Raw genomic sequence first — 114791 nt, 5'->3', positions numbered from 1 at the left:
ATTCGCTTCGGAACTCTCCGGTCGCGCCGCCGGCGGACGTGACCCATGCAAAAGTAGAGCCGTCGAGTTTATTCGACCTGACTCCGACCGCCAGCGTCGACCAGAACCCGGACTGACGATCGGTGGGTCTTGTCGCCCGCGTCCGTTGGCGATTTCATTTCACCACGTAACGCGAGAGACCCTCGACGTGAGCGGGGTTCGGAGAAAGGGCTGTTCCTACGTGTCAGGGCCAGTACCTCAGAGCAAGTCCGCCGTTTGACGCTCAGGGCGGATGTTCGCTGGATTTATTTGCCGGCCAGAAGAGCGAAATATCCCGGAATCTGCTGCGAAAGACCGGTGGATTTCATCGGGACCACTTCGATGTTCACCGGCCCGTCCGCGATCAACTGCCAGTCCGAATCCGAAAATGTGCTGTGCCGTTCCTGGGCGCCGAAACGCCCGGGGCGGGGCAGGTTTTCCAGGGCGCTCTGCAACTGCCGGGGTATGCTTCGCGGCGTGGCACCCAGCTGCTGCAGGTAGGCGAGGCTGTTTCCTTGGAAGTTGGTTTCGGCGAGGAACACCCGGCCGCTGCGCCCGATGACGGTTCGCAGGTTGGCAGCTAAGCTGGATTGTTTGTCGGGTTTCAGGACGTGAAAGACTCCGCGGACAAAAACGTTGGCAGGCCCCATCCGCTCCAACAGGTGCTCTCCCGCTCCTACTCCCGCAGCATCCATGACCATGAAGTCGGCGTTCTGGACGCCTTCAGCTTCCCTCCTCGCCAACTCGACCGCGCCGGTTGAAACATCGATGCCGAGCACGCTTGGAAAAAGACCAGCAAGCCAGCGGGTGTAGGTCCCGTTACCACACCCGACGTCAATCACCGGAAGAGCCGAATCAAAGTGGGCTACGACGGCGTCGGAGTACTGCGCATGCTCGGTCCGGGATCCGGAGTCCCACAGCACGTCTCCGGAACGGCCGGTGGTGTGGATTCCGCGCCAATACCCATCCCACGCGGCCGCCGGGTCTCTCGGTACCCGGGAAGTGAGGCGTACTACTGTTGGGACAAGCAGCATCTGTTCCCAAAGCTTTGACATGCCCTAACTCTACCGACGCTGCGCGAGGCTCCGGAGCTGATCCAGTACCTTCGCGGGCGGCAGCGGGTAGCTGTAGTAATAGCCTTGCCCGTAAAGGCAACCCATGGCCTGCAACTGGATCGCCTGCTCGGCGGTTTCGATGCCTTCCACGATCGCTTTCAGTCCCGCAGAGGAAATCAGCTGAAGAATGGCAGCAATGAATTTCAGCTGCTGCGGGTCCGAGCCCATGTCCTGAATCAGGGATTGGTCGACCTTCACCGTGTCCGCGGGAAGCGACCGGAGATAGCTGATGGACGAATAGCCGGTACCGAAGTCGTCAATTTGCAGCCCCACGCCCATGTCCCGCAGCCCGCTGAAGACCTGTTCTTCCGCCGTTCCCCTAGACATCAACACGGTCTCGGTGATCTCCAAAACCAAACGCCGCGGAGCCACGTGATTCCGGTCCAGCGTATCCCTGATATCCTCCAGCAGATCACTGCGAAGCAGTTCGGCGGCGGAAAGATTGATGTGCAGACGGAAGTCCGTCAGGTCAGGTGCGGTTTCGCTCCAGCGTCTCATCTGGGCGACTCCTTCATGCAGCACCCACCGCCCCAACTCTAGGATCAGGCCGGTCTCTTCCGCGATGCGGATGAAGCTGTCCGGCATAATAATTCCGCGCACGGGATGATGCCACCGAAGGAGGGCTTCGATGCCTATGACCCTGCCGGAGGCCAATTCGACCACCGGCTGGTACCGCAGTGCCAGTTCGCCGCCGGCAACAGCGCTGCGTAGTTCGGCGGTTATGCGCGAGCGTTCCCGGACAGCGTCGAGCATATCGGGGTGGAAGAGCTGGACGTTGTTGCGACCCTGCTCCTTCGCCTGATACATGGCGATGTCAGCATCGCGCATCAGCGCCTCGGCCGGATACCCCGGCGTGCCGATGCAAACCCCGATGCTGGCCATTGCCCAGACCGTTTCGGTTCCGACACGCACGCTGTCCTGCAGTTGCTCGGATGCCCGGTGCGCAATTTGCAGGATCTCCTCTTCCGTGGCCTCGGTGATGACGATGGCAAATTCATCCCCACCCAGACGGGCCACTGTATCGGCGGCCCTGACGGCGGACCGGAGACGCTTGGCAACCTCGACCAGCACGGCGTCACCGGCACCATGGCCCAGAGTGTCATTTATGGCCTTGAAAGAATCCAGATCCAGCACCAGCACGGCCGGGGCTTTCCCGCTGTCCGCACTGGCCAGGATTGCCTCCTGGATCCGCTCGTTGAGCAGGGTCCTATTCGCAAGGCCTGTTAAGGCATCCGTCTTGGCCATCTGCTCCAGCTCAGCCTGCGCTCGCCCCAACAAGGCCGTACGGTCGGCAACCCGCCGTTCCAGATCCGAGTAAATATGGTCAAGTTCCTCCGCGAGCAGGTTGACACCCGTGATGACAGCATCGATGTCATCCCTACGTTCCGAAGTTTTCATGCGTGTGTCTAGCTCACCGGCAGCCAACCGGACAATGCCCTCCACCAACTGCTGCAGGCGCGGGTCCTCAGCGGCCTTTCCCGAGCTCATATCGTCCAAAGGTGCAATCCACGACGGGAAGTCTGGCCCTTTGCAGACCCCGGCCGAAGAACTGGCAACTGCCCCGGGGTCGCCCTGAATCGATCTGTCACGCGCTGAATCCTGCGGTCACCAGCGACCTCCGATGTGGGCCCACTATCGATACTCCACCAAGAGGAGTACCCACCCGAAGGCGCCTGCCAGCCCGACGGGCGGTCAGTAACCCTGCCGGTTGGCCGAAACGTGTCGGGCACCGCCACCGCCGGTTCCCCGCTCAAAGGACAGACGCCCGGTGTGGCCCTCATCGCGGCAGGCAGCACTTCCCGGCGCTCATGCACGGGCACTAAGCCAGTCCAAGGCCTCGCTGCGCGATGTAAAAAAACGAGTCGGACAAGGCGGGACGTGCACACCGAGGAAGAAGTTCGCCAGGACCCGATCTACAGGCGATTCGCCTAATAGAGCAATGCGTGAGGCGCTGCAGGGAATGGACCAAACAGCCCTGGCCTCACGGCTAACCGAACCGACCGCTGCCATATCGACGAGCATGGGATGCTCTTCCTGCTGGCAGACCTCGTTGACTTTCGCCATCGCGGCCCGAGCGTCCTCGACCTGAACGTGGACCCCGGGCAGCCAGCGCAGATGGAGAAGCCCGCTATCACTCATTTCAATGCTGAGCTTTGCCTCGTTTGCAGCGACCGGATCCACCACCACGTGTCCTCCCCCGAGCACGCCGCCGAACCATTCAGCCGCTCCTCAAAGGTACTCGGGTTCATCGATTTCTCCCGTCACGAGGACGGTGGGTTGCAGGCTGAGAGCGGTTCTTGCCTCTGCAGGCACGGAGGATGCAATGTATTAGCGCGAGTATCCAAATGCCGGGTCCAATACCGATCAGGTATGCAGGTTACTGATCTCACAGCGGCCATGAACGAATTACGACTGAGCGACCTCTCACGGGACATCCGGAGCTCCTACAAGGCAAAAAGCTGGGGCCTGTCTCCCGACGTAACTGTGGGCGGAGTGGCCCCGGGCTGCTCCCCAAGGTTCGCTTTTGTTTATCGCGGGTCAGTTGTTGGTCACGAGGCCAGTTGCAGAATCGAAGGTTACGCCGGCACCGGAGGAGTCGTCGGTGATGCGGATCCGCTTTACGCAGGGAAGTCAAGGAGGAGCTCGGTCTCGAGGTCGACATTGTCGCCGTGGTCGATAGCTATGGTGGCGTCGACTTGACGAACGAGTATCCGAACGGTGACGTCGTGAGCTACGTCACGACCGCCTACCTCTGCCGCCTTGCCGAGGAACTGCCAGTCCTCGAAACGGAAGAGTTGACCGCTGTCGGCTGGTTCTTTCCCCTCCAGATCAAACAGCTCGATCGGTTCGAATGGATAGATCGAGTCATTGACGACATCGGGCCCAGCTTGAACGGGCTCGATTCAGCCCAAACGGTACCCCCTCACGCGATCACCTAGGAGACAGCAGCCTAGACATCACGTTTACCGCGCTCGACCTGCCAGCTGACCACGCTGCACTGATGCAGTTCATGATGTCTAACGAGTTCCCCTTCCACGTGAACGCCAGACCGTCCCGCACGGATCTCGAGCGAAAGACCTCCGAGGGAGCATTTGGCGGCCCCGATCACGCGAGCTTCTGGGTCCAATCGGAATCCGAAGGGCGCGTAGGCCTCGTGATCCTCGAAGACCTCCTCGACGACGCACACGGTGTCGAGAAACTCCACCACTCCGCGGGACGTGACCTAGGGCAATCGAATGCCCGCGAGTCGAGGCGTGGTCGAGATGGAATTCGGTTTTTTGGGTTGGTGGAACTTTTGGGTGGTCGTTCAGGGTTTCCTTGTGGTTGGGATCATCGTGGCTCTGGCGTTCTTTATCCGCTGGGGGCGGCGCAAGAGCGCGATTCTTGAAGCAAACGAATCCACAGAAGGTCAGGGAGGCGCTGGCCACGGAAGGTAGTGGGCGGGAGGTGCCCCGCGTAGGGTTCCCAGAAGGGGAACGAAAAATAGAGAGGGTTTCGGCGTCCGCGACGGCCCTCTATTCCTCGTCTTTCGCGAATGCTCTGTCGAGTAGAGCCGCGGTCGCCGGGTTCACCAGCTCGCTCCGCTGCATATAGTGCTGCACCGTGATCTTCGTGTCCGTGTGGCCGAGCAGCTCCGCGGCGAGTTCGATGTTGGCGTTGGCATTGACTGCAGTCGCAACCGTGCGGCGGAACATGTGCGGGGTCACACCCTCGATCCCGGCTCCCCCGAGCACATGACGCAACTGACGACGCACGTTCGCGGTGGTCAGCGGAGTGCCGTCCGGGGACTGGAACAGCAGCTCATCCAGGCCCATGCTGCCGGCATTGGCAAGCCGCCGGCGGACCGCGTCAGCGGTGAATGTGGGCAGTGCAACGACTCGACGCGACTTTGCGGTCTTGGGATGGTCCTGCCGAAAGGTCTGCTCGCCGTTGCGGCTCACGATCGTACCGGCCAGGCGGATGAGCGGTATAGCGCTTGTGATGTCGACGTCCCGCCGGCGGATGGCCAGCACCTCGCCGATCCAAGCTGAGGTGCCGAGCATCACCTCGATGATCGCACTGAGCTGGCCGTCAGGCTTGGGCCCGGAGATGTGATTGACGGCGCTTTCCCACTGGGCGATCGCCGCGCGGATTACGTTCACCTCCGGGGCCGTGAGCGCATCGAGGATGTGGGGCTCACGGTACAGGCGGGCCACGTGATCCATTGGTATGCTGGAGAGAATCTCATGCCGCACCGCCAACTCAAGCGCCAGCCGCAGAACGACACGACCATGCTCGGCCCGGCTGTGGGAAAGCTTGGCCAGCTGCTTGATGAAGTGATCGCAACGAGCGACGCCAATCTCTCGCAGCGTGAGACAGCGGGACACCGGGAGCACGAGCGTTCGCATGTTGCGCTCTTATAGATTCCGGGTCGTCTTCGACGATTCGATTTTCCATGTCGATGTCCTCGAACCAGTACGTCGCCAAGTCTCCGAACGAGCTGTCCGGCGTCAGCGACGTGTTCGTCGGCTGCTGCAGGTATCTCGTCGTGAGCTTGCTCTTCAGCGATCGCTCAGCAGCCCTGGCGGTGTCGCCGGTGGCCTGAACCTGGCGTGTCTGATCGTCCCAGTCCCGGTGCGCACCGCAATCCCGGAGGATCGGGATGAACCGAAAACGACGTCGGCGCCCCGGATGGGAAGGCCGTTTCAACGGCTCCAGGGAGGAGTAAAAGATGGGTTTGTGATGGGGTAGTCAAATCTCTAACCAAAAAAGTCCCGGAAACCCTTGAGTTTCCGGGACATTTGGTCGGCTGTTTACGAAAGGCAGTGGGGCACGGGTCTCGCAAGATCGCAGAGGGCGTTTTTCTCCACGATTTCTGGATTTTCCTCCACTTAACGAAACCTCTCTATGCCGCCGTGGCGAGATGGGGCATATCGACGTGAAGGAGCTCGGTCGTATCCCCGACGGCGGCGGTTGGCGGGCCCAGCCTGGTCAACCCGCACCAACCACACAGCCGGGCAGGTTCGGGTCAGTTATGACTACGTGCACGCTGTCATCGACGACCACACCCGCCTCGTCTACGCCGAAGTGCACGCCGACGAAACGGGCGTCACGGCTGTCGGCGTTCTCCTCCGCGCTAGCTGTACTGCCCAAGGAGGTTAGTTCAGCGCCTGATGGGCGGCGATCGCGAGAGATGCTTCACCGTCCGCTGCTCTCTTCAGAGCGGTGAAAAGCCGTTTCGGTTGGTCGTCACCGAATGTTTCGGAACCTCGTGGGAGTTTGCAAGGTCTAGATCAGTCGGCATCAGAGCAAAATTATGGGAGCCGAAGATCACCGTTGGCGGTCTTCGCCTCCCACTCGTAAGGGTTCAACCCTTCAGCGCCGTTTCGATCCAGTCGGCTGGAATGATGTCGGAGAATGCGGGAGCATCGTCCACCAACCCTGTTTGGAGGTGGAAGTCGACGGACTTCTCGAAACCGGATTCGGTGGGTTGTGAGCTGGCTGAGACGTGCGCCTGAATGATCGGGATCAGGGCTTCCAGGGTGGCGGGGTCCATGGCCTCTTCGTATAGGGCAAGGAGTCTTTCCACCTCGGCTGAATCGCTCACAATGAGTTGCTCGGCCCGATCGATGGCTCGGAGAAATGCTGCCACGGTTGGACCCTTCTCGTCCAAGACGTCCTGCGCTTCTACGCCTCAGAATCAGCCCGTCGAAACGCACTGCCAGCATGGATCCACGAATACGATCACCACAAAGCCCCACACCGCCATCGGAAAATACCCGTCCATCAGCCGCTTAACTAACGTCTCTGGGCGGTACATCTAGGTCGATGGCCAAGAACGATCCAGATCCATGCGTCGTGCATCTGCAAGTGGATTTCCATGGTCACGTCCTACCAGGTTGTGCAATTCATCGGCAGTGCGCCGGTGATCTTCTTGCAGTGACCACTCCTGGTAAAAACTGCCTGCCGAAGTGCCCGCTATTTGTTTGCAGACTCCAGCGCGGCCGCCATCGCGTCAATGCTCGCGGACGAGAGGGCGAAGTCGATTGCCATGACGCTGGCTCCGATAATGCCGGCGTCGGCACCGGCTCGAGATTGTGCCACGATGAGATGTTCCGTGGCCAGCGGCATCGTGCGCGAATAGACAACTTCGCGAACGCCGGCAAGAAGATGGTCGCCGGCGAAGGCGAGGGAACCCCCGATCGAGATGATGGAGGGATTCAGGACGCTGACGCAGGTGGTGAGGACTTCGCCGATATCGCGGCCCGCCTGTCGAACTGCCTGAATGGCGGCCAATTCGCCAGCCTTTGTGGCGGCCACCACGTCGCTGAGAACAGCGATGGACTTGCCGTTGTATTCGACTCCGGCGAGGGCTAGTCGCTGAGCCAACGCTGGTCCAGCGGCCATAGCCTCCAAACAACCGCTGTTGCCGCAGCGACAGGGCACGTTCTGACCGCGGGCGATTTGCACGTGCCCGATATCTCCTGCGATACCTTCGGCGCCCCGTTGGAGTACGCCGCTGCTGATAATTCCGGAGCCGATCCCCGTGGACGCCTTCAGAAAGATGATGTTCTCCATGTCGGGCCAGGCGAACTTCTGCTCTCCGAGCGCCATGATATTCACGTCGTTATCGACAAGGACGGTCGCTGTGAGATGGTGGTTGACGAAGCCAGGTACATCGAAGTCATCCCACCCTGGCATGATCGGTGGGTTCGAAGGGCGCCCGGTAGAGTGCTCGACGGGGCCGGGGAGACCGATTCCGATGGCGATCAGATCCGCTTCTTTGAGGCGGAGAGATGCGAGTTCTGAGCGAATTGTCCTAACCATCCAGCCGAGGCATGTTTCAGGACCATCCGCAATGATGATTTTTGACGATGTTCGGCCGAGGATCTCGCCTGCCAGATCTGTCAGAGCCAGGCTCGCTTGCGTTGCCCCAAAGTCCACGGCCGCAATCACACGGGCTTTGGGGTTGAGGGCTACTTGGGCTGAGGGTCGACCACCGGTAGAAACGGCATCATTGACAGGTGCAATGAGGCCCAGATCAAGCAAAGTGTCGATGCGGAGCTGGATGGTCGATCGAGCCAAGCCCGTCATTGTCACCAATTCGGCCTTTGTTCGTGGCTGCCCATCTCGTAGGAGCTGAAAAAGGGCTGCGGCACTGAAGCCGTTGAATTTGATTTGAATCTCAGCCATCCCCGAATTTTACTGGCGCCGGACGCAACGATCTGCCCCTGATCTGGTTGTTATCGACAGTAGTTGATAACAGGTAGGTAACGTTATGTTGATTTTCGACAGAAGACCATCGTTCACTGTCATTATCGATCCACACACAGAATCACCATGAGATCAATGCCACAGGGCAGTGGAGCTTTACTTATGAAAGGCACATCGATGAAGATTGGCTACTCGACCATTACATGGGGCGGGGTCGTAGGGCATCCCTCCGGCGTCACGGCTGTGAAAGACCTCTTTTATCGTGCGAACGGCGATACCCTCGAAGCGATCTCGGACATCTCATCCGCTGGTTATCAGGGGACAGAGGTGTTCGACGGAGATCTCGCCGAATATGCGGATCGGCCAGACGTGCTGATTGATGCTTTCAAGAAGGCCAAGCTTGAGCTCGTTGCCGTCTACACCGGCGCCAACTTCATTTATGACGACATCCTCGAAGATGAGCTTCACAAAATCTCCCAGTCGGCCAAGCTCGCCTCGGAGTTCGGCGCCACCAGGCTGGTTGTGGGCGGTGGCGCCAAGCGCGCTCGAGGCGAGCAGCCAGACGATATGGCCAAGCTGGGTCGTGCCCTTGACCAGGTTGTGGAGATCGCCGCCTCCTTTGGTCTGGACTGCACCTACCATCCTCACCTCGGAACCATCGTTGAGGGGCCGGACGCCCTCGAACGGCTGATGGGTCTGTCCACAATCAAGTTCTGTCCCGATACCGCCCACCTGACTGCTGGTGGCGGAAATCCGGTTGAACTGATCGAAAAATACGCCGACCGTCTGGCCCACGTACACCTCAAGGACTACAAATACGCCACCGGTGATTTTCTTCCCCTTGGACAGGGAGACATCGATATTCCTGGCGTGATTGCAGCAGTTCGATCAGCTGGCTACGACAGCTGGCTCATGGTCGAACTGGATTCATACGATGGCGACCCCACCGACGCCGCCGTCATCAGTAAGCGGTACCTCGATGACGTTCTTGCCCACTAGCAACACGCTTCGAGACTAATCCCCCCTCTCCCACAAAAAGAAAGCTATTTCAATGAAGAAATCAATTGCAGCGCTTGCCCTCGGCACAGCGTTGATGCTTGGTCTTGGAGCATGCTCAACAGCAGCCACCGGAACCGCGAGCAGTGAAAACGCTGATGTGTCGGCGCAGGTAGACGCGGCACTGTCCGAATTGTCAGGACAGGTGTTGAGTGTTGGTCCGAACGGCGAAAAACCCGCGGGTTTCGATGCAACGACGCTGACCGATGACGAAGTTGCCAAGGTCAAGACCGGAAACTTCAAGGTCGCGATTGTTATGCACTACGCCGGAAACGACTGGTCCACTGCACAGGTGGAAGGGCTCGAGTCAGAATTCACTCGCCTGGGCATGGAAGTCGTTGCAGTGACAGACGCCAACTTCAAACCCGAGCAGCAGGTCTCTGACCTGGAGACCGTACTCGCGTTGAAACCCGACCTGATCGTGTCTATTCCCACCGACCCGGTGGCAACCGCTTCCGCGTACGCACAGGCTCGCGACGCAGGCGTGAAGCTCGTCTTCATGGACAACGTTCCTGCTGGTTTTGTCGGCGGCAAGGATTACGTTTCGGTTGTCTCCGCCGACAATAAAGGCAACGGTGTCGTATCAGCTCACCTTTTGGCCAAAGCTCTCGGCGGCCAAGGCGAGATCGGTCTCGTCTTCCACGACGCGGAGTTCTTCGTGACAGCACAGCGCTACGAGGGTTTCAAAGAAACGATTGCCTTGTACCCCGGCATCACCATTGTTGAAGAGAAGGGTATCGGCGGCCCCGACTTCGCTGGCGACGCGCAGGCAGCCACCACCGCCTTGCTGACCAAGTACCCGAACCTCGCCGGAATCTGGGGAGTTTGGGACGTTCCTGCCGAAGGCATCATGGCCGCTGCCCGTGAGTCCGGTCGCCCGGACCTGAAGATTGCAACCGAAGACCTCGGAACCAACGTTGCTATTGCTCTGGCCAAGGACGAGCTCATCGTAGGCCTGGGCGCTCAGCGCCCCTATGACCAGGGTGTAGCGGAGGCTCGTCTTGGCGCAGCGGCACTCATCGGCAAGGCAGACATTCCGAACTTCGTTGCCCTCGGCGCCCTCCCGGTGACGCACGAGAACGTCCTCGAATCGTGGAAGACGGTTTACCAGGTCGAAGCACCTGATTCGATCTCGAGCGCTTACACGAAATAAAACGCACTTCCAACCGTGGGACCGGCAGCAGACATTTCATCTTTTGCTGCCGGCCCCACGGACTTCACGCTTTGCCCGAAACAGCTAGGTTGCAGCCTTTCCAAAGCTTTCGCCTAAAACGACAAGGAATTCACAATGAAGAGAATCAATGTTGGCCTCATCGGCGGCGGATTCATGGGCAAGGCCCACTCGCTGGCTTATTCGGCTGTCCCCATGTTTTACTGGCCCACCGACATCATGCCGGTCAAACACAGCATCGCGGAGGCCACGGATGACCTGGCTTCAGACGCTGCGGCGCGCTTCGGTTTTCAGAAGTCCACAAGTGACTGGCGCTCCATCATCGATGACCCGGAGATTGACCTCGTTGACATCGCAACCCCTAATAATCTTCACGCGGAGATCGCCATCGCCGCTCTCGAAGCCGGTAAGCACGTCATCTGCGAGAAGCCACTGGCCCGCACAGTGGAAGAATCAGAGAGAATGTACGAAGCCTCGCGCGGAAGCGATCGCGTCCACATGGTGGCCTTCAACTACCGCCGAACCCCCGCTGTCGCTCTGGCGAAACGATATATTGACGAAGGCGCCATTGGGCGCATCCTGAACCTTCGTGCGACGTACTTACAGGACTGGTCGGCCGACCCAAACTCTCCTCTGTCGTGGCGTTTCAAGAAGTCAATTGCCGGTTCAGGCGCTGTGGGCGACATCCTGACCCACGTGCTTGACATGGCTCGTTACCTCGCAGGTGAGATCACCGAAGTGAGCAGTCTGACGGCCAACATCATCACGGAACGCCCCTTGCAGCAGGCTGGTGCCGACTCGCTCGGGAATTCCAAAACCGATGGCGGACCAATGGGATCCGTTGATGTAGAAGACGAGGTCTTGTCGCTTGTGAAGTTCGCCAGCGGAGCCATCGGTTCCGTAGAAGCAACGCGTAATGCCTGGGGTCGCAACAACTTCATCACCCTCGAAATCCATGGTTCGGAGGGGTCCATCGTCTTCAACTACGAGAACAGGGACGAACTTCAGGTCTGTTTCAAGAGCGATGAAAACGATCGTCGCGGATTCCGCACGGTATACACCGGCCCCAACCACCCCAGTGGCGCCAATCTATGGCCCATCCCTGCGTTGGGTATCGGTTATGGCGAAACGAAGATCATCGAAGCCCATGACCTCTTCACCGCTATTGCAGGTGGTGACCCTGTTCGCCCCGACTTCGGCGATGGCTACCAGGTTGCTTTGGTCGATCACGCCATTCTCACCTCGGCAGCGTCCGGGCAGTGGGTTAAGGTTCCTCAGCTCAACCGCGAGACCGGAAGGGTCGAATAAACCAGATGTCCACGACTCCTGTGCTCGCAGTTGAGATGTCCGGCATCACCAAGGCCTTCAGCGGAGTTCCTGTTCTTCGCGAGGTCGATTTTGAACTGGTCACTGGTGAAGTGCACGCTCTCGCTGGTGAAAATGGTGCGGGCAAGTCGACTCTCATGAAGATACTGCAGGGCGTGTATCAGCGTGACAGCGGCGAGGTGAGGGTTGCGGGTGAGACAGTCTCCTTGACCGACACCTTCGCTGCGCGGGCTGCAGGCATCGGTATGGTTTTTCAGGAGTTCAGCCTCATCCCCACCCTCACCGTCTGGGAAAACGTCTTCCTGACGGCTGAACCCATGGGCAAATTCGGTCTCATCAATGATTCACTCGCCCGTGAGAAAGCGCACGCCATTTTCGTGGACATGGGTGTCAGCGTCGACGTCACGAGCCTGCTCGAGAATCTGCCCACGGCGCTCTGGCAGCTCACCGAAATCGCCAAAGCTTTGGCCCAGAACGCCCGTGTGCTCATCATGGATGAGCCCACGGCATCGCTGGCCAAGCACGAGACGAATGCGCTCTTCGAACTCATCGAGCGACTCCAGGCCCGTGGAATCTCCATCATTTACATTTCACACCGCATGGATGAGGTTTACCGGGTTGCCGATCGCATCACCGTGCTTCGTGACGGCAAGAAAGCTCTGACCGCAAAACTCTCCGATGTCTCTCCGGCGCAGATTGTCGCGGCCATTGTTGGACGAGAAATGTCCGGAATCATGGCCTACGAAGACCGCAGCGCGAAGATCAGCACGGATGCCGTGATGACCGTGACCGGTTTGGCTTCCGGCAAACGTCTGTCAAATGTCACTTTCGACTTGCACCGCGGAGAAATTCTCGGTCTGGCAGGTCTCATGGGCAGCGGTCGCACGGAACTCGTGAACACGTTGTTCGGAATCGATCGGGCCTCCGCTGGAACCATCACGATCAATGGACAGACCGTATCCATTCGCAATCCAGGGCACGCGATCTCCCTCGGGCTCGCACTCATCCCCGAAGATCGCCGAGCTCAGGGTCTGGTGCTCGAGCACTCCGTGCAGGAAAACATCACCCTTCCTCTTCTCGACGAACTCAAGAGTGGTCCGCTCCTGCGTTCCTCCAAGATAGCCATACGAGCACAAGAGATCATTGGCAAGTTTTCCATCAAGGTCGCCGACCAAACAATGGATGTCTCGAGGCTCTCAGGTGGAAACCAGCAGAAGGTCGTGATCGGAAAATGGCTCGGCACTGATCCAGACATCCTCATGATGGATGAGCCCACGGCTGGCGTAGACATCGGTACCAAGAAGGAGATCTTGGCCATGGTTCGCCAGATTGCCGACGACGGCAAGGCCGTCATCATCATTTCGTCCGAACTTCCGGAACTGCTATCGGTGAGCGACCGCATCCTCGTTCTCCAAGATGGCGAAGTGGTTCGCGATCTTTCGCGGGCCGAGATCCCATCTGAAGAATTCCTTCAACTCGCTGTGCAAGGAGCATAAATGTCTACGCTGACTACGCAAATGACCCGCAGTTTTCGAATTGTTCAGCGCTTTGACTGGCGTCAGAACATTATTTATGTCGGTTTTGTAGTGGTGTTTATCCTCTTCGCCGTACTCCTGGGCGACAGCGGTTTCACGAGTGCCAACAACCTCCTGAACATTGCGCGCCAGACGGCCACCATTTCGATCATGGCCGTGGCCATGACATTCGTGATCGCCACCGCCGAAATCGACCTCAGTATCGGGTCTGTCGCGGGTCTGTCCTCCGTGGTTTCTGCCCTGGCCGTGTCTTCCTATGGACTGGTACCGGGCATTCTCGCCGGCCTCCTGGTCGGACTCGTTGTCGGTGCTGTCAACGGCGGACTCGTGGCATGGCTCAAGGTCCCGTCTTTTCTCGTGACCTTGGGAATGCTCGGCCTCATTGTGGGCGTGGCTCGCTGGATCACGGCTTCTGCACCGGTGCCGATCGCCGATGCCACGTTCATCCAGATCTTCGGTGGCGGTAATGTCGGCGCGATTCCTTCCCTTCTGATTTGGGCCGTGGTCGTTGTGGCCATTGGCGCGGTCGTCATGAACAAGACGAAATTCGGCCGCCAAGTTCGGGCTACGGGTGGGAATACTCAGGCAGCCATGTTTACTGGAGTCAACACCGCCCGGATCAAATTCTACGTTTTACTCCTCTCCGGGCTCGTGGCCGCCATCGCAGGCATGCTCTACGCGGGTCGACTTCAGTCGGGACGCTTCCAGTGGGGAACCGGTGATGAACTCTCAGTCATCGCTGCTGTGATTCTTGGGGGAACGTCCCTCTTCGGCGGCCGCGGTGCAATCATTGGATCACTCTTCGGTGCGCTTTTCATCGGCCTGGTCAACAACGGTTTGATCCTCGCCGGCCTTGAAGTGAGTCAGCAGCAGGTCGTTCGTGGCGCCATCATCATTGTCGCCGTCGCCCTGTCGAGCAAAAAGGCCTCAAGCTGATGCAGCCCCGACTCCGAGCCGGTATCCTCGGCGGTGGTTTCATGGCAGAAGTACATGCCCGGGCAATCCGGGCAGCCGGCTCCGAGGTTGTACTGATCGCGAGCTCTTCGCCCGACAGCTCCGCTCGCGCTGCGGCTCGGTTGGGTATCCACGGTATCGCTCCAAACGCCCGCGCCTTGATCGAGTCCGATGCGGTGGATGTCATTCATGTCTGCACACCGAATGCGTTTCATTCTGAGCAGGCAGGGCTGGCTCTTCTAGCCGGAAAACCTGTCGTGTGCGAGAAACCGTTGGCGACGCGGGTGTCAGACGCGGAAGACCTGGTGAGCCGCGCCAGGATCTCTGTAACACCGACTGCCGTTCCGTTCATCTACCGTTATTACCCTGCGGTTCGTGAAATTCGGTCGCGCATCTCACACGGTTCGGCCGGAGAGATGCACCTGCTCCACGGCTCGTATCTCCAGGATTGGCTCGCACTGCCCACAACCACAAACTGGCGGGTCGATGAGAAGGTCGGCGGCTCATCGCGTGCCTTTGCTGACATCGGCGTTCATTGGTGCGACCTGATGGAGTTCGTGACAGGGCACCGCATCACCAGACTCGTCTCAGCGCTCTCGCGATCACATCCTGAACGCGGGTCGACCGAAGATGCCGCATCCATCTTGTTTGAGACAGATCGCGGCGCATCCGGCACGCTCATCGCCAGTCAGATTACCCATGGGCGCAAGAACCGGCTCCACTTTTCCTTTGATGGGGAATTGGAATCATACCGATGGAACCAGGAGCACCCGGGAAAGTTCACGGCTTCGAACCAGAGTAGTGAAAGCACAATCTACTCTGGCTCCGCAGAGCTGTCCGCCCTGTCGTCCCAGCGTCTGGCACATCTTCCTGCCGGGCATCCGAAGGGATATCAAGATGCTTTCAACGCTTTTACAGCGGATGCCTATGCTTCATTTCAGGACCAGAATGTCGATGGCCTTCCCACGTTTGTCGACGGTTTACGGGCTGCGATCATCACAGATGCAGTGTTGACTTCCGCACAGTCCGGCCGATGGGTCGACGTCGTGGGTCCTACTGATGGAACTACTGCTGTGACGAACAACAGCCTCAGCGTCCTCGACGCAGCCCTAACTCAGTAGATTCATACTGACCACGAAGGAGGAACACATGTCTCGACCCGTCACCCTTTTCACCGGTCAGTGGGCCGACCTGCCGCTTGAGCAGGTCGCGAAGTATGCAGCCGAGTGGGGCTACGACGGCCTGGAAATCGCCTGTTCAGGCGAACACCTCGACGTATGGCGTGCCGCCGAAGATGATGCCTACCTTCAGGAACGCCTCGATATTCTCAAGCGCCACAACCTCAAACTCTTTGCAATTTCGAACCATCTCAAGGGCCAGGCCGTCTGCGATGATCCCATCGATTTTCGCCATCAGGCCATCGTTGGTTCGCGAGTATGGGGAGACGGTGAAGCCGAGGGCGTTCGCCAGCGCGCCGCCCAGGAGCTCAAACTCACCGGCATCGCCGCTCGCAGGCTTGGCGTCGACACCGTGGTGGGTTTTACGGGCTCAAAAATATGGCCGTACGTTGCCATGTTCCCGCCGGTACCGGAGCATGTCATCGAGGCGGGTTATGAAGATTTCGCGGACCGATGGAATCCGATTATGGATGTCTTTGATGACAATGGTGTGCGGTTTGCCCTTGAAGTTCACCCAAGCGAAATTGCCTACGACTGGTATACGACGGAGAAGACGCTTGAAGCCATCGGACACCGTCCGGCGTTTGGCCTGAACTGGGACCCTTCACATTTGATGTGGCAGGACATCGACCCTGCGGCGTTCATACATAACTTTGCCGATCGGATTTATCACGTGGATTGCAAGGACACCACTTTGCTGCTGAAGGACGGCCGTCGCGGGCGGCTTTCATCGCATTTACCGTGGGGCGACCCGAAACGCTCATGGGACTTCGTCTCGGCGGGTCACGGCAGCGTGGATTGGGAAGCCAGTTTCCGCGCCCTGAACACGATCGGCTATACCGGTCCCATCTCCATCGAATGGGAGGACTCCGGTATGGACCGACTTCGCGGTGCCCCGGAAGCGCTCGCTTTCATTCGGGCACTACTCTGGACGCCAGCGGCGACTTCGTTTGACGCGGTGTTCAGCAACCAGGACTGATGGGGCAGTCCCGCACAAAGTCGCTGAGAGCTATGACATCAATCACATGCCGGGTTGAACCGTCCCTGGTTTCCTGCCAACGCGTTGCTGGCGTAAACAGCTGTCCACTGACTTGTTGATCTGAGTACTCAGCCCCGGCTCATGGGGTCCCCGATAAGACCGGTTACATCAGCCCGGCCGAAACCCACCAGTCCGGCCGAGCGGCACTCCCCCACTCATTCAGAGTGCGGCAACCGATGCGTCCTCCACGAACCAGACGTGTCGGATCTTTGCATCGTCGCTTCTCGGTGTAAGGCTAGCGCTGCGAACTTTAAATGTCGTGGGCACGCTCACTGAATTACCGAAGATCAGTGCGTGCTGTTTTGGCAGAGACGGCAGGCGGCTGAGCACCACTTCGGATATGAAAGGAGTCATTCGTCGGACGTGCTGGAGGTCTTCCGGGTTCTGGATCCGGTGCACCACGAAGTTAGAGCACTGCGAAAGTACCGTTTTGGAGATTTGGGACTGGCACCAGCGCCTCGGGTCCGGTGTTCACGCGGACGCAATCATGGACCGGATCATCCACAACACCATCTGGGTCGAGACCGGCACCTACAACATGAGGGAGCACACCGCACTGGCCACCGCCTAATCGATGACGGAGGCCGTCAGTGGTTCCCAACCACACCACCATTGGCGCGCTCCCGCACGATCGGTGGTGCTCAACCGCACGATTAGGTGGTGCTCACCGCCTCAAATACTCAAGAGCGCCTGACCCGTGTCACGTGTCGGTCTTCGGGCGTCACTGGTCATATGAGGGCTTCATGCTCATCCGCCTCTTTTCATTCCTTTTGGCGCACGACCAGGATTCTTGGCTGCGCTACAGCCAAAAGCCTGCGGCGTCGGAAATCACGCAAAGTTATTTATGGCTCTTTCATTTCGGCGTATAGGCGTCCCGTGTGGAGGGCGAGGTATGAGATTTCATCGATGGAGACTACTCGGTGAATCGCATCGCCAATCAATTGGGCGATGTCGATTGCGGCCTCCACGGCTTCCGGGTAAAGCTGCCGTACCGCTGCAAGCAAATCCTGATGGGAGCTGTGAAGCTGTTCGTCGGCGGCGGCTCGGGCGAACACGTAGCGCAGATGCGTCACAAATCTAGCGGCACTGCTCGCGTTCTCGTCGATGGGCTGACCCCACCGCTCCGCCAGGCGAAGAAATACTCGGGCAATAGTCTCGGTCATGACGACGGTCCTTGAAAAGTCACCCTTCGTCCACTGCTGATTGACGAAGTGCAGGGCGAAGGCCACCCACTCATCGTCCTGCAGTCGGACCCCAAGTCGTTCGGACACCAAGGTCACCACCTGACGCCCCAAGGCTGCTTCGGACGGGTAGAGCTGGGCCACCTCCCAACGGAGCGGGAAATCGATGCGAATTCCTTCTATAGCCCGACGCACTGCGAAGGTGAGGTGGTCCAGGACCGGGATCATCAGAGATTGTCGCGGTTCGAGGCCGAGTGTTGCATGACCCAGTTCAGTGATTGTCTGGGCCAAGGCGATTTGGTCCAGGGGTGCCTCACTCAGCAGCCCGGCGACCTGGGCTGCGCGGTAGGCCCCGTCAGCTACGAAGCGCTGATTGGCCAAGGAGGTGTCGATGGTCTCTCCTGGACGGCGCTGAAATCCGATACCTTTGCCCAGTAACACGACCTCCATCGTGTCGGACTCTATGGCGAGAACCACATTGTTGTTGTAAACCCGTTTGATGCTCGCTTGCGTGGATGGCTTCACTTCCATCGGGTGCGCTCCTGAAAATGTTGGCAGTCTCGTTTGTGGTGGCGAGTCTCCTCGTCGTGCTCGTTTCGTTTCTGTCCCGCAGTCTTCGCTGGACTCAGGACTTCATGAATAGACAGATGCAATTGAGGCACCGAATCCTGGCATAGGGCCGTGATGGGCCCGTTTGCCCAAAAACGCGGCTTTTCACGTCGGCGCAGATTCACGTTTGCCGTTGGGGGAGAAAAACCGGTCGACAGACCTAAGACCGTTTCTGGATCGCGTTCGCCGGCCGACCTGGCAATCATGGGCGCCGCAAGGCAACCCTCATCTGCGGGCGATTCGCGGGCGTTTCCTTCCATGATTACCTTTTTACTTCCGCCGGACCGTGATCACGGACTCACCATTGGCCTCAAGGTCTGGCGAGCTCATGGCAAATTTGGCACCGTTCATCAAAACGACGGGGGTGACCATCGAGGGCACCTTCATCTTGATGTCGTCGAGGTCGCAACTGATGATGACGTCCCCGCGAGCAACCCGCTCGCCAACCTTCCGATGTCCGATTAGCCCTTCTCCTTTGAGAGTGACGGTGTCGATTCCGATATGGACCAGGACCTCCGCCCCGGCGTCGGTGCGGACAGCGAAGGCATGCCGTGTCTCCGCCATCAGGACAAGTTCGCCATCCACCGGGCTGCGGAACGATCCGTTGGTCGGCTCGATGGCGAAACCGTCACCGACGGAGCGCCGTGCGAAGACAGGGTCCGGGACTTCGTCCAGAGAAACGATTCGCCCTGCGACCGGACTGTAGACGGACTCGCCCCTTTTCTTGAATGGGTTCTGCATCGTCGTGCTCCTTCAGTCGTCGAGGCCGAGGCTCTCATTGATAGCGTTCTTGTACAAGATGGCTTTGCCGCCGTAGACCGCCTGAACGCCGCCCTGGACTTCAAAGACATCCGTGGCGCCGAGCCTGCGCAACGCGGTCTTGTCAACCTTGGCGGGGTCCTTCACGGATACGCGTAAGCGTGTAATGCAGGCGTCGACCTCTTCAAGGTTGGCGGCACCGCCAAGTGCTTCCAAGACCTTTGCGGCTTCCGTTTGAACTGCGCTTTGGCCGGTGAGGTCGCCGATCATAGCCGGGACGAGGGCGGCGCCTTCCGGGGCAGCCGGTTCTGCATCCCTGGCGATAGTGTCCTCCAAGTGTCCGGGAGTGCCGATTCGGAACCGTTTGATCGCGAAGCGGAAGGAGAAGTAGTACAGGGCGAACCAGACCACGCCAATAGGTAACACGAGCAACCAGTTGGTCCGTTCGTTGCCCTGCAGCACGCCAAAGAGCATGAAATCGATCACTCCGCCGGAGAAAGTGTTTCCAATACTGATGTTCAGGATGTCAGCGATGAAGAAGGATGCACCGTCGAGCACGGCATGGAACACGTACAGCGCCGGTGCGACGAACAAGAACATGAACTCGATGGGCTCAGTGATGCCCGTGATGAATGAGGTCAGAGCCACGGAGAGAAAGAGGCCCGTGTACTTGGCGCGACGGCCCTTGGGGATGCAGTGCCACATTGCCAGGCAGGCTCCCGGAAGGCCGAACATCATGGTCGCGAAACGGCCGGCGAAGTAGCGGGTGCCTTCGGTGAACATTCCGACGTGATTGGGATCGGCCAGCTGGGCGAAGAATATCTTCTGTGCGCCGTCAACCGACACTCCGTTGACGATCTCGGTTCCACCCAGAGACGTGAACCAGAACATGGGGTAGATCATGTGATGCAAGCCAACAGCTCCGCTGAGACGCAACAAGAACCCGTAGAAGAACGTTCCTATCGGCCCAAGGCCCGCGATCGCCGTGCCGGCGCTGACCATTACCTGCTGGATGGGTGGCCATGCGAGGAAGAAAAAGATTCCCACGAAGATCGCTGCGAACGCAGTCACGATCGGCACGAAACGGGATCCACCGAAGAAACCAAGGACGGCCGGCAATTCGATATTGCGGTAGCGGTTGTGCAGCCATACGGCCGTTGCGCCGATGACCAGAGCGCCGACTACGCCTGTATCTACAGGCTCGGCGCCAGGCTTGAAGATGTCCAGCATCGCCTTGATGGTGGCGGTCATCACCAGGTAGCCCACGATGCCGGCCAAGGCCGCGGTGCCCTTGTCGCGCTTCGCCAAGCCGATGCAGAGCCCAATAGACAGCAGAAGAGCAAGATTAGTGAAGACCGTCGCCCCGGCGGCGGACATAACGCCGAAGATTCCCTGCAGGATCGCGTTGTCCAATCCCGGGTATGCCTTGACAGTATTCGGGTTAGACAGGGCGCCGCCGATGCCGAGCAGGAGGCCGGCGGCTGGAAGGATGGCGATCGGTAGCATAAATGCTTTTCCGACCTTCTGGAGTTGCTTAAACACTGTTGCTCCTTTCATTTCGGGCACGACGACTCCGTCGTGGGTGAAGGGAAGGGCGATCGCTTACGCGAGAGCCGTTACGAAGTCCGTGGTAATTTCCAGTGGCCGGGTAATTGCACCGCCGACCACCACGCAGAAGGCACCCAGATCGATCATCTGGCGGGCCTGCAGCGGAGTGCGGATCCGGCCCTCAGCGATGACTGGCACGGCAGTCCTGGCCACCAACTGTTCGACCAGCGAAAAGTTCGGACCGGGGGCCCCTTGGGATTGGGGCGTATACCCGCTTAGCGTGGTCCCCACGAAATCGACACCAGACTCGGCCGCGGCCAAGCCTTCCTTGAGGGTGGCGACATCTGCCATAAGGACAAGATTCGGGAATGCGGCCCGGATCTGAGCAATGAAGCCAGCCGGGCTGAGTTTGTCCACACGCTCACGGAGAGTGCAATCCACTGCCACGATATCTGCGCCCACGGCCACAAGAGCTTGCACCTGAGTCATCGTGGCGGTGATATATGGCTCGTACGGCAGGTACTGGTGCTTTATGAGACCGATCACAGGAAGCCCAACAGCCGCCTTGATTTCGAGGACGTCACGCGCGGAGTTGCACCGGATCCCGACTGCCCCTCCCTGCTCAGCGGCCATCGCGAAGAGCGGCATCACGCCGCCTCCGGCAGCGAACAGGGGTTCGCCTGGAAGCGCTTGGCAGGACACAATGAGACCGCCACGGAGGCGGTCTATAAGACGGGGATTAGTCATGGATATTCCTCGGACCCTAGAAGACGTATTTGCCCATGCGCATAACCGCACATGAAGTTACGTCTCAGGTTTTGCCGAAAGTAACAATCCCGATGACATACGCGAAAATTCGCGTTGATCTAAAGCATACATCTGCCACGCCGATTTCGGTTGGACAGTATCTAAAGACCCGAGCGAATTGTGACAAAAGGTCGATGCTATCGGGTCACCTTAAGCGCAGGTCTATGCCGGGGCTTGACCGAGGCGCCGATCGCACGTCTCGTCACGCTGTGGCAAGTTCTTACCCCGCCCGAGTGCGATCCGCGAAGTTGCCTTGTAACCCTAGGGATACGAGAAGTCTCACGCCCATGTCTTGGATCCCTCCGCGTTCGCCGGAATTTAGCGGCGCGCCGATTCTCATAACTACGTCCCGGACAACTTGGCGGCCGGGCCAGCGTCGCCTTTGGTGCGGTATCGGTGTAATCCACCGGTGGGAGTACTGCCGCGAGATGCCGAGTTCCTTCGCAACATGAGTCACTGGCTGGCCTTTACCGATGACGCGCTGAACGAGCACAGCCCTTCCGTGATGGTTCAATCGGTCATTAGCGTGGGACGAGAGCACTTCCTTGTTCGTGGCGACTTTGACATCTTCGTCAGAACCAGGGGTTCTTCCTATTTCAGCGGTCGGCTGTCACCAACCTGGCGGCTCAATTCACCGAGCGCGCCGCCAATGCCTTGGTGAGGGAGCTTGTGGAGGTTGTGGAGCTGTTGATGCGCCAGTCGGTCTCCTTGAGGAAGTGGAACCAGACGAAACCGGTGACGTCGGGTTGCTTCGCCAGGTAGGCCACCAAGGCGGTGTTCCACTTCGACTTCGACCCGCCGGCCTCGGCGGACGAGGTTTCGGCGATAATGATCTGCTTCCCGGGCGCCAGTGCGCGCAGTTGGCCGAGCCCGGTGTCGAAGAGGGCCGCTGGTGCCTGCCAGGTGCTCCAGGCCGCCGACGTACCCCAGTTGTACCCGTCCAGCGCAACGACGTCGACGTACGCGGCGCCGGGGTAAAGGCCGGCCAGCGGGGTCGAACCGGTGAACGGGATGTTCGGGCTCCAGACCCAGGACACGTTGGTGGCTCCGGCTGCGGCGACGACGTCGTGCACGTGGCGCCAGGCCGCGGCGTAGTCGCCCGGGGCGTTGCCGTTAACGCTATCCGCCCAGGGATACCAGTTGCCGTTCATCTCATGGCCGTAGCGAAGCATCACCGGCTGCCCCCAGGCGGCCAGGGCCTGGCCCCACTGGGTGAGGTAGGTGTCGTAGGTGCCGTCAGTGACGCGAGTAGAAGAGTAGGCCGGCTGGCTTAGCCCGCCGCCCCAAACCCAGGGTTCCCAGGTGATTAGGCTCGTGGCTCCGCGCGCCCGCACGGAGTCGAGTTCGGCGATCGACAAGGCCTGGTTGAAGTCTTTGTACGACATCACGATCGAGGGGCTCTCGTTTACGAGAGTGGCGACCGCGTCCAGTTCGGAATTCGCCAGGGCGCCGCCCGGGGTGGCCACCCCGAAACGTAGACGGGACGCGCTGATCGGGGCGCTCGTTTTAATGGCCTGCTGGGTGAGGGTGGTGGCGGCTGCCGGGTCCACCGCGGTGGAGACGGGGGCGAAGCTGACGATGAAGGACGCGCTGGCCGTCACGGTGCCTACTGTTGCCGTCACCGGCAGGATGCTGGTTGTGGTGTTGGGAACCGTCAGATCGGCGCTGAAGGTTCCGTTCGCCCAGGTTTGAACCGCAAGACGGGTAGTTCCCATGGTCACCGTGCCCGCGGTGTTTCGCGGAAATCCGCGTCCGCTGGCGGTGAGTGTGGAGCCGGCCGGGCCGGTATTCGGGCTCAATGAGAGAGTGGTGGCACTCGACGCGGCTGACGCGCTGGGGGCGGCAGCCATGCCGGTGGATCCGGCCAGGATGGTAAGTAACACGACCGAAACCGCGACCGCGGATCGGATGTGACGGTGTGCGCGCATGGAAGCTCCCGGGTGGGGAGATTCACTCGGATACCACGGCACAATGCCGCAGTGAAAATCTCTTGTGTCGTCAGAGTAGGGCATCAAGGGGGCCCGCGGAATCGGTGGGGTCTGCTGGCCGCAAATAAAAAAACGTCGGTCCGCATGTACTTCAGGCCAGCACGTTGGGGTACCCAGGAGGTGGTGGCGTGCGAGGAGAGTCGCGCCGTGCCTGCTGGCGGATCCGGCTCGCCCGGGAACATCTCACTCCTGCGGGACACCAAGGAGCAGAGCCTGGTCACCTGCAACAAATCGCCCCTTTCACCCGAGTGCACCTCCACGCGGGCGAGAGCGAGGCCGTTCAACTCGCCCTCGAACCGCGGAGCTGTACCCACTGGGATGAGAACGCCGCGGCGTTGCGCATTGTCGGCGGTACTTACACCGTCACAGTCGGCATCATCGGGGCCGGCGGCTGGACCAAGGAGGCCACATTCCCGCTGAGAAGACTGAATCAGCTCGACTTGTCCCCGTCTTGAGCCGGAGCCAGGAAAGCGCCGACCAGCTCGCTGAAGAATTAAAAGTTTCGAATGCTTTCGGCGGCTACAACGACCTCATTGCTCACCCGAATATCGACTCGTCGTCGTCCCCACTCCGGGTCCGCAACGCAGAGTGCTAAATTACTTAGTAGGTCATCGCTAGTTCGGATGCGTTCAACGACGTTTAGCGTCGCGATTGAGCGGCCGCGGAGATTTCGGATTGACGTTGTCCACCTCCCCCTTGATGGGGGCGGTATCGACACCCCTACCGAATCACAGATCGGACCCGCATGTTCAGCAACCTAACCGGATGGCATTCCCTGATCATCCTTGCAATCGTCGTGCTTCTCTTCGGCTCGTCCAAACTTCCCGCCCTTGCTCGCAGCCTTGGGCAGTCGACAAAGATTTTGAAGAGCGAAATGCAGAGTACGACCCCCGCCGAATCAGGCCTCGATGCCCCGGTGGCCGCTACACCCGAGTCACCGGAGCCTGCCCCCCGTCTCTGAGACGGTGCCAAAGGGCAGACAAGGAACGCCCGCGATATTGTCGCGGACGTTCCTTTTTTCGTAGCTGGTCCGGGGTCAGCCGGAGATGACCTTCCCGCCCTCGCTGCCCTGCGTGTCCTGGTTGAGCTGGGCGTCGGTACAGACCCGTCGGACCTTTACAACCTGCACGGTCAACGTCAACCAGATGGCGGCGACGATGGTGAAGATCGCTATGACCGTGACCTTTCCCGTCGTGACAAAGGGTTTGGGTTCGGCCGGATGGTATGCCGACTGGCCCACCGTGACATTCACGGTTACCGAGTCTGTGATCGGTTGCTCGCCCATAGACGGTGTGTAGTGGGCGAAGAATTCCTGCGGCCCGGCCTCTGACGGCCGGTAGAGGTGGTCAGAGTCTCCGCCCAGGGTCAGGACGGCGACGCCCGTGGTATCGGTGGCGATTGTGCCCAGGGGAAGGAGCCGTTCCCCCAGTGCGCTCGTCGTCGTGAGGAATTCGACATCCCCCTGGGACATGGGTCGACCGTCCGGATCGGTGAGGGTCGCGGTGAGCCGCACTAGGCCGGTCGCTTCCACCCCGGTCAGGGCGATGGATGCCGTGTCTGACGTCGTGTCCGCCTGAGCGGGAGCCGCAGCCCCGACTGCCGCCCCACCCATTAGCCCCACGAGCAGGACGACGATACCCACGGATCGGGCCATCCGCCCGTTACCATCGACCTTTTGCCCGGATTCTGCTTTCCGGACAGTCCCATTTGCGGCGTCGATCTCCTCGATCTCGTCGATGGACAACAGGGGCACCACCCGGAAGAGCAGCATGAGCAGCAGCGGAACGGCGGCCGCTGCGGCGAGGGTCATGGCCACTCCGACCCATGTGATTCGAAAGTCGCCGAAGGTTCCGGTCATGTTGTCGAATGTGGCCGGAGCAACGACCATGAGCATCCGTTTCAGCCACATTGCCGGAACGACGAGGGCCGCCGCTGTGACGATGCCCCACACATTCCTGGTCCAGGGCAACGCCATGATCACGATCGGCAGTACGCCCCCGACGATAACGAATAGCCAAAACCAGACGGCCAGGCGGCCGAGCAGGAGCTCGTGAAACACTGCGAGGGTGTCTGGTTCACCGATGTACGCGCCAGGCAGGAGATCCGCAAAGGTCATATAGAGGTAGGTCGCGGAGAAAGTGACCAGCAGCATCCCGAGACGGACGAAGTGTCTTGGGGTGATAAACGCCTCCAGGTGGTAGCCACGACGGAATGACGCGACGACAAGAATGACCAGCGCTACGCCCGAGTAGAGTGCTGCGACGACGAAGTACGGCGCCCAGATGCTTTCATTCCACCAGGGGCGGTTGGTTAGTGTGAAGGCCCATGACAGCACGGAATGCACCGACACCGCCAAGGGAATGATCATGATCGACACCAGTCCAAGTGACCGGTTCAGCACCCTCCGTTGTACAGGGTTACCCACCCAGCCGCGAGATAGGACTCTGTACAAGCCGGCTCTGAACCGGCCGAGCCGGTGCGGGCCCTCACCATGCAGGATGGCCATGTCCGGCACGAGTGGCAACAGGAAGAACACCAGGGATGCGGCGGTATAGGTCATCACGGCGATAAAGTCCCAGAACACTGGGGCCGCGAAGTTTGGTTGGGTCAACAGCTCCCAGACGCGCTCCGGGCGTCCCAGGTGCGGGATGATGAGTGCCGTGCCCACAAGCACAGTTACTACTGCGGTGCCCTCGGCAAGCCGGGTTAGCGGTGCACGCCAGTCGGCGCCGGTGAGGCGCAGGATCGCGGAAACTACCGCTCCGCCGTAACTGACCCCAATGAATGTGATCACGTCGGCGATGTAGATGCCCCAGAACGCCTGATCGTTGTAGCCGGCGACGCCCATCCCAAACACAAGCTGTACGATCCAGGCGACGACACCGGCCAGGACCACAATGCCGAGGGCGGTGATCGCGTACCAGTAGCGGCGGCTGGGGGTCCCGAATGGGCGAAGCGCTGCGGCCCGGACCGGGTTGCTCACGAGAGGTCCTGTCCGTGGCCGCGAATGTAGTAAACCCGCGGGTTGGTCCCGAGTTCCTCCTTGAATCGCACGGCGTCGTTCTCTTTGAGAAATTCGGAGAGTACCTTGACGTCACCGAGGCCATTCACGGCGACGTCGGTGATCAGGTCGCCGACATACATGACACCCATTGGGCAGCCGGTCACGCACGCGGGTAGTTCACCGTACGGCAGTCGGTCTGCGCATAGAACGCACTTGCCGACTGTTCCCTTCTGTTGGGGCACCGGCATTTGCGGCGTCGGAGGGAATGGCATCATGGTGACTGGTTTTGGTTCGTTCCAGTTGAAGTAGCGCGCCTCGTAGGGGCAGGCCGCCATGCAGGCCCGGGAGCCGACGCAGGTGTTCGGGTCGACGAGGACGAGCCCTTCGTCAGTGCGGAAGGTGGCGCTCACCGGGCAGACCGACAGGCACGGCGGGTTCTCACACATCATGCACGGCCGTGGCATCGGATAGGTGCCCCCTGTGCTGTCCTCCATCGAATACACCTTTATCCAGGTCTGCTCCTCCGGTAGCTTGTGCCGCTGTTGACAGGCGATTGTGCACGCTTTGCAGCCGTCGCAGCTTCGGAGGTCGATGACCATGCACCACGCGTGCTCCGGTCCTTTCCCCTTCTTTCCATTCGTTCCTCCCTGCCCGGTTGTCGCCTCCGCGTCGTCGTTGAGGAACCCGAGGGCTATGGCACTTCCGCCGGCTGCCGCGATCCCGAGGGTGGCGAGGAGGTTGCGACGGCTGAGAGTGTGCGACTTGCCTTCCGTGCCGACGCCGGTTTTTCTCACCCGGTTGTCGCCTGCCTCGACTGGCTCGTCTGCTTTATTAGACATTCGAATGTCCTGCCAAACTGCTTGGTGTTCGTGAGTGGAACGGGTGAGCGCTGCGTTCAGCGCTCGGAGACACGCCGTGGGATGCGTCGTGGGATAGTCGGGGCGAACGTCACCAGTGCGGCGGCGGCCGCGATCAGCGCGAGAGCCGATCCGGGAATGCCCCACATTGTGAAGTTCATAACCACGGTCGGGCCCACGACCAGTGGGGTGAAAGAGTCGATGGTCATCGGTGCGGAACCATCCAGGTTGTGTCCCATCTGCCAGAGGCGGAACTGCACATCGGCCAGCGCCCCGACAGGTATAAGCCACAATCCGGTGCAGGCGAGACGTCGCCACCAGGCTCTGTCCGCCGCTGTCGCAATGATTACTCCCAGCACAGCGAGCAGGATCACAAACGGCCACAGCGTCATCTCGGGCATCCCCGTAGCGTCGAAGCGCGGCATCCCGATGTAATGCGAGAGCACCGTGATCTCACTCAGGTCGCCACTGACGCTGTTGCCGTACGCTTTGATGTCGAGGCCGGCTGGGTATTGGGGGGCGAGGAACCTCATTTGCCAGATCGGCAATGTGGCAGCGACGAGTACCAAAGCGATCCCGGCGGCACCGGCAACGCTCCGCGCGATTCCGATTCGCGTCACCGAACCTCGCCGGAAAAAGCGGGCGAAACCTTCGGTTTTTGCCGTCATGAGACCGTCAGCGTTCCTTCCATTCCGCCTGACCGATGCCCGGGTATCGAGCAGTACACCGCGTATGTGCCCGGTGCGAGGGTGACGTCTGCCTCGACGGTTTCACCGGCATCAGCCATGAGATGCACATGCAACTCATCGATCAAGAGGTCATGCCCTGTCGTTCCCTTGTTCGTGAAGCGGATCGTCGTTTCGCCCGCGACCGCAGTGAGGGCGGCCGGCGTAAAGGAGAACTCCTTGCCGACCACGGCAAGCACCGCGGTGGACGAGCTGGACGAGGACGTCGCCGACCGGTCAGGCTGAGCCCCGCCGGTGCTGCATGCCGTCGCCAGCAGGACCACGGTCAAGAACAACGATGCAAGGCCCGCGCGTCGCGAGGATGCCGGCCTCATCAGGCACCCGCCGGTGCTACAAGCAGCCACCCGTACATTTCCATGTGCATGGCAGAGCAGAACTGAGCGCAGTAGAAGGCGAACGATCCCACCCGGTCGGCGGTGAACTCCACGCTCACGGTCTCCCCCGGGTCGAGCGTGGCCTGAAGGTTGTGATTGGGCACTGCGAATGTGTGTGTGGCGTTTTCCGCTGTCTCGATGTTGGTCAGGTGGATGCGCAGCTTCTCACCGACAGTGACCGGGATCTGCTCCGGAGTGAAGTGGCTGCGCATGACAGTCGCGTAGACATCGACGAAGCCGTCCGCGCGCACGATTCGCTCCTGCCCGGAGGCGGTCGCGAACTCCGATTTAGCCATGGTCTCCGGGCTGGTACCCGGAGGGTAGACCGTGAGCGGGTTGAGCCGGTCGACGCTGATAATCTGCGCATAGTGCGGCTCGGATCCGCCGAGGGGCAAACTGCTCAGCACGCGTGGCGGCGTGTGATTAATGTCGAAAAGCTCCAAGTTCACCGGATGCTGCGGACCAAGTTTCTGCACCTGATCGAGCGACCACTTGTTGAGGGCGACCATGTACGTCCCGACCGGCGCTACGGTGTCTCCGCCGGGGATCGCGAGGTGGCCAATGTTGTAGTGCACGGGGATCTTCTCAAGAACGGTAAACGGCTTTTCAGTCACACCGGCATCGGGACCCAGGGTCCACTTGATGATCGCACTGTCAATGAAGAGGCTCGTGTACGCGTTGCCTTTGCCGTCGTACTGCGTATGGAGCGGCCCGGCACCGAGTTCGATATGCGCCGCAGTGACGGCCGTGATCGGGATGATCGGAACGCCGTAGCGGTCCGTGCCCTCGAAGTTCTTGTCCTCGATGGCCTTCTTGATCATCGTGATCGAGTACACCGTCACGGCCGGGTCGAGCTTGCCCGCGATCACGATGTAGTTTCCGTCGGGAGAGACCTCAACTCCATGCGGATTCTTCGGCTCAGGAATGAAGTGCAGGATGCCCTCACTGATGGCCACTTGCAACGGGATCACGCGGATGCCGTTCCGCATAATGATCTTGCCTGCCGCGACGACCTTTTCGGCTTTCTTCCAGTCAATGACGTGGAGGTAGTCGTATTTGTTCTTGGCCGCCCCGATTTCAATCGGCGGGTTCTTGTGAGACATGCCGACCGAGAGCTCGGCGTTGAACGAATTCAGGAACCCGTAGCCCGCGCTGGCCAGCTTGCCCATGTCCGCGAGATCCTGATTATAGGGTGGGAGCTCGATCTGAAAGCTTTTTTCGGGCACCAGGTGGCCCGTCGTCTGGTCGATCGCACACCAGCTCGAGAAGCCTCGATAGAGGTCCGCGTAGCTTTCGAGCGGCGCATATCCGTTATCGGTAATCGGCCGGGGAGTGATGGACGACACATGGGCGTACTCGGAATCGGGCGTGACGAACACTCCGCCGTGAGCGCTGCCGATGTTGGGGATGTCGTAGATCTGCTTCGTCTTGTAGTCGGCGAGGTCAACCATACCGATCCGCCCGTTGGCACGGTCGTTGACGTACAGCCAGCGGCCGTCATACCGGCCTTCGGTTTCCGAGAGGGCGGGATGGTGGGTGTCGCCCCAGCTCAGCAGATTGCTCTTGGTCGGATCGGACCCCCGCGGGATGACGCCGTCAACGTCCGTACCAAAGCCATATCCAGAGAATGAATCGCGAGAGAACACGGGAATGATCTTTAGCAGCCGCATCGAAGGGATGCCGATGATCGAGATCTGACCGGAGTGCCCGCCGGACGCGAACATGAAGAACGGATCATACTTGCCGGGTGGCACCACCGACGTCAGAGCCGCACGGGCCTCGGCACCGGTCAGTCCCCGGCTTGAGGCCACAGCCGCGAGTTCCCCACCGGCTCCTAGATTGTTGCCAACGTTCGTGCCGGTGATGCCAACGGCCGCGCCAGCGACCACACCACCGCCAACCTTGAGAAAATCTCTTCGTTTCATGGCGGGGATCTTCATGGCATGTTCCTCCTACTTGTCGCAGGTTCACACGGCTTTTCGGCGCGCAAAACAGGCACTAATGGCAGGTCATGCTCGCCCAGCTGAGGATCCCGAACAGGAGGCGGGCCACTACGGGCAGTGGGTCGCGTCAAAATACGCTTGACGCACGTCGTCACGTTTGCCGCGGCGGCTCCCACGATGCGACCGGCGAGACTTGGCCGGGGGCATGGGGTGGACGCACTCCACTTGGAATGCGTTCTAGCCTACCAATTGGATGATGCTCATCGAAGCATACCGGGTCTCGCCCCCGGTTCCGGAACAAGGGCGGTAGTTCTCATACTGTCGCCGCCGGCACAACTGTGGATTTCGTGGGTGAACGGATCGACACCAGTCGGAGCCAGAGCGCCGACGCTTCTCAGCCTTTGTGAATCAGGTCTACGATTCTTTGAGCGTTGTCGTCTGGAGCGATGCTGATCTGCACATGATCATCCTCCAAGGCTTCCATCACCACGGCGGCAGCCTGTATCTCGCCGCCGATCTTGATAATCAGGCGCGCCGAATCTCCGGCTTGGACAGCCTTCACCGTGAGGGCGTTAAAGACGATCGCCCCGTCTTCGGTGAACGTCACGTCAACCGCGTTCTGCCCCTCACCTTCGGCGATGGTGGCATCCTTCACTCCAGCTCGCTCAAGTGCGGATGGGAGAACAACATTCTCGCCATTGACCTGAACGCATTGCGGGTCCGCCCCATCAGCGCACGTCTCCGATACTGCCAACTCGATCGCTCCCCCTGTAGCCGACGCTGTATCGCTGGCGCCAACACCAGCCGAACACCCACTGAGGGCCAACACGATAAGTACGACCAGAGAGAGCCTGGGGGTTCGAGAAGCCATGAATATTCTTCCTTAGACGCGGGAGATGAGTGCTGGTACAGCTGCCGCGTCCAACCATTGTTGCCCGCCGCGGATTGGCGATCTACAAATTGGTCATTTACACCAGCAGCGTCTCGGCGGCACTGGAGATGCTGCCAATTGAGGAGAGAGTGACGATGCCAGCAACGCCCCAGAACCAGTGGACGCGCTTTCCATCTCGGGGCACAGGTTACCAGGCATGGACTGGCGAGCGTTCGGGGCGTTCACTTCGCGGGCATCACGGCCGGGCGCCGCTCCATGTGCCGCCAAGCTCCTCCGGTCAGTGGACTCAGCGTGACGAGCGTGTAGACGACCGCGACGATTCCGAAGGCGAGCGACAGTCCGATCGTGTCGGCGGCGATGCCGCCGAGCAGGGCGCCGAACGGCACCCCCGCCCACGCACCGGCGTTGATCAAGCCGAACACCCGGCCGCGCATGTGTTCAGGAACGCGTTCAAGCTCCACCGCGCCGAGAATCGGATTAATCGCCCCAGCCGCCAGGCCCGAGAGCACGGTCATCGCGACGAGCACGGGCAGCGGCGCACCGATAGCGAAGGCAGCGCTCGACGGGCCGCCAGCCACGGCGAAGCAAACCGCCAGGGTCACGCGGCGGGGCACCCGGTGAGCGACGAATCCGAAGGCCACGTTGCCCACCAGAGCGCAACCGCCCATGACCGCCACCAGCAAACCCAGAGCGGCCGCGCCTCCCAGACGATCGTTCGCGTAGAGGGGCATCAGGGTCGAGCCGCGGGCGGCGTCGAGCAGGTTCGTGACCAGCACGAGGCCGACGACCAAACGCATCAGCGGGTCGTGGATGACGAAGCGAAAGCCTTCAGCCAGGTCGGCCCAATACGAGGTATGGGGAGTGTCAACGCTGTCGCCGCTCAGCCTGACGGTGGCAGGGACGGCTGCCACGAACGCCCAGGTCAGCAGTGCTGAGACCGCGAACGTTGCCGCGTTGACGAAGAGGGCTGCGATCGGCCCCAGGAGCGCGACGAGCAGGCCGGCGATCGAGGCGCCGATCAGCTTGGCGAAGCGCTCAGAGCCGTCGAGAAGCCCGACACTCTGCTCGATCCGCACGCCGGCCCTTACCGTCAGCCCGGGCAGCATGACGCGGCGGGCGGTCTGTCCCGGGGTGTCGAGTAGTCCGCCCGCGAATACCAGGATGAGAAGGGCCCAGAATGGCAGCCCGACGGTCAGCGCCAGTACCGGCATGGCCAGCACGGTGGCACCGCTCACGAGGTCCGCAACGATCGCCGCTCGGCGGTGACCCACCCGGTCCACGACAACCCCGCCGAGCGCCCCGCCGACCACAACCGGGGCGGTAGCGAAGAATGCCGCGATTCCCACCTCGACGCCCGACCCGCCGAGGCCGAGGACGTAGAAGGGGATGGCGAACGCTGTGATCACGTTGCCCGTTTGCGAGATCGCGTGGGCAGCCAGCAGGGCCGAGAGGGCGCCGGTTGCGCGGCGGTCGCGAGGCAGCGCCTCCTTCATGTTCTTGCTCATCGGCGGTCTGACTCAGGGACGGCGATAGGCCTGGTAGACGAGCACCACAGGCTCGGCGCCATCGGCCGTCGCCGGGTCGTGAGCAGCGCTCGCGTCGACCCACCGGGTGACCAGGGCTTCGAGCTCGGCACGCATGGTGCCCAGCTCCTCGACCGTTAGACGCAGGCTGCGATCCCCGCTCGCGCCTGCCGCGACCCACTCACGAGGCAGGGCAGGTGTCGCGTCGATGTAGTCCGTAAACCGGGCGGCGTAGGCCTGAGCAATCGACTTCTGCAGAACAGAAGACGCCGCGAGCTTATCGGGGTCGTCGAGCAGATCGGCGGGCTCCCAACTGGTCAGTAGGGTCGTGGCCTTCCACCAACGTTCGCGGTGGTCGGTGCTCTGAGCCTCGGCGGGCTCGATCAGGGCGATGGAGGCAAGCTTGCCGAGATGGTAGCTGATGGTACCAGGAGCCTCATCGACGACGTCGCCGAGCTGCGCGGCAGTCAACGGGCCGCGTTCGCGAAGCAGACCGAGTAGACGCAACCGGGTCGGATGCGCGAGGACCCGCATGGAGGCAGCCGAGCTGAGCGTGGTGCGTGAAGCGTCGCGGGGGGACATACCGCTGACCCTATAAGAACAACAGTTATTGCGCAATGATTGTTGCGCGATAACTGGTACTCGAGCGCCCTCTCGCTCCTAAGCTGAGCCCATGGTCAACGAGGCGAAACATGAGGGCCGGGCTCTTCGGATCGAAGGTTTGGTGAACGCACGCGATCTCGGTAGCCTCCCACGACAACTCACGGCACGACAATAGAGGGCGCATTTCGCTCCGCACTTCTCGGCCTCGACCTGGTCACACTCCTCGAATCCCCGGGACTCAACGACGCCAACCGGGCCGCGGTCACGAACTGGCGAGGCTCCGTCTGACCCGGGTGCACGACATTTCGCCCTGAGGTTCCGCTTGCAGCCTTTAGGTTGGTGGGATGGATGAAGAGGTTCTGGCCGGTGGAAACTCGAGCATGGTCGTGCGGGTGGGCGATACCGTTCACCGCCCCGCCGGTCCTTGGACTCCCGCGGTACATCAACTTCTGAGCACACTCCGCGCGGCGGGAGTGACGGCAGTACCTGAGCCCTTCGGCATGGACGAGCAGGGCCGCGAAGTGCTCTCCTACCTTCCGGGAATCGTCGGCAACTACCCGTTGCCCAGCTGGATCTGGTCGTCGACGATCCTGCACGAGGCTGGGTCCTTGCTCCGACGGGTACATGACGCGAGCGCACCCCTCGCGCACGCGGCCGCTGAATGGCAGTTGCCTGCACACGAACCAATCGAGGTGGTGTGCCTGAACGACGTCGCACCGTACAACATGGTCTTCCAAGACGGGCACATCACCGGTCTCATCGACGTTGACATGGCCTCCCCCGGGCCACGGATTTGGGACCTCGCGTACCTCGCATATCGACTCGTCCCGCTCGGCGAGTACGCAGACCCTGACGCTCCGGACTGGGATGCTCGCCTCGGCCGGCTCGATGCGCTCATTCGCTCCTACGGCCATGAGTTCGACCAGGCTGCCGTTCTTCGGGCGGCAGCGCACCGCATGGAGGATCTGGCCGTGTTCACGGATCAACGTGCCGCCGACACGGGCCGCAATGATTTCCTGGAGCATGCCGCACTGTACCGCCGCGACCGCGACCGACTTCTCGACATGATCGCAAGCCTGAAGGCCCCGTGAACGCGGATATTCAGGTAGTCCAAGTCAACGATCCACGCTTGAAGCGTCTAACCGAGGCGGGGTACTTCGTTGTCGGCGAATCGTGGGGTGCCCGCCTGCGCCTGAGCGATCCACCCAACCTGAAGGTCCTGAACGCCGCCGTCGTCGCGGCAACAGGCCAAGGATTCCGGATCGAGGAACTCGATGCCAGCTGGGCGCCTCAGGTCACAGCACTCGAAGCCATGAACCACGCCGACTACCCGTACACGCCAGCGACATCCGTGCCCCACCGCGACGAGTCCGACGTGCTCGACCTGTGGACATTCGGCTGCCGTCTCTTTGGCGCCATCCATGACGGACAACTCGTGGCCGTCAGCGTAATGAGCCTGACTGCCGCGCGCGCGGAAACCGAATTCACTTCCGTCCACCGCACTTACCGCCGACGAGGGCTCGCCGTTGCCGTCAAGGCCGCATCGATCACGGCGTTGGCCCACGACGGCGTCAGGATCTTCGGCACGGGTGGTGCTCAAGTCAACGCCGGCAGCATCCGTATGAACGAACACCTCGGCTACGCCATCGAAGAACGCTGGCTCAGCCTCACCGTGCCGCATTAGAACAAGAACACACGCGCTCGGAGGAGGTTTCTACACGGCCACTATCCCTGGGCGGCGGTTCATGCCCTGAAGCGGCGTTCAGGCCCAAGGCGGCGGGACCGAGGCGCCGCCACGCAGTGCCACCTGGAGGTTCAAATCGTCACCGGCCCGGAGCTGGCGGCTAGTCAGTGGGTTGAGGAAGCCGAGATCGTCGACCGTGATGCCGAAGCGGTCGGCGATGTCGTTGAGCGTGTCGCCAGCGACCGCCCGGTAGGAGATGGGGGCACCATCGGTTGTGGCGGTGGCGCCGCCGGCGCCGAACCGGGAACCGGTGTCAACGGCGAGCAGCCCGGGCCGGGTGTCCGGCACGTCCCAGGTGATCGTGCCGACCGCCCGGGGAGTGAGCACGCAGCCGTCAGGATCGGTCGTGCTCGGGTCGGTCTCCGTGATGACGGCAGTCAGGAAGTAGCTGGGGTTGCCCCGGGAGTAGTCTCTGTCTCCCAAACTCAGCCCGGGCTGATCGGCGTCCGTGGATAGGTTGCCGAAGGAGAAGTTGTACATGTCGGCCAGGCAAGTCGTGGTCTCCGACCAGGGACTGAAGAACAGTTGCAAGCCTCCGGGAACGTCCGAGTGGAAGTCTTTCAGTGCGACGTCGAACCCGCCGCCTGCGGCCGTGACGACGACGGTTCCGGAGACGGTGTCGTCCCCCGAGGCCGACGTGAGCTCGGCCGTGCCGATGACACCGTCGGGGATGACGACGTCGACCGCGCCGTCGGGCGGGGCCGACGCATCAGTGTGAACGGCCGTGTCGAGCGGTGGAGTCTGGGTTGTCGGGGGCGAGCAGGCCACCAGCACTAGCACCAGAGCGATGCTCCCCAGAACGGATGTCGTCAGTCGTGGCATCAGGTCCCCTCCCCGCCGCGCCCAGTATGGCAGTCGGCCGCGTCGCCGGTCCAGCCGCGGGCCCGAGGGACGAGATGGCTCGACCGATGTCGCCACCGGACGCACCGGTCGCTATGAACCCTCCCGTTGGCGGTTGGGCTTGCGGGCGAAGCAGGGGGACTTTTCAGTCGCCTGAATTGCCCGGATGCCGCGGTTCAGACGTGCTCGTGGGCTACCTGCCGGGGCTGGCAATGAGGCGCGTCGCGGACCTGCACGCGGGCGAAGCCAAGACCGACGCCCGCGATGCCGCGATCATCGCCCAAGCCGCGAGGAGCCTCCCGCACGCTTTGCGGTCGCTGCAGCTGGCCGATGAGCAGGTCGCTGAGCTCTCGATGCTTTGCGGTTTCGACGACGATGTCGTCGGCCAGATCACGGCCACGAGCAACCGTATCCGGGGCCTGCTCGCCCAGATCCACCCTGCGTTGGAGCGGGTCCTGGGCCCGCACCTGGACCATCCGGCGGTGCTGGATCTGCTGCAGCGCTACCCAACGCCAGCGAAGATGAAGGCCGCTGGCCCTACCCGACTTGGCAACCGGCTGCTGAAGTTGGCACCGCGAATGGGCCGGCGCCTCGCGGACGAGATCACCCTGGCGCTGGGCGAGCAGACCGTCGTGGTGACGGGCACGAACGCGACCAACGTCGTGCTCCCCAAGCGTGCCGAACAGCTCGCCGCGCTCCGCCGGCACTCGCAGACGCGAACCGACTTCCGACCGCCGCTCTAGCTCGAAGCCTGAGTGGGTCCCTGGCCACTCCGATGACAGCTACAAAGCGATGGCACTAGTGAGGTTGACGAGCACATGGTGAGGGGCAACGGCCAGCACCACGTTTGCATATTGGCTGAGTATGGTTACTCGCAATGGTCGATTGGTTCCTTGGGCTGCTGACGCCCGCTCAGTGGGATGCGTGGCGCACCTGGCTCGCGACCGATGGGGGGGCTCACCGCGCTGCTCATCGAAGCCCTCCGGTCCAACGGCTAAATGAGGTCGGGTCCATCCGCTTCCGAGATCAGACGCTTATCGCGACCTTTCCACGGGCGTGCTCGTCGACGAAGTACCGCATGGCAGCGGGCACCTCGGCAAGCCCATAGATGCGATCGATTACGGGGGTCACCCGCCCGGCCTCAATCAGGTCGCGTCGCTCGTTCAGCGTTTTCGTGCTGCCATTCTGGGTGAATGGTTTGAGTTTTTGGCCAATGAATGGCGATATGGCAACGGCTTTGAGGATGCGCCCCGTAGGCCCGACCACGCGTCCGCCTGTGCCACTGGAGAGCACGAGGACTCCCTTGGAAATGAGTGCGCTGCGCAATTCGGTCAGCGTGTGGTTCCCGATCAGATCGAAGATGACGTTGTGCCGAGCGGTTCCACGGGTGAAGTCGTCGCGGCCGTAATATACGACGTGGTCGGCACCGAGTGATTGCACGAGCGCAGCGTTGGCGGCGCTGCTCACGGCGGTGACCTCGGCGCCGAGCGCCTTCGCGATCTGCACAGCGAAAGTCCCCACTCCCCCGGATGCCCCATTGACCAGCACCCGCTGACCGGGCGTCACCGAACCGGCATCGCGCAAGCCGACCAAAGCTGTCATCCCGGACAGAGGCACCGCGGCGGCTTGCTCGAAGGTCAAATTGACCGGCTTTCGCGCCAGAAGGGAGGCGGGTGCGGCGACGTACTCCGCAAAGGTTCCTGAACTGAGCTCTCGTAGACCTCGTCGCCCTGGCGGAAGGCCGTGACGTTGGTGCCGACCGACTCGACGACGCCCGCGACATCCTTGCCCCGCGTCATCGCTTTCGGTCTTCGAGTGCCGAAGGCCAATCGCGCGACAAGCGGTGTGCCCGACATGTGAATCCAGTCGGCATGGTTGAGGCTCGCGGCTACCACGCGGACGAGAACGTCGTTTTGACCAACGACCGGATGGTCGATGTCTTCCACTTTGAGCACTTCTACATCGCCGTAGTCCCGCTGAACTATTGCCTTCAAGATGTGCCTCCTAGTTCGGCTGCAGGGTACCGCTTACCGGTAACGTCTTTCGGCGCTGCGCACAGCCGGGCGGCGGTGACGCGACCGGTGGCCGGGCCGGAGCGGTGCCCAATCACGGCTGGCCTTTTGTGGGACAGGAGACGGTCATGCCCGAGCCGTTACGGCTGCGGTCGTGCCAAAGCCCCGCACAATGAGCCAAATGGCGAAGAACAGCTCGAACAGGCCACCCGGAACGGTGAAAACGAGGCTGGCACCCACTACGCCGGCGAGTTCGAGAAAGCACCCGCCCGCGAATAACGCGTAGCCAATAAATCCCCACACGGCCAGGAACCGTGGCACGAGGCGTGAGCGGTAGAGCGCAATGCAGAACAGCAGGCTACCGACGCCAAGGCCCGCCATCGCAATGTTGTATGCAAGGAAGTTGGTGCCGCCCATGCCTGCGAGTAGCGCGACCGCGCCGACCGCCAAAAACCCACCCTCGAAGATCCGGGTGGCGAGGTAGCTGGCCGCGATTCCGGGAGCGTGTGGCCAAAGGACAGGAAGCATGACAGCTCCGATCGCGATCACGGCCACCGAGTTCAACACCATGAGCACCACTCCTGCGGTGAGGAGGCCGCCGGGGGAAGCGGTCGTCGCGATAGAGCTTCCAGTGCCGTAAAGGAAAAAGGCGGCAAGCATCAGCGCGCCGACGGTGCGGGCAATTGTGCGTGTATTACTCATACGTTTCTCATCTCCAGTCGTCGCACCTTACGGTGTATGGTGAACAGTGCGAAAGTACCATACGGCGTATGGTGATGTCTATGGCGAAGCTTGAAGATAGAACACCGGTCACCCGTGAGCGAGCAATCAGGGTCGCCATGGCGCTGGCCGATGCCGCCGGGATCGAGTTGCTCAGCATGCGCAAGCTGGCCGCCGCACTCGACATAACGGCCATGTCGCTCTACTACCATTTGAAGGACAAGGAAGATCTTCTCGACGGGATGCTCGACATCGTGCACTCCGAATTCGCGACGCCGAGTGCTGGGGACGAGTGGCGGGCGGCCATGCGGAAGCGGGCGGGGTCGACGCGCAGTGTCCTGGCACTGCATCCCTGGGCCATCAGCATGAAGGCCCGCACATCCCCTGGACCGGCGACCCTCGGTCACCTCGATTCGGTCATCGGCTGCTTAACGGCTGCGGGCTTCTCGATGGCCATGACGGGCCACGCCATGTCGATCCTGGACAGTTACGTGCTGGGCTTCGCCCAGCAGGAGGCCTCGCTGCCGCTCGACCCGTCCGGCGACATCGGCGACGCGACCGAAGCCATTATGGCGCAGCAGGAAGCCATGGCCGACTCCTTTAAGAACCTCGCCGCGATGGCAGTATCGCTGATCCTGCAACCCGGATACGCCTTCGGCAACGAATTTGACTTCGGTCTCGAACTGATTCTCGACGGTCTCGAAGTAGCCCTTCTCAGCGACTCCGTTCCTCCTAGTCAGTAACGTTCGGCCGGACAAGGCCAAACACCTTCCATCGGATGAGACCGGCGGACCACTGACTCCCGATCTGACCCAGCGCGAGGCGCGAATTCATTCGCTGCTCGGCCTCAGACGAAGGCGACCGCGCGCACCGGCGCCCCGTCGCCGCCGAGTCGCAGGGGGAAGAAGCCGATCCGCACCTGTGACGGCAGGTCATCCAGGCCGCAGAGGTTCTCGACGATCAGCCCGCCGCGGCCCAGCACGACCTCGTGCACGGGAAAGGCGGCCGACGACGTGCCGGTCGGGTCGGGACTCAGCGTGTCGACCGCGAGGATCCGCATCCCGCGAGCGACGAGTTCGCTCGCGGCACCGGCATCGAGGGCCGGATGCCGCACTGCGCGTGCGTCGCCGAACCACCGCGCCCAGCCCGTGTCGATCACGACGATCGGGGGCAATCGATCCGGTAGCGGATGCTCCGCATTCAGCCGGTCCCACCCGTATACCTCGCCCTCGGCGAGCGCTCGCACCCGCACCACCAGCGCATCGCCGAGGAGCTCGTCGAGGGCCACATCGGCCATTGTCCGGCCACCGGGGACGGTATGGGACGGCGCATCTATGTGCGTCCCGGTATGAGACCCCATTCGCAGCCCTGTCACGGCCACCCCGTCGCGGTCGAGGACCAGCGCGACTTCGACGTGGACCGCCGGGTCGCCGGGATACACCGGCATCCCGTCGGTGATCGGGTGACTGAGGTCCCGGAGTGCCGCGCGCGGCGGCGCTCCAGGGCCGTCAGCGAGAGGTGTCGGCATCGGCGAGGTGCTGGCTGGGCTCGAAAGGCGTCCTGCTGCGGCGCGCGAGCGAGAAGGCCAAGTACACGGCGAAGGTCAGAAGGAATGCGGGAACGGTCGCACCGAACGGAAGCGGCCACACGTACGCCCACACGTAGGCGGACACCGCACCGACCACCCACGACGCGACAGCGAGCCAATTGATGCCGCCGGTGTACCAGTAGCGACCGCCTTGAGCCTTCAGGATGTCGGCGCTGTAGCTGCCGCGTGCGACGATGTAGTAGTCGACGATCATGATCGCGAAGATCGGTGCGAACAGGGCACCGATCGTGACCAAGAAGGTCGTGAACTGGGCCAGCAGACCGAAGAAGGTCGAACCGATGATCGAGATGAGCCCGAGGACGATCGCGGTGGGCAGGAACTTCACCCGGCGGCCGGGGAGCGCGTTGACCACGCTTGTGACCATGCCGTAGACGACCATCGTGTTCGTCGCCATCACGGATAGGAAGATCGCGACCGCGAACAGGGCGCCGAAGGGTTCGATGATCGTCACAGGGTCGAACGCCATCGCGTCGCCGCCCCGCAGGACGACGTAGCCGATCGCGCTCGCGCCGAGCGTCATCGAGATCACCGTCGACAGGGTGTAACCGATTCCCGAGCCGACCACGCCCGCGCGGGTCGTCGATGCGAAGCGGTTGAAGTCGGCCGAGAGCACCGTCCACGATATGGCGGTCGCGACCACGACATCGAACGCCAGTCCCGGGGAGTAGAACGGCTCTAGCGTCGCCGGGATGGCCGCGAACTCTGCCGGCGGGAACGTAGAGAACGCTACGACGAAGATGTAGGCGGCGATCGCGAGGATGACCGCGGCGAACCACGGTTCCACCCGAGCGACTCCGGCGTGGCCGAAGATCGCAAGGATCACGACGATCGTCTGGCAGAGCACCGCGAAGATGACGGGGTTCGAGAACCCGGTCATCGACGCGACGATGTAGTTGAGGGCGATCCCGGCGAGCATCGCCTGCACCCAGCTCCAGCCCATGAGGATGACCACGTTGGCGGCCACCGGCAGCAGGCTCCCGCGCGTCCCGAACGGTCCGCGCGTGATTGCCATCGTCGGCAGGCCGGTGCGCGTTCCGATCGCACCGACCGTCACGAGCACTGCTGCTCCGACGATCGTTCCGCCCACGATCAGAGCGATGACGAGGCCGAACGGCACATCCGGCACGAAGAGCGTGCCGGTCAGAAGGGTGGTGACCACAAGGTTCGCGGCCAGCCAGATCATGAGTACGCGGCCGAGCGAGTAGGTTCCGCGAACCGGGCCCGCGTCATCTGAGTTGGTGTCCAGTCGGCGGTCGAGACGGGTGTAGAGCGACATCTTTGGGCTCCTCGATGAATAGGGACTGGTCAGGGCTGGGGTGACAGGTGTTCGTGGATGGCGATGAGACCGGCAGAATCAGACCGGAAGACGATCGTTTCGCGCTCCCGGTAAGACATGGGTCCGTCCGCGGTGCTCACGCTCGTGCTGACGGAGTGGGTGAAGACGGCTCCGCCGGGAAACGCCTGCACCGCGGCCGCGCTCGATGCGCAGGATTGCACGCTCCAGCCGCCGCCCACCCATTCCTCCCACATGGCTTCGTAGGCAGCCCGGTCCTCGATTCGCGCAGGTTCGGTGTGGAAGACGAAGGTTGCGTCAGGTGCGAAGAGTGAGAAGTAGCGCGGGCCGTCGGTGGCGGCGAACGCCTCGACGATGGCGGATGCCGCGGCACGGACTTCTTCGTCCGTTGGGGTGGGCAGTGTCATGGGTGTCTCCTGCGTCGGGCTTGTCGGTCGGGTTCGGGACTTCTACGTCAGGTTGGGGCTTTGTCGGTCGGGGTGGGTCACCCCAGGCGACATCGCGCTCAGCAGCTCGTAGACGATGTGGCTGGCCGCGACAGCGGTCAGCTGGGCATGGTCGTACGCGGGGGCGACTTCGACCACGTCGGCGCCGATGATGCGCAGGTCGGCCAGGGCACGCAGCATCCGTAGTAGTTCTCGACTCGTGAGCCCGCCCGCCTCCGGAGTTCCTGTTCCCGGCGCGTGGGCGGGGTCGAGTACGTCGATGTCGATCGAGATGTAGAGCGGCGCGTCTCCGACTCTGGCGCGGATGCGTTCGACGGCGGCCGCGACCCCGTGCTCTTCGACGAATTCGCTCGTGACGATCGCAAAGCCGAGCCGGGCGTCGTCTTCGAGGTCGTCCTTCGAGTACAGGGGGCCGCGAATTCCAACGTGCATGCTCGCGGTCAGGTCGATGAGGCCTTCTTCGGACGCCCGCCGGAAGGGGGTCCCGTGAGTCATCGGCGCCCCGAAGTACGTGTCCCACGTGTCGAGGTGGGCATCGAAGTGCAATACCGCGACGGGCCCGTGCTGCGCGTGCGCGACGCGAAGCAGCGGCAGAGCGATCGTGTGGTCTCCGCCGATGGCGACTAGTCGGTCGGCGTGCTCGCTGAGCTGGCGCGCGCCCGCCTCGATCTCGGCCACGGCAGCAGCGATGTCGAACGGGTTCGCGGCGATGTCGCCGGCGTCGGCGACCTGCTGGGCGTCGAACGGGAAGACGTCCTGCGCAGGGTTGTACGGTCGCAGTAGGCGCGAGGCCTCGCGCACATGAGCGGGGCCGAACCGAGCACCGGGTCGGTAGCTCACTCCGCTGTCGAAGGGAATCCCGACGATCGCGATGTCTGCCCGCTCGACCTCGTCGAGCCGCGGGAGTCGCGCAAAGGTCGCGATTCCGGCAAACCGGGGCACGACACTCGCGTCCACCGGCCCGCGGGGCTCATCCGTCGCATCTTTGCTGAACGGTTGCATATTTGACAACTTTCGGTACGCTATAGACAACTACAGCGCTACCGTACGCTGTCCCGTGCAGATCGTCAAGGACGAATGTGTGAGCAGCTTCGAGGAGGAACTGTGCGCGCCATCCACCCCACCGCCGAAGGCACCGCGACACCCATCGGCGCCAAGCTGCGCTCCGCGCGCACCGCTCAGGGCATGTCACTCGCCCAGGTCGCTCAGACGACGGGCCTCAGCAAGGGCTTCCTCAGCCGGGTCGAGCGCGACGAGACGTCACCGAGCGTGGCAACGCTTGTCCAGTTGTGTCAGGTGCTCTCGTTGCCCGTCGGAGCGCTCTTCGCCGAGCCCGACGTTCACCATGTCGCGTACGCCGACGCTCCGCGGATCAACTTGGGCGGAGTGCACGCCGACGAGCGACTGATGTCGCCGCGCGGCGAGGAGCGGGTTCAGCTGCTGCGATCAGAACTCGAGCCGGACGCGCACGGCGGGACCGATCTGTACACGATCAACTGCGACGTCGAAGCGCTCCACGTCGTCTCGGGATCACTCACCGTGCGATTCGCCGGTCGCACCGTGGCCGTCCACGCCGGCGACGCACTGACTTTCCCCGGTCGAGAGCCGCACACCTGGCAGGTCGAGGGCGGCGAGCCAGCCGTCGTGCTGTGGGTCATCGTGCCCGCGCCGTGGAGCGGCTCGGCCTGACCGAGACCGCGTCGTATTCGAACCCCAGCGTCCAGATCAGCGCAGGCAGGGGCGCGGCCGCCCCGAAATCGTTGAGGAATCCGCTGATGGCATCCAGGAGCCCGGCAGCTAAAACCCTGTCCAGGTCGGGACCGAGGCCGGTCATCCACTTCGTCCCTTCCGCAGCGCGGTGGTCCGCCACAGCTTCGTCGACGCGTTCGAAGGCGACGCTCGGGCCGGCGAAGTCGAACTCGGCCGCCCGCAGCACATCCGGATCCACGTCGACCGCTTCACACTAAAGCCTGTCCGCGTCTCACTCTGAACGTTAGGCTTGCTAACAGAACCCTTGAGATCGGAGGAGCAGCATGAATGGTGACGGCACACAGAGTGAACCGATCCAAGACCAGCATTCTAAATCGGACGAGGACAAGGTGGCGGGGATTCTCGCACAGGAGGAAGCTGACCTCGCCGGCCACAGTGAGCCCCAAGTCCTCGACGCGCTGCGTGAACGATTCGCAGATGCTGGACACACCGTGAGCGAAGAAGCACTCCACGAGCATGCGCGTCGAATCGCCGGCCTCGACCCGAACGATTTCTCCAGCAAAACACGGTGACTTCCTAACGACGATGCAGCGCCACCATCGCGGATGCCGACAGGGTTCTGCGTGGGCATTCAGGAACGGCGTAGGAACCGGATCAGAACCGCGGACCCAGGCTAGCGACAAACAGTAGCGTCGCCGCTACCGGCCGAGCACCCCTCGACATGTGCGAGTCCTCATCGCGACGGCGGAATCTGGACGGGGCGGCCTGGGTGCGAGCCTCTTCGGTCACCCCACTCTCGGCGAGCGGATCGGGGTTACTGCCCATCGAGGCGGCCACCCGTTCTCCACCGCGTCGACGCGGTCGGATGCCAGAAGCGGGAGCGAGTGACCTCTAACTCTCTCCCGGCTTCATCAGCAAGGGGGTCGTCCCGTCCCCTTCCGAGTATCGCCAGGAACAGGGATCTCAATAAGAATCGCTCAACGATGGTTCGGCGACCGCAAGGAGGTGCGCGAGGGAGAATGCTCCGCACGGTCCCGGATGCCCCGGAGCATCCGCTCGGTCATGAGGAAGCTCACCATCTCGATCGGCTCCACGAGTACCTTGGCCCAGTCGGTGAGGTACGCGTACCGCTCGCGAACGACAAGCCGCGTCGCCCCGTCGGTTCGAGGTTGAAGGACAAACGCCCACGTGAAGTCGTAGGGCGCTCCGGCGCCCGTGCCGTCGAGGGCGATCGCCATCGCGCCGGCTAGCCCTCGCATCCACACCATGAGGTCACTATCCCACCCGTGCAAATCGAGGGCAACGGATGCCGCCGCACTGGAGTCTGGCGCGCGCCCGACCTCATGGACTAACGACGCTCGAGCAATAGTCCGGCGGACACTGACTCGGATCGGACCCAGCGCGAGGGGCAAATTCATTCGCTGCTCAGCGGTGTCGACGCCCAAAGGGCAGGTCGATAAAACCACACCCATCAAGAAGGCCCGGAACGCAAACTTCCGCTGGGGCTGGGAAATCAATATCGCCGTCCGCGTCGACTCCGAAACCCCTGGGAAGCACCGGTTTCCCGGACTGGCCGTCGCCGCAGATCTCGCACACAACTCAAGAATCGCGACCGGAAACGGACGCGAGAACCCCATAATCCAGAAATGGCTCCTGAGAAGCCTCAGGAGCGATTTCTTTTTGTTTCGACCGGACCGTTTCGTAATGAGTTTCGCAAATGGCCCTTTGGTGGGACTGACAGAATTTGAACCCGCGACCCCTTGAAGGCTCAGGCCTTAACTCTGTCTTCGCCGAATATCCCGCAATACTCGCGGATTCCCTTGTGTTTGCAGGGAACCGGGCAGTTCACTGCCTGCAATTGTACTTTGTCAATTTGGGTCGAATCGAGATGAATGTGATGAGTAAATGATGACCATTTGAACCGTCGCGGTCGGCACCGCGATCCCAAGTCCTTCAGCACTTTGGGTCGCGACTTAGGACTCTGAGGGCACCAAAGGCAGTTCGGCTCCGTAGTTCCACGACAAGATGGCCGGCTGCTCTCGGTAATAGCTCAGCACGGAGACTGATCCAGCATCCAGGCTGATTTGAGCACCGAATCGAGGGGCCATCCTCAGGTACACGGCGGTGAGAATGCGCAGGAAATGTCCGTGCGCGATCAGGGCGACATCTCCCTCCTCCATGGCAGGCAGCACCCGCGTGAGCACCCGCGACGCGCGGGCGGCGACCTCCTCCACCGTCTCACCAGGCGTTTCACCACGAATCACGCCGTGGGTGAATGCGCTCCAGTTGTAGCCGAGTTCACTGCGGATGTCCCGCGTCGTACGCCCCTCGTACCCGCCGTAGTCCCACTCAACGAGAAACGGATCGACCTCAGCATGAAGGCCAGCGAGCTCAGCGGTGCGTCGCGCACGCTGCAGCGGCGAGGTCAGCACGAGGGAGAAATCGTAACCGGCCACTAACCTGCCCGCGCCGCGGGCAAGTCCCTCTCCCCGGGCAGTGAGCGGAATATCCGTGAGCCCAGTGTGTTTGCCATCCTTCGACCACTCCGTCTCCCCATGGCGCAAGAGAATCAGCTTCCCCGACGGGTTATCCGGAGCGGGGTGGCTGGGCAGCGGCTCGATCGTGAACATACGGCAACAGTAGTATCGCACCCCCGTTTCGATGGAGGTTCTTGATTGCTGGAAAGGCCAACGTTCACCCCTGCGGGTGTTCGAAGCGGGTGGGGGAACGGGCATCCCAGCCATCACGCGGCTACGGCCGTTCATGGTGAGCGCAGACGGCTCGGAAAGCGAAGAGCTGCTCGCCCACCCCGGAACAACGGATGTTTCAGGCAGCACTTACACGAGGACGATTCGGGATGAGAACGTGCCGGCAGGGTTCTCCCGTCGCAATATAGTACTAGACAAGTCCGTCCTGGCGAGTGTCTAAAAATGCCGCAGAGTGCTAACCGTCTTGGCCGAGCCGACCTGATCGACGGCCTCCGGGACCTTGTCCAACGTCTGCAGGGCGACGGTTTGAGCACCGGTGTCTACTTCATTGGAGGCGCCGCATTGTCCCTTCGATACATCCCTGATCGTGGTCTCACCGACGATATCGACGCTGAGATTCGTCCCTCTTCCCGAGCGCTTGAGTAGGCCCTCGAGATCGCCGACAACCGAGGGCGGGGTGGCGACTGGCTCAACACCCACGCCGAGACATACATACCCATAGCGAAGAACCCCGGCTGGGAATCCCCCTACGACGGTGACTTTGTGTCCGGGTGGGTGGCCTCACCGCCCGCAGCCCCGCCGGCTCCAGAACGGGGACCGTCCCGGAGCAACTAGCGACCCACCAACGCCCCAGCCACCGGACACCACGCCAAGGCCAGAACCGGAGGGACATTCTCGCCCGTTGCTCATCATCTGCGGTTAACTGACCGGCGTCGGGGCGCTCGTCACTGCGAACCGAGCGACAAGCGCACCTCGACCTCGCGTTCGACGAAGATCCATTCCTCGGTGCTCCGCAACTCATCGAGCAGCTCGTCGAAATCCGCGACACTTTCGGGCGCGTACTCAAACCAGGTCAAAAAATCGAACGGCCCACCCCCATCACGGCTGTGATGGAGCCGCCGGGCCACAGCTGGCAGCGAGTTCATGGAACGTCGGATGTGGTGACTGGTTTCCTCGAAAATCTGCCGGCGTTCGTCTTGGGCCAGTTCCCACCACTCCTTTGACTTGGTGATGGGGATAAAGGAGGCGACGGTCGCGCCGGGTCGGCCCAGAGCCGGTGACCGCGCCGTCAGCTCGGCCAGTTCGGCAGCGGTCGTGTAACGCTGATGACTAACGGTGCCGCGCAGGGTCCACCCCGGGGCGTCCGTGGCCGATGACCCCGACAACCATGATTCATCCTCTGCCGCTCCTTCACGAATCAGCAGACGCGCGGCGGCGGGGAGCCCGTCACCGGTCACCGCGATGATGCGATCAATACGCCACTGGCCAGCATCGCCTGCAGTGAAAGTGACGGGTAGGGCGTCGGTCATTGGAACTCCTGACGGTATCAGCGACTTCGACGCTAACATCATCTTGAGAACCGCCCCAGCAGGCTCTGATGGCGTGCGATCAGGCATCCTCAGGTCGACGCCCCAGCGTCAGCCCAAAAAGGTTCGGCCGCCAGATCTGGGCCTGGCGTTCATCATGGTTGACGGTGACCAGCTCAGCCCGGTCGATTGCTTGGTTGGATCCTCGGGCTTCCAGGGGGGTGCCTCCTGTGACTCCTCGTCGTGCTGCGGCCTTCTCACCGACGTGCTCTGCGATGAGGACGTCGATGGTGGCATCGCCGCGGGTCCACCGGTGCTGATGGCCGTCTGGGCTTTCACCGGCGGACTCGAAGCCGACGTCAACGAGAGCTTTAGTCAAACGATGCCGTCCTCATCGTCAATTGTCTCCCACTCGACGACGCGGCCGAGGGTCGGGACGGCGTCGGCCTTCGTGACCTCGAAGTTCAGCCACTTCGCGTCCCACCCATGCTTCAGTGCGACTCGTTCGGCGGCGGCAGCGACGGAATCGTCCGAGCCGGGGCGGACGTGAAGGACATCCAGGTCCTGCGTGGTCCCCCGATCGAAATAGCACAGGGCAGGTGCCGCACCGCCCACGAGCCGGATGCCGGCCACCTCACCCGAATTACGAAGCTCGGCGACGAGATCACGGAGGCCGATGATGATCGCGTTGCGGTCCAGCGCGGTGCCGGACATCAGACGCTCGCGAAGGTATCTGCCCATGCAAAAACGCCGCGTTCGGCGAACTCGTTCGGCACGTCATCACATTCGGGCGCGGGGTCGGCCGGGTCGACCCGGAACACGATAGGTTCGGTCAGTGCGCGATCGGGATTGTTGACCCATCCAGGCAGCGGGATGTTCTCTTGATTGAGCCGCCATGCCACGAGAGCCGCGATGGCGGCATCCCACATATGATCGCCGGTGGGTTCCGGCTCTGTCAGCCCAAGGATGCCTCGAACGAGTCCGTGTTCGGCGGTGAGATTATCGTTCAACTGAAGCAAAGCCCGGAGGGCGCGGTCCTTATCCTTCGCTCGAAGATGCTCTCTGATCGCCTCTGCGGAGCTGGCAGCGTCATCACGACGCGTGGGAGCGGCATACAGGCGGTGTCCGGCGCCGGCGAGCAGCCGATCGACCGTACTGTAGGCAGCATCCCGTCCACGCTCATGATGGGAGACGCTGGCCTGGTCAATGCCGGTTAGCTCTGCGAGTCTCGCCTGAGTGAGGTGTTTGCTCCGGCGAGCGGCGCGGACGAGAGTAGATGAAGCTGCCACAATCGCCTCCTTCTTATTTCCAATATGACTTGTGCATCATATTCTAGCGCGCACTCGATGCAACCCGTGCCTGAGGGTCTGGCCTGCACCGGCAGGATCGGCCTGCAGGGACAACATCGGCCTGGATTGACTGTGGACACACTTGCCCTCGCCTCGACGATCGGCTCGCGAATCCGCCGGGGCGCCTGGCACGTGAGTGGACGGTGGATGACTTCGATGCGGCAGCCGGCGTCAGCCGCCGCCAACTGGTGAATATTGAGCAAGGCGAAGCGAACCCCAGCCTTGTCGGTTACGACCGGGCCCGCCGCGGCGACCTCCTTGCCCACATCCAGGGCCTCGGTAGCCGCGCCCTCCCCTTCTGCCCCGACCAGCTCGCCTTCGACATCGACCTGCCGCTGCCTGACTTCTACCGGTCGGTCACTGCCCTCGACCTCCGCGGCCGCACCCAAACGGACGTGGAATTCCGTGACCTCGGCCTCGCCGTCAGCCAGCACCAGATGACCCGGTTCTACCCCCTCTTCAAAGAACTCGGAGTCACCCCCGCCTCAGAACTCGTCAACCTGCCGGGCGGCACCGAAGCCCTCGTCGCCGCAGTACGCCGCGCCACCCACACACCCCCAATGCGAAGCGGCAAACGCGTCGTCTTCCTCTCACTCGACGACGGCAGTGCACCGGTATCCAACGTGGTGTTCTTCCACGATGCCCAGGCTGCGATCGGGGCGTCCGTGTTCCGCACCCACTACGCGCTGATCCGCGGCCGGACCCGGCGCACCGGCGCCCGCGGCGTCTCAATGACCGGTGAGCAGATGTGGACCTGCTCGACGTGGCAGGGAAAGTCCGAGCACGTCAGGCTGCGGAACGGGCACGGGAACGGGCTGTGGTCGAGGCAGAGGCCGCGGACAACGTCATTCAGATGTGGAGGCGGAGGGCATGATTGACAGAGTTGCGGACGGGTCAGCGCGTTGACGTTCTCTGAGAACCAATCAGCACTGTTACTTCGCTTAGCGGGACTCTTCTGCGCGATGCCCATCGGAATGGACCAGTCCGGCCTTCAGTCGCCGGCCACAGTGGCCCGCCGGCGGCTGCGGCGACGCCTTGGGTGGGTGTGGTCGTGAACGGCACCGCGCTAAGCCTCAATCTGACCGCTGGATAAAGGATTAGTGTGGTGCCGACTCCCGGACCGCCGACAGTCTCGTCAGCCGAGGTGTCATCATTCGAGATTCTCTGTCGTGGTGCGGTGAAGGCGCAGTGTGACGAGCTGGAACGGGCGGAGCGAAAGCGAGATGGTTCGGTCTGGGCGCCCGATCACGGCGCTTGGCTCAGTCTCCCGCTCGAGCAGGTCGGTCTCCGTGACGTCCGACCAGCCGAATCCCGGAGCCAGATCACCGCGCGCACGCGCGCCCAGTGACTCGTAGAGCCGCACGATCACGTCGCCGGAACGGTCCTCCGCGAGCTTTACAGCCTCGACGACGATCGCCGGATTGGTCACGACGACCAGGGGTGCCACCGGGCCGGCTCCCCTTACCTCGCGCAAGGGCAGATTAACTCGATAACCCTCGTCGACGGCATCCGCGATCTCGGCACCGACGCGCAGCGAGACGACGAACTCCTGCTGGCCCTGATCCGAGGCCGGGTCGGGGAAGAGGGGCGCGCGCAGGAGGGAGACGCGTACGACGGTGCTCGTGCCGCCACCAGGCAATGCGGCGCGGCGGATGTCGTGCCCGTAGCTTGCGTCGTTGGCGACGGCGACACCGTAGCCCGGCTCGCCCACGTGAACCCAGCGGTGGGCAACAGTCTCGAACCGGGCGGAGTCCCAGGAGGTGTTCGCGTGGGTCGGCCGGTAGACATGTCCGAACTGCATTTCGGATGCTGCGCGGTCGGCATGAATCGCGAGGGGGAAGGCGAGCTTCAGGAGTTTCTGAGACTCGTGCCAGTCGATCGCTGTGTGGATGTCGAGGGCACCGGTCGCGCCGTTGAGTCGAAGGGTCTGGACCACGGATGAGGAACCAAAGGATCGGTTGACCCGCACCCCGAATCCGTCGTCCGTGACAGCGACGCTGGAAGCCTCGGTCAAGTCGCGCCCGACGTTCTTGTACGTCTCGTCGATGTCCCAGGCGTCCCACTGGATCGGGGTGTCCCGGAACAGCTGCAGCAGGTTGGCAGTCTCGCCGGCGGGGATGACTTCTCGGTCGGCGACGAGGTCGCGCATCGACACGATGAGTCCCCGATCGTCGATGACGACACGCACCCGGTCATTGGCAATCACCAAACCGGCCCCGCTTTCGGTGACCTTGGCCGCACCCGCCCTAGCCGCGGTCGCGGCGGAGAGGCCCGGGACGCCGTCGCGTGAGTTCGGTCCGGCGTTGAATGTGAGCGGATGACTGCCGCTGCCGGCCAGGACCTCGAGGGATCGGGTGATCTGTTCACCCAGAGTCTTCGCGACGGCCGCGTAGTTGCGCTCAGCCTCCTGGTGCACCCAGGCGATCGAGGTGCCGGGAAGGATGTCGTGGAACTGCTGTAGGAGCACAGTCTTCCAGACGTCGTCGAGGGCGTCGTACGGATACTCCGTACCTCGAAGGACTGTCGCAGCAGTGGCCCAAAGCTCTGCTTCTCGGAGCAGGTGTTCGCTGCGACGATTGCCGCGCTTCGTCTTGGCCTGGGAGGTGTAGGTGCCGCGATGGAATTCGAGGTACATCTCCCCCGACCAGACCGGCGCCTCGATGTACTCGCGGTGCGCGCTCTGGAAGAACTGCTCCGGCGTCGTCATGGTGACGCGTGGCGATCCCTCGAGGTCACGCGTACGGGCCGCAGCGGCCAGCATCTCGCGGGTTGGGCCTCCACCGCCGTCGCCCCACCCGAATGGCAGGAGCGAAGTAGTGCCGACCCCCTTTTCGGCGTACTGCCGCTCCGCCTTGGCGAGCTCCTTACCGGAGATTTCCGCGCTATAGGTGTCGACTGGGGGGAAATGAGTGAAGATTCTCGTGCCGTCGATGCCCTCCCACCAGAAGGTGTGATGCGGCATCCGATTGGTCTCGTTCCACGACATCTTCTGCGTGAGGAGCCAGCGAGATCCCGCCGCTGCCACAATCTGCGGCAGAGATGCGGTGTAACCGAACGAATCCGGAAGCCACACCTCGAGCGGCTCGACGCCGAGCTCCTCCATGAAGAACTTCTTGCCGGCGACGAATTGCCGTGCGAGCGCTTCACCGCCGGGCATATTCGTGTCGGACTCGACCCACATCCCGCCGACCGGAATGAATCGGCCCGCCGCCACCTGCTTCTTCACCCGCTCGAACAGTTCCGGATAGTAAACCTGCAGCCACGCGTACTGCTGCGCCGAGGAGGCAGCGAAGGTGAAGTCCGGGTCCTCGTCCATGAGCGCCAGAACGTTCGAGAAGGTTCGCGCGACTTTGCGCACGGTCTCGCGCACCGGCCACAGCCAGGCGGAGTCGATGTGGGCGTGACCGACGGCGGCAAGGCGGTGGGCACTCGCGTAGGCGGGACTGGCGAGCACGCCGACGAGCGTCGCACGGGCGGCCGCCGCCGTGCCCGCAACGTTGTCGGGATCGAGAGCATCGGCCATCCGTCCGAGCGCGTGCAGGATGTCGGCCCGTCGCGGAAGACTGTGCGGAAGCTCATTCATCAAGCCGATAAGGGTCCAGGTGTCCTGCAGGAGCTCCCATACGGCGACGTCAAGTTGTCCGAGTTCGAGCCGACGCAGAACGTAACTGGTCGAGTCGCCCGCTGTGGCCTTGTCGCCGAGCTCGGTAACGCCAAAGGTGAAAATACCGGCGATATTCGGATTGGCGGCCGCCTCGAGGTAGATGTCGACGGGCTCCCCAGCGTTTCCCGCCGGGATGTAGCTGTTGAGGGGTTCGATCGCTTTGATGATCACGCCGTCCGCCGTGTAGGCGGTGCCCTCGGCCTGGAAGCCCGGGAGCGTGGCGGAGAACCCGAGGTCGACGACGACCTCAGCCCGGGTGCCATCCTCGGCCCACTCGGCGGGCACACCTCCAGTGAGATGGAACCAGACGGTACCCCAGGGCTTGCCCCACGCACCGCCGACGGCGAAAGGCTCGTAGCTCTGCCCGATGGCCGCGTCGAAAGGCACCGGCTCGTCATCGACGGTCCAGGAAGCGATTGTCAGCGGGGCGGTTCGGCGATAGACGGCGGGCTTGATCCGTTCCCGGATGACGCGCTCGATTCGCGCTTCGAGGAGGACTCGATTGTCATGCATGGTGGCTCCTTAGCCCGCGATGGTCCTCGCCGCGCGGCGAGGCGTGATGGTGAGTTATCCCTTGACTGCGCCCGCGAGGGCGAACGAGCCGCCGATGCCGCGGGACACGAGAACGTACAGAACGATGGCGGGCACCGCATAGACCAGCGAAAACGCTGCGAGTTGTCCGTAGGCGATCGCGCCGTACTGGCCGAAGAAGCTGTAGATGCTGATCGCGGCGGGTTGCTTGCTCGGCGAGAGGAGCAGGATGAACGGCACGAAGAAGTTGCCCCAGGCCTGAAAGAAGACGAAGATACCGACCACGGCGATGCCCGGTCTCATCAAGGGAACCACGATCAGGCGCAGGGCTCCCATCGCCGATGCGCCGTCGATCCAAGCTGCTTCCTCGAGGGTGATCGGCACCGAATCCATGAAGTTCTTGGTCATGAAGATCGCGATCGGCAGAGACGAAGCGGCCATGAAAAGGATCGTGCCCGGGATCGAGTCCAGCAGATTGAACTGGACGAAAAGGCTGTAGACCGGCACCATGATTGCCGTGATCGGCAGCCCGGTCGCGAACAGCACCCCGTACATGAACGGCTTGTTGAATCTCGCCTGGTAGCGGGACAGCGGATAGGCCGCGAGCAGCGCGGCGACGATCGTGATACCTGCCGTACCGACGGAAATGATCAGGCTATTCCACAGCGGAAGGAACGTGAGTTCGGGAGTGAGAACAGCCGCGAAGTTGTCCAGCGAGAACTCTTCAGGAAACTTGGTCTGGTAGGTGGCCTTGTTGTCGACGGACGCGAAGATGAGCCAGCACAGGGGAAGAAGAAAACAGGCGCCGATCAGGACGAGAACGGCATTGGCGAGGAACCCGATCACGCTCTTCTTGGGGGAGGCTACCGAGACGGGCCGATCGGACTTCCGGGCCTCGGGCGGTGCGGCGATGACTGACATCGGCTAATCCTTCTGCGGACGCAGTGCCCGAATGTAGACGACGGAGAAGATCGCGCCGATGATGAGCATGACGGTGGCGATGGCTGTGCCATAGCCGATGTTGCTGAATCGGAATGCCTCTTTGTAAGCGAGGATCGGCAACGTTGTGCTGTCGTTGCCGGGCCCTCCCGCGGTCATCACGTAGATGAGGGTGAAGACCGACAATGTGAGCAAGCTGATGAGCATGGTGTTCGTCACGATCGTGTTCTTGATCATGGGAATGGTCACGAGAAAGAGGCGCTTGGAGCCGCCGGCTCCGTCGATCATTGCCGCCTCGGTAATCTCCGGCGGTACGTCGTTGAGGGCGGCCTGGTAGACCATCATCGAGAACGCCGTGCCACGCCACAGGTTCGCCAGGATGATCGCGAACATGGGGAAGCTATACAGCCAGTTGGGGCCGGTCATACCGAAGTTCGCCAAAATCTGGTTGAGGGTGCCGTCAGCACTGAAGTAGGCGTAGCAGACGAAGGCGGCGACGATCTCGGGCAGAATCCACGCGGCGACGATGATCGTGCCGACGGAAGCGGTTACCTTCTTATTGGCCTTCTGCATGAGAAGCGCGAGACCAAGGCCAAGGATGTTCTGTGAGATCACAGCGGAGCCGAAAGTGAAGATCGCGGTCAGCCAGAGCGAGAGGGGAAAAACGGGATCGTTGACGAGCTTGACGTAGTTGTCGAAGCCGATCCACTGGGGGTTGCTCGCGTTGACACCGGTGAGCGACGCATTCGTGAACGACCCGTAAACCGACCAGATGATCGGTCCGGCGAGAAACGTGATCATGATGAGAATCGCCGGCACGAGCGGGATCATCCGCACGGCCTTGACAATTCCGCGCACCCGGCGGCGGCGGGAACCCGAGTTCGGTTCCGGCCGCCGCACGTGTGTGTCCTGCGGTGCGAGCACTTCTGCAGTCACTGTGTTCCTGTTCCCGTTTTATCTGTGGGCGCGCACCTGGGTGTCTCGGTACTGCTACTTCTGGATGACGCCCTCGGCACCGACGATCTCTTCGATTGCCTTGTCGTAGGCTGCGGCCGCTTCCTCGGGAGTTGCCTTGTCGGTGATGACTGCCTCGTTGGCCTTCTGGACCTCGGCTGAGATCTGGTTGTAGTCAGCCGTCGCCGGACGGAAGTTCGTCACCTCGACGATGTCGGTGACGGTCTGGACGAAGGGGTTGGCGGCAATGTAGCTCTCGTCGGCGGCGACATCCTTGCGAACGGCAATCTGCGAGTTCTCGTTGTCGTATGCGAGTGCATTGTCCTTGCTCAGCGCCATCGCCATGAAGTCGAAGGCAAGCTGCGGGTCGGCAGTTTTAGCTCCAACTGCGAGTGTCCAGCCGCCTGACATGCTAACGCCGCCCGGCTTCTGGCCGTTCTGGGTCGGGAACACCGTTGCGCCCATGTCGTCGACGTACTCGGGCCACTCGTAAGAGCCACCGGTCTGCCAGAACGAAGGCGTGTAGGAGCCCTCGATCGTTGCGCCGAGAGTCGCGTTTGGGAACATTTCCCCGAAGATGCTCTTCCAGATGTTGGGATCGAGCGCCTGTGCCGGAGTCAGAGCGAGTTCCTCGGAGTAGAGCTCGTCGACGAAGGTGAGGGAGTCGATGAACCCCTGCGAGCCAGTGACCCACTTCGAGGTTTCCGAGTCGTAGAGCGAATCTCCCCCGAGTTCGGTGCCATAGAGGAGTTGGTAGAAGCCCTGCATGTTCGAGCCCTCGCCGGTGCCTGTTCCAGCGTAGAAGTTGAACGGCACGACGTCAGGACTGCTCGCCTTGATCTGGCGTGCGGCCTCCATGACGTCGTCCCAGCTCTTCGGCTCCCAAGGGAGAGCGATTTCGGCCGCCTCGAAGACGGGCTTGCTGTACCAGATCGCACGAGTATCGGTACCGAGGGAGACGGCATAGATGCTTCCGTCGTCGCCCTCGCCTGCCACCTTGGCGGCGTCGGTGAACTGGTCCCAGTCCTCCCACTCGGAGACGTACTCATCCAGGTTGAGGAGGTACCCGGCATCCGCGTCCGCTCGCAACGCATTGGTGTCTTCGTAGAAGATGTCCGGTGCGGTCTCGGCCGAGCGCTGTGAGAGGGCGAGTTTGGTTTTGTAGTCGTCATCTGTTGCTGCGATGGGCTGCAATTCGACGGTCACGCCCTCGTTGGCGGCCTCGAAGTCCGCCTTGGCGGTTGTGAAAAGCGTGTCGAGAGCGGTGAAGGCGTCGGTCTTGATGTAGGCGACCTTGAGGACCTTGTCTTCGCCCTCGGATGGCGCCGATCCGGCCGTGCATCCGGTGAGTGCTACCAGTCCGCCGATCGCGAATGCAGATAGGGCGATTGCTGCTCTTTTCTTCATGGTGCTCCCCTTTGCTCCAAGTACAGATGGTCATGCGGAATGTGGTGCCGACGCACTGGAGAGAAGAGGATGCCTCGCTGCCGTGCCTCGATTTAATAGTACATCGATTAGATAAACCAGCATCAAGGTTTGACCGGGCGTGTCTTGCCGAGTTCCGCACTCGCTCAGGACAGAAGGAGCGCTCTGGGATTCGGAGCGAGTGCGCGATCCAGCACCAGGCAGGCTGCCCCAATCGCCCCTACGTCCTCCCCCACCGTTGATCCCGCCACTGAGATTCGGTGGATGCTTCGCGTGGCGCGGAGCTCTTCGAGCAACTCGGGGATCCTGCGGAGGTAATATCCTGAAAGGCGTGCCCAGAACGGGCCGCCGAGTACCACGCGATCGACGTCGAGTAGGTTCGCGATGATAGCCACCGCTTTCGACATCCGTACGGCTGAGCGCTCCACGATCTCGATCGCGGTCGCGTTGCCCGCCTCAGCGGCCGCACACAGCTCCGTGAACCGCGAATCGACAGTGCGAGTGTCGTTGGCGCCCCAAGCATCGTCGAGGACGCCCAAGCGCTCTGCTTCCTGGACGAGTGCCTGGGGCGTACAGGTCACAGCGATGCACCCGCGCAACCCACACAAGCACTTCGGGCCTGCTGGATCGGTGACGATGTGCCCGACCTCTCCTGCGTTTCCGGAGCTTCCCCGGACTACTTCGTCGTGCATTACGAGACCGACCCCGATGCCGGTGCCAAGGTAGAAGAAGGCAAAGCTGCCCAATCCGGATTCCCCACCGGCCCACATCTCGGCGATCGCCGACGCGGTTACGTCCTTGTCGAGGATCGAGGGAAGCCCGACGCCCGACTGGAGCGCGTCCCGCAGCGGAACCCGATGCCATCCGACCAGGTGCGGCGGGTCGACCACCGTACCCAGCACATTGTCGATCGGCCCGGGGGCCGCAATGCCTACCCCGCCGATCCGTTCCCGCGGCACTCCTGAGTCGTCGATTAGCTGCTCGAGCGCCTCGACGATCCGTTCGATGATGAGGGTCGGGTCCATCACCGCTGGGGTCGGAAAACTCGACCGTCTCACGACGCTGCCGGTGAGATCAAGCATTACGAAGGTCACGACCGTCGGATCGACGTGAACTCCGAGCGCGTAGCGCCCGCCGGGATTGAGCCGCAACATCGTGCGGGGTTTACCGGGCCCCGTGCCCGCCTTGCCGGCTTCCTCGATGAACCCGCTGTCAAGCAGGCGCCTGGTGATGTTTGAAATGGTCTGGGGAGAAAGCCCGGTAGAAGTCACGAGCTCGACGCGACTCAGGCCGGTGGCGGATCGACGGATGGCGTCGAGAATAACCGACTGATTGAAATCGGCCATCGCCGGGAGGTTCGTACCCCGACGCGCCGTCACGTCCTTCTGGTCGCTCATGTCACGACGTTAACGCGTCGACGCAGATCTTCGATGACGAGAAGCTTCTCAGCCTTGTTGAGCAGAGCGCAGTCTCTATTGGTCGGCATGAACTCGATGTTAGTAGCTGGCCGTAGGGTGCCATCTGGATGCCGCCACTGGCCGCCGAGTTGCACGACGCGGCCAGCGGCAGTCCTGGTTTGCTCGACCCGCCCGCCGGGCCGCGCGCGAGCCTCCAACACAACAACATCCGACCCGGCGTTCATCAGGTCCCGGGCAGCGCTCAACCCAGCAAGGCCAGCTCCACGGGCGACAGTTACGACAACGCCATGGCCGAAGCGTCTGAGTCTGCCATCCGGCCACCGGCCTCGCTGCTACGCGTTCAGCGCGATGGTCAGCCGTTCGATTCCGAGGTCAGCCCCGTCGATGACGGGGATGATTGTCCCATCTATGCGGATGGCCCCGATCGCGTTACCGAGCAGCTGGCGGTCCCGCTTGCTCATCTGCACGGCCAGCTGGTCTCCACGGGTGACCAGGGTGCTGAGGACGGCGAAATCTATGAGATGCCGCTTGACGCCCTGGTCAAGCGGTGCGGTGAATGCGGCAGCTTTGAGGACGAGTGCTCCGAGCAGGTTCGGCCGCCAGATCTGGGCCTGGCGCCCGTCATGGTTGACGGTGACCAGCTCGGCTCGGTCGATTCCTTGGTTGGATCCTCGGGCTTCCAGGGTGGTGCAGCCTGTGACTCCTCGTCGTGCTGCGGCCTTCCCACGGACGTGCTCTGCGATGAGGAGGTCGATGGTGGCATCGCCGCGGGTCCACCGGTGCTGATGGCCTTCTGGGCTTTCACCGGCGGACTCGAATCCGATGTCAACGAGGGCCTTGGTGACCTGATGGAGGATGGTCGGCTGCGCGCGCACATCCAAAACAGCATCCGCGTCGTCGGTCGGCCGATTCGGCGTGGTGTCGCGTTCGACGCACCAGAGGTGCACCATCTGGCCGCCAACCAGGCACCAGTTATTCGGCACCTTCTCGGATAGGTCGAAAAGGGCGTGCCAAGCCAGCGAGGACCTCTGACCGAGTACCGGCATGTCGATGACGGTCATCGGTTGCTCAGCAGTTCCTTGATCCGCTGACTTTCGCGTGGCCCGGCGTGGTCGGCGAGGTCAGCGAGGACAAGGCCCAGCGGCGCTCGCCCGTCGGCGTCAGCTTGGACACGAGCCAGGTGGAGCCAGACATTCGCATTCTTCGCCTTCACCAACAGGTACTCGTTGATGAGCTGCTGGGCGATCTCGGGGTCAACATACGCTTCAACCTCATGTTCGCTGCTAAGCCCCGCGCGGTCGTCACTGATTCCGGAGAGGACTATTCGCTTGTCGCTGCGGAGGTCACCGAGATCATCGGCGTTCGCGTGCAAGGCACGGACCGGTGCGCGATTCCGGAGCCAGCTGGCAAGGAGGAGGGCCGGCGCATTGCTTTCTGCCAGGGCAGCGCACTTGCGGTTCAGGAGCCAGCGAGCCTTCGCCTCCATGTTCTCGGGTTCGACGCCCGACAGCAGAGCGATGAGCGACCATGAGTTGGCCGGGCTCAGCGGGCGGGAGAGCGGAGGCTGTCGACGGAGCTCCGACTCGTCGATTCCCCAGCTTGAGCCGATCTTCTCGGCATCGACCTTGCCCTCGCGGATCAGCTGGTGCACGCGCGCGACAGAGATGTCCTGGCGGGCGGCGTACTCTTTTACACTCAACATGTCACAAGGGTACAACCGCTGAAACCCTTGTGACAAGCGACAGCACCAAATGAATGTGTCAGGCTCGTCCAGATGAGGGACGGCCCAACTGACGGCCCCGCAGCGCGACCACCTCCGTCGCGCCCTGGTCCGCCAAGCCCCTGTGCAGTCCTGTCACACGAGGTTTCTGGGTCATGACGGGGGGAACCGTCGCACAGTCGTGGAATGACCGCGGACCCGACGCGGTCCATGACGCTGACCGGCGCACCGCGCATCACCTCGGCAGCCGCGTCGCAAAACTCGGGCAACTCGCCATCTAAACTGAGTTTGGTACCCACGGAAGGAACCTCAATGAGCATGGAAGGCGCGGCCTGGAGCTCGCTGCACAAGATCTCGACCGCCAGGGACGGCAAGCGCGGCTTCTCCCGTGAGTCCGTGCGGCGGATCATGACGTTCGCGGTGCCCTACCGGTCCAAGCTGCTGATCTTCATCGCCCTCTCTATCGTGGGAGCTTTCCTCGCGGTCGCGACGCCGGTACTCGCCGGCCAGGTGGTCGACGTCATCGTCGCCCAGGGCGAGGTCACCACGATCGTTTGGCTCGCCGTCGTCATCGCCCTCGTGGCCGTGGCCGACGCCGCCGTGTCACTCGTGACGCGCTGGTACTCGGCGCGGATCGGCGAAGGCGTGATTTTGGACCTCCGCACCTCCGTCTTCAACCACGTGCAGAAGATGCCGATCGCGTTCTTCACCCGCACGCGGACGGGCGCCCTCGTGAGCCGCCTCAACAACGATGTGATCGGCGCCCAGCAGGCCTTCAGCGGCACGCTGTCCGGCGTGGTTACGAACCTCGTGGCGCTGATCCTCACCCTGATCGTCATGCTCAGCACGTCCTGGCTCGTGACGGTTCTCGCCGTGATCATGCTCCCCATCTTCCTGGTACCCGCCCGCCGCATGGGCAGCCGCCTCGCCGCGCTGCGCCGCGAGGCCGCCGATCACAATTCCGCCATGAGCACGCAGATGACCGAGCGCTTCTCGGCGCCCGGCGCCACCCTCGTCAAGCTGTTCGGTCGGCCCGACGAGGAGGCCGAGGAGTTCCGCGTCCGCGCCGCCCGCGTCCGCGACATCGGGGTCCGGACCGCGATGCTGCAGTTCGTCTTCTTCACCGCCCTGATGCTCGTCTCCGCTCTCGCCCTCGCGCTCGTCTATGGGCTCGGCGGCTTCCTCGCACTCGCCGGCCAGCTGAATACCGGTGACGTGGTCACCCTGGCGCTCCTCCTCACCCGCCTCTACGCGCCGCTCACCAGCCTCGCAAACGCACGGGTGGAGATCATGAGCGCGGTGGTCAGCTTCGAGCGCGTCTTCGAGGTGCTGGACCTCGACCCGCTCATCAAGGAGAAGCCCGACGCCGTCGCCGTCCCCGAAGGCCCAGTGGCCGTCGAGTTCGACAACGTCCGCTTCGCCTACCCGTCCGCGGACAAAGTCTCCCTCGCCTCTCTCGAGGAGGTTGCCACGCTGGACACCCGAGGCGGCGAGGAGGTGCTGCACGGCGTGTCCTTCAGGATCGAGCCGGGGCAGACCGTTGCCCTCGTTGGTACGTCCGGTGCCGGCAAGTCCACAATTGCGCAGCTCCTCTCGCGCCTGTATGACGTCGACAGCGGCGCCGTGCGCCTCGCGGGGACGGATGTCCGCGATGTCACTTTCGTCTCCATGCGGCACACCCTGGGCATGGTGACGCAGGACGGCCACCTGTTCCACGAGACCATCCTCTCCAATCTGCGCCTCGCGAGACCGGAGGCGTCCGACGACGAGGTGTGGGACGCCGTCCGCCGTGCGCGGCTCGAGCCGCTCATCCGGTCCCTGCCGGACCAGCTGGACACCATGGTGGGAGAGCGCGGCTACCGACTGTCCGGGGGCGAGCGCCAGCGGATGACCATCGCGAGGCTCCTGCTCGCCCAGCCGCGCGTCGTCATCCTCGACGAGGCGACGGCGGCGCTGGACTCGACGTCTGAGGCCGCCGTGCAGGCGGCGCTCAGCGAGGCGCTCGAGGGACGGACGGCGATGGTGATCGCACACCGCCTCTCCACCATCCGCAGCGCAGACCTGATCCTCGTTGTTGAGGACGGCTCGATCGTGGAGCGGGGTACGCATGAGGAACTGCTGGCTGTGGGTGGGCGGTACGAGGAATTGCACCGGACCCAATTCGCCGTGCAGAAGAATGATGCGGCCGATGAGGAAGCGCTGAGCCGGACCTAGTCGCCGAGCTCGGTACCCCTGCCCCGAGCGCCTCGGAAAGTCGTCTCATCACGTTTCGTTTAATGGGGACTGATGACGACTTGATTGACTCTGACGAACTCCAACGAGTCAACTGGGCCCGGGGCAGTACCGCACGCCCCATTCGAACTGCTCCACGCCACGCCGGCACGAGCCCGTGGCCTGACAGTACGCTTGGGTCACCAGGCCCCAGAGGCGCTGAGGCGCTGAGGAGGCACCATGTTCAAGCCATCTCGATCAATCACCACGGCCATGCCGTCGGATCTCGCTATCTCGCGCGCTGCGGCCCGTCGCCCGCTTGAAGAGGTTGCAGCCGACATGGGGATCGGTCCACACCTGCTGGAACCGCACGGAAGTGCAGCGTCGAAGATCTCCCTCGATGCGATCGATGAGCTCCGTGACCGTCCACGGGCCAAGTATGTCGTCGTCACCGCAATCACGCCGACTCCACTCGGGTCGGGCAAGACGACCACCGCGGTCGGGCTCGGTCAGGGCTTCCGGCACATCGACAAGCTCGGGATCGTCGCGATACGGCAGCCGTCGATGGGGCCGACATTCGGCATCAAGGGCGGAGCCGCTGGCGGCGGCTACGCTCAGGTGGTCCCGATGGAGGCACTGAACCTGCACCTGACCGGCGACACGCACGCCGTTACCGCGGCCAACAATCTATTGTCGGCGATGATCGGCAACCACATCCACAAGGGAAACCGTCTCGGGTTCGACCCCCATGAGATCACCTGGCGACGTGTCCTCGACGTCAACGATCGCGAGCTGCGCACCATCATCACCGGGCTCGGCGGTCCTGACGACGGCAATCCGTTCCAATCCGGTTTCGACATCTCCGCAGCCAGCGAGGTGATGGCGTTGTTGTCGCTGTGCACGTCGTTGCGGGATCTCCGTGAACGGATGGGAAGAATCGTCGTCGGCTACAACCGCGGCGGCGAACCGGTGTCCGCCGAGATGCTCAAGGCGGCCGGCGCCATGACCGCGATACTCAAGGACGCCATCAAGCCGAACCTGATGCAGACCGTGGAGCAGACGCCAGTGCTCGTCCACAGCGGTCCGTTCGGGAACATCGCCACCGGTAACTCCTCGGTCGTCGCCGATCTGATCGGCATCCATGCCGGCGACTACCTCATCACCGAGGCGGGGTTCGGTGCAGACATCGGCGCGGAAAAGTTCTTCAATATCAAGTGCCGCGCCTCCGGGCTGGCACCGGATGCCGCCGTCATCGTCGCGACCGTGCGTGACCTGAAAACTCACTCAAACAAGTACCGGGTCGTCGCCGGCCGACCGCTGCCACCGGAGATGCTCGCCGAGAATCCCGACGACGTCATCGCCGGGGCAGCGAACCTGCGCCGGCAGATCGCCAACATCCGACGGCACGGAGTGACGCCGGTCATTGCGGTGAACGCATTTCCCACCGACTACGACAGTGAGCATCAAGCGATCATGGACGTCGCGGCAGAGGAAGGTGTGCGCGCGGCGATCAGCTACCACTTCACCGAAGGCGGCAGGGGTGCGGTCGAGCTGGCCGAGGCGGTTGCGGAGGCCTGCGCTGAACCGTCGAGCTTCCACCGGCTCTATCCCGACGAACTTCCCTTGGTCGACAAGATCGATGTGATCGCGCGCGAGATGTACGGCGCCGACGGCTTGGACCTCTCGCCTCTGGCAGCTCGGCAACTCGACAAGTACGAGCGGGCAGGCTTCGGCAGCCTGCCGGTGTGCATCGCCAAGACACACCTGTCCCTGTCGGCCGACCCCAAAATCAAAGGAGCACCCACCGGGTGGCGACTGCCAGTGCGTGAGGTGCGTGCGTCGATCGGGGCCGGGTTCATCTATCCCCTCTGCGGCGACATGCGCACCATGCCTGGTCTCTCGTCCGCACCGGCAGCCGAACGCATCGACATCGACGACAACGGCGAGATCGTCGGGTTGTCCTGATCAGCGGACCCGGCCGGGCACGTCGGGCTTCTCGATGAAGCCTTCCCCGCCCACGAACCGGCAGTGAACGATGGTCTAAAAAGCCCGGAAGTCGAGCATCGATTCCTCGACGGCGAGAACCGACCAGGTGCCGCCCTCGGCATCCGTGAACGCGTACGCCGGGACCACCAGGACGCTCCCGTCCGGCTGCCACTGGCTGGCGAGACCGAGCTGTGCGCTGACGATCTCAACCTTGTTCACGGGCCATGAGACCGAGGTACCGGCGACTGGTGTCGCGGGCGGCTCCATCGGCGCCACCCACTCCTCGGTCGTCAACGCCTGATCACGGAGGGCCATCGGCAGAACCGTCGGTGCTCCGCTGAACCGCGGGTCTGAGAGTCTTTCGAAGCCTTCTTGCTCACTTACCACCGGGTACATCCCCAGAGCAACGACGTCGGCGAGGGCACCGTTGGCGGAGACGACACCATCTTCTGCCATCTCCAATGACCAACCTTGGTCGAGCTGCTGCCCGTCGATGACCGGTTTTGCCTCGGCGGCTCGCGTGGGAGAGCCTTCCCACACCTGAGAGGTAAATTCGAACGCGGCAGGGTCCCGGCCGGCGGCGACGAGGAGCGCGCGAAGTGCTCCGATCGCAGCGTCTCCGCTGGGCGGCTCGCCGGTCGGCTCGCAGACCTGATCACCCTCGCACTGCCACGGGTTCACCTCCGGGTTCTGGAAGTAGAAGGACAGCATGCCGTCGAGACTCACTGACAGGCTCGGGGCGCTGCCGTCCCGCGGGCCGGCGACCCAGCTGCCATCGCGCAGTTCGACTGGTAACCCGACGCCGAGCGCCGCGGCGAGCGCGGTGACCTTGTCTGAGCTGGATGCCGAACGGGGGTCGTAGGCGTAGGCCTGAGCTGTGCCCGCCTGTGTGCCAAGACTGGACGCGCTGAAGGCGTTCCGGCCGGATCCGTAGGGGTAGGTCAAGGGAGACATATTCTGGTCGGTAGCGGCGCCAGAGCCCACGGCTGGCTCTATTCCGCCTTGCGTGACGATTTCGGGGCTCCCGTTGGACTGCAGAGTGATGGGCGGTGCAGCGCCGTCGGCGAGGCTCATTGGCCCGCCTGTGGTCGATCCGATCCCGTATCCCGCGCCACCCACAATCGCAATCGACGCCGCGACCGCGACGAACGGGAGCCAGCGTGGCCGTCGGCTTGCTCGTGCCTGGGCCAGGTCGGCCGCGGGTGCCGATCCGGCCATCGGTTCAGCCTCAGAACCGGTCATCCGAGCGACGACCTCGTCGGCGAACCCGGCACGCGCCTCGACATCCCCCGCTGGGTCGGCGGCACGCAGCCGGGCAACCAGGTCTCGTTGTTTGTCGTCGTCGTTCATATCGATCAGCCTCCGGAATTTCGGTTCACCTGTTATATGTGCGGGGCGTGCCGAATCTTGCAGAAGCCCTAGAACGACATCCGCTCGCCCCAGGCTTCTCGCAATCGCTTACGCGCGCGCGACAGCGCGGCGTCCGCCCCGGATCGGGAGATACCGAGCACCTCGGCGAGCTCGGCTCCGTCGAGACCCTCCCACGCGTGGAGGAGAAGGATCTGCCGGTCGCGCTCCCCCACGCTTGCAAGCGCGCCGCGGAGTTCCGCATCGAACAGGAGGTTCAACTCCGGATCGCCGTCGACTCGCACTACGCCCGACTCGGGCACCTCGTCGACGGGAAGATCGATGTGCTTCCTGCGCGAATTCGCGAGCGTGAATCCCGCCGTGCGATACAGCCACGGCAGCACCGCCTCCCGTGGCAGGTCATTGCGGCGTCGCCAAGCCGTCGCGAAGACCTCAGCGGCCAGGTCCTCGGCATCCTGACGCGGTCCGCGGCGGGCGAAGTAGCGCACGAGCGCAGTCGAGTGCGCCCGGACGATCACGGTGAACCAGTCGACGTCGGCCGCCGCCTTGGGCGGTTCCGCGCTGTCAGGCATCGCCGCTCCCTCGCTCATGTCGGCGGTGGCTGGGGTGTTGGCGATCCTCACATACTGAATATGTCGCTTCCGCCGTAAGTCTTGCACGCAGCGCCCCGAATTTTCGGAGGTCGCGTCACCATCCTGCTGACGAACTTCAACCCCCGCAAAAATCCCGCTCACAATTCAAGAATCGCGACCGAAACCGGACGCGAGAACTCCTTGAACCAGAACTCGCTCCTGAGAAGTCTCAGGAGCGAGTTCTTCTTGTTTCGACCGGACCGTTTCGTGAAGAGTTTCGTAAACGGCCCCTTTGTGGGCCGTTTGCGAAAGCCAGCAGGGAAAGGATCGTCGGTGAAGGTGGAGCTCCATTTCCTCCACAGCCCTCATTGCTTTCCTCCAGCACGCACGTCACTTTTCCTCCAGCACGCACGTCACCATGCGCTCCGTCCGCCTTCGCTATCGATCTGCAAGAGGCGCGGCGATTCAATCCAGAGATGCAAACGAGGAGTCTCGTTCAAGCCGACCAAGAAGGACTTCAGAATCACTCCCGGTGCCCTTCGGAAGGATTACGTCTCTGGAAATAGCGTGGGAGTTCGCTCCCCCGCGCGTGACGAAGCGACTCGCAATCGAATCGACTCGACTGTGGTCTCGGCTTCCCTCATCGCTTGAAGGATGGCCGCATGGTTGCGCCAATGTTCGTCCCACAGTTGATCGCCGACGACAGACGCAAAGTCAATCAAAGTAGGTGTCTCCCAAGCTTCATAGTTTGCGAGGAGGTTCGCCCTCTCCTCTAGGCCAGCGATACCGCGGGTCTCGGGTGACAGGCGTGCCGAGCTGAACATCCATGTTCGCCATGGCTTATTGCCCTTGCTCTGATTGCATTTGCCGCAGGCTGGCACGAGATTATGAATCTCCGAGATGTAACCCGTTGGTTGCTTGCCTACGACGAGGGGACGCAGATGGTCCCACTCTGATGCGGGATCGCCACAATACGCGCACACCACCGTGTCCTCCATACCAAGGATTCGCAGAGCTTCATCAATCTGCTCAACAGTCGGCGGCACGACCGGAATGATGCCATTCACGAAAGAATTTGTGATGCTCGAGGAACGACCGGTAATACGCACCGGCTTGGGCATGGCGAATCGAAATACTGCACGGTCGATCATATGGACGATCTTAGGTGACGGCACCAACCCCTTTTCAATACCGGTACCCGGTGAAGGAGCGCAGCAGTGACCAGGTTCTCCACTCCGTCGACGACGGTGGCAGCAGCAGCAGCAGCAGGCCAGTATCCAACGAGGTCGTCTTCCACGACGCTCAAGCTGCGATCGGGGCCGCCGTGCTCTCCACCCACTACGCCCTGACCCGCGGCCGAAACCGGCGCACCAGAGCCCGCGGGGTCTCCATGACCGGCGAGCAGACGTGGGACCTGCTGGACGTGGCGAGGCAGGGCCGAGGGCGTCAGACCGCCGAGCGGGAGCGGGGCATGGTCGCGGCCGGGGACAAAGTCAACCAGATGTGGCGGCGGAGGGCATGACCTGCTCCTTCACCGTCCACAGATAAACCTCAGCCGACGGGAGGGCGTAGGGTTCTTCCCCGACTCGCAAGCCACCCAGAGAGGCTCGCAGACGAGCGCTGAACACCTCGGCAAGCTTGTGGGACCCGCGGTGAACCTGCCCTGTGTCGACGGCATCCATCGACGCGCGCATACGCCAGACTAACTACTCAAGTTGGAAGAGGTTGAAGATGCGTTCAAAGACGCTTGCAGTCGGACTGCTCACAGTTGGGTTTCTCATGACGGGCTGTAGCTCAAATTCCGGCGACACGGCCGAGGAGTTTGAGTCCGGTCCCGACGCGATCCAGAAAGCATCGGTCGTCTTGGGAGGCGAATACACGTATGACGAGTTGAAAACCGCTACAGATATTGCGCTTATGGCGGGTGGAGAAAGCTTGACGGAATCGACCCGGACAAGTGTCTGGGACTCGATCCTCAACGTCAAGAAGGGTCTCATAGAAAAGGGATATCCCGAGCCCGACTCGATGGCGGTACTGGAGTGTCTTCCGAACTCGGTCTCCGACCGCGGTGTCGAACTAACTCAGGCGGTCGCATTTTGTTCCCTCGAAGCTGCTGGGATTCCTGAGTCATTGTGGTGAAAATTGCAGTGCGTTCGGTTAGAAACCGGAGTCTGTCAGGCCCCTCAGGACGGCACTGATACCGGGCGGTTCAACCACGTCAGCCCTCCCCGGATAGAAGACCAGTAACGCCCGGTTGAAGTGGCCGTGGTTTCAATCGGCATCCACAGGGGAAACGCAGCTCCCGATGGTCGGGTCTCGCTCGTCGATAACTGCCCCACGCGGCGCCTGGTGATTCCCCCAGGCGACAAGTCGAACTGGCCTCTGATCTCCGCGTCCCAGTAGCGGTACCCAAATGCCAGTCCCCGAGATACTTCAGAACCGAGGCGAGTTGGCGCCGACTCTGCGTCCGAAAAGGCCCGTTTGTGGGCGACCGGGGTGTCGCCGAATGCTACTTCGGTCGTGCACTAGTTGCGCCAGGAGTTGTAGACGTCGGCCAAGGTCCGCGGTCCCCGCTCCACTCGCTGCCGCAATGACCTGGCAGCCAGCACGGAGCATGTTTGCATCGGACTCATCGGCTCGGGACTGATGCCGGTGATGACGGGCTGGTTCTGAAACATGTACCTCTTGGTGCGCTCGTTGCCCGATGCCCATCGGCCGCCAGCCGTCTCAATGAGCATCTCACCGAGGTAGCGAGCGGCACCGTCAATTAGCCATAAAGTATCTGCGGAGAAGCGGGCGTATCCCGCTGAGCTGGGGTGGTGGAACCATGAGGGCAGATCTTCGGGAGGCTCGAGCTGATCCGCATCGATTCGGGGTCCGGGTTGGCCGAGGGGTGGTGGTTCGTATCCTGATCGCCAAGCGAACTTCGGCTCGACTGCATCCCACACCGACTCGAGCGAGTTGGGTGAGAACGTCAGTTCGCGATCGATGGTTGACGCAAACCGGTCGAGAGACCTTTGCTGGTCGTCGAGAAACCTGGCGAGGTACTCGGCAGCGTCGACCCGGGTCATCGCAACGAAGTCGGTGTAGTTGGGCATCAAGCCGCTCCTAAGCGGGGACGTGGATCGTGTACGGGATACCCAGCTCGTCAAGGAGGTCGAGCACCGGCTTGCTGGGGCCCATCGTGTTCGAGACGGAACTGGCGAAGAAGTGCCAGTGAGCACCCTCGATATCGCCCTTCTCCACGAGGTAAGCATCCGACCTGATCTGCTTCTCGATCGACGGGCTCAGATAAACACGACCCACTTTCGATTCGTGAGCCACGTTGTCAACCAAGACATCGAACCGCCGAGCGACCACATTGCATACCTCCATGCAGTCTTTTGTAGAACGCACGACCTGCGTGTACTCACCACCACCCGCTGCTCCAAAGAGCCCGGCCAGGAATACTTCTCCCTCTCCACCCGTGGCGAATAACCGAGCGCTGCCGGCAGCTTTGACGTGGCCATCGCGCTTCATGGCCTCAGCGAGACTATCGAGGCCGACCCTCCCCTCTTGAAGTCGGAGGAGCGACTTCTCGCTGAAGCCAGCGTCCCGGAGGTACGCCCAGTTTTTCGTGATCTGCGCTGTGGTCTCTGCCTTGATATGGTCCGGAACCCACTTGAGCGCCACGATAGTGGCACCGACAGCGGGGGCAAGCTCGGGGTGACGGAGGACGAACTTCGCGGTCTTGGCGGGGATAGCGACCGCGTCGCCAGCCGCCGGTACCAAGCCGACGACGCTGAAGCCTGCACCGACCCAGTCAGCGTGGATGCCCGACCCGATGGCATCGCGTAGGTCCGCAGTCCCTCCGACCACCCAGCCGACTCCGGGAATGAAACTGGAGCTTCCGGAGGCCAGATTGCCGGCCAACCAGGCGAGAGACTCACCCGGCACGATCTCGCCGAACACCGCCCCCTGAGCGAAATCCCGCGCATAGGTCGATGGCTCGACCTTCACATCGGCCCATAGTTGATTGAGCCCCTGGCTCTCCTGATTCTTGACCTCGTACCCGTCGTCGAAACCGTCGCCGTCGGTGTCAGCGACATCCGGAGCGGTGCCGAAATGCTCGACCTCGCGGCCGTCCTCGAGCTCATCGCCGTCGCTGTCGCGATCGAACGCGTCGAGGGAGAGATCGGCCTCAGCGGTGTCGGACAGGCCGTCCTCGTCAGTATCGGGTATCAGCGGGCTCGAGAAAGCCCCGAATTCGATGCCCTTGCCGGGGTCATAGACCGCTTGGCCCGCTTCGTCCCCGTCAGTGAGTCCGTCGTCGTCAGTGTCGGGATCCATCGGATCGGTTCGGTAGACCGCGCCCCTCGTGCTCAGCCAGCCGCTCGTCTCGGGCTTGTCGCCGAGATCGTCGTCGTCGGAGTCGACCTTGGTGGGGTTGGAAATTCCCGCGTAGAGGGTGCTCTCGTCGGGGTCTGAGACCACCTGACCGGCCTCGTCTCCATCAGTGAGTCCGTCGCCGTCCGTATCGGCCGCATGAGGATCCGTGGTGAACGTGCTGCCACCGAGCGTGCGCCAGCCGAACACCTCGACGCGATTCGCCAACCCGTCGTCGTCGGAGTCCGCCTGGCCGGCGACGTAGCCAAAACCGATGACAATGAGGAGCACCACCAATGCGCCAGCGAGTGCCCCCAGGGACCAGCGGCGGCTCCTTGCAGCTTTGGTGACGGGCTCCCGCGATGCGACCTCCCTCTGGGCCGGCACGTCAGGTTTACTCACGCTTGGATTCCGGTCTCCGTGTGACCGTCGACCGAACCAGTCTCGGCTAGCTCGCCGAAGGAGTGCGCGCGGACAGTCCGGTCGCGATCAGCTCGTCCATCGCTTTCAGGAACCGTTGAGAAGTCCGCCCATTGGTCGCCGAGCACACCACCGATGGCGTCAGAAGCCGCTCTCATCAGTCCCATCAGAACAGCCCCCGGTCTGTATAGCCAGCAGCCAGCAGCGTGCCGCTGTCATTCAGGGTAGTGGCCCGAGGAGAGAAAACCGCACGGGGGTCGCTGCTGCCGCCAAGCGGCACAGCCCAGCCCCCGCGATCATCCCGGTCTAGGCCTTGCGCACGGGACGTCACGGCGGGCGCTTGTACGCCCGGATCGCAGCAACGAGTACTTTCCTGTGTCTCACGGGGTGAAGATTTCAGGGCCGCAAGTAGTTGCGAGTGGACTCGCTATCCTTAACCAGAAGCCTTGGGTATTCAGTCTGAATTCCCCAGAGGCGGCGCGAAATGGGGGCTCCTTTGTCGAACGAACCGATCTTGCTTTTCCTGCATGGAGTTGGGGACGGCGACAAGGACGACAACTGGAAGATCCGTTTCACCGAGGCCCTGACCAGTCTGGGGTACCCCGATCTGGACACAGTCCGAGTGATCGCACCCAAGTACGCTCACGCACTGAAGGGCTGGGACGAGAAAGTCCCACTGCCGGGTGTGACGATCAAGCAGCCTCCCCGCGATGTGGCCAAGAAGAACCGCCGAGATTTCGAACGCCGTATGGGCGCCGTTGAGTTCCGACTCGGACGTCACGATCGCGGCCATGGCTACGCAGGTGGAAATGCTTATATTGGCGCGGGCGTAGGTCTGGGCCGCGCCGGCCTGCCGTTATTGAAGCAAGCGCACAACTACCTCAAGAATCCTGAGATTCGCGCGCAAGTCCTGAACCGGATCCTGACGAAGTTGCCCGAGTCAGGGAGGCTTGTCCTCGTAGGCCATAGCCTCGGCTCCGTGATCGCCGCCGACCTCGTGCGTCGCTTGCCGGTTGGGCTCGAGGTTGTCGGCATGGTGAGCATTGGGAGCCCGTTGGCGAACGGAAGCTTCGATGTTGACAAACTGCGAGAGACCCTGAAAGAACCGCCGACGAACCTGGCCTGGTGGGTGAACTTCTGGAACGCCCCTGATCTCGTGGCCGCCCACCGCGGTGTGTCCTCCGTCTTCCCATGGATGGTCGATTTTCGGATTGACACGAAGAAGGTCGGGATCCAAGCCCACGCCGCGGCGGAGTACCTCTCCAATGAGGCGGTGGCGACGGCCATTGGCTTCGCGCTGTTCGGGTCCAGGTCGAAGGAGCTCGCGGGCATCGACAAGGGTCTCGACATTCCCGTGGACGCCATAGAGCGTATGGCCCTTCTGGCGCTGCGTTACGCCCACCTCCTGAAGATGAGATTGGAGGGTGACCAACGGGATCGTTTCGCCGGTGCGCTGCGACACGTGCAAGCAGCCGTCGTCGACGACATCCGACGACGGAACGACAGCGAGGACAGGCATCGCCGAGGAATGCCGTCCGCGATTGCACGCCTCGCCTTCGACCTGTCCGATCCGCACGCGACTGTGCCCGACCCGCTCCCGTGCAGCCATCTCCCAAAGGACGAGGCCGTCGTCCTGTTGACGATCCTCGCGGCAGAGAACGTCATCCGACCGTTTGAGATCACGATCTCGAAAGACAAGTGGCAGGATGCCATGAAGGATCTCACCGCCGAGATGGGATTGGGAAGCCAGTACGGCGCCGATGTCTTCGCGGCCGCCAAACGTGCGCAAGAGGCACTGAGCGGCGGAGTGAACTGGATGAAGTGGGGTGCACTGGGCGCTAGCGCGGCGCTGATTGTCCTGGCGACCGGCGGCCTGGCGCTCGCGGCTGGCGCCGGTCTTGCCGGAGCCGCAGCCATTACCAGCGCGCTGGCGGCCTTCGGGCCGGGCGGGATGATGGGGGGCCTCCTGACGGCTGGCACCCTCCTCACTGCGGGTGGCAGCGGCCTCGCATTTGGTCTGGCGAGCGCCGGAACCACCGCAGCAACCCTCGAAGCGGTTGTTGAACGCCAGCTGGCGGCGGCAGTTCTGCGGAAATGTCATGACCTCGAGCAGGATCCGGCTGCCTGGAGAGTCCTGGCCGAAACCGAGATTGAGGTCAGGCGTGAATATGAGCGGCTCGATGAGTTCTCGGACGAATCGTCACTGGGACTCAAAGAACTGAAGCGGAAGATCCAGACCATCGAGCGCGCGCTGAAGTATCTGAGGGACAACGGTCTCGAGCCGGGCATCACCCCCGGGGCTCTCGACCAGACGGATTAGACCGATCGCGACCATCGACCCGATCGTTTCGACTGCGCAGAACGCCTCCGAAACCCCGGCCTCGCCCCGCCTACAACAAAGGAGCAACGACACAATGACCTCGATCAGCGACAGCATCAACCGCCACGTCAACCACATTGTCGACAAGCGGATGCAAGAGTCCACCAACGAGATCAAGATTCGAGGGGCCGTTGAGAGCTCACTGGACTACACAGTGACACAGATATTCTCGGCCGAAGCTATCGGGCGGGCTGCCGAGAAACTCGACGACGATCGCGTTCTCGCTCTGCAAGTTATCGCCGCCGCGTTCGGCGCAATGGATCCGGAAGGCGTGGAAGAAAGCAGGTCGGGCGAATCGTCATGCGTTCAATGCAACGCGCCCATCGGCTTCACGATCTCCGGGTTCACTCTGTTCCCAAAGCGAGTGGTCTGCCCGAATTGCGGCGTCATGGGCGTTCCCGGAACCCAGGATCAACGCCGCTGACCAATGGGCACTCGTCCCGCCCCACGCGTGCACCCGGTTAGGGCCTTTCGGCGCTGGTCAGACTTGCCTGTGGCCGATAGGCGCGGTTATGTCAGCAGGGCCGAAACCCGCCAGTGGTGGCCGGCCGGCAGCGGTTCTTGCGCTTACTGGTCGCGGTGTTCCAGGTTCGTCGGCGGCCGACGACCCAGTTCGCCCAGGACCCGCAGCCCACTCCGGTCCCGATGGGAGGAACCGCACGTTAGTTGCGGTCGCGATTTCAGCCGAGGGCCACACGGCTCCCCGCCCGTATCTGGACCACTTGTTAACGCCGACCCAAAACAGGGCCAGCAGTGCCGGGCGAGAACCAACGGACTACTTTCCAACCAGCATCGACAAGCTGTTCGCTAGCGTCCGTCCGACTCGGCCAGCAGTTTAGAGATGGCCTTTTGTGCGACCGGAATTCGTCGTCCGAGCCGTTCCCAACGATCGCTCCCAGAGGCGATTAGGACTTCTCCGTTTGGCATCGTCCGCGAGTGTTGAACGCTGAGTAGTCGCCACCCACTGAAACCTGCAAGTAGGTCTGCACTTGCAGGAAGTGTCGCAATTATGGGAACGCCGGACGTCGACAGAGTGTTACTCACTGTCGCAAGGCGCTCTCGACTAGCCGACCGAAACGGATCAGCGCCGTATCGATCAAATGTTTCATGTCCCGCTGCAGAGTAGGGCGGATCTAGAAACACCAGGTCGTCCGCTTCTGCGCGGTTCAGCGCAATCTCGAAATCCTCGACAAACAGTTCCCCGTTGGCGAGCAACTGAGAATGCGACTCAATCGACTTCATCAGGGAATCGGGAACAAATCGACCACCCCCACCATAGGGAACGTTATACACGCCCGCACGGTTGACGCGATACATGCCTGCATAGGCGGTGCGGTTTAGGAACAAAAATCGGACGGCCATGTCCAAATCCGTCGTCGGCAGTTCAGAGCGAATGCGTAAGAAGTCCTCACGTGAGTCTGTCCATGTCCGGATTGCGCTAATCAAATATGCCGGGTTATCTCGACAAGCCAAATGAAAGTTCATTAGTTCCGCATTCGCATCGCTCGCGATAAATGTAGCTCTGTCGAACGTCGATATTGTCGATCCACCTCCAAAAAACGGATCTATCAAACGCGCATAGTTGATCCTCGACGAAAGCTCGGAAAGGACGTGTCGCAAACGGTATTTTCCGCCCATCCAACGCAGGGGCGGCCTGGGACTAATGCTCTGCAAGGACTGATCTGCTCCATGGAACACTCACGGTGATGAGGAGGTAGCGAGAAATCCCCAGAACATCCACCGGTTCATGGCGCTCTGACTGAACGTAGAAAACGTTTCTGATTGTGTCCCCGCTGATCGAGGCAACAGCAGCTGCCAGTGAGACACTTTTGGGACCTGCGAGGAGGATCGAGACAGACCTATCTTCCTCGTGAGCCATAAGGATAGACGCATTTCGAATTTGCTGAATCATTTCGTCTATGTCGTCGATTGAAACGGCGACCTCGGTCAACCTCGACGAAATGACTGACGTGCGCAACGGGGGAAGCTCGGACTCCAGTGTCTCGTTGTTTGCTTGGTCAGGTGAATTCGACAGCAATAGAACCAACTCATCTGGTTCGAGCATTTCAATGAGTCGCCTTGTTCTCTTACCTTCGAATCCGGCCGAGACAATAAGACGATTGCGGGTCCCAGTCGTCCCTGGGCGTCCCAGCCCCGGAATCGGAGTGGGGAGCCAGTCACCGCTCCTAAAAAGATAGGGAGATTCCTCGGACTTCTGCGAGACCTGATACCCCGTCGCTAGTGCGTACGAAAATTCGAACTCCGCCACAATTCCTGATCTAAAGCCCCAGGCCATAACCGCAAGAGCAGTAAACCGCGAAGTGCCGGCCAGATCTATCAATACTCTGATCGGCCTGCCGGTGCGAGAGGCAACAGATTGAAGAATTCTGGAAACAGCTCGCACAATTTCGTATTGAGATTTTCGATCCACTTCTAAAACTGTGACAGTTTCCGAAGTCGTGTTCGCAAACGCATTCACCTGATCAGAATATTGGGAGGCGACCTCTGTTTGTGAGCTCCGCGCGAGTGAACAAATGATAGACGTATCGATTGAAATGTCTGATCCAACCAAAGCGGTGCAGCGAATATCCCAGTTCCCAGCGAATACTGCAACGTCATATTTGCCCCGAGCCATCGCAGAAGATTCAGAAGTCCTACTCCGCACATTGAGCTTCAAAATAGGCCCTGTTCCATGTCAAACAGTGGAATTGCGAGGTGGGTCTCAGCCTTAGCGCGCTGGCTGCCTATTGGCCGGCCACCGGAACTGACAATTTCCGTGTAAGCACGGGACGCCAGGGCTTCCAGATCTAGGTCGCCGCCGGTAATGGCAATTCGATCTAAGTGTTCCCAACGGATGCGGCTCATGTACTGAGGTTGACGATACGAGAATCCGTGCAACTTCGCCAACGATCGATTCACCCTCACTTGAAGTCGGTTCGGGTGAGTTGGATCGATTCCGCCAACCAAATAGCCTTCTCGCGAACAGTTGTGGATTGCTTCCAGCAAAGCCACCGTTCGTGCTGTGTCTTCCCTGCGAAGGTCCAGATCACCCGCAGCCTGAGGAATCTCCAATGAGAAGAGCGTCCGCTCTGGGATCGATATAGGTCTCGATGAGGGATCCATATCTAACTTGCTCGAGAGCTGGCTAAGGAATTCCACCAAGGCCCGCGACACTGAGGTCAGGTTCACAAGGCGGCCGTCGAGGTCTGCCATCTTCTCCGTTGAGAGTCTCTTGAGTGCGCTGTTCTGATGTGAAACCGAGACTGGGCTCCGAGCGACAAACTTTGTGATTCTCTCCGGCAGCGGCGACCCCCTGAGTGGCTGAGCTATTTCGAAGCAACTGTCAAGAAAGATGAAGACGTCACGCAACGAATTCTCCATCATTCGAAGTGCGATGTTTGTCCCTGCGTAAACCGGCTCGCGAACTCCGAGGGTCGCGAGCAGCTTCAAGTAGCCTGCCACAAACTTTTTTCTGTAACCGGAGCTTTCCGACGCACGGCGTTGGACCCGATCGCCACCCGAGCTTTCGAGTTCGTCGCCGCTCGTGAGCGGATCTTCGACTTCCGAAATTCCTCCACCGGCGGAAAGGAACGCTCGAATAGGCGCTGAGCGGCTGGCACTGGAATCTTTAGCTTCTTCCGTCCATACCGCTATCTGACGCCTGGATTCTGGTCGCTCGGGGCGGGCGACTAAGAGGAGTTCGTCCAGAGTAAAGGAACCCAACAGCACGGCGACATCGAATTTTGGTGCCGAGTCATCGATTGAGCGAAGACGCTCATTCATAATCCCATTGATGAGATCGATGAACTGTCTTACCGACCGCCGCCGGAGGTCCAATAGCAAGCGGTCATGAACAGTCAGTCTGACCTGTGGGTTTATTGTCTCGACGCCTAGGTCGTCAAGTGATGCCACCGTCATCAATAGAGGACTCCGACATTCGCGGACCATAGTGCGGACTGTCCCACGACCTGCGTCAGAAAGGTACTCGCCCTCATCTATGCACATCTGGAATACCCACGGGGCACCGTGATGAGTCGGAAGGAGACGCGCAAGCGCCTCGAAAACATGATTTGAAAAGTCGACCAGACGGCCGAGCCTAAGTAGCCCCGCCACTTCTTCGGGAGACGAGAACATATCTGTTGCTCGACTGTAAATTTCATCAGTAAGTCGAGCGGCGACATCCCTAATCCTGCGGAGCGACAACACCCCCCGCGGGGATGAGAGCGAAGATCGAATTGAGGCAGGAAGCCACTGGTCAAACTCCTCCTCGATTTCCTCGAGGACGCGTACCTCCTCGCTCAGAGATTCCATTCCAGCGCGGGTCCGTAGTGCCGTTACCGCTTTGCATGCTTCCTCTATCCACAGGCCTCGTAGGTAGCTGGAAAGGATCGCGTGGGTGACGCTCACACTGGCATCTCGAAGCCAATCGTTCAGCACGTCCATCTGCAGATATTGAAGCCCGAAGTAGCAGCCCACAACGCCATCGTCGAAAGCGCTTTGTCCCGACGAACCGTCAAGGGCGGGATTGGAAACCCTCTCCCGCCAGTTCAGTGCTTTCAGCAGTGAGGTCTTACCGGTACCGCGATGGCCTATTACGAAACAGTGCTTTCGCGCTTCGCGGATTTTCTGATAGTCCGACGTGTCAAGGAAGTAGAAATGTCGAGAGTCTTCATTTTCCCAACGGATAAGTTTGAAGGGGGATACGGAAAGCTCAGTCATCTGAAGCTGTACTCCTGTTCGACAAAAGAGTCCGCTGGGTCGGAGTCCAATTCGATCAAGCCAGACCAGGCCGCTTCCACGGTTGCCGTCTCCACCTCGTCGGCGCTGAGGGAGAATCGTGCCTCGGCTCCGAGTCTGATGAGGTCCCCACCGCTGGAAGCGCGATACTCCATCAATGTAGAAAAAAATGCGCGCAAGTGAACGGGAATAGTTTTTCGTGCCGCAAGAGGAATTCGAATGGGTACGGAGCTTACGAGTCCACCGGTACCCCGATCCACGCGAATTCTATAGAGAAGGAGGCCGAGTACGCGGCCATGTGCCCCGAATTCGACAACAATTCGGTTGAAGCCCTCTGAGAGGAGGGGTGCCGCAATGGCGACAATCGGCGGGCCGTCAACGCCTGCGTTGGATCCAGACCCCCGAATCGTCTCCAGCGATTCCTCGTGTATATGACCGTGGAGATACAGAACCGGTCGGCTGAGAGCAAGCAACCTCCGTCGCACCTGTCCGCCATTGATCATTTCCGTATAGGGGCCAAAACGCGGGGTGGCCTGCGGAAGAAAACCGTGATGTGCCGCGACGACCATCAGCCCCGATTGATTCGACGAACTCGAATCCTCAATTTCGTCAAGATCATTCGGATCGATCATAGGAATGTCCAAGATTTCCTGAATACTCATGGAGGGACTTGTGACTGTTACTTTCGCAACCAAGGACTTGGAGTCGGTGAGGATGCCATGGGGATCTACCGAGCGGAGCAATTCCGCTACCGGATCGTCAACAGTTATTGAAGGGAACAACCGAGGCGCGCCATTTGCCTTCGTGGAATTGAGACTGCCCACCGTGATGAGGGCGTTCCCGCTGGCGTGCGTAGAAATTCTAAAGTCCTTTGTTAGAGAAAGGACGCTTTTTTCAAGGAGTAATCTACTTTCCAGGACGTCAAATCGCTTCGAGGTGAGGTCCGTGAACGCCATTTCATCAGCGAGATCCACGTCGTGATTGCCAGGAAGCAAGTGCACGCTTTCCGGCGGAATTGTTTCGCCCACACCGATTGCCGTTTCAAGGTATTCCGTCGCCTGGTCAAAACCTCCCAAGTCGCCTCTATCAGTCAAATCACCGCAAATGACGATCGCGGCTATCGCTCCGCTAGACACTTCCTTCGAGATCTCCCGGGCGATTATTGACGCGATCGGCTTTGAGAAGTGCCCAGGAATGCCTCCGGTTGTGCCTTTGTCTTTGTTATCTACACTCGTCCACTGACCCATGAAGGTCGGGTAGTGAACATCACCAATTTGGAGAAGCGACATACGTTGGATCAAGAAGGCCCCAGTTCACGACTATTAATCGAAGTGTATCGAAAGTGGCTGGAGTCGATGACCGGGAGATGTACCCGGAGTAGAACTCGGATATCCGTGTAGATACTCCGAACGTCGCCCAACCGGACTGCCCGATCGGACACTAGATTTGAATCGCATTGGGGAGAGGACGTGAGACGGCACGCGGCGCCTGAATCCTAAAGACGCGTCTTCCCTCCCTGAGCCGCTGACGATTCAAGGGCCGCTAACCAAATAGAACTCAGCCTTCGACTCACGAACGATGATTCTCGCAAGATGTGTCTTATTGGTTCCTGGAGGTCCAGTGAACAGGACACCCTTGACTGGGCGCGCCTTGATTTTCTCGAGCTTATCTCGCCGTTCAATTTGAGTCGTGGGTCAACTACTCGTCGGACATCTGGTATTCGTGAGCTTGCCGCACCAGTCCCATGACGTACGCGAAGTTGCAGTCCTCCGCCAGGCCGATCTCCGTCGGCCCGTTGCCCCAGCGGCCTTTGTTCCTCACGTCCCAGGCGAGTGTTCTCTCGTCGTGGAGAGCTTCAACCGGGGACGAGCTGGGCGGAGACCCCGAACGGATCGCCCGATGTTTTAGCAGGTTCCTCCCTTGGATTGCCCACGGTACTTCTCACAACAACGCCTTATCGGAACGATGAGAAATTTTTCAAGGTCGACGCTCGCTTCCGATACCGGTATAGGCACCATCAGGCCGTCGAAGCGGGACTTCCCTCCTACAAAGTGCTTGGAGCGTGATGTCGCAATGCGGAGCCCGCCTTCGGATCTTCTGCTCGCCTTGACCCAAGTGCACGCCGCGGAGTCGCCCGAGCCGAGCGTCAAAGATCGTTGTCGGTTTGTCCCTTAACCAGCCACGTATGGAGCGTGGTCAGAAAGTCGTGGTCGTCCACCGACACAGTCCGTTGGTGTGCAACGTCGTTGCGCAAGTCACTAACTGTTGCGATCCAACTTGTTCGCGCCTTCCGGCCGCCGGCCTTATTCTCGTCTCCAGGGGGCGTGTAGCGCTTCTCGAACAACTCTTGCCAGAGGTCCTGAGTCTGGATCATCACGTCGCGATAATTAACGATGTACAGGCAGTCCCACTCGTCGATCTCTTCTCCTTGCGAGCGATCTGCGTTTCGCTCGACCATCATCTTGCCGGCCTCGACACGAAGGTTTCGAGGCACGCCCAACTTGAACCAGTCCGAGCTGTACTTGTCCTGTAGGCGCTTTCGGACGTCATGCTTCATAAACGACTCAAGTTCGTCGATCATGTCGCGAGACTCGTCGTTGAATTGCTTCTGTTCATCGCGCAGATATTCGGCAAGACCAGGTGGATCGAATTCGGCCCTCGCCTCGGAGATCGCTTGCTGCAGGCGCCGCCAGTACTTTGTCCCAGCACCAGAGCCATAAAGCTGCCGATATTCGAGGCCTTCGGCTGGCTCAAGACCTGAGAGATGTTCGATCATCGAGTCGATATAGGGGACCGCATCTTCATACAGCGTCTGCGGGTCCTGCTGCCTCGGGTCGTAATCGCCGTCTTGTGCGGCGAGATGGATGACGATATCGCCAAGGATCCGGATTATCGACTCGATGCCGTTATTGATGAACACGAACCCACCGTCGGCACTACCGAGCTTGTGTTGAAGGTTTAGGTGTTCCCGAACGTGGCCGATACCGAGCGCTAGATATTCAAACAGCGCGTCACAGGTCGCGTCGTTGGTTCCTCGGTAGAAAGTGCCAATCTCTTTGACTTCGGTCTTGGTGAAGGTTCCGATGAATCCACCCCTGTCTAGGCCCCTTGCGACAGCGTCGATCGTGAGGCACCGAAGCGGAGTCTTTGAGTCTTCGCCGACCTGAACGCGGCCGTAGAGCGGCGAAACCTTGTCCTCGCCAAGCCGCTGCGCCAGCACCAACTTGAGCGCCTTTGCCTGCTCACGGAGATCTTCGGATGCGTAGAGGAGGTCAGCGTTGAGGGTATTCCGAAGGTTCTTCGGCACAGCCTGTTGGTTCTCGTTGACATCCATGAACATCCGCATCTGGGCGGACCGGCTCAGGGACACGAATGCAACTACGGGAATAAGATCAGTCGTCGCTCGTGTGCTGGCTGAGTAGCCGTACAGGCGATGCTGCCCGTCGATTACATAGGCCGCCCGGAAGGTCTGCGGCAGATGCAAGAGCCCGGCGCGCGTTTGTCCGTTCACCTTGGGGAACGCGTCGAACTGCAGGCCGCGCGGACCACCTTCAAGGCTCAGGATCAGCGAGTTTGGGAAGTAGCCTCCTGAATCCACGAACTGGGCGACGCTCTTGAGCCGCGTCTTTTTGATGAGACGCTGGTAAGTCGGCATCAGGCTCGAGTTCGCTTTACTGCGGTGCAGGATATAGCCAAGTTTGAGTAAACGATCTGGCTCGATCGAGAAGGAATAGTACTTGTGGCCACCCATAGAGGCCTCGATCGCCACAACCTCGTGATCGAGGTTGGGGATCTTCTGGCCTGAAAAGAGATTCCCAAGGAGTTGGAAGCGAGCCGCCACGCCAAGGTGATCCGCCAAAGCAAGGTAATAGTCAATGACGTCGTCGCTCATGTGGATGATATCCGCGGCTGCGATCCGGTCGGTGGTTGGCTTTGTAACGCCGTAGTTGTTAGTGGCCAGGATGAACTTGACCTTGTGCTTCCCGTACTCGTTCTTGATCGTGCGGAGAATTCCAGCGCGCTGGCCTTGGATCGCTTCGATCTCCTTCTTAAACTGACCGGTTCTCGTTTCGACCGTTGACTTGCACTCGACTACGAGGATCACGTCGTCATCGGCTGCGAAGACGTCAATCTGCTGGCGTTCGCCGTCGCCGTCGCCGTACTTGAGGGTGAACAAACGGTTTTTGTTTAGGGAAGTGAAACCGAGTTTCGCAAACGTTGCCCAAACGCGGTCCTCAAACGCGGCGTCGTGAGGCTTAGCCTTCCGCATTCGTACGGTGCTCTTGTTCCGCTTGTCGAGCACCCAGCCCAATCCCTCTAGTTCGGAGATCCGGGTCGGAGGAACAGTCTGGAACTGGTCGGGAGACAACCGCTTGCGTGTCTCAGCAAGCACACCTTTCCCCGGCATCAGGTTGTCGCGGATTAATTCGCCCGGCGGTGGAAGTATCATGCGCTTGGCAAGTTCGTGAACAGGTATTCGGTCGCACGGCCTCGGGCAGCCAACCTACCCCCGACGTTGTTCTTTCGACTCGTCTCCACTCGTCGATCCCCCTTTTCGAAAAGTTCGGCAATCGATGCGTGGGCCGCATTGGTCATTATGTAAAATGCGCCTCGCTCGCGGACCTGATCGATCACGGCGCTTAGGCGCTGCTGGTCTGCAAACAGAAACAGGCGGTCGTTGTACTTCACGAAGCCGTTGCTGTTGTGAGCGACGGTGTACGGCGGGTCAAGAAAGACGAGATCCCCCTCGCCAACCTCGCGGAGTGCAGCAGCAAAATCGCCGACCATGAGTTTCGCCGATTTCAGCCGGGTGCTTGCTGCCTTGAGCTGCTCCAGGCCGGGCCGATTGTCCGATGGCTTGTAGCCGAAGGGGACGTTATATTCCCCCCGGAGGTTGACCCGATAGAGGCCATTGAAGGAGGTGTGGTTGAGGAAAATGAATCGCGCAGCGCGGTTAGCGGGTGTTCGTGGTCGGGCCGCACGAGCTGCGTAGTAGTCCTCCTCCGTGTTGCGGTATCGGCGTAGCCGCTGCCAGACATCGTCTGGAGCCTCCTGAACTGCTGAGTAGGTCTCGATGAGATCGGCGTTCAGGTCGGAAAGATATGAACGGCTACCGAAGTCGGTTCCGAAGAAAACTGCGGCGCCACCGGCAAACGGCTCGTGATAGTTACGAATCTGCACCTCTGAGGTCAGCTCTTCAACATATGAAACTAGCCAGCGTTTCCCACCCGCCCATCGGAGAAACGGCGGAAGGCCAACGTGGGACCAAGATCGCGTCGCCACCGCGGGTTGCTGCGCTGCTAACGACACTTAGGTTCCCATCTGGCTGACATCACGTCCTCATGCTATGCGGGGCGTCCCAAGCGGTACGCGGAACGCGCCGACTTGAACCGACTTGGTCAAGCGAATGGGCTTTCGGTTCCACGAATTCCTTCGACAATGGAATCGATGCGGTCATCCCTGGTGTCGGCCGGCCACATGACCGCGGAAAGCGAGCCCGCCGCGTCGACCCTCAAGGTGGGAATAGAGGCCCCTGCCCACACGGCCAGAATGTCGTCTCGGTCGTCAACAGCGAGCCGGGTCTCGTAGCGACTCTGGACCTCCCCGCAGATTTCAGCTTTCACCACGGCATCAGGCCTGTAGTCGAGGTCGCGGCGTGTAATCAGTTCAACTCGTCGGACGCCGTGCTTATCAAGCCATCGCTCAGTCAGCTCGGCCCACCGTGCTTCCCTCGCCGTCACGACCACAATCGCGTACCCGTCAAGCGCGAGCGTACCGATTAGCTGGGTCACCTGCGGGAACGTCGGACAGGCCTCCGAGGCTGAGTGGAATTGCGCGAAATTAGCGCGGAATCGCTCAGCCCCGGCGGGTCGCTCGACAAAGTGGCGAATCCTGCGAACGTCGCACAGCGTTCCGTCGACGTCGCAGATGATCGCCGGGGCGCGGGTCAGGGAATTCATCCGGCAACTGTTGCGCACGGGGCCGGTGCACGCCAACTCGCCATCAAAGTGAACCGTCCGGGTTTCATGCCGCCGCTGTGTTGGCGGCTTCGTCCGTTATCGGGCCGATCTTTTCAGTGTAGTAGTTGGCCTCGAAGAGTGATGACCCCGACGCCCTCGACCACGGCGGCCACGTGGCCCGAGTGGATGAGTCGAGATCGCGGTAATGCGCAACCAGCACGGCCACGAACTGTGCGAGCGGTTGCTAAGCCGGGTTGATCCGAAGGCGCGGGTTCGCAGTCATTCTTGGTGTCCTACCTGCAACTCTCGCGAGATGTATTCCAGTTCGAGAGTGTCCACATCGAGGATGGCTTGGGTGGTCGAAACCGCTGAACCGCCTTGGTCCAGGATCACGACACGTGTCTGGAATTCCCGGTCGCCGGGGCTGTGGGTGACCAGTTCGTCGATATGCCGGTGGTAGTGGCCACCGAGGTAGATCCGGGGCTGCACCTGCAGGAACCCGCGGTGAAACATAGCTCGTCCTTCGGCGGAGTACCTGAGGCCGGCTGGCGGCCACCCGTGGTCTGTTGCCGCCAGCCACGCGTCCAGGGTCGGGAGGCCCAAAGGTGCGTCGTGTCCGATGAGCACGTCGGCATGGCCGTGGCCCAGCGCGTCCAGGTCAGCCTCGGTGATAGATTCTTCCGCCCAGACAGAACGCCCCAAGACTCGGTGGCCGATATCGACCGAGTTGGCGCCGCCGAGGGCAGCAAGGGTGGCGCCGCTGGCAAGGGTGGTCCTGTAGCCACGCGGGATATGGGCGATGTTCGGTCGGATCCAACGCAGCCCGTCATCGGCGACCGGGAACTTGTAGAGGAGGTCGAAGTCCTCGTGATTGCCGTCAACGAACGCGAGCGTCTGGTGCGTCGCCTTCAGTCGCCGGCTCAGCTTGTCAATGTCGATACCCCAGTTGTGCCCCGGCCATAGAAACCCGAAATCATCAAGGACCACCAAGAGTTCGATGCCTCGGGCTGACATCGTTCGTGCCACGGTCAGCACGTGTTGCATGTCGCCGTGGGTGTCGCCGAGGAATCCGATGCGACTGGCGGCGGACAGTCCGCCCGGCCCGGTCGCTGTGATCACCGCGCCCTCGCCGTCTTGTCCCGCGCTCGGCGATCACCGAGCGCGAGACACCCGCATCGGGACTCCGGTTCGTGAACAGCCATGTCACCAAATTACGGTGCGGTGTTCCCTTTGGGGTGCACGCCGGGCATCCGTTGTCGACGAGTCGGGCTTTCGGGGATCCCGTTCTCAGCGGGAGTGGCGGAGTCCAGATCCCGTGTTCTGCAGGGCCATGAGCACAGCGAGCTGTGCGGCCCGGCTCTCGGACTGTGTTCCCATCTGCAAGTGTCGGAGTTGCCGGCCCAACCATCGGGCCAGCGCGAACTCCCGCCTATCCGCACCGTTGAGGTAGGGCAGTTTTCCTGTTAGGTCGACGTGCTGGACGCAGTCGTCGAAGTTTTCCTGCCAGGCGTGGTCGTGGGGATCCCACTCGAATGCCGGTGAGAGGTCGAGCCGAAGGATCTGGTATCGGCAGAGTTTGTCTTCGAAGCGGCGCTGGTATCGGGCCCACTCGCCCCGGCGCCGTTCTTCCGCGGGGAGGGTGGCAAGGTTTCGGGTCCGTTCGCGCGGGATTCGCCCGTTTTCGCGCCAGTAGCCTTCGTAGCCATAGAGGGCAGAGACCCAGTTGGCTGGGCGTTTGGCTGCGGTCGATCGGGAAGCGTCGCGGTGTGCACTGTTCTTATCGGCTTCCGCGTAGCGGGCCGAGCGTGGGTCCGGATCTGGATCTTTCAGCCAGAGTTCCTCGGCTTTGGCGAACAGTTTTTCTTGGGGGTTCGTGCCGTTCATGGGTAGCCCGTCGTGGCCGCCGGGGTGGCGGCCTTGACGAGGTCATGCGCGGGGCAGCCCGAAGATGCGCGGTCGGTCGCGGACTCATGGAACTTCGTCCAAGAATCGGCGGATTGATCCGCGAATTCTTCCTACGGTTGTGGTGCGAAGCGTTCCAATATCGACGGATCCGACAATCTCAGAATTTCTTTTGAAATTCTTTTTTCGCAATTGATCGGGCATTACCTTCAGGCAGGGGGATGGACGATGACGAATATGGCCGAATTCTTCTCAGGGCCCGAAATCCGCCGCACACATATGTTTTATGACAAACAACCGATTCACCGACAACCTCAACTCCGACACCAACAGCCTCGCCAAGCTGCGGGATACCATGACTGCTGACTCCACCACACCGGACACCACCGATTGTGACGGCATGAGCGCATCCGAAATCCACTCCGGTGGTCGCACACTCCATGTCTTCACTACGCAGCAGGTCGCACTGGCCCACTCCCGGGTTCTCCAGACCGGCATCCTTGACATGCTGGATGCGTGGCGAAGCGAAGATGCTCACGTCACCGGTGCCCGCGCACGGCCCGCCCTCATCTCTGCCCACGCCATCCTGGTTGGGTTTCTCCTGCTCGCCAGCGAACACGGTCCGCTCCAGATCAGCTCCCTCGCACAGGTCTTTCAACACCGGCTGCCCGCCGAGTCCCGCACGCTTCTGTGCCTCCCGGACGCCGCACCTGGTTTCGCAGGTCATGCTCGCGAGGTGAAGCGCTGGATGGGCCGCACTCACCGTGCCTTCCACCGCATGCTTAGCCTGATGGATCCCTTCCCGCAGGAACGGAACACTTCGTCCACCTACACGGAGGTCCAGGCCGTTCTGGATGCGCACGACTCCGACCGCGAGAAGAAGATGAAAGCCCGTCTGGACGAATTCACGGAGGGGTTCCTGCACATGACATTCATGCAGCAGCCGCGGCACCTCCGTCATGCCACCAGCCGCATCGACCTCGCCATCGAGCAGACATTCATCGCGTCGCCCACCACCGGCGGGTTCTCAAAAAAGACCCTGGCCCAGAAGGTTGCGGACGAAATTGGCACCGATCCTCTGCTCCGTCAGCCAGCACCTGTCGACGTGTTCGCCGGATGGTGGTTGGGCAGGGCTCACAACGGCAGGAGCGACTTCCGCTGGGGCTGGGCTGCCAACATCGCCGTGCGCGTCGACTCGGAATCCCCCGGGGAATTCCGATTCCCCAAGCTGGCGATCAGTGCAACCCTAAGCATGCCCAACATCGGGGTGGCCGAAGAAGCCGTTTCGCTGATGCGTTCTGCCCTCAGCACCGGCCTCGCACCCGGCATCACGGATGCCGACAAAGCCTACTTCGCCAACTCTCCTGTCGAACGCCTCCACGAACCCACGTTCAACCTCGGGTTCACACCGTCGACCGATTACCGCGTCGAGCGACTCGGAGTGCAAGGCGGCCAGTTCGGATCAACCTTCATCGAAGGCAAGGCCTACTGCCCCAGCATGCCCACGAGACTCCAAGACGCGTCCAGGGATCACGTCAACGGCACCATCGACGCAGAGACATTTCAACGTCGCATTCAGGAACGCGTTCGCTTCGAGCTTCGTCCCAAGGGCAAGGCCGATGACCAGGGCCGGGTCCGCATGATGTGCCCCGCCGTCGGGGCCAGCCCGGCCGTCACTTGCCCACTGCGCGACATTCCAGGAGGCAACGTCCGCTCGAACCGCCCTCGCGTCGACGAGGACGACCTTCCGAACTTTCCCGACAAGATCTGCACCCAGAAGTCCGTGACCTTTGACAAATACGACGGTCTGCGTGAGCGTCAGGCCTTCACGTATGGGAGCCCGGAGTGGCAGGAATTTCATACTCACTCACGGAACTCCGTTGAAAGCCTGAACGCCGGTGTCAAAAACCCTGTTTTCGAGAGTCTCGACGACGCCTCCCGCCGGACTGTGCGCGGGTTCGCTGCTGCCCAAGTCTTCGTGACGATCTTGCTCACCAACTACAACCTGCGCACAATCGCCGCGTACTTACGCGTTGAAATCCAGGATCAGGCCTCGAACACAGTGGTGTTAGAAACAACCACGAACGCGCGTCGCGGAAACCGTCAGCGGGCAGCCCGGTGCACCCGTGAGGAAGGTGCTGCGCCTACGACGTAGCCGAATCCAAGAAGTCGCTCCTGAGGATGCTCAGGACGACTTCTTGTATGGGGTCGCCGAAAGCCCGTGGTTTGCACGGGCAGCCTCAACACCGTCACCACCGGGCCTCGAACTGATTCTTGGCCGCACGCAACACTGCATCCGGTTGCTCGAGATGATCGACGGGACGGTCCTCCGCGTCAAATGCCGTCGTCGGAGAGCACAGCCAAAGCAGCAAATTCTCTTCGGACCAACCATTTGCCGCCGCCAGTTCGATGAGCCGCGCCATCATCGGGATGATCGTTCCGTGGGTCCGATCGAGTTGGAAACCCGGATACACGACGGCGTTCCGACGGACGACGCCGGCGATCTGATGCGCAGCGCGCCGTCTGGCCGCCAGCGTCCGGTTTGACGGGCTGGCTCCCAAACGTTCGGCGACTTGCCCGCTGGTCAGCAACCCAAACTCTGCGGCGATACTGCGCCACATGTTCTCTGTCGCCTGCAGGCTGCGCGCGAGCTGCGGCGAAACCACATCCGGGCTCGCCGCCATGGCACGCCTGAGCCGCCACACACCGGGCTCGGAAACCCCCGAGGTGTCCGGTTCCCCGGGACGCTCTGCTCCGGCCATGGTCCACCTCCACGTGGCTATTTGCCTCGCAGCCTATTGCTGAAGCCGCTGAAGACTCCCGTGTGTCCTACCTTTCACCACGGGGCTGGTCGGGTTTGTCGCTGAGTCGGCTGATTGAAGTCGGCAGCTTTCGTAGCGTTGACCTTCAGCAGACCGAAGTGGTCCGACAGGTGGACACCCGGTCCGAGAGAAACGGGGTGCGGCATGGTTGACATGGCTGAAGGCGCTGCAGGCGACTGCGGGGCGAGTGGACCGGATTTCCTGTGGGGTATCGAAGGCGGATGCTGGCTCATCACGACTGAGGACTCGACCTATCGGATCGACCTGGACGCCATGACCATCGACAGGTTTCGGTTTCCTGATCCCTCGTCCGCCCCCACGGATAATGGGCACACTCGCCCGCTGAGGGAGATCGTGGAGTGCAGGGTTGGAAAGCTCGGCTACTGGCTCCTAAACCCCGAAGGCCCCGACATTGAGACCGTTGAGTACTACTGGCAACGTTCCAGCACCGTCGTGCGCATTGAACCTGTGCCCGCTCAGCCGGCAGATCGCCCCGAGTGATGGCCAGCGAACGGACGGAGGAGCTGACAGGTGCCGAGGGCGGCCGCTGGATTGTGACGACGCTGAGTTCCATGTATCGATTCGATCTGGACGCGATGACGGTCACCCGAGTCCCCGGCGAAGGTGCCAGTCGAACCGTGAACGATCGGACGCGGCCGCTCCGTGAGATCGTGCGCTGCGGGGTCGGCGCACGGGGCTACTGGTTGATGAATCCCGAGGATGACGAGTCGGCCTTCGTCGAGAACTACTGGCAGCTGTCCACCACGATCCAGAGCATCGCACCCGCACCCGCGGAGTGATCGGCGAAATGGGCTAGTCGGGCCCGGAAGGAGCACAGCGTGGATACTTTGACGGATGACGCAACCGGCTGTTACGTCGTAACGACGGCCTCCGCCACTCGCTACTGGCTCGACCTCGACCGACGGCTACTTCGACGTGTGACCAGTCCCGGGGTTCAATCGCCCCTTCGCCTGCGCCAGGACGGCGACGACATCGATTTACTCGAGGTTGTCCAGTGTCACATCGGTCGGCCCATGGTGTTGCTGATCAACTTGAATGTGCCGGGCGTGTGGTTGACGACCCGCGAATCCACCCCCGTTGTCCGCATTGAGTCCGTGCCGAAGACGTTGATCCGGCGATGACCGACTACAAGAAGCCGCCCTACGACTACCGGCCCATCAACGCGCTGCCCTACTGGGACGTCATTGGCGAGTTCATCACCTCCGCCGTGACCGACACCGCAGCAGCAACGGGTCGCGAGGAGCGCTCGCTCTACCCCGCTGCCGTCGGGTTCGTCTTGTGGTGTTGGCAGAGCCGCGGCACGCCACTTGAACGGAAACGCATTTTCCGCCGGGCCACCGTCGAAGAATTCATCCATCTGGCAATGACGAGATACACCAAAGGCAGCAGAGCCACTCACCGGGCAACGCTCTGGCTGATGATCGAAAACCTGAACCCCGCCGATCTCAACCGCAGTCACCGGCCGATCTCCCGGTCGGCACCCACGAAACCCTATTCGGCCCCAGAGGTCGCGGTGCTCAACAGCTGGGCTACATCGCAGGGAACCGAACATCGGCGCCGAGACGCGATTGCCCTCCTCGCCCTCGGCCTCGGGGCCGGCCTGGCCTCGCGGGAGCTCCTCGGTGTTCGCGTCCAGGACCTCGACATCAGGACCGGTGGCATTCAGGTGATCGTGTGGGAGAGCCGACCCCGGGTCGTCCCCCTTCGTCCCGACTGGGAACGCCCTCTCCGCCGGATCCTCGAGGACCTCCAACCCAACGATTGGCTTTTCCGCCCCGGTCGACTCAGCGCGACCTCCGGCCAGGTCACGGACTTCCTACTTCGAGCCCGCACCGACCTGGATGTGCGCCCCAGTCGCATGCGCGCCACCTGGCTGCTCGACCACCTTCGCGGCGGCACGCCACCCCAGGAACTACTGCGGATCTCAGGGCTGAAAAACCTGGCAGCCCTCGACAAACTAGCCATATTTACCCCCAGAACGAGGGTAATCCCACCTTTTCGCGAATCACTCACTAAAAAGCTCTGATCAGGGCTTTGGTTGCGCTGCGGTGATCGAGAATGGTGCGATTCAGAGAAATCCGCTGCTGGCCCCGAAAATCCGCCGCACACACACTCTGGGTGACTACAAAAAACCGACTCAACGACAAATTCCTCACCGACTCCCAGGCCTACGCCCACCTCCGCGCCCTGGACCCAGAACTTCCCGACCACGTGTGGCACGTCATCATCCGCTACCGGCCGCAACTCTCGGCCTTGCAGTGGGACGCGGTGCGGGAGTTCACGATCGTGAACGCCATCCGGATGCAACCCCGCACCTTCGAGACGGTCCGGCGGCTGATGACGATGTCCGCCCGGTTCAACGCCTGGGTGTGGACCTCAACGGGTACCACGCTCACCGTCGAGCGCGTGTACACGCAGAACCTCATCTACCGGTATCTGCAGGAACGTCTTCCCAAGCATTCCAAAGCCCACCGGTGGGGTCTCGTGCGCCAGCTCGGAACCATTGCCGAAACCCTGGCCGACACCGACGTCACACGTCTTCCTTCACTGCATCGCAATCCCAGCCGCCGCCCGTTCACCAGCGCTGAGGTCGCGTCCATGCACACCTGGGCGGCGAGCCTCACCACAGCGTTGAAACGACGAAACGCGCAGGCGCTCCTCGGACTCGCCGGCGGTGCGGGGCTGCGCACGGACGAGATCATCGACATGCGTATTGGCGACGTCGATGTTATCGACGGCCGAGTCTTCGTGAACATCCCCGGCAGGCACGCGCGCCAGGTTCCGGTTCGGAACCCGTGGAGCCGCACGCTGTTGCGCAGCCTGGCCGGGCGCACGGATCCCGACGAATACATCTTCCGCGCCTACCGCCTCGAAGAATACCGGCCCCGCGCCATCCAAACGTTCCTGACCGACCATCCCTGCAAGGTTCGGGCCACGGTGTCGCGGCTTCGTTCAACCTGGGTCGTCACCCAAATCGACAACGGCCTCCCCCTGTCGATACTCATGGCCATTGCCGGTTTCAGCACGAGCACCAGCCTCCACGACCACCTCCTGCACGCGCGCCGCTTCAAGGTCGCGGACTACGTCGGCCTGATTATCGGCGAAGAGGTCGCCCGATGAGCGCCGGCGACATCGACTATGACCTCACGGGGCATGACCCCGACCTCGGGGGGATGACAAAGGCCGAGGTCATGGGACGTGGCCGTGTCCCCGAACTCATCGATCACGAGCTCGTGGCCTTAATGGCAGGCCGCGTCCTCAAGACGGGAGTCCTGGAGCGATTGAACCAATGGCGAGCCGAAGACTCACCACCACTGAGCATTGGTGGGCGCCCTGCACTCATTTCCGATCTGGCGATTCTCACGGGCATGCTGCTACTCGCCAAGGAAGGCACGGCGATACTGCTCACCTGCCTGCGTGACCTGTTGATGAAGCGACTCAGTGATACCTCCCGAGAACTCCTCGGGGTCGAATCGTATTCGACCGACTTCATCGGGCATCATTCCGTCCACGATCGTTGGTACGCCAACACCGCCCGTGCCTTCCAGCGAATTAACGACCTGACGGACCCCTATCCGCAGGAACGCCGCCGGGCAAAGACTCATACGGAGATTCAACAGATCCTCCTGTCGCACGATGCCCAGCTCGCCGACAAGAAGAAGGCCCGACTCGACGAATTCACGAAACTGTTCCTGGTGATGACGTTCAACGAACAGTCCCGCCCCATCAAACGCGCCTCGAACAAGATAGACATCTCCCTGGACCAGACCTTCATTGGCACTCCGACGAAGAAGGGGTACTCGCGCAAGAACCTGCGCAAGCGAATTGCAGAGGAAGCGCTAGTCGAGGGTACTGGCACCCTCACGCGAGGCCCCGTGGACGCGTTCGCCGGATGGCACGTCAAGAGCGGCGACCGCACCGATGCTCTGAGGGGTAAGGCGGACCTCACCGCCCCTGATGGAAAGAAACCGTCCACAAACTATGCCTGGGGATGGGAAGCGAACATTGCCGTCCGCGTGGACGCCAGTCATCCAGGGAAGAAACGCTTCCCTGCACTGGCCATCGCTGCGACCCTGAGTATGCCCAACGTGGGCGTATCCGAGGAAGCCGTTTCCCTAATGCAGGCAGCGAAGGCCACCGGGTTGGAACCCGGAGTCGCCGATGCAGATAAGCAGTATTTCGCCAATGCGCTCGTCGAGCGACTTCACAACCCCGCAATCAATGCGGGCTTCACCCCTTCGACGGACTACCGAGTCGACCGGCTCGGAGCCCGAGGCGGAGACCACGGAGCCCTCTACATAGAGGGTGGAACATACTGCCCCGCAACCCCCGCACCGTTGCAGAATGCAACGAAGGAACTTCTGGGCGCGGTCATCGATACCGAGACCTACCGCGCACGAATCAAGAGCAGAAAGGCATTCCAGCTCCACCAGAAAGAGAGGCCCGACGCGAAGGGCCGCGCCGTCCTGCGCTGCCCCGCCCTGGGCCCGAGCCCGACCGTCACGTGCCCGTTGCGCGAGCTGCTGAAAACCGTCGCTGACAAGGTCCGCCCGGCCGTCGACGGCGAGAACCTCCCCGACGTGCCCGACTCGATCTGCCAGAAGCACTCAGTCTCCTTCGACACAGCCAGGAACCGACGCGACGCCCAGGCGTTCGAGTACGGCACCAAAGAATGGGACGAATTCCACACACACGCCCGCAACTCCATCGAATCGCTCAACAACCAAGTGAAAAGTGGCGGAACCGAAGACATCCAATCCGCCAATCGACGCCGCGTCCGCGGATTCGGTGCGGCACAGATCATCGTCACCATGCTGCTGACGAACTACAACCTGCGCAAGATCGCAGCATTCATGAGCGACAAGATCAGAGCCGAAGCGAAGCAGAACGCCCAAGGCGAACCTGCCATCGCCACCATCCGGGCCAGAGACCGCCTGTGGCACAATGCCTACACGGACACCTACCCGGCCGGGGTAACGCGCCCGGACAAGGTCAAACAGATTGCGTCCGACGAGACCGGCGGACCACCGCTCAGGACCTAATCGTCCGACCTAGGACCCACTACCGCCCGAGAGGGCAAAACCCCCAGCATTCGAGACAATCCGGCGCGCGTAAAAACGGTCAAAACTGCCTGACTTACTTAGCTGCAGAAGAATTCACTGCCACGAACAGCCGCAAGATCCACTTAAACCAGAAATCGCTCCTGAGAAGCCTCAGGAGCGATTTCTTTTGGTTCCGACCGGACCGTTTCGTGAACAGTTTCGCAAACGGCCCTTTGGTCGGGCTGACAGGATTTGAACCTGCGACCCCTTGACCCCCAGTCAAGTGCGCTACCAAGCTGCGCCACAGCCCGCCGCTCTTGCGACGATTCCAACGAACAGAATCAGCGGGAGACAACTTGAATATTGTACCGCGTCTGGGAACCACTCGCGCACCGTCTGCGGCCGCGGAGGGAAAGTCGCGGTGCTGAACCGAGCACGGGCGACCGACGCAGTGGCACAGCGACGGCGCGGGCGGAGCGTGAGTGAATGCCAACAGACAGCGAGACCAGGGTCGAAGCCGCCGCATCCGTGTTGCGGGAAGACGTGAGCCAGGTGTTCGCCGCCCGCGGCGACTAGGCACGATGCTGGTGCCAGTACTTCAAGCTACCGAACCGGGAGTTCCAGAAGGCCACAGCGCAAGCATGCGCCGGGATGCTGCGGGAGCAGGTGCAGGCCAGCGCGCCCGGGCCGGGCGTCATCGCGTTTCTCGACGGAGAGCCGGTCGGTTGGTGCGCGGTTGAGCCGAAGCCGGCGTATTCGCGGCTGCAACGGGCGAAGGTGGTCACCGTGGGCAGCCGGCAGAAGCCTGACGACGCATCCGTGTGGCCGGTCACGTGCTTCGTGGTGCGGGTCGGAATCGGCGGCGCGGAGTTGCGGCGGCGCGGCTGTGCGCGGCTGTCGCCCAGGCCCGCGGCGCGGGTGCGGAAAGGCCGGGTCGTGATGGAGCTGGTGGCTCAGACGACCGAAAAGGCCCCGTCCGGGAGATGAGACATCTCCCGGACGGGGCCTTGTGACGCGCGGAGCGGCTAGCGCTTGCGCTTCTCGCGCACGCGCATGCTGATGTTGATCGGGCTTCCCTCGAAGCCGTAAACCTCGCGCAGGCGACGCTGGATGTAGCGACGGTAGCCCGGGTCGAGGAACCCGGTGGTGAAAATGACGAAGGTCGGCGGGCGGCTCGACGCCTGGGTGCCGAACAGGATGCGGGGCTGCTTGCCGCTGCGCACGGGGTGCGGGTGCGACGCGGCCAGCTCGGCGAGGAACGCGTTGAACTTGCCGGTGGCGATGCGGGTGTCCCAGGCTTCGAGAGCGGTCTCGAGGGCCGGAACGAGCTTCTCCATGTGGCGGCCGGTTTTGGCCGAGATGTTCACCCGCGGCGCCCAGGAAACGTGCGCCAGGTCCTGCTCGATCTCACGTTCCAGGTAGCGACGACGGTCGTCATCGATCTGGTCCCACTTGTTGAAGGCCAGCACGAGGGCGCGACCGGATTCGAGCACCAGGTCGATCACGCGCACGTCCTGCTCGCTGATCACCTCGGTCACGTCGATCAGGACCACGGCCACCTCGGCCTTTTCGAGGGCGGCGCTGGTGCGCAGTGAGGCGTAGAAGTCGGCGCCCTGCGAGAGGTGCACGCGACGACGGATGCCGGCCGTGTCGACAAAGCGCCACACCCTGCCGCCGAGCTCAACCTGCTCGTCGACGGGGTCGCGCGTGGTGCCGGCGAGCTCGTTGACGACAACGCGCTCCTCGCCGACGACCTTGTTCAGAAGGCTCGACTTGCCCACGTTCGGTCGGCCGAGGATCGCGACGCGGCGCGGTCCGCCGACTTCCTGCTTGGCGACGGCGGAGATCTCGGGGAGTTCCTCGAGGATCGCGTCGAGCAGGTCGGCGACGCCGCGGCCGTGCAGGGCCGAGACAGGCCAGGGCTGGCCGAGGCCGAGCGCCCAGAGGCTCGCGGCCTCCGGCTCCTGGCGGATGTCGTCGACCTTGTTGGCGACGAGGAAGACGGGCTTGCCGGCCTTGCGCAGCAGGCGCACGACGGCCTCGTCGGTGGAGGTCGGTCCCACGTTGGCGTCGACGACGAACATGACGACGTCGCAAAGTTCGATGGCCAGCTCGGCCTGCGCGGCGACGGATGCGTCGATGCCCTTGGCGTCGGGCTCCCAGCCGCCGGTGTCGACGAGGCTGAAGCGGCGTTCGTGCCATTCACCCTTGTAGGTGACGCGGTCGCGGGTCACCCCGGGGGTGTCCTCCACGACGGCCTCACGGCGGCCGAGGATGCGGTTCACGAGCGCGGACTTGCCCACGTTCGGGCGGCCGACGATGGCGATGACCGGCAGGGCCGGCAGGTATTGGATGGCGTCGGGGTCTTCCGTCACCGTGTCAAGAACATCGAAGTCCTCGTCCGCGAGGTCGTACTCGTTCAATCCGGAGCGGAGGGCGGCGGCGCGCTGCGTCACCAGGTCGTCGTCGAGATCGTCCAGGCGCGTCACCAGTTCGGTGTCGGGGTCGGGGATCGTGTCGTCGAAGTCGTTGTTGTTGGTCATGCGATGGCCTCGCGGTAGGTATTGATGACGTCGAGGACCGCGTCAATGGTCTGTTCGAAGTCGAGATGGGTGGAGTCGACGGTGGTCACACCGTCTGCGGCGCTCATGAATTCGACAACCTGTGAGTCAGCGCGATCCCTCGATCGCAGCTGCTCCGCCACGGTTTCAGTCGATTGGGTCGATATTTCCGCAGAGCGCCTAGTCATTCTAGCCTCCTCGGAAGCCGTGAGCAGTATGCGGATCTCGGCGGTGGGGGCGACCACGGTGGTGATGTCCCGGCCCTCGATCACGATTCCGGTGCGCTTGGAGCTTGCCGCGATGGCGCGAAACAGCTCCGTCAGGTGCGTGCGCACCTCCGGGATGCGGGCCACGGAGCTGACGATGGCGGAGACGGCGGGGTCGCGGATCGCGTCGGTGACATCCGCCCGGCCGACCCGAACGACGTGCTCGTCGGGGGCGATGCCGATGGAGTAGTCGAAGTCGCCCAGGGCGGCCACGACGGCGTCGGTGTGCTCCGGGTCGATGCCCCGGTCGCTGACGAACCAGGCGAAGGCCCGGTACGCGGCGCCCGTATCGAGGTAGTCGAAGCCGATGCGCCTGGCGGCGGCGCGGCTGACGCTGGACTTGCCGCTGCCGGCCGGCCCGTCGATGGCGACGATGTGGGGGCTTGAGTGACGACCCATGATTAACCAGCAATCCGCCAGCCGCGGGCGGCCAGCTCTTCGGTGAGGCGACCAACGGCCTCAGGGAGTACAGAAATTTCGGCCAGGCCCAGTTGGGCGCCCGGTGAGTGCTCGAGGCGGAGGTCTTCGAGGTTGACCCCGACCTCGCCGACCTCGTTGAGGAGTCGGGCAAGCTGCCCGGGGGTGTCGTCGACCATCACGCTGAGCGACACGAAGCGGCGGTCCTGGCCGTGCTTGCCGGGCAGGCGGGCCACCCCGGCGTTGCCGCCGGCGAGTTCCTCGGCCACCTTGCGGCGCGCGCCCGGTGCGGCGGGGGCTTCCAAGGCGTCGATGAAGCGGTCGAGGTCGTTGCGGTAGGCAAGCAGGATGTCCCGCACGGGTTCGGCGTTCGCGCCGAGGATCTGCACCCACAGCTCGGGGTCGCTGGCCGCGACGCGGGTCACGTCGCGCAGACCCTGGCCGGCGAGGTTCAGGGCCGAGCCGGCGGCATCCGTCAACCGGCGCGCCATGATCGTGGAGACGACCTGCGGCACATGGGAGATGAGCGCCACCGCACTGTCGTGCTCCTCGGGGCTCATCTCGACCAGGATCGCACCGAGGTCGAGGATCAGGTCGTCGATCGCGGTGGCCTGCTGGTAGCTGATCGCGTCGTGCGCGGCCACCACCCAGGGGCGGCCGACGAAGAGGTCGGCGCGGCCGGCGAGGGGTCCCCCGCGTTCGCGGCCGGCCATCGGGTGACCGCCGATGTAGCGGGACACGTCCGCCCCCAGCGCGCGCAGCTCCTGCAGCGGGGCGAGCTTGACGCTCGCGACATCCGTCACGATCGCCTGCGGGTGGGCGGATAGCTCGCGCGCGACGATCTCGGCCGTCACGTCGGGCGGCACGCACACCACGATCAGCTGCGGCAGGTCGCCGGCAGTGGCGGCGCGGCCGGCGCCGTAGTCGACGGCGATGCTGAGGTTGGTCGGCGACGCGTCGGCGAGGATGACGTCGATGCCGCGCGCGCGGAGGCCCAGGCCGATGCTGGTGCCGAGCAGGCCGGTGCCCACGACGCGCACGGGCCCGATCAGGCGAGATTCAACCACTGGAACTCCTGACCTGGGCCTAGATCTTGGTTTCGGCCCGCGACACGGTGAGCAGCTGCCCGAGTTCGACCTTGGTCAGGTCGCGCACGGCGCCCACGCGCAGTGTGCCGAGGTGCAGCGGGCCGAACTGGCGGCGCACGAGGTCGACGACGGGGTGGCCGACGGACTCCATCATGCGGCGCACGATGCGGTTGCGGCCGGAGTGCAGGGTGAGCTCGACCAGGCTGAAGCCGTCGCCGGGAGGGCTGGTCAGGATGCGCGCCTTGTCGGCGGAGATGGGCCCGTCGTCGAGTTCGATGCCGCTCTGCAGCAGCTGGATGGTCTGCGCCGACACGCGGCCCTCGACCTTGGCGATGTAGGTCTTCAAGACCCCGAACGACGGATGCGCGAGCACGTGCGCGAGATCGCCGTCGTTGGTCAGGATCAGCAGGCCGCTCGTCATCGCGTCGAGGCGGCCCACGTTGAACAGGCGCTCCTCGAACTGGTCGGTGAACTCGCGCAGGTCGGGGCGTCCACTCTCGTCCTGCATCGACGAGACGACGCCGACGGGCTTGTTCAGCATCACGTAGCGGCGGCTGGTGTCCAGCTGCACGGCTACGTTGTCGACCATGATCAGGTCGGAGTCGGGGTGGATCCGGCGGCCCAGTTCGGTGACGACCTTGCCGTTCACGCGCACGCGGCCGGCGGCGATCATCTCCTCGGAGACCCGTCGGGACGCGACGCCCGCGGAGGCCATGACCTTCTGCAGGCGCACGCCGTCGGCGGCGGCCTCGAGATTGGTGGGTGTCCCCTGAATCCCCTGGTTGTCGGTTGTCATGGCAATTCCTCAAATCCGTTCGCGCCGTCATTGAGCAACGGCGATAGGTATGGCAACTCGTCGAGCGAGTTGATTCCGAGCTGGGCTAGCAGAAGGTCTGTGGTGCCGTAATTGATCGCACCGGTCTCACTGTCGGTGAACGCTTCGGTGATCAGACCGCGGCCGAGCAGTGTGCGCACGACCGAATCCACATTAACGGCACGAATCGAGGCTACAGCCCCGCGGCTGATCGGTTGCTTGTAGGCGATCACGGCGAGAGTCTCCAGGGCCGCCTGCGAAAGCCGGCTCGGGTTCTGGGTGACCACGAAGTCGGCCACGGTCACATCGTGCTCGGGCCGCACGTAGATGCGCCAGCCGCCGGCCACCTCGCGCAGCTCGAAGCCGCGGCGCACGGTGCCGGCGAGGCCGTCGAAGTCGGCCACGAGCCGGGCGACGGATGCGCGCACCTCGCCCAGCGTGGCGTCGACGGCCGCGGCGAGCTGCAGTAGCCCCTGCGGTTCGTCGGCGACCATCAGGATGGCCTCGAGGGTGCGCTCGAGCGGGGGGCGCGGGGCATCCGTGCCCTCTGTGTTTTCTGTGTTCTCTGCTGCGGGGGCGGTTTCACTGCTCATAGTCGTGTCACTGCTCATAGTCGCGTCACTGCCCATAGTCGTGTCAATGCTCATAGTCGGCTCCGAGGTTGGCGAGGGTGTCATCGGTCCAGGTCTCGGCACTCCAGTGCAGGCTGAGGTCGCCGAGCGGCACGAGCTGGTCGAAAGAGATGGCGTCGAGGCGGTACAGCTCGAGCACGGCCAGGAAACGGGCGATCACGACGCCCTTCACCTCGGCGCTCACGATCAGCTCGCGGAACGTGAGCGTGTCGGCGGCGCGCAGCATCCGTACCACGTAGGCCGCCTGTTCACGGATGCTGACCAGCGGCGCGTGCAGGTGGTCGAGCCCCACGCCGGGCAGAACCCGCGGAGTGAGTGCGAGGGCGGCCAGGGCGGCGAAGTCGCCGAGGGAGAGAGTCCAGACCAGGTCGGGAGTCTGGCGGCGGAATTTCTCCTCCAGCCGCACCGCCCGCACGTGCCGGGTGGACTCGGCGTCGAGCCGGCCCTGGAACCAGGCGCTCGCGCTCTTGAAGGCCCGGTACTGCAGTAGCCGGGCGAACAGCAGGTCGCGGGCCTCGAGCAGAGCCACGTCTTCGGCGTCGACAAGCTCACCCTGCGGCAGCAGCCCGACGACCTTGAGGTCGAGCAGGGTGGCAGCGACCACCAGGAATTCGGTGGCCTGGTCGAGCTCTTCGTCCTGGTCGAGGCCGCGCAGGTAGGCGATGAACTCGTCGGTGACCCGGCTCAGGGAGATCTCGGTGATGTCGAGTTCGTGCTTGCCGATCAGGGACAGGAGCAGGTCGAACGGACCCTCGAAGTTGCCGAGGGCGACCGAAAACGACTTCGGTGCGTCCGCGTCAGGCGACGGCGCCACGCTGGATCAGTTCCCGCGCCGCCTGCTTGTAGGCCTTGGCGGCCGCGTGCTCGGGTGCGAATTCGGTGATCGGGACGCCGGCGACGCTCGCGTCGGGGAACTTGACCGTGCGGCCGATGACCGTCTCGAGCACACTGTCGCCGAACGCGTCGACGACCCTCTCGAGCACCTCGCGGGAGTGCAGGGTGCGGGAGTCGAACATGGTGGCCAGGATGCCGTCGAGTTCGATGGCCGGGTTGAGCCGGTCACGCACCTTGTCGATGGTCTCGATCAGGAGCGCCACACCGCGGAGGGCGAAAAACTCGCACTCGAGCGGAATGAGCACGCCGTGGCTGGCCGTGAGCGCGTTGACGGTGAGGATACCCAGCGACGGCTGGCAGTCGATCAGGATGACGTCGTAGTCGCCGGAGATCTTGCGCAGCACGCGGGCCAGGATCTGCTCGCGGGCGACCTCGTTGACGAGGTGCACCTCCGCGGCGGACAGGTCGATGTTGGCCGGGATGATGTCGAGGTTGTGCACCGACGTCTTCTGGATGGCGTCGTGCGGGCTGACCGAGCCGCTCAGCAGCAGGTCGTAGATGGTGGTGACGTCGTGGGTGGGCACACCGAGACCGGCGGAGAGGGCGCCTTGCGGGTCGAAGTCGATGGCCAGCACGCGGCGGCCGTAGCCGGCGAGGGCGGCACCCAGGTTGATGGTGGTCGTCGTCTTGCCGACGCCGCCCTTCTGGTTGCACAGCGAAATGATGCGCGCTGGGCCATGACTGGGCAGAACCGCGGGTTCGTCGAAGTCGCGCTTGGGTCGCCCGGTCGCACCGACCGGTACCTCGTCTAAACCGGAAAGTCGTGTCCGGTCATCCTGCTTGCGCGCCACTGAGATGCCCTCGATCCGTCTTACACCTGTCACTGTCCCCACTGTAGCGATCGGATCGGGCATGTTGCCGCACGGATCGCCGAAAACCGCAGGTCTGCCGCGTGAACCCGGCGTGTCTCGGCCTGTCATCGGCCTGTCATCGGTCCGTCATCGGTCTCTGATCTGTGGAACCGGGTGAGTCACAGGCTCTTGCGTTAAGATTTTCAAGTGCCTCAGCCATTTACGCCCCTCCGAATCGCGCTCGTTTGCCTGCACACGTCCCCGGGAGCTGAGCCGGGCTCGGGTGACGCCGGGGGCATGAACGTGGTCGTGCGGCACCAGGCGGAGGCTCTCGCCTCCGCCGGCCACCACGTCGATATCCTCACCCGTCGCTCCTCCCCCGGGTCGGAGACGATGCAGTTGAGCCCCGGAGTGACGCTCCGCTTTCTCGAGGCCGGACCGGCCCGTCCCGTGCCGAAGGGCGACCACGAGGAGTTCATCGAGGCGTTCCGCGTGCAGATGGATGCGCTGGGACCCTACGACGTCATCCACTCGCACCATTGGTTTTCGGGTATGGCGGCGCTCCCGCTCGCGCGCCGCCGGGGCATCCCGCACGTGCAGAGCTTCCACAGCATCGCGGCCGACGCGTCGACGCCGTTGTCGGCCGGCGAACGCCCCGAGTCCCCCGGGCGTATGGCCGGCGAGGCCTGGCTGGCGCAGGAGTCGGATGCCCTGGTCGCAATCAGCGAGTCCGAGGCCGACACCATCGTGCAGCGGCTCGGCGGTGCGCCCGAACGCATCTCGATCGTGCTGCCGGGGGTGGACGGGATTCTGTTCCGGCCCACGGACATCCGGAGTGTCGGTGCCGCCGCGGTTGGGGCTGCCGAACTTTCTGGACCGATCGACATCCGCGGGTACGCGATCGTCGCGGGGCGCCTGCAGCCGCTGAAGGGCCTCGACCTCGCGATCGAGGCGATCGCGGCCGTGCCGGAGCCGATCCGGCCCGAACTCGTGATCGCCGGCGACGCGTCAGCCGACTACGACGGCTATATCGACGAGCTTCGGTCCCTCGCGGCCCGGCACGGAATCGAACGCAACGTGCGTTTCGTGGGTCCGCAGTCCCGCGTGGACCTGGCCCTGCTGCTGAGCGGCGCCCGGGTCGTGCTCGTACCCTCGCACTCTGAAACGTATGGGCTCGTGGCGCTGGAAGCGGCCGCGAGCGGTGTTCCCGTCGTCGCCGCGGCGGCCGGCGGACTGCGCGAGGCGGTGCTCGACGGCGACACCGGCGTGGTGCTGGACTCGCGCGATCCGAAGGTCTGGGCCGGCGCGCTCACGCAGATTCTCTCGAACCCCGCGTTCGCCCGGCGTCTGTCGCTCGCCGCGCGCGAGCGGGCCGAGCACCTGGACTGGCCGCGGTCGGCAGAAGGCCTCGTGACCGTGTACCGGTCGCTGGTGCGCCCCGGTGCCGGCGACCGCCGCCCCTCGCTGCTCAGCGCGTGAGTCTGCTGGACGGTGTTCCCACTGTTCTGTTCGTGCACGCTCATCCCGATGACGAAACCATTGCGACGGGTGCGCTGATTGCGGAAGTGGCGGCCCGGGGCATCCGGGTGTCGTTGCTGACCGCCACGCGCGGCGAGCAAGGCGAGGTCGTGCGCGGGCCGCTGTCGGTGCTCGAGGGCACGGATGCGCTCACCCGGGAACGCGAGCGGGAGCTCGCCTGCGCCGCGGCGGCCCTCGGCATCGGTTTCGCGGATCGGTTCTGGCTGGGCACGCCGCCCGCGCGCGCCGCGGGCCTCGCGCCGCGCGCGTACCGGGACTCGGGCATGACCTGGATTCGTCCGGGGCTGGCCGGGCCGGCCGACGACATCGACGGCGACGCCCTGGTGCGGGCGCCCCTGGCCGAAGTGACCGCGGATGTGGCCGCGCTGATCGGGCAGCTTCGGCCTGCCCTCGTGATCAGCTACGACAACGGTGGCGGGTACGGGCATCCGGATCACGTGCGCATGCATGAAGCGGCGCTGGCCGGCAGCCGGGCGGCGGAGGTCGCGTTTGCCGAGGTGGTGCAGGTGGGGGTGGATGGAGCCACATCGGGTGCGGGTGCGGGTGCGGGTGCGGGTGCGGGTGCGGGTGCGGGTGCGGGTGCGGGTGCGGGTGCGGGTGCGGGTGCGGGTGCGGGTGCGGCCGAGTGGTTCGACCTGTCGGCGCACCTCGCGACGGTCACTGCTGCCCTGCGCTGCCACGCGAGCCAGCTCACCGTCGACGAGGGCGGTGGCCACATCGTGCACTCCGGCGGGCAGCGCGAGCCGATCATCACTGTGGTGGGGCTGCGCCTGCTCTGAGGTCGGCCGCACCGACGTGCGCCCGTCTGCGGGATCTGCACTGGCTTCCGCTGGTCAGCCGCCGGCCTGGTGTGTAACCCCTCGTGCATAACTCCTGCAAATCCTGCGGAATAGGCCCGAAAACACGGTGGAACCGGCTCCCGGCAGCCAAATTGCAGGAGTTATGCCAGGGACGGCGCCGAGACTCCGACGGGTGACGACGCGGGTGACGACGCGGGTGACGACGCGGGTGACGACGCGGGTGACGACGCGGGTGACGGATGCCCCGCGCGGCGGACCCGGCCGCAACTGTTGCCGTTCCGGACAATTGTTGCCGGTACGCGGGCAACAGTTGTCCGGAACGGCAACAGTTAGGCGGGGTTTGGCTACGCATCCCGGACCGGCGGGGCCGCCGCAGCCCAGAGCGGGGGCGGCTCTCGACAGCCGGCGTCACGTAACCTCGGGGATAATCGCGACACGCCGCATTCGGTGGCCGCTCGGCCGGCGGGTTCCGAAAAACTCCGAAGCTAGCGACGGTGACGGATGCCGACGGGCGGGTTCGAGGGCCAGGTCACCGGGTTTCGGGAGGCTCAACCACCGGCGGGGCCGCCGCAGCCGCGAGCGTGGGCGGCTCTCGGCATCCGTCGTCACGTAACTTCGGAAAACACGCGAGACGCAGCCTTCGGTGGCCGCTCGAACGGAATGTCCCGGAAAGCTCAAACGTCAGCGGCGCGCGGCGGCCCCGGCCGCCACTGTTGCCGTTCCGGACAGTTGTTGCCGGTACACGGGCAACAGTTGTCCGAAACGGGAACAGTCAGGCGGGGTTGAGCTCGTCCAGGACCGGCGGGGGCTCAACCACCACCGTGGGTGACTCAACCAACGGGGGGACGGAACGGGACACCCGCGCCCGCGGATGCGCCGTCGTGTACATGTCGCGCAGGGTATCCGCGGTGACGAGCGTGTAGATCTGGGTGGTGGCCACCGAGGAGTGGCCGAGCAACTCCTGCACCACGCGCACATCGGCCCCGCCCTCGAGCAGGTGCGTCGCGAAGGAGTGCCGCAGCGTGTGCGGCGAAACATGCCCCTCGAGGCCGGCGCGTTCGGCCGCAGCCCGGATGATCAACCACGCGTTCTGCCGGCTGAGCCTCTTGCCGCGAAGGCCCAGGAACAGGGCCGGCGTCGCCGGTCCACGGGCGGAGAGCAGCGGTCTCCCCCGCACCAGAAACGTGTCGATGGCCGCGCGCGCGTAACTGCCGACCGGCACGATGCGCTGTTTGTCGCCCTTGCCGGTGAGGCGCACCACCTCGGGGTCGAGCACATCGTCCACATTGAGGTTGACCACCTCCGAGACGCGGGCGCCCGTGGCGTAGAGCAGCTCGAGCAGCGCCTTGTCGCGCAGGTTGTGCACCTCGTCGCCGTCCGTCGCCGCGAGCAACAGCGTGACCTGCTCGATCGAAATTGCCTTGGGCAGCCGGGTGCCGAGCTTGGGCGGCTTGGACTCGTGGGCGACATCGGTGTCGACCACGCCCTCCTCGAGCAGAAATCGGTGAAACCCGCGCACGGTCGAGAGGATGCGCGCGATCGACGCCGCGGTCAGCGGCGACTCCTCGCGGGATCCCAAGAACCGCACGTAGTCGGAGACGTGCTGCCGGGTGACGTCGGCAAGTCCGGTCAACCCGACCGCGGCAAGCCACCGGCTGTAGATGGCCAGGTCACGCCGGTAGGCGGACACCGTATTGGTGCTCAGGCCGCGCTCGATCGCGACGTGCCGCAGATACGAGTCCACGGCCGCCGCGACGACCCCACCGGCAACTCCCGGTGCAGGCGGACCGCCCAAACCCGCGACGCCCCGGCCAGCAGGAACACCAGCCGCACCGCTCACACCACCAGACGAGGCCAACCGGTCACACCGTGTGGTCCCAATTGACCGGATGCCGCGGCCACGGCTCATCCGCCGCCCCGAGGGTGCTCCAGCCGCGCGCGCGGGCTGCCTGGGCGGCGAGCACCCCGATCACCAGCGACGGGTTCTGCACCCGGCGGGCCAGCACGGCATCGACGCAGTCATCAAGCGGCACCCAGCGCACCTCGATGTCGGCTTCCTCCTCGGTGCGCTCGAAGATCTCCGGAGCCGCGGCGAGGCCGCGCGCCAGGTAGATGCGGATGACCTCATTGCTGCCGCCGGGCGAGGTGGCGAACTCACCGAGCACATTCCACTCGGTGGCGACGAGGTCGGTCTCCTCGGCCAGCTCGCGCTGCGCTCCGACGAGTGGATGCTCGCCGTCTTCGTCGAGCAACCCGGCCGGCAGCTCCCAGTCGCGCGTGCGCACGGGGTGCCGGTACTGCTTGATCAGCAGCACCTGGTTGTGCTCGTCGAGGGCGAGGATCGCCACGGCGCCCGGGTGGTCCAGGTACTCGCGATTGATGCGGGAGCCGTTATAGCCGAAGGTGTCGCGGCGGACACCCCACACCTTGCCGTCGAAAACGATCGCGCTGTCCGAGACCGCCGCGAAGGCCGGCTCATCCGCCAGCGGGGCGGAGGCCGATTCGCCGGACTTCTCGGCGGTCACAGGAGCGGTCACGTTGGCGGCGGGCACAGACGGGTGGGTCACGGCTCAGGCTTCTTCCTTGGCTTCGACCTCGAACAGGCGGCTGGCCTGCTGGCGGTCCAGGGCCGCGCTGATCAGGCCGCGGAACAACGGATGCGCGTGGCTGGGCCGGCTGCGCAGCTCCGGGTGCGCCTGCGTGCCCACGTAGAACGGGTGCTCCTCGCGCTTCAGCTCGACGTACTCGACCAGGTGGCGGTCGGGTGAGGTGCCCGAGAACCACAGTCCGGCATCCGCGATCTGAGAGCGGAACGCGTTGTTGACCTCGTAGCGGTGGCGGTGACGTTCGGACGCCTCGGAGGCACCGTAGAGCTCGGCCACGATGGATCCCTCGGCCAGAACGGCCGGGTAGAGACCCAGGCGCATGGTGCCACCCAGGTCGCCGCCCGCGATGATCTCGACCTGCTCTTCCATGGTCGCGACCACCGGGAACTCGGTGTCCTCGTCGAACTCCGAGGAGGATGCGCCGGTGAGGCCGGCCTTGTTGCGGGCGTATTCGATGACCATGCACTGCAGGCCAAGGCAGAGGCCGAGCACGGGGATGCCGTTCTCGCGGGCGAACTTGAGGGCGCCGAGCTTGCCCTCGATGCCGCGCACGCCGAAGCCGCCGGGAACGCAGATGCCGTCGAGCTCACCGAGCAGGCGGTTCGCGCCCTCCTCGGTCTCGCAGTCGTCGGAGGCGATCCAGGTGACTTGGACCCTGGTCTGGTTGGCGAATCCGCCGGCGCGCAGCGCTTCGGTGACCGACAGGTAGGCGTCGGGCAGGTCGATGTACTTGCCGACCAGCCCGATGGTGACGGTGTGCTGGGGCTCGCGCACGGCGTCGAGCACCTTCTGCCAACCGGTCCAGTCCACGCTGGTGACGGGCAGGCCGAGGCGGTCGGTGATGTACTTGTCCAGGCCCTGCTCGTGCAGCATGGTGGGGATCTCGTAAATGCTCGGCACGTCGACCGCGTTGACCACGGCGTCTTCGTCGACGTCGCACATCAGCGCGATCTTGCGCTTGTTCGAGTCGGAGACGGGCCGGTCGCTGCGCAGCACGAGCGCATCCGGCTGGATGCCGATGGAACGCAGGGCGGCGACGGAGTGCTGGGTGGGCTTGGTCTTCTGCTCCCCCGCGGCGCCGAGGAACGGCACCAGCGAGACGTGCACGAAGAAGACGTTGTTGCGGCCGAGTTCGTGGCGCACCTGGCGTGCCGCCTCGAGGAACGGCTGGGACTCGATGTCGCCGACCGTGCCGCCGATCTCGGAGATGATCACGTCGGGGCGCAGCTCGTCGCTGGCCTGCAGGCGCATGCGGCGCTTGATCTCGTCGGTGATGTGCGGGATGACCTGCACGGTGTCGCCGAGGTACTCGCCGCGGCGTTCCTTGGCGATCACCTGCGAGTAGACCTGACCGGTCGTGACGTTCGCGGCCTGGTTGAGGTTGATGTCGAGGAACCGTTCGTAGTGTCCGATGTCCAGGTCGGTCTCAGCACCGTCGTCGGTCACGAAGACCTCGCCGTGCTGGAACGGGTTCATCGTGCCGGGGTCCACGTTGAGATAGGGGTCGAGCTTCTGCATGACCACGCGGAGACCGCTGGCCGTGAGGAGATTGCCGAGGCTTGCCGCCGTCAGGCCCTTGCCCAAAGAAGAAACGACACCACCGGTCACAAAAATGTGTCGTGTCGTGTCGTTGCGTACTAATGCGTCCGTGCTTTTATTTTCCACCACGGGCTTCGACTCTAGCATTGAGGGCTGACCTATCGGTTGGCGCGGGCGAGGTTCATGAGCTCCCGGGCATGTTCGAGTCCGCTCGCGGAATCGGGCAGGCCGGAGAGCAGGCGGGCCATTTCGGCGGCACGCTCGTCGCCGTTCAGCTGGCGCACGCTGCTGGCGGTGACGGAGCCGTCGCTGTCCTTGACGACGCTGAGGTGGTTGCCGGCGAACGCGGCCACCTGGGCAAGGTGGGTGACCACGATAACCTGGGCGGTTTCGGCGAGCCGGGCCAGCCGGCGGCCGATCTCGATCGCCGCGGCGCCGCCCACGCCGGCGTCGACCTCGTCGAAGACGAAGGTCGGCACCGGGTCGGCCTGGTTGATGACGACCTCGATCGCAAGCATCACCCGGGACAGTTCGCCACCGGAGGCCCCGCGCGCCAGCGACCGTGGCTCCGCCCCCGCGTGCGGGCGCAGGAGAATCTTCACGAGGTCGCGTCCGGTGGCGGTGATCTCGGCCCGGCCGTCGACCTCGACCAGCAGCGACGCGTTCGGCATGGCCAGGGCGGCCAGTTCGGCTGTGACGGCCGCACCCAGGGCCTCTGCGGCAGCGCGACGGATGCCGGTGAGCTGGTCGGCGAGGCCGTCAGTCGACTGGCGTGCGGCATCCGTTTCGGTGCGGAGCGTGTCTATGCGGTCGGAGTCGCTGTCGAGTTCGAGCAGACGGGCACTGCCGGTGTCGAGAAAGTCGATGGCCTCGTCAAGGCCGCCCGCGTACTTGCGGGCCAGGCCGGTGAGCTCCGAGCGGCGCTCCTGCACGACCTCGAGTTCGCGGGCGCCATCGGCGTCGAGGCCGGCCAGGTAGCTGGAGAGCTGCGCGGCGATGTCGGCAACCAGGAAGCCGGCGTTCGCGAGTGCCTCGGCAAGGGGCGGCAGGGCCGGGTCGTGCTCCCCGGCCCGTTCGAGCTGGCGCCGGGCGGACTCGAGCAGGGCGACAGCGTCGGGCATCTCGTCGGGGTTCTCCTCCGCCGAGAGCAACTCCCGGGCCTGGGCGGCCGCGATGCGCAGCTCCTCGAGGTTGCCGAGGCGTTCGGCGCGTTCGCTGAGCGACTCGTCTTCGCCGCGCTGGGGGGCGACGAGTTCGATCTCGTCGATGGCGGCGCGCAGCGTGTCGGCCTCGCGGGCGCGCTGGTCCTGCTCGTCGACGAGTCGGTCGAGCTCACTCTGAAGGCCCTGCCAGCGGTAGTAGGCCCTCTGGAACAGGTCGAGGGTTTCGGCGAGCGTCGGCCCGGCGAAGCGGTCCAGGGCTGCAGCCTGGGCGACGGCCGAACGCAGACGCACCTGGTCGGACTGGCCGTGCACGACCACGAGGTCGCCGCCGAGGTCGCTGAGCACGCCGGCCGGGGCGCTACGCCCGCCGACCACGGCCCGGCTGCGTCCTTCCGCGGACACCGAGCGGCTGAGGATGAGTTCGGGGCCGTCGAGGTCTCCCCCGGCGTCCCGCACGCGGGTCGCGACGGTGCCGTCGGCGGGGATCAGCCAGCGGCCCTCCACCCAGCTCTGCGACTGGCCCTGGCGCACGAGACCGGGATCGGCACGCTGACCGAGCAGCAGGCCGAGGGCGGTGACGACCATGGTTTTGCCGGCGCCGGTCTCGCCCGTCACGGCGGTGAAGCCGGGGCCGAGCGGCAGGGTGGCCTCGGCAATGACACCGAGGTCACGGATGACGAGCTCCTCGATCATGCGGAACGCCTATTCACGGCCGACCGGGCCTCTCCAGCCCGTGACGGGCAGGTTGAATTTGTTGACCAGTCGGTCGGTGAACGGGCCGCTGTGCAGGCGGGCCAGCCGAACGGGAATCGGTGAACGGCGCACGATCACACGGGAGCCCGGCGGCAGGTCGTGCACGCGGCGACCGTCGGCGCAGAGCACCGCGGCCCCGCCGGTGCGAGCGAGCACCTCCACGGCGAGCGACGAGTCCGGGCCCACGACGAGCGGGCGGGCGAAGAGGGCGTGAGCGCTGAGCGGCACCAGCAGCAGCGCGTCGAGCGTCGGCCAGACGATCGGGCCGCCGCCCGAGAAGGCGTAGGCGGTGGAGCCCGTGGGCGTGGACATGACCACGCCGTCGCAACCGAAGGAGGAGAGCGGGCGGCCGTCGACCTCGATGACGACCTCGAGCATCCGTTCACGGCTGGATTTCTCGACTGTGGCCTCGTTCAACGCCCAGGTCTCGTAGATCACCTCATCGCCGAGCTTGACCCGAACGGCGAGGGCCATGCGTTCCTCGACCAGGTAGTCGCGCAGCAGAGCCCGGCGCACGGCCTCACCGAGGTCGTCGCGCTCGCTCTCGGCGAGGAAACCTACGTGGCCGAGGTTGATGCCGAGCAATGGGGCCGAACAGCCGCGCACGACTTCGGCGGCACGCAGGATGGTGCCGTCGCCGCCGAGCACGATCACGAGTTCGAGTTCGGTGGTCGCGACGCACTCGTGCAGGATCGCGATCTGGTCGTCGAGGTCCGGGCAGTGCGCGAGCAGGTCGGCGCGCTCGTTGCGGGCCAGCACCGGCACGGCTCCGGCGGCCAGCAGCTGCTGGCAGACGGTGACGGCGGCCTCGAGGGAATCCGTGCGGCCGGTGTGCGCGACGACGAGGATGTTGCGTGGTGCTGCACTCATTTAGTCACTCCCACCAGCGCCGTTGTGCGTTCGATCCATTCTGTCGGATTGCTGCCGACCGCGCTCGACAGCCAGCACAGGTACTCGCGATTTCCGGCGCCGCCGGCGATGGGCGAGGCGATCAAACCGTTCGTCTTGAGGCCGAGATCCCACGCCGCCCAGAGCACACCGGCAATCGCGTCGGCACGGAGGCCCGGATCGTGCACGACGCCCTCGCGGATGCTGCCCTTGCCGACCTCGAATTGCGGCTTGATCAGCAGCACGAAGTCGGCACCGTCGGCGGCGGACGCCACCAGGGCCGGAAGCACGGTGGTCAGGGAGATGAAGGACAGGTCTCCCACGACCAGGTCCACCCGCTGCGGCACCCCGGAGGCGGCCGCGATCTTCTCGGCCGTGGCGTAGCGCAGGTTGAACCCCTCGACCAGCACGAGTCGCGGCTCGGTCGCCAGCTGGGGGGCCAGTTGCCCGTGCCCCACATCCACCCCGATGACCTGGCCGGCGCCGCGTTCGAGCAGCACCTGGCTGAAGCCGCCCGTGGACACTCCGGCGTCGAGCACCGTGCGGCCCAGGGCCGGAACCGCGAAGGCGTCGAGGGCGGCGATGAGCTTGTGGGCGCCGCGGCTGACGTAGTGGTCGGTGGCCGCCACCTCGATCAGCTGGGTGTCCCGCACCTTGGCGGATGCCTTGACGACGGGCGTGCCGTCGACCGTGACCAGTCCGCCCACGATCAGCTGCGCGGCGACGGTGCGGGACCGGGCCAGACCGCGCTCGGCGACGGCCGAGTCGAGGCGCTGGTGGGGCATCCGCTCGCCGGCAACGCCGGGGTCGCTGGGGTCGCTGGCACTGGTGTCGGGGGCGACGTCATCGGGGGCGCCCATCGGGGTTCCGTCGACGTCGGTCATGGGTGGCTCGCCCGGGGAACGTCTCCACCTTCGAGGTGGCCCCGCAGCCCGTCGTGCTCCTGAACGTACGCGGCGGCGCGCTCCTCGAGGGGCCGGTCTTCGATCGCGGCGAGCCGCGCGGGAAGATCCTGGGTTACGTCGTCCGTCGTCACGTGGGGCTGATTCACCCTCTCCACGTTACCGTCCGAGATACAGTCGCTCCGGAACAGTGAGCCCGTAGATGGGCCGACCGGATGCCCAGATCACGGCGCAGGCGGCGCGGAGCAGGTTGATCGCCCCGTCACCCTCGGCCACGATCGTGACGTCGGCGCCGACAATGCGCACCGTCGCCCCGTTCACCGTGGCGGAGGAGCCGTCCTTGGAGAACACCGTCTGCGGGTAAGGCTCGTGCAGCTGGCGCAGGTCGTCGAGGATATACGTCGGCCGCGACTTGGCGTCGGCGGCCAGGGTCTGCTTGGCCTTGTCGATGCCGGTGAGCACCAGCGCGGCCGGAATGCCGGCCCGGTTCGCGCCGAGGATGTCGGTGTCGAGGCGGTCGCCGATGAACAGGGGCGTCTGCGCCTCGAAGCGGGTGACGGCCTCGGTGAAGATGGCCACCTCGGGCTTGCCGGCCACGATCGGCAGGCGACCGACGGCGCTGTGCACGGCGGAGACGAGGGTGCCGTTGCCGGGCGCGATCCCCCGGGCCACCGGGATGGTCCAGTCGGTGTTCGTGGCGATCCACGGGATCTCCACGCCATCCTCGTTCGGGTGCAGGGCGAACGCGGCCTCGGCCAGGTCCTTCCAGCCGAGGTCGGGCGAGAAGCCCTGGATCACGGCGGCCGGAGCGTCATCCGCCGAGCGGGTGACGACGAAGCCACCCTTTTCAACCTCGGTCAGAAGACCTTCGCCGCCGATCACGAGGATGCGCGAGCCGGCCGGCACCTCATCCGCGAGCAGACGCACGGCGGCCTGCGGTGAGGTTACGACATCCGTCGCCACCGTGTGCAGGCCCAGTTCGGAGAGGTGGTCCGCCACGGACTGGTCGGTGCGGGACGCGTTGTTGGTGAGGTAGCCGACCCGCACAGTTTCCGCCGCACGGTTCAGGCTCTCGACCGCGAACGGGATGGCCGCTGGACCGGCGTAGACCACGCCGTCCAGGTCGGCCAGAACCACGTCGACGCCGGTCAGCGGGGTGACCGCCTCAAGCACGCGGCGACGCCTGAGCATCGTGCTCCGCCTCGTCGGTGGAGTCGTCGGCGTCATTCGCGGACTCTTCGTCGGAGACGTCAGTCGCGTCGTCGTCGTCGGTATCGGTGTCGGTGTCGGTGTCGGTGTCGGTGTCGTCGGACTCCTTCTCGTCGATCTCCTCCTCGTCGATCTCGAGGATCTCCATGGTCTCGTCGAAATCGGTCACGCCGGACACGGCAGCGTCGGCCCGTTCGGCCCGCTCGTTCCACAGTTCGGCCTCGTCGTCGCGGCCCAGCTCGCCGAGAACCTCGGCGTAGGCGGCGAACAGCTCGGCGCTGTAGGAGAACGCGGTCTTCGGGTCCAGCTGCGGGATCTCTAGCTCGCTGAGCGCAGCCTCGGTCTCGCCGAGGTCCAGACGCGCCCCTGACATGGCGATCGCCAGGGCAACCTGAACGGATGCCGGCAGCGAGGCGCGCTCGACGGAGCGTCCCAGCTCGAGCGCCCGGTCCGGGCGGCCCACGCCGCGCTCACTGTCCACCATCAGCGCAAGCTGATCGTTGGAACCGGAGATGCGGCGATAGGTGCGCAGTTCCCGCAGCGCCAGGGCGAAGTCGCCCGTGGCGTAGGCGGTGATCGCGAGGCTCTCGCGCACCACGGCGATCCGGCCGGCACGACGGGCAGCCGACAGGACGTGGCGGTGAGCCAGCTCGGGGTCTTCGTCGATGACGCGGGCGGCCATGGCCAAGTGGCGGCCGACGGCCTCGGCGTTGTCCTTGCTGAGGGTCTTGAGCTCGTTGCGGGCGATCCGGTCGAGGTCCTGCGACGTGATGTCGTCGGGCAGCTCGGGGTCGTCGTGGCGCGGGCGCACCGAACGAAGCTCGCGCTGCATGCGCTGCTCTTCGGTCATCTCCTCTTCGACGACACGGGCATCGCGGTCACCGCGGGCCGGGGCACCGTCACGGGTCCACAGCTTCTTACCGGCGTCTCCGCGCGGAGCTCCAGCACGGTTCGGCGAACCGCCGCGCTGGGTCCAGGGCTTCTCGCCACCCTGCTGCGGGCGATCGCTGCGCTCGGGACGGGCGCCGTCCTTGGCCCAGGGCTTGCGCTCCCCGCCGCCGGAGGAGCGATCGGAGTTGCCCCGGTACGGGGGACGCTCGCCGCCCTGCGGGCGATCGGGATTGCCACGGTACGGGGGACGCTCGCCGCCCTGCGGTCGATCGGGATTGCCCCGGTAGCCACCGGTAGAGGGACGGTCCGAATTGCCACGGTAAGGGGGACGCTCACCCTGCTGCGGACGGTCGGAATTGCCGCGGGAGGAAGGACGCTCACCCTGCTGCGGACGCTCGGAGTTGCCACGGTAAGGAGGACGCTCGCCACCCTGCGGACGTTCAGAGTTGCCCCGATAGCCACCGGTAGATGGACGGTCCGAATTGCCACGGTAAGGAGGACGCTCGCCACCCTGCTGCGGACGCTCGGAGTTGCCACGATAAGGGGGACGCTCGCCACCCTGCTGCGGACGCTCGGAGTTGCCACGATAAGGGGGACGTTCACCATCACGCTGGGGACGGTCAGTATTGCCACGGTAACCACCCGTGGCCGGGCGGTCGGAGTTGCCGCGATAAGGAGGACGCTGACCATCACGCTGCGGACGCTCGGTATCGCCACGGTACGAAGGACGCTCGCCACCGTTGGCCGGACGCTCGGAATTTGCACGGTAACCGCCCGTGGAGGGACGATCGGAGTTCCCGCGGTAGGAAGGACGCTCGCCTCCCTGCTTCGGACGCTCGGAATTACCGCGGTAAGGGGGACGCTCACCGTCACGCTGCGGACGGTCGGACCGGCCCTGGTAACCCCCGTTGGAACGACGATCGTCTCGTCCGCCGTCGCGTGATTCGTTATCGTGCGTTCCTGAAGGGCTCACTATGTCTCCTGTGTAATTTGACCTGCCATTTCGACAGACCTATCAACAGTAACTCAACGCCAAATGACCACCCGTCTGGGAGGCCATTTTGGTTGATTCTGAATCGAGTCCGGCGGTGTCATACCGGGTCGCGGCGAGTGTCCCTCTCCGGTCGAGAGTGGTGGCTCTACCGGGCACTTTCGACCGGAATGAAGACATTCACTCTCGCTCACCACATGGAAGTCACCTCGAGGGGTGGCCAACTGTCGTTGGTGCAGGTGTGCCCTCCCACGGGGTGGTGTGGTTCGTGGCGCAAGGTGTGGAGGTGGACGCACGGTATGGAGGTGGGCGCAGGTAGAGCGTGCGCCGCGGGGCGGCTTGGCCAGGGCCCGTGTGTGTGTGGCTAACTCAGGACATCTGTTGCCCGCAGTAGACGGCCGCCGCGGGTTAGTGCGGCATTGGTGCGGATGCCCGGCACGGCCCGGCTGGA

Annotated in this window: 110 protein-coding genes, 1 tRNA gene and 6 pseudogenes; 40 read left to right on the top strand and 77 right to left on the bottom strand. The window is 63.0% G+C overall.

Annotated elements, in window-relative coordinates; genetic code table 11:
- Positions 1-284 precede the first annotated feature (284 nt).
- The 3 genes from E3T34_RS01425 to E3T34_RS01415 form a co-directional block, all read right to left on the bottom strand.
- Positions 285-1073, bottom strand: a complete 789-nt coding sequence (locus E3T34_RS01425; RefSeq protein WP_134341925.1) for a class I SAM-dependent methyltransferase — start codon at positions 1071-1073, stop codon at positions 285-287.
- A 9-nt stretch (positions 1074-1082) separates the two neighbouring features.
- A complete protein-coding gene (locus E3T34_RS01420) occupies positions 1083-2621 on the bottom strand; it encodes a bifunctional diguanylate cyclase/phosphodiesterase (protein ID WP_134341976.1) in 1539 nt (512 codons plus the stop codon).
- Between the two features lie 318 nt (positions 2622-2939).
- Positions 2940-3320, bottom strand: coding sequence for an STAS/SEC14 domain-containing protein (locus E3T34_RS01415; protein ID WP_369827978.1), 381 nt, complete (start codon positions 3318-3320; stop codon positions 2940-2942).
- Between the two features lie 440 nt (positions 3321-3760).
- On the opposite strand from E3T34_RS01415, the pseudogene E3T34_RS01410 reads away from it, so the two are divergent.
- Positions 3761-4072: pseudogene (locus E3T34_RS01410) on the top strand (NUDIX domain-containing protein); the annotation flags it as partial.
- Positions 4073-4387: 315 nt separating this feature from the next.
- Positions 4388-4570 (top strand): hypothetical protein, encoded by a 183-nt coding sequence (locus tag E3T34_RS01405; RefSeq protein WP_134341923.1) that lies wholly within the window; start codon positions 4388-4390, stop codon positions 4568-4570.
- Between the two features lie 78 nt (positions 4571-4648).
- Here E3T34_RS01405 and E3T34_RS01400 read toward each other — a convergent pair whose 3' ends face one another.
- A complete protein-coding gene (locus E3T34_RS01400) occupies positions 4649-5521 on the bottom strand; it encodes a tyrosine-type recombinase/integrase (protein WP_241977307.1) in 873 nt (290 codons plus the stop codon).
- Between the two features lie 47 nt (positions 5522-5568).
- On the opposite strand from E3T34_RS01400, the gene E3T34_RS16270 reads away from it, so the two are divergent.
- Both E3T34_RS16270 and E3T34_RS16265 read left to right on the top strand, forming a co-directional pair.
- On the top strand, positions 5569-5718 hold the full coding sequence (locus tag E3T34_RS16270; RefSeq protein WP_241973162.1) for a hypothetical protein: 150 nt from the start codon (positions 5569-5571) through the stop codon (positions 5716-5718).
- A gap of 312 nt (positions 5719-6030) precedes the next feature.
- Positions 6031-6254, top strand: a pseudogene (locus tag E3T34_RS16265) (IS481 family transposase); the annotation flags it as partial.
- 226 nt (positions 6255-6480) lie between these two features.
- Here E3T34_RS16265 and E3T34_RS01395 read toward each other — a convergent pair.
- Positions 6481-6765 carry a hypothetical protein gene (locus E3T34_RS01395; protein ID WP_134341922.1) on the bottom strand — a complete coding sequence of 95 codons (285 nt, stop codon included), beginning with the start codon at positions 6763-6765 and terminating at the stop codon, positions 6481-6483.
- 30 nt (positions 6766-6795) lie between these two features.
- On the opposite strand from E3T34_RS01395, the pseudogene E3T34_RS16260 reads away from it, so the two are divergent.
- A pseudogene (locus E3T34_RS16260) lies at positions 6796-6937 on the top strand (IS481 family transposase); the annotation flags it as partial.
- A gap of 154 nt (positions 6938-7091) precedes the next feature.
- Here the strand turns inward: E3T34_RS16260 and E3T34_RS01390 are convergent.
- A complete protein-coding gene (locus tag E3T34_RS01390) occupies positions 7092-8306 on the bottom strand; it encodes an ROK family protein (RefSeq protein ID WP_104100460.1) in 1215 nt (404 codons plus the stop codon).
- Positions 8307-8504: 198 nt separating this feature from the next.
- Here E3T34_RS01390 and E3T34_RS01385 point away from each other — a divergent pair, with 198 nt between their 5' ends.
- From E3T34_RS01385 to E3T34_RS01345, 8 genes are all read left to right on the top strand, one after another.
- Positions 8505-9326, top strand: a complete 822-nt coding sequence (locus E3T34_RS01385) for a sugar phosphate isomerase/epimerase (protein ID WP_134341921.1) — start codon at positions 8505-8507, stop codon at positions 9324-9326.
- 52 nt (positions 9327-9378) lie between these two features.
- Positions 9379-10536, top strand: coding sequence for a substrate-binding domain-containing protein (locus E3T34_RS01380; RefSeq protein WP_104100458.1), 1158 nt, complete (start codon positions 9379-9381; stop codon positions 10534-10536).
- Positions 10537-10671: 135 nt separating this feature from the next.
- A complete protein-coding gene (locus tag E3T34_RS01375; protein ID WP_134341920.1) occupies positions 10672-11862 on the top strand; it encodes a Gfo/Idh/MocA family protein in 1191 nt (396 codons plus the stop codon).
- A 5-nt stretch (positions 11863-11867) separates the two neighbouring features.
- Positions 11868-13376, top strand: a complete 1509-nt coding sequence (locus E3T34_RS01370) for a sugar ABC transporter ATP-binding protein (RefSeq protein WP_198411621.1) — start codon at positions 11868-11870, stop codon at positions 13374-13376.
- Complete coding sequence (locus E3T34_RS01365; RefSeq protein WP_134341919.1) at positions 13377-14351, top strand: ABC transporter permease; 975 nt, start codon at positions 13377-13379, stop codon at positions 14349-14351.
- Positions 14351-15490: a Gfo/Idh/MocA family protein gene (locus E3T34_RS01360; RefSeq protein WP_134341918.1), complete on the top strand. Its 1140-nt coding sequence runs from the start codon at positions 14351-14353 to the stop codon at positions 15488-15490. The genes E3T34_RS01365 and E3T34_RS01360 overlap by 1 nt, the downstream gene beginning before the upstream one ends.
- A gap of 28 nt (positions 15491-15518) precedes the next feature.
- The gene (locus E3T34_RS01355) at positions 15519-16526 is read left to right on the top strand and encodes a sugar phosphate isomerase/epimerase (RefSeq protein WP_134341917.1); all 1008 of its coding nucleotides are present in this window, start codon (positions 15519-15521) and stop codon (positions 16524-16526) included.
- Positions 16527-17016: 490 nt separating this feature from the next.
- On the top strand, positions 17017-17157 hold the full coding sequence (locus tag E3T34_RS01345) for a hypothetical protein (protein WP_277870373.1): 141 nt from the start codon (positions 17017-17019) through the stop codon (positions 17155-17157).
- A gap of 271 nt (positions 17158-17428) precedes the next feature.
- Here E3T34_RS01345 and E3T34_RS01340 read toward each other — a convergent pair whose 3' ends face one another.
- The 6 genes and pseudogenes from E3T34_RS01340 to E3T34_RS01315 all read right to left on the bottom strand — a co-directional run bounded on the left by E3T34_RS01340 (position 17429) and on the right by E3T34_RS01315 (position 23112).
- Entirely contained in the window at positions 17429-18298 is an 870-nt protein-coding gene (locus tag E3T34_RS01340) for a PRD domain-containing protein (protein WP_134341916.1), read from the bottom strand.
- A 348-nt stretch (positions 18299-18646) separates the two neighbouring features.
- On the bottom strand, positions 18647-19117 hold the full coding sequence (locus tag E3T34_RS01335) for a PTS glucose transporter subunit IIA (RefSeq protein WP_134341915.1): 471 nt from the start codon (positions 19115-19117) through the stop codon (positions 18647-18649).
- A 12-nt stretch (positions 19118-19129) separates the two neighbouring features.
- A complete protein-coding gene (locus E3T34_RS01330) occupies positions 19130-20677 on the bottom strand; it encodes a PTS transporter subunit EIIC (protein WP_134341914.1) in 1548 nt (515 codons plus the stop codon).
- A 60-nt stretch (positions 20678-20737) separates the two neighbouring features.
- Positions 20738-21430, bottom strand: a complete 693-nt coding sequence (locus tag E3T34_RS01325; protein ID WP_134341913.1) for an N-acetylmannosamine-6-phosphate 2-epimerase — start codon at positions 21428-21430, stop codon at positions 20738-20740.
- A gap of 460 nt (positions 21431-21890) precedes the next feature.
- Positions 21891-22031: pseudogene (locus tag E3T34_RS16255) on the bottom strand (leucine zipper domain-containing protein); the annotation flags it as partial.
- 85 nt (positions 22032-22116) lie between these two features.
- On the bottom strand, positions 22117-23112 hold the full coding sequence (locus E3T34_RS01315) for a glycoside hydrolase family 26 protein (RefSeq protein ID WP_370327061.1): 996 nt from the start codon (positions 23110-23112) through the stop codon (positions 22117-22119).
- A gap of 91 nt (positions 23113-23203) precedes the next feature.
- Between E3T34_RS01315 and E3T34_RS16250 the strand changes: the two genes are divergently transcribed.
- The 3 genes from E3T34_RS16250 (at position 23204) to tatA (ending at position 24439) form a co-directional block, all read left to right on the top strand.
- Positions 23204-23404 (top strand): hypothetical protein, encoded by a 201-nt coding sequence (locus E3T34_RS16250; RefSeq protein WP_241976810.1) that lies wholly within the window; start codon positions 23204-23206, stop codon positions 23402-23404.
- A 202-nt stretch (positions 23405-23606) separates the two neighbouring features.
- Positions 23607-23933 (top strand): fibronectin type III-like domain-contianing protein, encoded by a 327-nt coding sequence (locus E3T34_RS16835; protein ID WP_370327059.1) that lies wholly within the window; start codon positions 23607-23609, stop codon positions 23931-23933.
- 290 nt (positions 23934-24223) lie between these two features.
- Positions 24224-24439, top strand: coding sequence for a twin-arginine translocase TatA/TatE family subunit (tatA, locus tag E3T34_RS01305; RefSeq protein WP_104100451.1), 216 nt, complete (start codon positions 24224-24226; stop codon positions 24437-24439).
- Positions 24440-24514: 75 nt separating this feature from the next.
- Here tatA and nrfD read toward each other — a convergent pair whose 3' ends face one another.
- The 8 genes from nrfD to E3T34_RS01265 all read right to left on the bottom strand — a co-directional run bounded on the left by nrfD (position 24515) and on the right by E3T34_RS01265 (position 33399).
- On the bottom strand, positions 24515-26461 hold the full coding sequence (nrfD, locus tag E3T34_RS01300; protein WP_134341910.1) for an NrfD/PsrC family molybdoenzyme membrane anchor subunit: 1947 nt from the start codon (positions 26459-26461) through the stop codon (positions 24515-24517).
- On the bottom strand, positions 26458-27276 hold the full coding sequence (locus E3T34_RS01295; protein ID WP_166785812.1) for a 4Fe-4S dicluster domain-containing protein: 819 nt from the start codon (positions 27274-27276) through the stop codon (positions 26458-26460). The genes nrfD and E3T34_RS01295 overlap by 4 nt, the downstream gene beginning before the upstream one ends.
- A 101-nt stretch (positions 27277-27377) precedes the next feature.
- Complete coding sequence (locus E3T34_RS01290) at positions 27378-27959, bottom strand: hypothetical protein (protein ID WP_134341909.1); 582 nt, start codon at positions 27957-27959, stop codon at positions 27378-27380.
- Between the two features lie 44 nt (positions 27960-28003).
- Entirely contained in the window at positions 28004-28348 is a 345-nt protein-coding gene (locus E3T34_RS01285) for a cupredoxin domain-containing protein (RefSeq protein WP_233191351.1), read from the bottom strand.
- Between the two features lie 50 nt (positions 28349-28398).
- Positions 28399-30399 carry a Sec-dependent nitrous-oxide reductase gene (gene nosZ / locus E3T34_RS01280; RefSeq protein WP_134341907.1) on the bottom strand — a complete coding sequence of 667 codons (2001 nt, stop codon included), beginning with the start codon at positions 30397-30399 and terminating at the stop codon, positions 28399-28401.
- Positions 30400-30796: 397 nt separating this feature from the next.
- A complete protein-coding gene (locus E3T34_RS01275; RefSeq protein WP_104100445.1) occupies positions 30797-31057 on the bottom strand; it encodes a hypothetical protein in 261 nt (86 codons plus the stop codon).
- 458 nt (positions 31058-31515) lie between these two features.
- Positions 31516-32799: an MFS transporter gene (locus E3T34_RS01270; RefSeq protein ID WP_134341906.1), complete on the bottom strand. Its 1284-nt coding sequence runs from the start codon at positions 32797-32799 to the stop codon at positions 31516-31518.
- A gap of 12 nt (positions 32800-32811) precedes the next feature.
- A complete protein-coding gene (locus tag E3T34_RS01265) occupies positions 32812-33399 on the bottom strand; it encodes a helix-turn-helix domain-containing protein (protein ID WP_134341905.1) in 588 nt (195 codons plus the stop codon).
- 365 nt (positions 33400-33764) lie between these two features.
- On the opposite strand from E3T34_RS01265, the gene E3T34_RS01260 reads away from it, so the two are divergent.
- Both E3T34_RS01260 and E3T34_RS01255 read left to right on the top strand, forming a co-directional pair.
- Entirely contained in the window at positions 33765-34511 is a 747-nt protein-coding gene (locus E3T34_RS01260) for a phosphotransferase (protein ID WP_134341904.1), read from the top strand.
- A gap of 38 nt (positions 34512-34549) precedes the next feature.
- On the top strand, positions 34550-35104 hold the full coding sequence (locus E3T34_RS01255) for a GNAT family N-acetyltransferase (RefSeq protein ID WP_134341903.1): 555 nt from the start codon (positions 34550-34552) through the stop codon (positions 35102-35104).
- A 78-nt stretch (positions 35105-35182) separates the two neighbouring features.
- Here E3T34_RS01255 and E3T34_RS01250 read toward each other — a convergent pair whose 3' ends face one another.
- On the bottom strand, positions 35183-35986 hold the full coding sequence (locus tag E3T34_RS01250; RefSeq protein ID WP_134341902.1) for a LysM domain-containing protein: 804 nt from the start codon (positions 35984-35986) through the stop codon (positions 35183-35185).
- A gap of 188 nt (positions 35987-36174) precedes the next feature.
- Between E3T34_RS01250 and E3T34_RS01245 the strand changes: the two are divergent.
- Positions 36175-36708 (top strand): annotated as a pseudogene (locus E3T34_RS01245) (transposase); the annotation flags it as partial.
- 322 nt (positions 36709-37030) lie between these two features.
- Here the strand turns inward: E3T34_RS01245 and E3T34_RS16100 are convergent.
- From E3T34_RS16100 to E3T34_RS01235, 3 genes are all read right to left on the bottom strand, one after another.
- Positions 37031-37510, bottom strand: a complete 480-nt coding sequence (locus E3T34_RS16100; RefSeq protein ID WP_198412246.1) for a zinc-binding dehydrogenase — start codon at positions 37508-37510, stop codon at positions 37031-37033.
- A 131-nt stretch (positions 37511-37641) separates the two neighbouring features.
- Positions 37642-37998: an alcohol dehydrogenase catalytic domain-containing protein gene (locus tag E3T34_RS16095; RefSeq protein WP_198412245.1), complete on the bottom strand. Its 357-nt coding sequence runs from the start codon at positions 37996-37998 to the stop codon at positions 37642-37644.
- Between the two features lie 144 nt (positions 37999-38142).
- Positions 38143-38718, bottom strand: a complete 576-nt coding sequence (locus tag E3T34_RS01235) for a DUF4386 domain-containing protein (protein WP_104100439.1) — start codon at positions 38716-38718, stop codon at positions 38143-38145.
- 137 nt (positions 38719-38855) lie between these two features.
- Here E3T34_RS01235 and E3T34_RS01230 point away from each other — a divergent pair, with 137 nt between their 5' ends.
- A complete protein-coding gene (locus tag E3T34_RS01230; RefSeq protein WP_198412249.1) occupies positions 38856-39479 on the top strand; it encodes a TetR/AcrR family transcriptional regulator in 624 nt (207 codons plus the stop codon).
- A gap of 104 nt (positions 39480-39583) precedes the next feature.
- Here E3T34_RS01230 and E3T34_RS01225 read toward each other — a convergent pair whose 3' ends face one another.
- The 4 genes from E3T34_RS01225 to speB are packed head-to-tail and all read right to left on the bottom strand — an operon-like array spanning position 39584 to position 43087.
- Entirely contained in the window at positions 39584-40264 is a 681-nt protein-coding gene (locus tag E3T34_RS01225; RefSeq protein WP_134341901.1) for a cyclase family protein, read from the bottom strand.
- Entirely contained in the window at positions 40245-41621 is a 1377-nt protein-coding gene (locus E3T34_RS01220; protein WP_104100436.1) for a cytosine permease, read from the bottom strand. Before E3T34_RS01220 ends, E3T34_RS01225 begins: the two co-directional genes overlap by 20 nt.
- A gap of 29 nt (positions 41622-41650) precedes the next feature.
- Positions 41651-42046 (bottom strand): nuclear transport factor 2 family protein, encoded by a 396-nt coding sequence (locus tag E3T34_RS01215; RefSeq protein ID WP_104100435.1) that lies wholly within the window; start codon positions 42044-42046, stop codon positions 41651-41653.
- A 42-nt stretch (positions 42047-42088) separates the two neighbouring features.
- Positions 42089-43087 carry an agmatinase gene (gene speB, locus E3T34_RS01210; RefSeq protein WP_134341900.1) on the bottom strand — a complete coding sequence of 333 codons (999 nt, stop codon included), beginning with the start codon at positions 43085-43087 and terminating at the stop codon, positions 42089-42091.
- A gap of 102 nt (positions 43088-43189) precedes the next feature.
- On the opposite strand from speB, the gene E3T34_RS01205 reads away from it, so the two are divergent.
- A complete protein-coding gene (locus E3T34_RS01205) occupies positions 43190-43774 on the top strand; it encodes an XRE family transcriptional regulator (protein WP_104100433.1) in 585 nt (194 codons plus the stop codon).
- Here E3T34_RS01205 and E3T34_RS01200 read toward each other — a convergent pair.
- Positions 43740-44033, bottom strand: coding sequence for a hypothetical protein (locus E3T34_RS01200; protein WP_134341899.1), 294 nt, complete (start codon positions 44031-44033; stop codon positions 43740-43742). The two genes, E3T34_RS01205 and E3T34_RS01200, sit on opposite strands and share 35 nt — an antisense overlap.
- Positions 44034-44118: 85 nt before the next feature.
- On the opposite strand from E3T34_RS01200, the gene E3T34_RS01195 reads away from it, so the two are divergent.
- Positions 44119-44367 (top strand): hypothetical protein, encoded by a 249-nt coding sequence (locus tag E3T34_RS01195; protein ID WP_134341898.1) that lies wholly within the window; start codon positions 44119-44121, stop codon positions 44365-44367.
- 405 nt (positions 44368-44772) lie between these two features.
- On the opposite strand, the gene E3T34_RS01190 is transcribed toward E3T34_RS01195, so the two are convergent.
- The 6 genes from E3T34_RS01190 to E3T34_RS01165 form a co-directional block, all read right to left on the bottom strand.
- Positions 44773-45063, bottom strand: a complete 291-nt coding sequence (locus E3T34_RS01190) for a hypothetical protein (protein ID WP_174721920.1) — start codon at positions 45061-45063, stop codon at positions 44773-44775.
- A gap of 705 nt (positions 45064-45768) precedes the next feature.
- The gene (locus tag E3T34_RS01185) at positions 45769-46425 is read right to left on the bottom strand and encodes a histidine phosphatase family protein (RefSeq protein ID WP_134341897.1); all 657 of its coding nucleotides are present in this window, start codon (positions 46423-46425) and stop codon (positions 45769-45771) included.
- 803 nt (positions 46426-47228) lie between these two features.
- Positions 47229-47813: a chlorite dismutase family protein gene (locus E3T34_RS01180; RefSeq protein ID WP_104100427.1), complete on the bottom strand. Its 585-nt coding sequence runs from the start codon at positions 47811-47813 to the stop codon at positions 47229-47231.
- Between the two features lie 79 nt (positions 47814-47892).
- Complete coding sequence (locus E3T34_RS01175; RefSeq protein ID WP_134341896.1) at positions 47893-48189, bottom strand: hypothetical protein; 297 nt, start codon at positions 48187-48189, stop codon at positions 47893-47895.
- On the bottom strand, positions 48186-48551 hold the full coding sequence (locus E3T34_RS01170) for a hypothetical protein (RefSeq protein ID WP_134341895.1): 366 nt from the start codon (positions 48549-48551) through the stop codon (positions 48186-48188). Before E3T34_RS01170 ends, E3T34_RS01175 begins: the two co-directional genes overlap by 4 nt.
- Entirely contained in the window at positions 48524-49099 is a 576-nt protein-coding gene (locus E3T34_RS01165) for a helix-turn-helix domain-containing protein (protein ID WP_198412244.1), read from the bottom strand. The genes E3T34_RS01170 and E3T34_RS01165 overlap by 28 nt, the downstream gene beginning before the upstream one ends.
- 203 nt (positions 49100-49302) lie before the next feature.
- On the opposite strand from E3T34_RS01165, the gene E3T34_RS01160 reads away from it, so the two are divergent.
- Positions 49303-50037, top strand: coding sequence for a hypothetical protein (locus E3T34_RS01160; RefSeq protein ID WP_134341893.1), 735 nt, complete (start codon positions 49303-49305; stop codon positions 50035-50037).
- 272 nt (positions 50038-50309) lie between these two features.
- Here E3T34_RS01160 and E3T34_RS01155 read toward each other — a convergent pair whose 3' ends face one another.
- The 8 genes and pseudogenes from E3T34_RS01155 to E3T34_RS01120 form a co-directional block, all read right to left on the bottom strand.
- The gene (locus tag E3T34_RS01155) at positions 50310-53336 is read right to left on the bottom strand and encodes a glycoside hydrolase family 38 C-terminal domain-containing protein (RefSeq protein ID WP_134341892.1); all 3027 of its coding nucleotides are present in this window, start codon (positions 53334-53336) and stop codon (positions 50310-50312) included.
- 54 nt (positions 53337-53390) lie between these two features.
- Positions 53391-54275 (bottom strand): carbohydrate ABC transporter permease, encoded by an 885-nt coding sequence (locus tag E3T34_RS01150; RefSeq protein ID WP_134341891.1) that lies wholly within the window; start codon positions 54273-54275, stop codon positions 53391-53393.
- A 3-nt stretch (positions 54276-54278) separates the two neighbouring features.
- Positions 54279-55229, bottom strand: coding sequence for a carbohydrate ABC transporter permease (locus E3T34_RS01145; RefSeq protein ID WP_369827953.1), 951 nt, complete (start codon positions 55227-55229; stop codon positions 54279-54281).
- A gap of 54 nt (positions 55230-55283) precedes the next feature.
- Entirely contained in the window at positions 55284-56654 is a 1371-nt protein-coding gene (locus E3T34_RS01140; protein WP_104100420.1) for an extracellular solute-binding protein, read from the bottom strand.
- Between the two features lie 164 nt (positions 56655-56818).
- A complete protein-coding gene (locus tag E3T34_RS01135) occupies positions 56819-58069 on the bottom strand; it encodes an ROK family transcriptional regulator (RefSeq protein ID WP_233191339.1) in 1251 nt (416 codons plus the stop codon).
- A 131-nt stretch (positions 58070-58200) separates the two neighbouring features.
- Positions 58201-58341, bottom strand: a pseudogene (locus tag E3T34_RS16640) (FAD-dependent oxidoreductase); the annotation flags it as partial.
- A gap of 81 nt (positions 58342-58422) precedes the next feature.
- Positions 58423-59151: a hypothetical protein gene (locus tag E3T34_RS01125; protein WP_134341890.1), complete on the bottom strand. Its 729-nt coding sequence runs from the start codon at positions 59149-59151 to the stop codon at positions 58423-58425.
- Entirely contained in the window at positions 59148-59792 is a 645-nt protein-coding gene (locus tag E3T34_RS01120; RefSeq protein WP_104194499.1) for a helix-turn-helix domain-containing protein, read from the bottom strand. Before E3T34_RS01120 ends, E3T34_RS01125 begins: the two co-directional genes overlap by 4 nt.
- Before the next feature lie 330 nt (positions 59793-60122).
- Between E3T34_RS01120 and E3T34_RS01115 the strand changes: the two genes are divergently transcribed.
- Both E3T34_RS01115 and E3T34_RS01110 read left to right on the top strand, forming a co-directional pair.
- Positions 60123-62024, top strand: coding sequence for an ABC transporter ATP-binding protein (locus E3T34_RS01115; protein ID WP_104100417.1), 1902 nt, complete (start codon positions 60123-60125; stop codon positions 62022-62024).
- A 237-nt stretch (positions 62025-62261) separates the two neighbouring features.
- Entirely contained in the window at positions 62262-63986 is a 1725-nt protein-coding gene (locus E3T34_RS01110) for a formate--tetrahydrofolate ligase (RefSeq protein WP_198412242.1), read from the top strand.
- A 75-nt stretch (positions 63987-64061) separates the two neighbouring features.
- Here the strand turns inward: E3T34_RS01110 and E3T34_RS01105 are convergent, their stop codons facing one another.
- The 3 genes from E3T34_RS01105 to E3T34_RS01095 form a co-directional block, all read right to left on the bottom strand.
- Positions 64062-65357: a hypothetical protein gene (locus E3T34_RS01105; protein WP_134341889.1), complete on the bottom strand. Its 1296-nt coding sequence runs from the start codon at positions 65355-65357 to the stop codon at positions 64062-64064.
- A gap of 68 nt (positions 65358-65425) precedes the next feature.
- Positions 65426-65947 (bottom strand): RNA polymerase sigma factor, encoded by a 522-nt coding sequence (locus E3T34_RS01100; protein ID WP_134341888.1) that lies wholly within the window; start codon positions 65945-65947, stop codon positions 65426-65428.
- Between the two features lie 548 nt (positions 65948-66495).
- Positions 66496-67098 carry an HNH endonuclease gene (locus E3T34_RS01095; protein WP_134341887.1) on the bottom strand — a complete coding sequence of 201 codons (603 nt, stop codon included), beginning with the start codon at positions 67096-67098 and terminating at the stop codon, positions 66496-66498.
- 14 nt (positions 67099-67112) lie between these two features.
- Here E3T34_RS01095 and E3T34_RS01090 point away from each other — a divergent pair, with 14 nt between their 5' ends.
- On the top strand, positions 67113-67469 hold the full coding sequence (locus tag E3T34_RS01090; protein ID WP_134341886.1) for a hypothetical protein: 357 nt from the start codon (positions 67113-67115) through the stop codon (positions 67467-67469).
- A gap of 209 nt (positions 67470-67678) precedes the next feature.
- Positions 67679-68086, top strand: a complete 408-nt coding sequence (locus E3T34_RS01085; RefSeq protein ID WP_134341885.1) for a hypothetical protein — start codon at positions 67679-67681, stop codon at positions 68084-68086.
- Between the two features lie 386 nt (positions 68087-68472).
- On the opposite strand, the gene E3T34_RS01080 is transcribed toward E3T34_RS01085, so the two are convergent.
- Both E3T34_RS01080 and E3T34_RS01075 read right to left on the bottom strand, forming a co-directional pair.
- A complete protein-coding gene (locus tag E3T34_RS01080) occupies positions 68473-69045 on the bottom strand; it encodes a hypothetical protein (RefSeq protein WP_134341884.1) in 573 nt (190 codons plus the stop codon).
- 10 nt (positions 69046-69055) lie between these two features.
- Positions 69056-70714: a hypothetical protein gene (locus E3T34_RS01075; protein ID WP_134341883.1), complete on the bottom strand. Its 1659-nt coding sequence runs from the start codon at positions 70712-70714 to the stop codon at positions 69056-69058.
- Between the two features lie 514 nt (positions 70715-71228).
- Here E3T34_RS01075 and E3T34_RS01065 point away from each other — a divergent pair.
- Together E3T34_RS01065 and E3T34_RS01060 are read left to right on the top strand one after the other, a co-directional pair.
- Positions 71229-73052 (top strand): hypothetical protein, encoded by a 1824-nt coding sequence (locus E3T34_RS01065; RefSeq protein WP_134341881.1) that lies wholly within the window; start codon positions 71229-71231, stop codon positions 73050-73052.
- Between the two features lie 94 nt (positions 73053-73146).
- Positions 73147-73536, top strand: coding sequence for a hypothetical protein (locus E3T34_RS01060; RefSeq protein WP_134341880.1), 390 nt, complete (start codon positions 73147-73149; stop codon positions 73534-73536).
- A gap of 383 nt (positions 73537-73919) precedes the next feature.
- On the opposite strand, the gene E3T34_RS01055 is transcribed toward E3T34_RS01060, so the two are convergent.
- The 11 genes from E3T34_RS01055 to E3T34_RS01010 all read right to left on the bottom strand — a co-directional run bounded on the left by E3T34_RS01055 (position 73920) and on the right by E3T34_RS01010 (position 85693).
- On the bottom strand, positions 73920-74810 hold the full coding sequence (locus tag E3T34_RS01055) for a Dam family site-specific DNA-(adenine-N6)-methyltransferase (protein WP_255570902.1): 891 nt from the start codon (positions 74808-74810) through the stop codon (positions 73920-73922).
- A complete protein-coding gene (locus E3T34_RS01050; RefSeq protein WP_134341878.1) occupies positions 74773-75591 on the bottom strand; it encodes a hypothetical protein in 819 nt (272 codons plus the stop codon). Before E3T34_RS01050 ends, E3T34_RS01055 begins: the two co-directional genes overlap by 38 nt.
- Positions 75592-75785: 194 nt before the next feature.
- The gene (locus tag E3T34_RS01045) at positions 75786-77831 is read right to left on the bottom strand and encodes a hypothetical protein (protein ID WP_134341877.1); all 2046 of its coding nucleotides are present in this window, start codon (positions 77829-77831) and stop codon (positions 75786-75788) included.
- The gene (locus E3T34_RS01040; protein ID WP_134341876.1) at positions 77828-79138 is read right to left on the bottom strand and encodes a metallophosphoesterase; all 1311 of its coding nucleotides are present in this window, start codon (positions 79136-79138) and stop codon (positions 77828-77830) included. Before E3T34_RS01040 ends, E3T34_RS01045 begins: the two co-directional genes overlap by 4 nt.
- Before the next feature lie 243 nt (positions 79139-79381).
- Positions 79382-79477, bottom strand: a complete 96-nt coding sequence (locus tag E3T34_RS16240) for an AAA family ATPase (RefSeq protein WP_241977313.1) — start codon at positions 79475-79477, stop codon at positions 79382-79384.
- Between the two features lie 70 nt (positions 79478-79547).
- Complete coding sequence (locus E3T34_RS16635) at positions 79548-79670, bottom strand: hypothetical protein (RefSeq protein WP_255570901.1); 123 nt, start codon at positions 79668-79670, stop codon at positions 79548-79550.
- Positions 79671-79995: 325 nt separating this feature from the next.
- Positions 79996-82299 carry a DGQHR domain-containing protein gene (locus E3T34_RS01030; protein WP_198412241.1) on the bottom strand — a complete coding sequence of 768 codons (2304 nt, stop codon included), beginning with the start codon at positions 82297-82299 and terminating at the stop codon, positions 79996-79998.
- Positions 82296-83132 (bottom strand): Dam family site-specific DNA-(adenine-N6)-methyltransferase, encoded by an 837-nt coding sequence (locus E3T34_RS01025; RefSeq protein WP_134341875.1) that lies wholly within the window; start codon positions 83130-83132, stop codon positions 82296-82298. Before E3T34_RS01025 ends, E3T34_RS01030 begins: the two co-directional genes overlap by 4 nt.
- Before the next feature lie 116 nt (positions 83133-83248).
- Positions 83249-83809, bottom strand: coding sequence for an HAD family acid phosphatase (locus E3T34_RS01020; protein WP_134341874.1), 561 nt, complete (start codon positions 83807-83809; stop codon positions 83249-83251).
- A gap of 279 nt (positions 83810-84088) precedes the next feature.
- Complete coding sequence (locus E3T34_RS01015; protein WP_370327043.1) at positions 84089-84928, bottom strand: metallophosphoesterase; 840 nt, start codon at positions 84926-84928, stop codon at positions 84089-84091.
- A gap of 168 nt (positions 84929-85096) precedes the next feature.
- Entirely contained in the window at positions 85097-85693 is a 597-nt protein-coding gene (locus tag E3T34_RS01010; protein ID WP_134341872.1) for a hypothetical protein, read from the bottom strand.
- A gap of 304 nt (positions 85694-85997) precedes the next feature.
- Between E3T34_RS01010 and E3T34_RS01005 the strand changes: the two genes are divergently transcribed.
- On the top strand, positions 85998-87866 hold the full coding sequence (locus tag E3T34_RS01005) for a hypothetical protein (RefSeq protein ID WP_134341871.1): 1869 nt from the start codon (positions 85998-86000) through the stop codon (positions 87864-87866).
- A gap of 94 nt (positions 87867-87960) precedes the next feature.
- On the opposite strand, the gene E3T34_RS15635 is transcribed toward E3T34_RS01005, so the two are convergent.
- The gene (locus E3T34_RS15635) at positions 87961-88473 is read right to left on the bottom strand and encodes a hypothetical protein (RefSeq protein ID WP_158252031.1); all 513 of its coding nucleotides are present in this window, start codon (positions 88471-88473) and stop codon (positions 87961-87963) included.
- Between the two features lie 204 nt (positions 88474-88677).
- Between E3T34_RS15635 and E3T34_RS00995 the strand changes: the two genes are divergently transcribed.
- The 6 genes from E3T34_RS00995 (at position 88678) to E3T34_RS00970 (ending at position 93596) form a co-directional block, all read left to right on the top strand.
- Complete coding sequence (locus E3T34_RS00995; RefSeq protein WP_134341870.1) at positions 88678-89034, top strand: hypothetical protein; 357 nt, start codon at positions 88678-88680, stop codon at positions 89032-89034.
- Entirely contained in the window at positions 89031-89333 is a 303-nt protein-coding gene (locus tag E3T34_RS00990; RefSeq protein WP_134341869.1) for a hypothetical protein, read from the top strand. The genes E3T34_RS00995 and E3T34_RS00990 overlap by 4 nt, the downstream gene beginning before the upstream one ends.
- Positions 89334-89372: 39 nt before the next feature.
- Entirely contained in the window at positions 89373-89675 is a 303-nt protein-coding gene (locus E3T34_RS00985) for a hypothetical protein (RefSeq protein ID WP_134341868.1), read from the top strand.
- Positions 89672-90580, top strand: coding sequence for a site-specific integrase (locus tag E3T34_RS00980; protein ID WP_134341867.1), 909 nt, complete (start codon positions 89672-89674; stop codon positions 90578-90580). Before E3T34_RS00985 ends, E3T34_RS00980 begins: the two co-directional genes overlap by 4 nt.
- A gap of 92 nt (positions 90581-90672) precedes the next feature.
- A complete protein-coding gene (locus E3T34_RS00975; protein ID WP_166785811.1) occupies positions 90673-91674 on the top strand; it encodes a tyrosine-type recombinase/integrase in 1002 nt (333 codons plus the stop codon).
- Positions 91671-93596 (top strand): hypothetical protein, encoded by a 1926-nt coding sequence (locus E3T34_RS00970; protein ID WP_134341865.1) that lies wholly within the window; start codon positions 91671-91673, stop codon positions 93594-93596. The genes E3T34_RS00975 and E3T34_RS00970 overlap by 4 nt, the downstream gene beginning before the upstream one ends.
- Before the next feature lie 234 nt (positions 93597-93830).
- Here the strand turns inward: E3T34_RS00970 and E3T34_RS00965 are convergent.
- Positions 93831-93907, bottom strand: a tRNA-Pro gene (locus E3T34_RS00965).
- Positions 93908-94247: 340 nt separating this feature from the next.
- Here E3T34_RS00965 and E3T34_RS00960 point away from each other — a divergent pair.
- Positions 94248-94583 (top strand): hypothetical protein, encoded by a 336-nt coding sequence (locus tag E3T34_RS00960; RefSeq protein ID WP_134341864.1) that lies wholly within the window; start codon positions 94248-94250, stop codon positions 94581-94583.
- A 38-nt stretch (positions 94584-94621) separates the two neighbouring features.
- Here E3T34_RS00960 and der read toward each other — a convergent pair whose 3' ends face one another.
- From der to E3T34_RS00925, 7 genes are read right to left on the bottom strand one after another with little or no spacing between them, the layout of a single operon-like run.
- Complete coding sequence (gene der, locus E3T34_RS00955; RefSeq protein ID WP_134341863.1) at positions 94622-96139, bottom strand: ribosome biogenesis GTPase Der; 1518 nt, start codon at positions 96137-96139, stop codon at positions 94622-94624.
- Complete coding sequence (cmk, locus tag E3T34_RS00950; RefSeq protein ID WP_134341862.1) at positions 96136-96822, bottom strand: (d)CMP kinase; 687 nt, start codon at positions 96820-96822, stop codon at positions 96136-96138. The genes der and cmk overlap by 4 nt, the downstream gene beginning before the upstream one ends.
- A 2-nt stretch (positions 96823-96824) precedes the next feature.
- The gene (locus tag E3T34_RS00945; RefSeq protein ID WP_134341861.1) at positions 96825-97907 is read right to left on the bottom strand and encodes a prephenate dehydrogenase; all 1083 of its coding nucleotides are present in this window, start codon (positions 97905-97907) and stop codon (positions 96825-96827) included.
- Between the two features lie 19 nt (positions 97908-97926).
- Positions 97927-98724, bottom strand: a complete 798-nt coding sequence (locus E3T34_RS00940) for a pseudouridine synthase (protein ID WP_104100394.1) — start codon at positions 98722-98724, stop codon at positions 97927-97929.
- Positions 98721-99335: an SMC-Scp complex subunit ScpB gene (locus E3T34_RS00935; RefSeq protein WP_134341860.1), complete on the bottom strand. Its 615-nt coding sequence runs from the start codon at positions 99333-99335 to the stop codon at positions 98721-98723. Before E3T34_RS00935 ends, E3T34_RS00940 begins: the two co-directional genes overlap by 4 nt.
- Before the next feature lie 43 nt (positions 99336-99378).
- A complete protein-coding gene (locus E3T34_RS00930) occupies positions 99379-100188 on the bottom strand; it encodes a ScpA family protein (RefSeq protein ID WP_134341859.1) in 810 nt (269 codons plus the stop codon).
- Positions 100172-101092, bottom strand: a complete 921-nt coding sequence (locus tag E3T34_RS00925; RefSeq protein ID WP_369827950.1) for a ParA family protein — start codon at positions 101090-101092, stop codon at positions 100172-100174. Before E3T34_RS00925 ends, E3T34_RS00930 begins: the two co-directional genes overlap by 17 nt.
- Positions 101093-101266: 174 nt before the next feature.
- Between E3T34_RS00925 and E3T34_RS00920 the strand changes: the two genes are divergently transcribed.
- Together E3T34_RS00920 and E3T34_RS16090 are read left to right on the top strand one after the other, a co-directional pair.
- Positions 101267-102538 (top strand): glycosyltransferase, encoded by a 1272-nt coding sequence (locus E3T34_RS00920; protein ID WP_241977305.1) that lies wholly within the window; start codon positions 101267-101269, stop codon positions 102536-102538.
- Positions 102535-103377 (top strand): PIG-L family deacetylase, encoded by an 843-nt coding sequence (locus E3T34_RS16090; protein WP_134341858.1) that lies wholly within the window; start codon positions 102535-102537, stop codon positions 103375-103377. The genes E3T34_RS00920 and E3T34_RS16090 overlap by 4 nt, the downstream gene beginning before the upstream one ends.
- A 793-nt stretch (positions 103378-104170) precedes the next feature.
- Here the strand turns inward: E3T34_RS16090 and xerD are convergent.
- From xerD to E3T34_RS00870, 9 genes are all read right to left on the bottom strand, one after another.
- The gene (xerD, locus tag E3T34_RS00905; RefSeq protein ID WP_277874729.1) at positions 104171-105193 is read right to left on the bottom strand and encodes a site-specific tyrosine recombinase XerD; all 1023 of its coding nucleotides are present in this window, start codon (positions 105191-105193) and stop codon (positions 104171-104173) included.
- Between the two features lie 67 nt (positions 105194-105260).
- Complete coding sequence (locus E3T34_RS00900; protein WP_174721921.1) at positions 105261-105884, bottom strand: NUDIX hydrolase; 624 nt, start codon at positions 105882-105884, stop codon at positions 105261-105263.
- Between the two features lie 84 nt (positions 105885-105968).
- Positions 105969-107690, bottom strand: coding sequence for a CTP synthase (locus E3T34_RS00895; protein ID WP_134341855.1), 1722 nt, complete (start codon positions 107688-107690; stop codon positions 105969-105971).
- Positions 107691-107701: 11 nt separating this feature from the next.
- On the bottom strand, positions 107702-109399 hold the full coding sequence (gene recN, locus E3T34_RS00890) for a DNA repair protein RecN (RefSeq protein ID WP_134341854.1): 1698 nt from the start codon (positions 109397-109399) through the stop codon (positions 107702-107704).
- Positions 109400-109408: 9 nt separating this feature from the next.
- Positions 109409-110329 carry an NAD kinase gene (locus E3T34_RS00885; RefSeq protein ID WP_104100385.1) on the bottom strand — a complete coding sequence of 307 codons (921 nt, stop codon included), beginning with the start codon at positions 110327-110329 and terminating at the stop codon, positions 109409-109411.
- Entirely contained in the window at positions 110326-111132 is an 807-nt protein-coding gene (locus E3T34_RS00880; RefSeq protein ID WP_134341968.1) for a TlyA family RNA methyltransferase, read from the bottom strand. Before E3T34_RS00880 ends, E3T34_RS00885 begins: the two co-directional genes overlap by 4 nt.
- 95 nt (positions 111133-111227) lie before the next feature.
- Positions 111228-111398, bottom strand: a complete 171-nt coding sequence (locus E3T34_RS15630; protein ID WP_158250237.1) for a hypothetical protein — start codon at positions 111396-111398, stop codon at positions 111228-111230.
- A gap of 10 nt (positions 111399-111408) precedes the next feature.
- Entirely contained in the window at positions 111409-112440 is a 1032-nt protein-coding gene (locus tag E3T34_RS00875; protein ID WP_134341853.1) for an HAD-IIA family hydrolase, read from the bottom strand.
- Positions 112415-113290, bottom strand: a complete 876-nt coding sequence (locus E3T34_RS00870) for a hypothetical protein (RefSeq protein WP_241977304.1) — start codon at positions 113288-113290, stop codon at positions 112415-112417. The genes E3T34_RS00875 and E3T34_RS00870 overlap by 26 nt, the downstream gene beginning before the upstream one ends.
- Between E3T34_RS00870 and E3T34_RS00865 the strand changes: the two genes are divergently transcribed.
- On the top strand, positions 113255-114292 hold the full coding sequence (locus tag E3T34_RS00865; protein ID WP_134341852.1) for a hypothetical protein: 1038 nt from the start codon (positions 113255-113257) through the stop codon (positions 114290-114292). The two genes, E3T34_RS00870 and E3T34_RS00865, sit on opposite strands and share 36 nt — an antisense overlap.
- The last annotated feature ends 499 nt before the right edge of the window (positions 114293-114791 follow it).

It is taken from the genome of Cryobacterium sp. TMT1-62 (genome assembly GCF_004403145.1).
Classification (GTDB): Bacteria; Actinomycetota; Actinomycetes; order Actinomycetales; family Microbacteriaceae; genus Cryobacterium; species Cryobacterium sandaracinum.
This window is presented reverse-complemented; position numbering and strand designations above follow the sequence as displayed.

Coding starts and splice junctions, on each gene's coding strand:
- E3T34_RS01425 (WP_134341925.1), bottom strand. CDS start 1,073: ATGTCAAAGCTTTGGGAACAGATGCTGCTTGTCCCAACAGTAGTACGC.
- E3T34_RS01420 (WP_134341976.1), bottom strand. CDS start 2,621: ATGAGCTCGGGAAAGGCCGCTGAGGACCCGCGCCTGCAGCAGTTGGTG.
- E3T34_RS01400 (WP_241977307.1), bottom strand. CDS start 5,521: ATGCGAACGCTCGTGCTCCCGGTGTCCCGCTGTCTCACGCTGCGAGAG.
- E3T34_RS16270 (WP_241973162.1), top strand. CDS start 5,569: ATGTCGATGTCCTCGAACCAGTACGTCGCCAAGTCTCCGAACGAGCTG.
- E3T34_RS01390 (WP_104100460.1), bottom strand. CDS start 8,306: ATGGCTGAGATTCAAATCAAATTCAACGGCTTCAGTGCCGCAGCCCTT.
- E3T34_RS01385 (WP_134341921.1), top strand. CDS start 8,505: ATGAAGATTGGCTACTCGACCATTACATGGGGCGGGGTCGTAGGGCAT.
- E3T34_RS01380 (WP_104100458.1), top strand. CDS start 9,379: ATGAAGAAATCAATTGCAGCGCTTGCCCTCGGCACAGCGTTGATGCTT.
- E3T34_RS01375 (WP_134341920.1), top strand. CDS start 10,672: ATGAAGAGAATCAATGTTGGCCTCATCGGCGGCGGATTCATGGGCAAG.
- E3T34_RS01370 (WP_198411621.1), top strand. CDS start 11,868: ATGTCCACGACTCCTGTGCTCGCAGTTGAGATGTCCGGCATCACCAAG.
- E3T34_RS01365 (WP_134341919.1), top strand. CDS start 13,377: ATGTCTACGCTGACTACGCAAATGACCCGCAGTTTTCGAATTGTTCAG.
- E3T34_RS01360 (WP_134341918.1), top strand. CDS start 14,351: ATGCAGCCCCGACTCCGAGCCGGTATCCTCGGCGGTGGTTTCATGGCA.
- E3T34_RS01355 (WP_134341917.1), top strand. CDS start 15,519: ATGTCTCGACCCGTCACCCTTTTCACCGGTCAGTGGGCCGACCTGCCG.
- E3T34_RS01340 (WP_134341916.1), bottom strand. CDS start 18,298: ATGGAAGTGAAGCCATCCACGCAAGCGAGCATCAAACGGGTTTACAAC.
- E3T34_RS01335 (WP_134341915.1), bottom strand. CDS start 19,117: ATGCAGAACCCATTCAAGAAAAGGGGCGAGTCCGTCTACAGTCCGGTC.
- E3T34_RS01325 (WP_134341913.1), bottom strand. CDS start 21,430: ATGACTAATCCCCGTCTTATAGACCGCCTCCGTGGCGGTCTCATTGTG.
- E3T34_RS16250 (WP_241976810.1), top strand. CDS start 23,204: ATGGTCACCGTGCCCGCGGTGTTTCGCGGAAATCCGCGTCCGCTGGCG.
- tatA (WP_104100451.1), top strand. CDS start 24,224: ATGTTCAGCAACCTAACCGGATGGCATTCCCTGATCATCCTTGCAATC.
- nosZ (WP_134341907.1), bottom strand. CDS start 30,399: ATGAAGATCCCCGCCATGAAACGAAGAGATTTTCTCAAGGTTGGCGGT.
- E3T34_RS01270 (WP_134341906.1), bottom strand. CDS start 32,799: ATGAGCAAGAACATGAAGGAGGCGCTGCCTCGCGACCGCCGCGCAACC.
- E3T34_RS01265 (WP_134341905.1), bottom strand. CDS start 33,399: ATGTCCCCCCGCGACGCTTCACGCACCACGCTCAGCTCGGCTGCCTCC.
- E3T34_RS01260 (WP_134341904.1), top strand. CDS start 33,765: ATGGATGAAGAGGTTCTGGCCGGTGGAAACTCGAGCATGGTCGTGCGG.
- E3T34_RS01250 (WP_134341902.1), bottom strand. CDS start 35,986: ATGCCACGACTGACGACATCCGTTCTGGGGAGCATCGCTCTGGTGCTA.
- E3T34_RS01235 (WP_104100439.1), bottom strand. CDS start 38,718: ATGAGTAATACACGCACAATTGCCCGCACCGTCGGCGCGCTGATGCTT.
- E3T34_RS01230 (WP_198412249.1), top strand. CDS start 38,856: ATGGCGCTGGCCGATGCCGCCGGGATCGAGTTGCTCAGCATGCGCAAG.
- E3T34_RS01225 (WP_134341901.1), bottom strand. CDS start 40,264: ATGCCGACACCTCTCGCTGACGGCCCTGGAGCGCCGCCGCGCGCGGCA.
- E3T34_RS01220 (WP_104100436.1), bottom strand. CDS start 41,621: ATGTCGCTCTACACCCGTCTCGACCGCCGACTGGACACCAACTCAGAT.
- E3T34_RS01215 (WP_104100435.1), bottom strand. CDS start 42,046: ATGACACTGCCCACCCCAACGGACGAAGAAGTCCGTGCCGCGGCATCC.
- speB (WP_134341900.1), bottom strand. CDS start 43,087: ATGCAACCGTTCAGCAAAGATGCGACGGATGAGCCCCGCGGGCCGGTG.
- E3T34_RS01195 (WP_134341898.1), top strand. CDS start 44,119: ATGAATGGTGACGGCACACAGAGTGAACCGATCCAAGACCAGCATTCT.
- E3T34_RS01190 (WP_174721920.1), bottom strand. CDS start 45,063: ATGGTGTGGATGCGAGGGCTAGCCGGCGCGATGGCGATCGCCCTCGAC.
- E3T34_RS01185 (WP_134341897.1), bottom strand. CDS start 46,425: ATGTTCACGATCGAGCCGCTGCCCAGCCACCCCGCTCCGGATAACCCG.
- E3T34_RS01180 (WP_104100427.1), bottom strand. CDS start 47,813: ATGACCGACGCCCTACCCGTCACTTTCACTGCAGGCGATGCTGGCCAG.
- E3T34_RS01170 (WP_134341895.1), bottom strand. CDS start 48,551: ATGGGCAGATACCTTCGCGAGCGTCTGATGTCCGGCACCGCGCTGGAC.
- E3T34_RS01155 (WP_134341892.1), bottom strand. CDS start 53,336: ATGCATGACAATCGAGTCCTCCTCGAAGCGCGAATCGAGCGCGTCATC.
- E3T34_RS01150 (WP_134341891.1), bottom strand. CDS start 54,275: ATGTCAGTCATCGCCGCACCGCCCGAGGCCCGGAAGTCCGATCGGCCC.
- E3T34_RS01140 (WP_104100420.1), bottom strand. CDS start 56,654: ATGAAGAAAAGAGCAGCAATCGCCCTATCTGCATTCGCGATCGGCGGA.
- E3T34_RS01135 (WP_233191339.1), bottom strand. CDS start 58,069: ATGAGCGACCAGAAGGACGTGACGGCGCGTCGGGGTACGAACCTCCCG.
- E3T34_RS01125 (WP_134341890.1), bottom strand. CDS start 59,151: ATGACCGTCATCGACATGCCGGTACTCGGTCAGAGGTCCTCGCTGGCT.
- E3T34_RS01120 (WP_104194499.1), bottom strand. CDS start 59,792: ATGTTGAGTGTAAAAGAGTACGCCGCCCGCCAGGACATCTCTGTCGCG.
- E3T34_RS01115 (WP_104100417.1), top strand. CDS start 60,123: ATGAGCATGGAAGGCGCGGCCTGGAGCTCGCTGCACAAGATCTCGACC.
- E3T34_RS01110 (WP_198412242.1), top strand. CDS start 62,262: ATGTTCAAGCCATCTCGATCAATCACCACGGCCATGCCGTCGGATCTC.
- E3T34_RS01105 (WP_134341889.1), bottom strand. CDS start 65,357: ATGAACGACGACGACAAACAACGAGACCTGGTTGCCCGGCTGCGTGCC.
- E3T34_RS01100 (WP_134341888.1), bottom strand. CDS start 65,947: ATGCCTGACAGCGCGGAACCGCCCAAGGCGGCGGCCGACGTCGACTGG.
- E3T34_RS01095 (WP_134341887.1), bottom strand. CDS start 67,098: ATGATCGACCGTGCAGTATTTCGATTCGCCATGCCCAAGCCGGTGCGT.
- E3T34_RS01085 (WP_134341885.1), top strand. CDS start 67,679: ATGCGTTCAAAGACGCTTGCAGTCGGACTGCTCACAGTTGGGTTTCTC.
- E3T34_RS01080 (WP_134341884.1), bottom strand. CDS start 69,045: ATGCCCAACTACACCGACTTCGTTGCGATGACCCGGGTCGACGCTGCC.
- E3T34_RS01060 (WP_134341880.1), top strand. CDS start 73,147: ATGACCTCGATCAGCGACAGCATCAACCGCCACGTCAACCACATTGTC.
- E3T34_RS01045 (WP_134341877.1), bottom strand. CDS start 77,831: ATGACTGAGCTTTCCGTATCCCCCTTCAAACTTATCCGTTGGGAAAAT.
- E3T34_RS01040 (WP_134341876.1), bottom strand. CDS start 79,138: ATGTCGCTTCTCCAAATTGGTGATGTTCACTACCCGACCTTCATGGGT.
- E3T34_RS01030 (WP_198412241.1), bottom strand. CDS start 82,299: ATGATACTTCCACCGCCGGGCGAATTAATCCGCGACAACCTGATGCCG.
- E3T34_RS01020 (WP_134341874.1), bottom strand. CDS start 83,809: ATGAATTCCCTGACCCGCGCCCCGGCGATCATCTGCGACGTCGACGGA.
- E3T34_RS01010 (WP_134341872.1), bottom strand. CDS start 85,693: ATGAACGGCACGAACCCCCAAGAAAAACTGTTCGCCAAAGCCGAGGAA.
- E3T34_RS01005 (WP_134341871.1), top strand. CDS start 85,998: ATGACAAACAACCGATTCACCGACAACCTCAACTCCGACACCAACAGC.
- E3T34_RS15635 (WP_158252031.1), bottom strand. CDS start 88,473: ATGGCCGGAGCAGAGCGTCCCGGGGAACCGGACACCTCGGGGGTTTCC.
- E3T34_RS00995 (WP_134341870.1), top strand. CDS start 88,678: ATGGTTGACATGGCTGAAGGCGCTGCAGGCGACTGCGGGGCGAGTGGA.
- E3T34_RS00980 (WP_134341867.1), top strand. CDS start 89,672: ATGACCGACTACAAGAAGCCGCCCTACGACTACCGGCCCATCAACGCG.
- E3T34_RS00970 (WP_134341865.1), top strand. CDS start 91,671: ATGAGCGCCGGCGACATCGACTATGACCTCACGGGGCATGACCCCGAC.
- E3T34_RS00960 (WP_134341864.1), top strand. CDS start 94,248: ATGCTGCGGGAGCAGGTGCAGGCCAGCGCGCCCGGGCCGGGCGTCATC.
- der (WP_134341863.1), bottom strand. CDS start 96,139: ATGACCAACAACAACGACTTCGACGACACGATCCCCGACCCCGACACC.
- cmk (WP_134341862.1), bottom strand. CDS start 96,822: ATGGGTCGTCACTCAAGCCCCCACATCGTCGCCATCGACGGGCCGGCC.
- E3T34_RS00940 (WP_104100394.1), bottom strand. CDS start 98,724: ATGACAACCGACAACCAGGGGATTCAGGGGACACCCACCAATCTCGAG.
- E3T34_RS00935 (WP_134341860.1), bottom strand. CDS start 99,335: ATGAGCAGTGAAACCGCCCCCGCAGCAGAGAACACAGAAAACACAGAG.
- E3T34_RS00895 (WP_134341855.1), bottom strand. CDS start 107,690: ATGCTAGAGTCGAAGCCCGTGGTGGAAAATAAAAGCACGGACGCATTA.
- recN (WP_134341854.1), bottom strand. CDS start 109,399: ATGATCGAGGAGCTCGTCATCCGTGACCTCGGTGTCATTGCCGAGGCC.
- E3T34_RS00885 (WP_104100385.1), bottom strand. CDS start 110,329: ATGAGTGCAGCACCACGCAACATCCTCGTCGTCGCGCACACCGGCCGC.
- E3T34_RS00880 (WP_134341968.1), bottom strand. CDS start 111,132: ATGCCCCACCAGCGCCTCGACTCGGCCGTCGCCGAGCGCGGTCTGGCC.
- E3T34_RS00875 (WP_134341853.1), bottom strand. CDS start 112,440: ATGCTCAGGCGTCGCCGCGTGCTTGAGGCGGTCACCCCGCTGACCGGC.
- E3T34_RS00870 (WP_241977304.1), bottom strand. CDS start 113,290: ATGCAGCGCGAGCTTCGTTCGGTGCGCCCGCGCCACGACGACCCCGAG.